Annotated in this window: 98 protein-coding genes and 5 pseudogenes (2 of these 103 running past the window's edge); 61 read left to right on the top strand and 42 right to left on the bottom strand. The window is 42.9% G+C overall.

All coding sequences use genetic code 11. The annotated features are described in order from the left end of the window. On the top strand, nt 1–1,150 hold the 3' portion of the coding sequence (locus V7K50_RS20885; RefSeq protein WP_334963300.1) for a dicarboxylate/amino acid:cation symporter. 143 nt of this gene lie to the left of the window's left edge; 1,150 of the gene's 1,293 nt are visible here — the last part of the coding sequence; the start codon falls outside the window, past its left edge; it ends in the stop codon at nt 1,148–1,150. A 40-nt stretch (nt 1,151–1,190) separates the two neighbouring features. Here the strand turns inward: V7K50_RS20885 and V7K50_RS20890 are convergent, their stop codons facing one another. From V7K50_RS20890 to psaA, 3 genes are all read right to left on the bottom strand, one after another. After that, nucleotides 1,191–1,370, bottom strand: coding sequence for a hypothetical protein (locus V7K50_RS20890; RefSeq protein ID WP_334963302.1), 180 nt, complete (start codon nt 1,368–1,370; stop codon nt 1,191–1,193). A 905-nt stretch (nt 1,371–2,275) separates the two neighbouring features. Further along, complete coding sequence (psaB, locus tag V7K50_RS20895; RefSeq protein WP_334963304.1) at nt 2,276–4,501, bottom strand: photosystem I core protein PsaB; 2,226 nt, start codon at nt 4,499–4,501, stop codon at nt 2,276–2,278. Between the two features lie 156 nt (nt 4,502–4,657). Beyond that, the gene (gene psaA / locus V7K50_RS20900; RefSeq protein ID WP_334963306.1) at nt 4,658–6,916 is read right to left on the bottom strand and encodes a photosystem I core protein PsaA; all 2,259 of its coding nucleotides are present in this window, start codon (nt 6,914–6,916) and stop codon (nt 4,658–4,660) included. A gap of 536 nt (nt 6,917–7,452) precedes the next feature. On the opposite strand from psaA, the gene V7K50_RS20905 reads away from it, so the two are divergent. Beyond that, nucleotides 7,453–9,054 (top strand): hypothetical protein, encoded by a 1,602-nt coding sequence (locus V7K50_RS20905; RefSeq protein WP_334963308.1) that lies wholly within the window; start codon nt 7,453–7,455, stop codon nt 9,052–9,054. 160 nt (nt 9,055–9,214) lie between these two features. Continuing rightward, nucleotides 9,215–9,397 carry a HAMP domain-containing protein gene (locus V7K50_RS20910; protein WP_334963310.1) on the top strand — a complete coding sequence of 61 codons (183 nt, stop codon included), beginning with the start codon at nt 9,215–9,217 and terminating at the stop codon, nt 9,395–9,397. Here the strand turns inward: V7K50_RS20910 and V7K50_RS20915 are convergent. Both V7K50_RS20915 and V7K50_RS20920 read right to left on the bottom strand, forming a co-directional pair. Further along, a complete protein-coding gene (locus tag V7K50_RS20915; protein WP_334963312.1) occupies nt 9,362–10,276 on the bottom strand; it encodes a glutaminase in 915 nt (304 codons plus the stop codon). The genes V7K50_RS20910 and V7K50_RS20915 overlap by 36 nt on opposite strands. 35 nt (nt 10,277–10,311) lie before the next feature. Next, complete coding sequence (locus tag V7K50_RS20920) at nt 10,312–10,494, bottom strand: hypothetical protein (protein WP_334963315.1); 183 nt, start codon at nt 10,492–10,494, stop codon at nt 10,312–10,314. Nucleotides 10,495–10,547: 53 nt separating this feature from the next. Here V7K50_RS20920 and V7K50_RS20925 point away from each other — a divergent pair, with 53 nt between their 5' ends. From V7K50_RS20925 to V7K50_RS20945, 5 genes and pseudogenes are all read left to right on the top strand, one after another. Then, nucleotides 10,548–12,062 (top strand): thioredoxin-like domain-containing protein, encoded by a 1,515-nt coding sequence (locus V7K50_RS20925; protein WP_334963317.1) that lies wholly within the window; start codon nt 10,548–10,550, stop codon nt 12,060–12,062. Nucleotides 12,063–12,326: 264 nt separating this feature from the next. After that, nucleotides 12,327–12,893, top strand: a pseudogene (locus V7K50_RS20930) (HAD family hydrolase); the annotation flags it as partial. Nucleotides 12,894–13,016: 123 nt separating this feature from the next. Then, nucleotides 13,017–13,367: a DUF952 domain-containing protein gene (locus tag V7K50_RS20935; RefSeq protein ID WP_334963506.1), complete on the top strand. Its 351-nt coding sequence runs from the start codon at nt 13,017–13,019 to the stop codon at nt 13,365–13,367. A 129-nt stretch (nt 13,368–13,496) separates the two neighbouring features. Then, nucleotides 13,497–13,775 (top strand): hypothetical protein, encoded by a 279-nt coding sequence (locus V7K50_RS20940; RefSeq protein ID WP_334963319.1) that lies wholly within the window; start codon nt 13,497–13,499, stop codon nt 13,773–13,775. Between the two features lie 327 nt (nt 13,776–14,102). Then, nucleotides 14,103–15,020: an RluA family pseudouridine synthase gene (locus tag V7K50_RS20945; RefSeq protein ID WP_334963507.1), complete on the top strand. Its 918-nt coding sequence runs from the start codon at nt 14,103–14,105 to the stop codon at nt 15,018–15,020. 507 nt (nt 15,021–15,527) lie between these two features. On the opposite strand, the gene V7K50_RS20950 is transcribed toward V7K50_RS20945, so the two are convergent. The 3 genes from V7K50_RS20950 to V7K50_RS20960 all read right to left on the bottom strand — a co-directional run bounded on the left by V7K50_RS20950 (nt 15,528) and on the right by V7K50_RS20960 (nt 17,920). Further along, the gene (locus V7K50_RS20950) at nt 15,528–16,295 is read right to left on the bottom strand and encodes a phycobilisome rod-core linker polypeptide (RefSeq protein ID WP_334963321.1); all 768 of its coding nucleotides are present in this window, start codon (nt 16,293–16,295) and stop codon (nt 15,528–15,530) included. Nucleotides 16,296–16,760: 465 nt separating this feature from the next. Further along, nucleotides 16,761–17,306, bottom strand: coding sequence for a hypothetical protein (locus V7K50_RS20955; protein WP_334963323.1), 546 nt, complete (start codon nt 17,304–17,306; stop codon nt 16,761–16,763). Continuing rightward, nucleotides 17,303–17,920: a phycobiliprotein lyase gene (locus V7K50_RS20960; protein ID WP_334963508.1), complete on the bottom strand. Its 618-nt coding sequence runs from the start codon at nt 17,918–17,920 to the stop codon at nt 17,303–17,305. The genes V7K50_RS20955 and V7K50_RS20960 overlap by 4 nt, the downstream gene beginning before the upstream one ends. Before the next feature lie 317 nt (nt 17,921–18,237). Between V7K50_RS20960 and V7K50_RS20965 the strand changes: the two genes are divergently transcribed. The 4 genes from V7K50_RS20965 to V7K50_RS20980 all read left to right on the top strand — a co-directional run bounded on the left by V7K50_RS20965 (nt 18,238) and on the right by V7K50_RS20980 (nt 20,817). Next, nucleotides 18,238–18,405, top strand: a complete 168-nt coding sequence (locus V7K50_RS20965) for an NblA/ycf18 family protein (protein ID WP_334799693.1) — start codon at nt 18,238–18,240, stop codon at nt 18,403–18,405. A gap of 491 nt (nt 18,406–18,896) precedes the next feature. Next, complete coding sequence (locus tag V7K50_RS20970; protein ID WP_334963325.1) at nt 18,897–19,454, top strand: bleomycin hydrolase; 558 nt, start codon at nt 18,897–18,899, stop codon at nt 19,452–19,454. An 85-nt stretch (nt 19,455–19,539) separates the two neighbouring features. Then, nucleotides 19,540–20,034: a bleomycin hydrolase gene (locus V7K50_RS20975; protein ID WP_334963327.1), complete on the top strand. Its 495-nt coding sequence runs from the start codon at nt 19,540–19,542 to the stop codon at nt 20,032–20,034. Between the two features lie 174 nt (nt 20,035–20,208). Beyond that, nucleotides 20,209–20,817 (top strand): HEAT repeat domain-containing protein, encoded by a 609-nt coding sequence (locus tag V7K50_RS20980; protein ID WP_334963329.1) that lies wholly within the window; start codon nt 20,209–20,211, stop codon nt 20,815–20,817. A gap of 44 nt (nt 20,818–20,861) precedes the next feature. On the opposite strand, the gene V7K50_RS20985 is transcribed toward V7K50_RS20980, so the two are convergent. The 4 genes from V7K50_RS20985 to V7K50_RS21000 form a co-directional block, all read right to left on the bottom strand. Further along, nucleotides 20,862–21,770 (bottom strand): HEAT repeat domain-containing protein, encoded by a 909-nt coding sequence (locus V7K50_RS20985; RefSeq protein WP_334963331.1) that lies wholly within the window; start codon nt 21,768–21,770, stop codon nt 20,862–20,864. 32 nt (nt 21,771–21,802) lie between these two features. After that, nucleotides 21,803–22,042: a hypothetical protein gene (locus V7K50_RS20990; RefSeq protein ID WP_334963333.1), complete on the bottom strand. Its 240-nt coding sequence runs from the start codon at nt 22,040–22,042 to the stop codon at nt 21,803–21,805. A gap of 98 nt (nt 22,043–22,140) precedes the next feature. Next, nucleotides 22,141–22,410: a hypothetical protein gene (locus V7K50_RS20995; protein WP_334963335.1), complete on the bottom strand. Its 270-nt coding sequence runs from the start codon at nt 22,408–22,410 to the stop codon at nt 22,141–22,143. Nucleotides 22,411–22,588: 178 nt separating this feature from the next. After that, entirely contained in the window at nt 22,589–23,389 is an 801-nt protein-coding gene (locus V7K50_RS21000; protein ID WP_334963337.1) for a DUF1838 family protein, read from the bottom strand. A 188-nt stretch (nt 23,390–23,577) separates the two neighbouring features. Between V7K50_RS21000 and V7K50_RS21005 the strand changes: the two genes are divergently transcribed. Continuing rightward, nucleotides 23,578–24,849, top strand: a complete 1,272-nt coding sequence (locus V7K50_RS21005) for a HEAT repeat domain-containing protein (protein ID WP_334963339.1) — start codon at nt 23,578–23,580, stop codon at nt 24,847–24,849. 112 nt (nt 24,850–24,961) lie between these two features. Here V7K50_RS21005 and V7K50_RS21010 read toward each other — a convergent pair whose 3' ends face one another. The 3 genes from V7K50_RS21010 to hemC form a co-directional block, all read right to left on the bottom strand. Next, nucleotides 24,962–26,050 (bottom strand): acyltransferase family protein, encoded by a 1,089-nt coding sequence (locus V7K50_RS21010; protein WP_334963341.1) that lies wholly within the window; start codon nt 26,048–26,050, stop codon nt 24,962–24,964. A 192-nt stretch (nt 26,051–26,242) separates the two neighbouring features. Then, nucleotides 26,243–27,685 (bottom strand): glycogen synthase GlgA, encoded by a 1,443-nt coding sequence (gene glgA, locus V7K50_RS21015; protein WP_334963343.1) that lies wholly within the window; start codon nt 27,683–27,685, stop codon nt 26,243–26,245. 121 nt (nt 27,686–27,806) lie between these two features. Next, entirely contained in the window at nt 27,807–28,778 is a 972-nt protein-coding gene (gene hemC, locus V7K50_RS21020; protein WP_334963345.1) for a hydroxymethylbilane synthase, read from the bottom strand. A gap of 268 nt (nt 28,779–29,046) precedes the next feature. Here hemC and V7K50_RS21025 point away from each other — a divergent pair. Both V7K50_RS21025 and crtR read left to right on the top strand, forming a co-directional pair. Then, a pseudogene (locus V7K50_RS21025) lies at nt 29,047–29,614 on the top strand (Uma2 family endonuclease). A gap of 1,107 nt (nt 29,615–30,721) precedes the next feature. Further along, nucleotides 30,722–31,783 carry a beta-carotene hydroxylase gene (gene crtR, locus V7K50_RS21030; RefSeq protein WP_334963347.1) on the top strand — a complete coding sequence of 354 codons (1,062 nt, stop codon included), beginning with the start codon at nt 30,722–30,724 and terminating at the stop codon, nt 31,781–31,783. Nucleotides 31,784–31,876: 93 nt separating this feature from the next. Here crtR and V7K50_RS21035 read toward each other — a convergent pair whose 3' ends face one another. Further along, a complete protein-coding gene (locus V7K50_RS21035) occupies nt 31,877–32,485 on the bottom strand; it encodes a sterol desaturase family protein (protein WP_334963349.1) in 609 nt (202 codons plus the stop codon). Between the two features lie 521 nt (nt 32,486–33,006). Between V7K50_RS21035 and V7K50_RS21040 the strand changes: the two genes are divergently transcribed. Both V7K50_RS21040 and V7K50_RS21045 read left to right on the top strand, forming a co-directional pair. After that, entirely contained in the window at nt 33,007–33,978 is a 972-nt protein-coding gene (locus V7K50_RS21040) for a YegS/Rv2252/BmrU family lipid kinase (RefSeq protein WP_334963351.1), read from the top strand. A gap of 104 nt (nt 33,979–34,082) precedes the next feature. Continuing rightward, a complete protein-coding gene (locus V7K50_RS21045) occupies nt 34,083–35,633 on the top strand; it encodes a metallophosphoesterase family protein (RefSeq protein ID WP_334963353.1) in 1,551 nt (516 codons plus the stop codon). A gap of 332 nt (nt 35,634–35,965) precedes the next feature. On the opposite strand, the gene recA is transcribed toward V7K50_RS21045, so the two are convergent. Next, nucleotides 35,966–37,045, bottom strand: coding sequence for a recombinase RecA (gene recA, locus V7K50_RS21050; protein ID WP_334963355.1), 1,080 nt, complete (start codon nt 37,043–37,045; stop codon nt 35,966–35,968). 548 nt (nt 37,046–37,593) lie between these two features. Continuing rightward, on the bottom strand, nt 37,594–39,276 hold the full coding sequence (locus tag V7K50_RS21055) for an iron uptake porin (protein ID WP_334963509.1): 1,683 nt from the start codon (nt 39,274–39,276) through the stop codon (nt 37,594–37,596). Nucleotides 39,277–39,580: 304 nt separating this feature from the next. Here V7K50_RS21055 and V7K50_RS21060 point away from each other — a divergent pair, with 304 nt between their 5' ends. Continuing rightward, nucleotides 39,581–41,959, top strand: a complete 2,379-nt coding sequence (locus V7K50_RS21060) for a hypothetical protein (RefSeq protein WP_334963357.1) — start codon at nt 39,581–39,583, stop codon at nt 41,957–41,959. Between the two features lie 8 nt (nt 41,960–41,967). Here the strand turns inward: V7K50_RS21060 and V7K50_RS21065 are convergent, their stop codons facing one another. Continuing rightward, a complete protein-coding gene (locus V7K50_RS21065) occupies nt 41,968–42,096 on the bottom strand; it encodes a hypothetical protein (protein ID WP_334963359.1) in 129 nt (42 codons plus the stop codon). 19 nt (nt 42,097–42,115) lie between these two features. Further along, complete coding sequence (locus V7K50_RS21070; protein WP_334799571.1) at nt 42,116–42,307, bottom strand: hypothetical protein; 192 nt, start codon at nt 42,305–42,307, stop codon at nt 42,116–42,118. Between the two features lie 623 nt (nt 42,308–42,930). Between V7K50_RS21070 and thrC the strand changes: the two genes are divergently transcribed. After that, on the top strand, nt 42,931–44,022 hold the full coding sequence (thrC, locus tag V7K50_RS21075; protein ID WP_334963361.1) for a threonine synthase: 1,092 nt from the start codon (nt 42,931–42,933) through the stop codon (nt 44,020–44,022). 85 nt (nt 44,023–44,107) lie between these two features. On the opposite strand, the gene V7K50_RS21080 is transcribed toward thrC, so the two are convergent. Beyond that, a complete protein-coding gene (locus V7K50_RS21080) occupies nt 44,108–44,584 on the bottom strand; it encodes a hypothetical protein (RefSeq protein WP_334963363.1) in 477 nt (158 codons plus the stop codon). 599 nt (nt 44,585–45,183) lie between these two features. Between V7K50_RS21080 and V7K50_RS21085 the strand changes: the two genes are divergently transcribed. Together V7K50_RS21085 and V7K50_RS21090 are read left to right on the top strand one after the other, a co-directional pair. After that, nucleotides 45,184–45,576 carry a hypothetical protein gene (locus tag V7K50_RS21085; RefSeq protein WP_334963365.1) on the top strand — a complete coding sequence of 131 codons (393 nt, stop codon included), beginning with the start codon at nt 45,184–45,186 and terminating at the stop codon, nt 45,574–45,576. A 237-nt stretch (nt 45,577–45,813) separates the two neighbouring features. Next, entirely contained in the window at nt 45,814–46,791 is a 978-nt protein-coding gene (locus V7K50_RS21090) for a tetratricopeptide repeat protein (RefSeq protein ID WP_334963367.1), read from the top strand. An 88-nt stretch (nt 46,792–46,879) separates the two neighbouring features. Here V7K50_RS21090 and V7K50_RS21095 read toward each other — a convergent pair whose 3' ends face one another. From V7K50_RS21095 to V7K50_RS21105, 3 genes are all read right to left on the bottom strand, one after another. Beyond that, the gene (locus tag V7K50_RS21095; protein WP_334963369.1) at nt 46,880–47,470 is read right to left on the bottom strand and encodes a DUF411 domain-containing protein; all 591 of its coding nucleotides are present in this window, start codon (nt 47,468–47,470) and stop codon (nt 46,880–46,882) included. A 179-nt stretch (nt 47,471–47,649) separates the two neighbouring features. Beyond that, a complete protein-coding gene (locus V7K50_RS21100; protein ID WP_334963371.1) occupies nt 47,650–47,787 on the bottom strand; it encodes a hypothetical protein in 138 nt (45 codons plus the stop codon). Between the two features lie 79 nt (nt 47,788–47,866). Further along, nucleotides 47,867–48,328, bottom strand: a complete 462-nt coding sequence (locus V7K50_RS21105; RefSeq protein ID WP_334963372.1) for a pyridoxamine 5'-phosphate oxidase family protein — start codon at nt 48,326–48,328, stop codon at nt 47,867–47,869. Between the two features lie 457 nt (nt 48,329–48,785). Between V7K50_RS21105 and V7K50_RS21110 the strand changes: the two genes are divergently transcribed. The 4 genes from V7K50_RS21110 to V7K50_RS21125 all read left to right on the top strand — a co-directional run bounded on the left by V7K50_RS21110 (nt 48,786) and on the right by V7K50_RS21125 (nt 52,523). Then, on the top strand, nt 48,786–49,001 hold the full coding sequence (locus tag V7K50_RS21110; RefSeq protein WP_334963374.1) for a bromodomain-containing protein: 216 nt from the start codon (nt 48,786–48,788) through the stop codon (nt 48,999–49,001). A 57-nt stretch (nt 49,002–49,058) separates the two neighbouring features. Further along, nucleotides 49,059–49,610 carry an alpha/beta hydrolase gene (locus V7K50_RS21115; RefSeq protein ID WP_334963511.1) on the top strand — a complete coding sequence of 184 codons (552 nt, stop codon included), beginning with the start codon at nt 49,059–49,061 and terminating at the stop codon, nt 49,608–49,610. A 98-nt stretch (nt 49,611–49,708) separates the two neighbouring features. Then, on the top strand, nt 49,709–50,281 hold the full coding sequence (locus V7K50_RS21120; protein WP_334963376.1) for an HdeD family acid-resistance protein: 573 nt from the start codon (nt 49,709–49,711) through the stop codon (nt 50,279–50,281). A 163-nt stretch (nt 50,282–50,444) separates the two neighbouring features. Beyond that, nucleotides 50,445–52,523 (top strand): glycoside hydrolase family 10 protein, encoded by a 2,079-nt coding sequence (locus tag V7K50_RS21125; RefSeq protein WP_334963378.1) that lies wholly within the window; start codon nt 50,445–50,447, stop codon nt 52,521–52,523. 241 nt (nt 52,524–52,764) lie between these two features. Here V7K50_RS21125 and V7K50_RS30785 read toward each other — a convergent pair. Both V7K50_RS30785 and V7K50_RS21130 read right to left on the bottom strand, forming a co-directional pair. After that, nucleotides 52,765–53,016 (bottom strand): annotated as a pseudogene (locus V7K50_RS30785) (DM9 repeat-containing protein); the annotation flags it as partial. Nucleotides 53,017–53,028: 12 nt separating this feature from the next. Next, nucleotides 53,029–53,298 carry a DM9 repeat-containing protein gene (locus tag V7K50_RS21130; RefSeq protein WP_334963379.1) on the bottom strand — a complete coding sequence of 90 codons (270 nt, stop codon included), beginning with the start codon at nt 53,296–53,298 and terminating at the stop codon, nt 53,029–53,031. Between the two features lie 498 nt (nt 53,299–53,796). Here V7K50_RS21130 and V7K50_RS21135 point away from each other — a divergent pair, with 498 nt between their 5' ends. The 8 genes from V7K50_RS21135 to V7K50_RS21170 all read left to right on the top strand — a co-directional run bounded on the left by V7K50_RS21135 (nt 53,797) and on the right by V7K50_RS21170 (nt 65,310). Then, nucleotides 53,797–55,107, top strand: coding sequence for an efflux RND transporter periplasmic adaptor subunit (locus V7K50_RS21135; protein WP_334963381.1), 1,311 nt, complete (start codon nt 53,797–53,799; stop codon nt 55,105–55,107). 494 nt (nt 55,108–55,601) lie between these two features. Next, entirely contained in the window at nt 55,602–55,895 is a 294-nt protein-coding gene (locus tag V7K50_RS21140) for a microviridin/marinostatin family tricyclic proteinase inhibitor (protein WP_334963383.1), read from the top strand. Between the two features lie 661 nt (nt 55,896–56,556). Further along, complete coding sequence (locus V7K50_RS21145) at nt 56,557–57,762, top strand: hypothetical protein (RefSeq protein WP_334963385.1); 1,206 nt, start codon at nt 56,557–56,559, stop codon at nt 57,760–57,762. A 303-nt stretch (nt 57,763–58,065) separates the two neighbouring features. Beyond that, a complete protein-coding gene (locus V7K50_RS21150; protein WP_334963387.1) occupies nt 58,066–60,243 on the top strand; it encodes a serine/threonine-protein kinase in 2,178 nt (725 codons plus the stop codon). A 248-nt stretch (nt 60,244–60,491) separates the two neighbouring features. Next, a complete protein-coding gene (locus V7K50_RS21155) occupies nt 60,492–61,463 on the top strand; it encodes a PP2C family serine/threonine-protein phosphatase (protein WP_334963389.1) in 972 nt (323 codons plus the stop codon). A 207-nt stretch (nt 61,464–61,670) separates the two neighbouring features. Further along, the gene (locus V7K50_RS21160) at nt 61,671–62,951 is read left to right on the top strand and encodes a vWA domain-containing protein (RefSeq protein WP_334963391.1); all 1,281 of its coding nucleotides are present in this window, start codon (nt 61,671–61,673) and stop codon (nt 62,949–62,951) included. 89 nt (nt 62,952–63,040) lie between these two features. After that, nucleotides 63,041–63,802, top strand: coding sequence for an FHA domain-containing protein (locus V7K50_RS21165; protein WP_334963393.1), 762 nt, complete (start codon nt 63,041–63,043; stop codon nt 63,800–63,802). Between the two features lie 122 nt (nt 63,803–63,924). Then, nucleotides 63,925–65,310 (top strand): hypothetical protein, encoded by a 1,386-nt coding sequence (locus V7K50_RS21170; RefSeq protein ID WP_334963395.1) that lies wholly within the window; start codon nt 63,925–63,927, stop codon nt 65,308–65,310. Here V7K50_RS21170 and V7K50_RS21175 read toward each other — a convergent pair. Next, complete coding sequence (locus V7K50_RS21175) at nt 65,291–67,159, bottom strand: alpha-amylase family glycosyl hydrolase (protein ID WP_334963397.1); 1,869 nt, start codon at nt 67,157–67,159, stop codon at nt 65,291–65,293. The genes V7K50_RS21170 and V7K50_RS21175 overlap by 20 nt on opposite strands. Nucleotides 67,160–67,335: 176 nt before the next feature. Between V7K50_RS21175 and V7K50_RS21180 the strand changes: the two are divergent. Beyond that, nucleotides 67,336–67,515, top strand: a pseudogene (locus V7K50_RS21180) (IS1634 family transposase); the annotation flags it as partial. A gap of 337 nt (nt 67,516–67,852) precedes the next feature. Here the strand turns inward: V7K50_RS21180 and V7K50_RS21185 are convergent. Next, entirely contained in the window at nt 67,853–68,449 is a 597-nt protein-coding gene (locus tag V7K50_RS21185) for a hypothetical protein (RefSeq protein WP_334963401.1), read from the bottom strand. 201 nt (nt 68,450–68,650) lie between these two features. Continuing rightward, nucleotides 68,651–70,000 (bottom strand): helix-hairpin-helix domain-containing protein, encoded by a 1,350-nt coding sequence (locus tag V7K50_RS21190; protein WP_334963402.1) that lies wholly within the window; start codon nt 69,998–70,000, stop codon nt 68,651–68,653. A gap of 463 nt (nt 70,001–70,463) precedes the next feature. Between V7K50_RS21190 and gatA the strand changes: the two genes are divergently transcribed. Further along, nucleotides 70,464–71,924, top strand: coding sequence for an Asp-tRNA(Asn)/Glu-tRNA(Gln) amidotransferase subunit GatA (gene gatA / locus V7K50_RS21195; protein WP_334963404.1), 1,461 nt, complete (start codon nt 70,464–70,466; stop codon nt 71,922–71,924). An 87-nt stretch (nt 71,925–72,011) separates the two neighbouring features. On the opposite strand, the gene V7K50_RS21200 is transcribed toward gatA, so the two are convergent. After that, the gene (locus tag V7K50_RS21200) at nt 72,012–72,467 is read right to left on the bottom strand and encodes a helix-turn-helix domain-containing protein (protein WP_334963406.1); all 456 of its coding nucleotides are present in this window, start codon (nt 72,465–72,467) and stop codon (nt 72,012–72,014) included. Between the two features lie 529 nt (nt 72,468–72,996). Between V7K50_RS21200 and V7K50_RS21205 the strand changes: the two genes are divergently transcribed. Further along, nucleotides 72,997–73,623, top strand: coding sequence for a PadR family transcriptional regulator (locus V7K50_RS21205; RefSeq protein WP_334963408.1), 627 nt, complete (start codon nt 72,997–72,999; stop codon nt 73,621–73,623). A gap of 77 nt (nt 73,624–73,700) precedes the next feature. On the opposite strand, the gene V7K50_RS21210 is transcribed toward V7K50_RS21205, so the two are convergent. Then, on the bottom strand, nt 73,701–74,699 hold the full coding sequence (locus V7K50_RS21210) for an aldo/keto reductase (RefSeq protein ID WP_334963410.1): 999 nt from the start codon (nt 74,697–74,699) through the stop codon (nt 73,701–73,703). Between the two features lie 358 nt (nt 74,700–75,057). After that, nucleotides 75,058–75,744 (bottom strand): HAD family hydrolase, encoded by a 687-nt coding sequence (locus V7K50_RS21215; RefSeq protein WP_334963413.1) that lies wholly within the window; start codon nt 75,742–75,744, stop codon nt 75,058–75,060. Between the two features lie 214 nt (nt 75,745–75,958). Between V7K50_RS21215 and V7K50_RS21220 the strand changes: the two genes are divergently transcribed. The 3 genes from V7K50_RS21220 (at nt 75,959) to V7K50_RS21230 (ending at nt 79,798) form a co-directional block, all read left to right on the top strand. Continuing rightward, on the top strand, nt 75,959–76,732 hold the full coding sequence (locus tag V7K50_RS21220; RefSeq protein WP_334963415.1) for a glucosamine-6-phosphate deaminase: 774 nt from the start codon (nt 75,959–75,961) through the stop codon (nt 76,730–76,732). 11 nt (nt 76,733–76,743) lie between these two features. Continuing rightward, nucleotides 76,744–77,364: an rRNA large subunit pseudouridine synthase E gene (locus V7K50_RS21225; RefSeq protein WP_334963417.1), complete on the top strand. Its 621-nt coding sequence runs from the start codon at nt 76,744–76,746 to the stop codon at nt 77,362–77,364. A gap of 643 nt (nt 77,365–78,007) precedes the next feature. Then, the gene (locus V7K50_RS21230; RefSeq protein ID WP_334963419.1) at nt 78,008–79,798 is read left to right on the top strand and encodes a calcium-binding protein; all 1,791 of its coding nucleotides are present in this window, start codon (nt 78,008–78,010) and stop codon (nt 79,796–79,798) included. A 115-nt stretch (nt 79,799–79,913) separates the two neighbouring features. Here the strand turns inward: V7K50_RS21230 and ilvN are convergent, their stop codons facing one another. Continuing rightward, nucleotides 79,914–80,432 (bottom strand): acetolactate synthase small subunit, encoded by a 519-nt coding sequence (ilvN, locus tag V7K50_RS21235; RefSeq protein WP_292771441.1) that lies wholly within the window; start codon nt 80,430–80,432, stop codon nt 79,914–79,916. Nucleotides 80,433–80,702: 270 nt separating this feature from the next. On the opposite strand from ilvN, the gene V7K50_RS21240 reads away from it, so the two are divergent. Next, a complete protein-coding gene (locus tag V7K50_RS21240; RefSeq protein ID WP_334963421.1) occupies nt 80,703–81,071 on the top strand; it encodes a BON domain-containing protein in 369 nt (122 codons plus the stop codon). Nucleotides 81,072–81,106: 35 nt separating this feature from the next. On the opposite strand, the gene V7K50_RS21245 is transcribed toward V7K50_RS21240, so the two are convergent. Next, on the bottom strand, nt 81,107–82,060 hold the full coding sequence (locus V7K50_RS21245; protein WP_334963423.1) for an alpha/beta fold hydrolase: 954 nt from the start codon (nt 82,058–82,060) through the stop codon (nt 81,107–81,109). A 163-nt stretch (nt 82,061–82,223) separates the two neighbouring features. Then, entirely contained in the window at nt 82,224–83,246 is a 1,023-nt protein-coding gene (bioU, locus tag V7K50_RS21250) for a (S)-8-amino-7-oxononanoate synthase BioU (RefSeq protein ID WP_334963424.1), read from the bottom strand. A gap of 990 nt (nt 83,247–84,236) precedes the next feature. Between bioU and V7K50_RS21255 the strand changes: the two genes are divergently transcribed. Together V7K50_RS21255 and V7K50_RS21260 are read left to right on the top strand one after the other, a co-directional pair. Then, nucleotides 84,237–85,976, top strand: a complete 1,740-nt coding sequence (locus tag V7K50_RS21255; protein WP_334963425.1) for a diflavin flavoprotein — start codon at nt 84,237–84,239, stop codon at nt 85,974–85,976. 142 nt (nt 85,977–86,118) lie between these two features. After that, nucleotides 86,119–87,831, top strand: coding sequence for a diflavin flavoprotein (locus V7K50_RS21260; RefSeq protein WP_334963427.1), 1,713 nt, complete (start codon nt 86,119–86,121; stop codon nt 87,829–87,831). A gap of 409 nt (nt 87,832–88,240) precedes the next feature. Here V7K50_RS21260 and recF read toward each other — a convergent pair whose 3' ends face one another. Both recF and V7K50_RS21270 read right to left on the bottom strand, forming a co-directional pair. Then, a complete protein-coding gene (gene recF / locus V7K50_RS21265; RefSeq protein WP_334963429.1) occupies nt 88,241–89,365 on the bottom strand; it encodes a DNA replication/repair protein RecF in 1,125 nt (374 codons plus the stop codon). Nucleotides 89,366–89,466: 101 nt separating this feature from the next. Further along, on the bottom strand, nt 89,467–92,325 hold the full coding sequence (locus tag V7K50_RS21270; RefSeq protein WP_334963513.1) for a cation-translocating P-type ATPase: 2,859 nt from the start codon (nt 92,323–92,325) through the stop codon (nt 89,467–89,469). 542 nt (nt 92,326–92,867) lie between these two features. On the opposite strand from V7K50_RS21270, the gene V7K50_RS21275 reads away from it, so the two are divergent. From V7K50_RS21275 to V7K50_RS21290, 4 genes and pseudogenes are all read left to right on the top strand, one after another. After that, the gene (locus V7K50_RS21275; RefSeq protein ID WP_334963431.1) at nt 92,868–94,538 is read left to right on the top strand and encodes a transglutaminase domain-containing protein; all 1,671 of its coding nucleotides are present in this window, start codon (nt 92,868–92,870) and stop codon (nt 94,536–94,538) included. A 145-nt stretch (nt 94,539–94,683) separates the two neighbouring features. After that, nucleotides 94,684–94,875, top strand: coding sequence for a hypothetical protein (locus tag V7K50_RS21280; RefSeq protein ID WP_334963433.1), 192 nt, complete (start codon nt 94,684–94,686; stop codon nt 94,873–94,875). Nucleotides 94,876–94,965: 90 nt separating this feature from the next. Then, complete coding sequence (locus V7K50_RS21285) at nt 94,966–96,087, top strand: AI-2E family transporter (protein ID WP_334963435.1); 1,122 nt, start codon at nt 94,966–94,968, stop codon at nt 96,085–96,087. Between the two features lie 112 nt (nt 96,088–96,199). Further along, a pseudogene (locus V7K50_RS21290) lies at nt 96,200–96,566 on the top strand (hypothetical protein); the annotation flags it as partial. A 99-nt stretch (nt 96,567–96,665) separates the two neighbouring features. Here V7K50_RS21290 and V7K50_RS21295 read toward each other — a convergent pair. Then, nucleotides 96,666–96,845 (bottom strand): high light inducible protein, encoded by a 180-nt coding sequence (locus V7K50_RS21295; protein ID WP_069071239.1) that lies wholly within the window; start codon nt 96,843–96,845, stop codon nt 96,666–96,668. A 460-nt stretch (nt 96,846–97,305) separates the two neighbouring features. Here V7K50_RS21295 and V7K50_RS21300 point away from each other — a divergent pair, with 460 nt between their 5' ends. The 4 genes from V7K50_RS21300 (at nt 97,306) to trpD (ending at nt 100,174) form a co-directional block, all read left to right on the top strand. Then, nucleotides 97,306–97,821, top strand: a complete 516-nt coding sequence (locus V7K50_RS21300; protein ID WP_334963437.1) for a DUF7638 domain-containing protein — start codon at nt 97,306–97,308, stop codon at nt 97,819–97,821. Continuing rightward, on the top strand, nt 97,809–97,949 hold the full coding sequence (locus V7K50_RS21305) for a hypothetical protein (protein ID WP_334963439.1): 141 nt from the start codon (nt 97,809–97,811) through the stop codon (nt 97,947–97,949). The genes V7K50_RS21300 and V7K50_RS21305 overlap by 13 nt, the downstream gene beginning before the upstream one ends. Before the next feature lie 194 nt (nt 97,950–98,143). Then, the gene (locus V7K50_RS21310; RefSeq protein ID WP_334963441.1) at nt 98,144–99,025 is read left to right on the top strand and encodes a DNA adenine methylase; all 882 of its coding nucleotides are present in this window, start codon (nt 98,144–98,146) and stop codon (nt 99,023–99,025) included. Nucleotides 99,026–99,106: 81 nt separating this feature from the next. Continuing rightward, nucleotides 99,107–100,174, top strand: coding sequence for an anthranilate phosphoribosyltransferase (trpD, locus tag V7K50_RS21315; protein ID WP_334963443.1), 1,068 nt, complete (start codon nt 99,107–99,109; stop codon nt 100,172–100,174). Here trpD and V7K50_RS21320 read toward each other — a convergent pair. Beyond that, entirely contained in the window at nt 100,104–101,144 is a 1,041-nt protein-coding gene (locus tag V7K50_RS21320) for a retropepsin-like aspartic protease family protein (protein ID WP_334963446.1), read from the bottom strand. The two genes, trpD and V7K50_RS21320, sit on opposite strands and share 71 nt — an antisense overlap. A gap of 214 nt (nt 101,145–101,358) precedes the next feature. On the opposite strand from V7K50_RS21320, the gene carA reads away from it, so the two are divergent. From carA to V7K50_RS21345, 5 genes are all read left to right on the top strand, one after another. Next, the gene (carA, locus tag V7K50_RS21325; protein WP_334963449.1) at nt 101,359–102,525 is read left to right on the top strand and encodes a glutamine-hydrolyzing carbamoyl-phosphate synthase small subunit; all 1,167 of its coding nucleotides are present in this window, start codon (nt 101,359–101,361) and stop codon (nt 102,523–102,525) included. A gap of 213 nt (nt 102,526–102,738) precedes the next feature. Further along, complete coding sequence (locus V7K50_RS21330; RefSeq protein ID WP_084227153.1) at nt 102,739–103,104, top strand: STAS domain-containing protein; 366 nt, start codon at nt 102,739–102,741, stop codon at nt 103,102–103,104. Between the two features lie 579 nt (nt 103,105–103,683). Then, the gene (locus V7K50_RS21335) at nt 103,684–104,163 is read left to right on the top strand and encodes a Mini-ribonuclease 3 (protein ID WP_334963451.1); all 480 of its coding nucleotides are present in this window, start codon (nt 103,684–103,686) and stop codon (nt 104,161–104,163) included. A gap of 92 nt (nt 104,164–104,255) precedes the next feature. Next, nucleotides 104,256–105,488: a 23S rRNA (guanosine(2251)-2'-O)-methyltransferase RlmB gene (gene rlmB, locus V7K50_RS21340; protein ID WP_334963453.1), complete on the top strand. Its 1,233-nt coding sequence runs from the start codon at nt 104,256–104,258 to the stop codon at nt 105,486–105,488. Between the two features lie 86 nt (nt 105,489–105,574). Continuing rightward, the gene (locus tag V7K50_RS21345; protein WP_179067515.1) at nt 105,575–105,877 is read left to right on the top strand and encodes a DUF1816 domain-containing protein; all 303 of its coding nucleotides are present in this window, start codon (nt 105,575–105,577) and stop codon (nt 105,875–105,877) included. Between the two features lie 72 nt (nt 105,878–105,949). Here the strand turns inward: V7K50_RS21345 and V7K50_RS21350 are convergent, their stop codons facing one another. Then, nucleotides 105,950–106,798 carry an alpha/beta fold hydrolase gene (locus tag V7K50_RS21350; RefSeq protein WP_334963455.1) on the bottom strand — a complete coding sequence of 283 codons (849 nt, stop codon included), beginning with the start codon at nt 106,796–106,798 and terminating at the stop codon, nt 105,950–105,952. 93 nt (nt 106,799–106,891) lie between these two features. Next, nucleotides 106,892–108,124, bottom strand: coding sequence for a methionine gamma-lyase family protein (locus V7K50_RS21355; RefSeq protein ID WP_334963457.1), 1,233 nt, complete (start codon nt 108,122–108,124; stop codon nt 106,892–106,894). Between the two features lie 85 nt (nt 108,125–108,209). Between V7K50_RS21355 and V7K50_RS21360 the strand changes: the two genes are divergently transcribed. The 6 genes from V7K50_RS21360 (at nt 108,210) to V7K50_RS21385 (ending at nt 114,604) form a co-directional block, all read left to right on the top strand. Continuing rightward, nucleotides 108,210–109,031, top strand: coding sequence for an acyl-CoA desaturase (locus V7K50_RS21360; RefSeq protein WP_334963459.1), 822 nt, complete (start codon nt 108,210–108,212; stop codon nt 109,029–109,031). A 299-nt stretch (nt 109,032–109,330) separates the two neighbouring features. Then, nucleotides 109,331–110,383, top strand: coding sequence for a fatty acid desaturase (locus tag V7K50_RS21365; protein WP_334963515.1), 1,053 nt, complete (start codon nt 109,331–109,333; stop codon nt 110,381–110,383). A gap of 199 nt (nt 110,384–110,582) precedes the next feature. Next, nucleotides 110,583–111,662 carry a fatty acid desaturase gene (locus V7K50_RS21370; protein WP_334963461.1) on the top strand — a complete coding sequence of 360 codons (1,080 nt, stop codon included), beginning with the start codon at nt 110,583–110,585 and terminating at the stop codon, nt 111,660–111,662. Between the two features lie 282 nt (nt 111,663–111,944). Further along, on the top strand, nt 111,945–112,649 hold the full coding sequence (locus V7K50_RS21375; protein WP_334963463.1) for a LabA-like NYN domain-containing protein: 705 nt from the start codon (nt 111,945–111,947) through the stop codon (nt 112,647–112,649). A gap of 150 nt (nt 112,650–112,799) precedes the next feature. Beyond that, nucleotides 112,800–113,510, top strand: coding sequence for a response regulator transcription factor (locus V7K50_RS21380; RefSeq protein ID WP_334801748.1), 711 nt, complete (start codon nt 112,800–112,802; stop codon nt 113,508–113,510). A gap of 5 nt (nt 113,511–113,515) precedes the next feature. Next, nucleotides 113,516–114,604, top strand: coding sequence for a sensor histidine kinase (locus V7K50_RS21385; protein WP_334963465.1), 1,089 nt, complete (start codon nt 113,516–113,518; stop codon nt 114,602–114,604). A 306-nt stretch (nt 114,605–114,910) separates the two neighbouring features. Here V7K50_RS21385 and V7K50_RS21390 read toward each other — a convergent pair whose 3' ends face one another. Further along, nucleotides 114,911–115,343, bottom strand: partial view of a succinate--CoA ligase subunit alpha gene (locus V7K50_RS21390; protein ID WP_334963467.1) — the 3' portion only. 449 nt of this gene lie beyond the right edge of the window; the window shows 433 of its 882 coding nt (coding positions 450–882); the start codon falls outside the window, past its right edge; the stop codon is at nt 114,911–114,913.

Genomic DNA, 115,343 nt, shown 5'->3' on the forward strand with positions numbered 1-115,343 from the left:
CAGCAACGCAGTCTTAATCAACAATTTAGCAATTCCGGCTGAATTGGTGCTAAAGGCTCTCCGCGCCTTGGCTACACCCCTGATTTTTGCAGCAGTGTTGCATACCTTGATGACTACTAACATCCCTGGTACAGCCGGACGGCGGCTAGCAGTGCTACTTTTAACTAACACTACCGTAGCCATCTTAATAGGACTTTTGGTAGCCAATGTGCTACGTCCAGGGACTTGGGGCAATGTAACCACCCCAACAAGTACGGCAATACCTACTCAGAGTCTTGATCCTTGGGGAATAATCAAAGATGCTGTACCGGAAGCTGTTCTCAAGCCACTGGTTGATAATAATGTCATCCAATTGATTGTTATTGCCCTGAGTTTTGGCATCGTCCTACGGGGATTAAAATCTGAACAAATCGCCCAAGGTAAGAACGGATACCAGCCAATTGAGGATGTCATTGGGATTTTATTTGAAGCGGTAGCCCGTATCCTCAACTGGGTAATTGCCTTAGTGCCCTTCGCAGTCTTTGGAATTGTATCTAAAACTATTGCTATGCAAGGCTTTGCACCGTTTAAATCTTTGGGTGCATTTATACTGGCGGTGCTGTTAGCATTGGTATTGCAAGCGTGCTACTACCTCACTAGAGTAAAATTTGGTTCTTGGGTACACCCGTTAAAATTCTTAGCTGGCGGTTCTGATGCCTTTTTGACGGCTTTCTCAACTTCTTCTTCTGCGGCGGCAATGCCTGTAACCTTTGAGGTTTTGCAAACAAAAGTCGGTTTAAGGGAATCTTCTGCTGCTTTGGGGGCATTAGTCGGGGCAAATTTCAATAATGATGGCACTGCCCTCTACGAAGCAATGTCTGCGTTGTATATTTCCCAACTAATTGGGCAACATCTGAGTCTGCCACAGCAGTTAATTGTTATTCTTACCTCGATTTTTGCATCTGTAGGTGCGGCAAATATTCCTAATGCTGGACTGGTAACGATGACGCTGGTGTTCACTTCTGTCGGCTTACCTACCCAGTACATTGCTTTGCTAGTTACTGTAGACTGGTTTCTGGACCGCTGCCGCACCGCAATTAATGTCATGGGAGATATGACTGTCAGTGCTTTACTTGATGGCAAAAAGCAACGTTCTCTAGACGAGGCTTAGTTTGCCAGCTTTTAGTTGAGTGCGGCAGCTTTTCAGATAGCTAATGTTGTTGGGGTCCCTTGGCGTCACATTCTTTAGTCCAGCAGCGTTCTAGAAGTTGAAGACGCCAGATTAATGAAAAGCGTTGGGGATTCAATACCAATTTAGTATCGCGACTAAATAAGGGCTGGTTCAGATACTGCCAAAGGGGAAATTTAATTTTGCTGTGTTTTGGAGTCATAAAAACAATAAAATAATATAAAAGTTTTGTCTAGCAATTGCCTGATAGTGTTTTTCTAGTTAAAGGCTACACTGCGTTTTGGCAGTTGTCCTGGTGGCAATTGCGGATTTTCAGCAAGTGAATGTATGTTGTTTCCGCTTTAATACTGAAATTGCAGACACCACTTTTCTGATTCTACATTCTGTGAAAAGTCATCGCATTTCACGAAATTCCTGCTATAGATACGTTAATCAGGGCGTATATATATATACGCCCTTACATTAGATGCCATTGATGTTGATTCCTCTTAATTTTGAGTTTCTTCTGATCCCACTGTTACCACCCGCCTAATTTCGTCACTGCGAAACCCGATGGCCATTGGACGACGTACTCCCAAAAGTGCTACCACCCACGTCGTACAATTCCAGCACTACCCCTTCTATTCGCAGGGAATGGACAATATCGCCGCTTCTTAAGTCAATCACTAATAACCCTATGCTCCTACTGTTGGATGTAAACCTCTGCGAGAAATCTATATGTAAGCTAATCGGGATTTAAGTTGCATAATCAAGGCGGGCAAGATGCCCACCCCACAAGATATTGAGAAAATCTTAATATGCAAATTAGATGTGTTTTAGCTTATCAGGATTTGTGTGAAATGGTATGAGGTTCAACATTTCGATGAATTTAAAATTAATTTTTCTTTTAATAGCGATCGCTCTTCATCAGAGAGAGATAATATTACTTCAACTAGAGATTCAATCAGTAATTTCCAAATAAAAAAATATCCAATAACCTCTTGTGGGGTGGGCATCTTGCCCGCCCCTTCTCTATTTTTCCCATCCTCCCCACCCAAAACCCACAAAAAAATCCCCCACCTTGCGGCAGGGGATTTTTATTACTTATCTACAAAACTAGCAGCCGAATTAACCGAACTTACCAGCAGTAGAAGCAATCAAGAATGCGGCGTAAGTTACGATGTAGCCAACAGTGAAGTGAGCTAGACCAACTACACGAGCTTGAACGATGGACAGAGCCACGGGCTTGTCTTTCCAGCGAACTAGGTTAGCTAGAGGAGTGCGTTCGTGTGCCCAAACAAGGGTTTCAATCAACTCTTGCCAATAACCTCTCCAGGAGATTAAGAACATGAAGCCAGTAGCCCAAACTAGGTGTCCAAACAGGAACATCCAAGCCCAGACAGACAGGTTATTCACGCCGTAAGGGTTGTAACCGTTAATCAACTGAGCAGAGTTCGCCCAGAGGTAATCGCGGAACCAGCCCATGAGATATGTAGAGTTCTCATTGAACTGAGCGACGTTGCCTTGCCAAATACCTAGATGCTTCCAATGCCAGTAGAACGTAACCCAACCCAGGGTGTTCAGCATCCAGAATGTAGCGAGGTAGAAGGAATCCCAGGCTGAGATGTCGCAAGTACCGCCACGACCGGGGCCGTCGCAAGGGAAGGCATAACCGAAGTCCTTTTTATCGGGCATCAGCTTAGAACCACGGGCATCCAAAGCACCTTTGACCAAGATCAAGGTGGTGGTGTGCAGACCTAAAGCGATCGCATGGTGTACCAAGAAGTCGCCAGGGCCAATTGTCAAAAACAGGGAGTTAGTACCAGCATTGATGGCATCTAACCAGCCTGGAAGCCAAACGTTAGCGTAGTTAGGCCATGCTGTGTAAGCAATACTATCTGAGTTAGATAGCAATGCATCTAAACCGTACAGTACTTTACCGTTTGCAGCTTGGACGAATTGAGCAAATACTGGCTCAATCAAGATTTGCTTTTCAGGAGTGCCGAAAGCAACTACTACGTCGTTGTGTACATACAAACCAAGGGTGTGGAAGCCTAAGAAAAGGGATACCCAGCTCAGGTGGGAAATAATCGCTTCTTTGTGCTTCAGCACGCGCTCAAGTACGTTGCCTTTGTTTTGTTCTGGATCGTAATCACGTACCCAAAAGATTGCACCGTGGGCAAAAGCACCAAGCATCAGGAATCCAGCAATATACTGGTGATGGGTGTACAACGCTGCCTGAGTTGTGTAGTCCTTCGCAATAAATGCGTAGGAAGGCATAGAGTACATGTGCTGTGCAACCAAGGAGGTGACAACACCTAGCGCTGCTAAGTGCCAACCCAATTGGAAGTGCAGGGAGTTGTTGTAGGTGTCGTAGATACCTTGGTGAGGTAGGTTGAACGGACCTTCAACAGGAATGCCGAAGAAACTCTTGGCATTTAATGCTTCTTTGAGACTGTGACCAATCCCAAAGTTTGTCCGGTACATGTGACCGGCAACGATGAATAGAACTGCGATCGCTAAATGGTGATGAGCAATGTCAGTCAACCAGAGAGCTTCTGTCTGGGGATGGAAACCACCCAAGAAACTCAGAATTGCAGTTCCTGCACCTTGCGATGTGCCGAATATATGTCCAGGAGTGTCAGGGTTTTGAGAATAAACACCCCAGTTGCCTGTAAAGAATGGTGTCAAACCGGCTGGGTGGGGTGGGGTATTCAAGAAGTTATCCCAACCTACGTGCTGACCGCGAGCTTCGGGGACAGCAACGTGAATTAAGTGACCAGCCCAAGCCAATGAACTAACACCAAACAAACCTGCTAAGTGGTGGTTTAGGCGATGTTCAGCACTCTTAAACCATGCCAAGCTAGGACGGTACTTGGGTTGCAAGTGCAGCCAACCAGCAAACAATAATACAGCAGCGAATAACAGCAAGAAAACTGAACCGTTGTACAGTTCGCCGTTATTCCGCATACCGATGGTATACCACCAATGGTAGAGACCAGAGTAGGTAATGTTTACCGGATTACTAGCGCCAGCTTGGGTAAAAGCTTCGATCGCTGGTTTACCGAAGTGGGGGTCCCAAATCGCGTGGGCGATGGGACGGATGTGAAGGGGATCTTTAATCCACTGTTCAAAGTTACCTTGCCAGGCTACGTGAAACAGGAGGCTGGATGCCCACAGGAAGATGATTGCCAAGTGACCGAAGTGAGTTGCGAAAATCTTTTGGTAAAGATTTTCTTCCGTCATGCCATCATGGGTTTCAAAATCGTTGCCTGTAGCGATCGCATACCATATCCGACGAGTCGTCGGGTCCTGTGCGAGATCCTGGCTAAATTTCGGAAATTTTGTCGCCATAGGTTTAATAAATCCTCTGACCTTTAGCCATCAAATACCAGCTGGGATAGTTAGGAGTTATGAGTTGTGAGTTATGAGTTATGAGTTCTAAATTTCCATTTCTAACTCCTAACTCCTAACTTCATTCCTAACTCCTAACTTTTAGGAAGCTGATTGCTACCCTACTGAAAGGATGTGTGCATGGAAGAATGCCCAAGTTGTGGCAATTCCTCCTAAGAGGTAATGAGCTACCCCTACAGCCCGACCCTGAATAATACTCAGAGCGCGAGGCTGAATTGCTGGTGCTACCTTCAGTTTGTTATGCGCCCAAACAATGGACTCAATCAGTTCTTGCCAGTAGCCGCGACCACTGAACAGGAACATCAAGCTGAATGCCCAGACAAAGTGAGCGCCTAAGAAGAGTAGACCATAGGCAGATAGCGCACTGCCGTATGAATTGATGACTTGTGTAGCTTGCGCCCACAAGAAGTCCCGTAACCAACCGTTGATGGTAATAGCACTTTGGGCAAAGTTACCACCTGTGATGTGAGTTACAGTCCCATCTGCATCTACGGTTCCCCAGACATCTGATTGCATCTTCCAACTAAAGTGGAAAATTACAATCGATATGGAGTTGTACATCCAGAAAAGTCCGAGGAATACGTGATCCCAACCGGAGACTTGACAGGTACCGCCACGACCTGGACCGTCGCAAGGGAAGCGGAAGCCCAAGTTTGCCTTGTCTGGAATCAGACGAGAGCTACGGGCGTATAGTACACCTTTGAGCAGAATTAGGACGGTGACGTGAATGGTGAAAGCGTGAATGTGGTGAATTAGGAAGTCCGCTGTGCCCAAAACAATGGGTGCAGCTGCCACTTTACCGCCAACAGCCAAGACACCGCCGCCAAAGACATAGCTAACTGGTTCTAGGGCATTGGGTGCAGTTGTACCAGGAGCCAAGGCGTGAATATTTTGTATCCACTGGGCAAATACTGGCTGCAATTGAATCCCTGTATCAGAGAACAAGTCTTGAGGACGACCCAATGCGCGCATTGTGTCGTTGTGGATGTAAAGTCCAAAGCTATGGAAGCCGAGGAAAATACATACCCAGTTCAGGTGAGAAATAATCGCGTCACGGTGACGAATTACTCGATCCAGCACGTTGTTTTGATTCACAACTGGATCGTAATCACGCACCATGAAGATCGCAGCGTGAGCCGCTCCACCAACAATCAAGAAGCCACCGATCCACATGTGGTGTGTGAATATGCACAACTGCGTAGCGTAATCAGTTGCCAAGTATGGATAGGGGGGCATCGCGTACATGTGATGCGCGATGATGATGGTCAGCGAACCCAAGAAGGCCAGGTTAGTAGCCAACTGAGCGTGCCAAGATGTGGTCAGGTTTTCGTAGAGACCTTTGTGACCTTCACCGGTGAAAGGACCCTTGTGGTTTTCTAGGATCTCTTTAATGCTGTGACCAATACCCCAGTTAGTGCGGTATTGATGACCAGCAACGATAAAGAGAACTGCGATCGCTAAATGGTGATGAGCAATATCACTCATCCACAAGCCACCAGTTACTGGGTTTAGACCGCCCTTGAAGGTGAGGAAGTCAGCATACTGACCCCAATTCAAGGTGAAGAAAGGTGCTAAACCAGCAGCAAAGCTGGGATACAACTCGGTCAACAAGTCTTTGTTCAAGATGAACTCGTGGGGCAAGGGTATGTCTTTGAGAGCAACGCCTGCATCCAAAAGCTTGTTGGTCGGTGCGGAAACGTGGATTAAGTGACCTGCCCATCCCAAGGAACCACAACCTAGCAGTACTTGCAAGTGGTGATTCAGCATGGACTCCACATTCTGGAACCATTCCAGTTTGGGAGCGCGTTTGTGGTAGTGGAACCAGCCGGCAAATAGGAATAAGCCTGCTAATACCAAGCCACCGATCGCAGTTACGTAAAGTTGGAAGGAGTTTGTGATCCCCCAACCGCGCCAGACTTGGAACAAACCGGAGGTGATTTGAATACCGTGGAAACCACCGCCAACATCACCGTTTAAAATGTCTTGCCCGACAATGGGCCAAACAACTTGAGCGCTAGGCTTAACGTTCAAGGGGTCGCTTAACCAAGCTTCGTAGTTGGAAAACTTCGCGCCGTGGAAAATCATCCCGCTCAACCAAACCATCACTACGGCTAGGTGGCCGAAGTGGGCTGAGAATATCTTGCGGGAAATGTCTTCTAAATCGCTTGTATGTGTATCAAAATCATGGGCGAGTGCGTGCAGGTTCCAAATCCATGTGGTGGTTTTGGGACCTCTGGCTAAGGATCTGTCGAAGTGACCAGGTTTTGCCCATGCCTCGAATGAGGTTGGAACTGGGTCGTTATCGACGATTATTCTTGCCTTTTTTTCCTCTCGCTCCGGAGGACTTATTGTCATTTGACCTCCTCTCTTGATAAGGAATGAGGAATCATGAATACCACAAAGTGAACCATTACCGCATACTCAGAATTTTACTGAAGCCGCGATGAAGACCCTATGTGGAGAGTTGTTTCTCGTTGAATTATAGAGTCTTCACCTGCACTTTGTTAGAGATATTTTAACAATAATTCAAACTTGCTCGAATATTGCTGAAATTCCTGCCTTTGCTGGCTTTTAACGTCAAACTTTTTGTCCAAAAGTCAATAGATTATCTATTTTATTTACAAAGGATAACAATTCGTAAAATTTATGGTTTGACTTTGTGTAGCCGATGTTCCAGCTTTTACTGCTATTGCCCATAAATATTTGTGTCATATTCCAATTTTTATAAGTAAAAAGCTGTAATTAATATGACTTATTTTAAAACTTCCTGAGATGCACAAGAAAACTTCTGGGGTGTGAGGTAGATTTCACCTTTTGGGCTATAGTTCCAGATGGACAGTTTGAGCCAAAATAATCTGTCAATTGTCGAAGACTATCACTGGGTGCAACCTATGAACTCGTGGCAGAAAAGGGTATTAGAGAAGTTCCTCCCTGAGAGGTTATCGATTCTCAGGTGGGTAATGACATTGTTACTGGTATTAAGCTTGACCAGTTGTGGCGAGAAAGTCGCTAGCCAGGAAGTATCTACTGGTTATAGAGAAAACTTTCCACATATTTCTCAAATTTCAAAGCAATTTTCCGAAGTTTCTCCACCATCTGTGATCCAAGAACTGAGTCCAGTTTTGGAAGTTTATCAGCCACAAGTGACAATTGTGACTCCACAGCCTGATGAAGTTTTCCAAGATAACAAAGTTACAGCCCGTTTTCAGGTTAAGGATTTACCAATATTTAAAGACCCACAATTACAACTGGGGCCTCATTTACACGTAATTCTAGATAACCAACCTCATATATCTGTTTACGACCTGAATCAGCCCTTGGTTTTGCCAGACTTATCCCCAGGTACTCATACCCTACGCGTCTTCGCCTCCCGTCCTTGGGATGAAAGCTTCAAAAATGAAGGCGCTTATGCCCAGGCAACATTTCACGTTTTTACAAAAACCGACGACAACAACCCAGATCCCAAATTACCCCTGCTAACTTACAGCAATCCTCAAGGTAACTACGGAACAGAACCAATCTTACTCGACTTTTACCTAACTAACGCGCCCCTGCACCTCGTTGGCAAGGAAAACGCTAACGACGAATTCAGTGATTGGCGTATTCGCGTCACAATTAATGGTGAAAGCTTTATTTTCGATCGCTGGCAAGCAGTTTACCTTAAAGGCTTCCGTCCAGGAAAAAACTGGGTAAAACTGGAATTTCTCGATAACCAGGGAAATCCGGTCAAAAATGCCTTTAATACTACAGTTAGATTGATTGACTATCAGCCAAAGGGTAAAGATACTCTATCGAGAATTACCAGAGGAGAACTCACAGCAGCTGAGGTGCGCGGTATTGTTGACCCGAATTATAGACCTGCACCTAAACCCACACCTACACCTTCTGTTGAAAAAACACCCCAAATACAACCGAAGGTAGAAAAACAGCCCATTCCTGAAACGGAAATTCCCAAAGAATCCAAAATACAGCCAGAAAAACCAAAATTTCAAGTTCCAACGGCTGCACCATCTCCTAGCTTGTCCCCGACACCAGCAGAAACACAGCCAGAGGTAACACCAACTCCTGAATCAACGCCGTTACCTGAAAAAGTTGCGCCTCAGCCAACAAAATCTAAATTTGGTGGATTTTTTAAGCGTGGGGCTGGTAAAGTTCCTACACCAGAAGCGCCGGTTGCACCATCTCCTAGTTTGCCACCGACGCTGCCAGAGATTATCGAGTCTCCGACACCAGCAGAAACACAGCCAGAGGTAATACCAACTCCTGAATCAACGCCGTTACCCGAAAAAGTTGCCCCTCAAGCAACAAAACCTAAGCTTGACGGATTTTTCAACCGTCGAACGGGCAAGACGCCTACTCCAAAAGTAACAGTTGCGCCATCTCCTAGTTTGCCACCGACACTGCCAGAGATTATCCAGTCTCCAACACCAGAAATAATTACGCCAACGCCTTCATCGGGTGAAGTACCAGACAAACAAGTGCAACAGCCATAAAAAAGGGAATTCTAAGTAAGGATTAACTCTTATTGCTTACTTAGGATTAATATGGCTTTCCAGACCTCAGATTCAGATTTTCCATCGATTTCAGAGTATATCGCCGTTGTACCATTCAGCCGCAGGGGGTGGTTCTCAAAAATTACCAACGGTCTAAGTATTGGCAACAAAATTAAATAAAGAATCTAACTTTGACCTGCAAGCACCGGTTATGACCACAGATGAAATTGAGATACTTGCTAATGCTTTTAACCAAGTTTTGCATGGTACGGAATTTATGATTTCTCTTCCCATCCAAAAGCAGAATTCACCCAAAGATACTCAACTGCAACTCTTGTGCTAAAGCCTCAACAAATGCGATCGCTACTATAGGATTTCCGATATTATCCAACCCAGGACTGTAACAAGCGATCACTCCCTCACCTAGTACTATTGCTACAAGTCCACCACCAATCCCTGATTTCATCGGTAAACCAACTCTGACTGCAAACTCGGCAGAAGCTTCGTACAATCCACAAGTTAACATCACAGCATTGACAATTCGGCGGTTTTGTGGTGATATACAGCCATTGTCAAAAGCTAAGAGTTTTCCTAACAGGACTAAATCTTCAACTCGTCCAGATATACAGCATATTTGTTCGTAGGTGTCAAGTGCTGTTTCCAGATTTTCTAGATAACCGGCTTCGGCGAGATAATTAGCGATCGCTTCATTGGCTGCTGAACGGGTTAATCGCACTGAAGCCAGCATTACCTCATCTAACCTTAGTTGGCAACCGGCTAATTGGTTGAGCCATTGACAAAATAAAAAAGTGCGTTGATGAGCGTCCTTTCCTGGTAACTTATCAGACAAGGTAATTGCCCCACTATTAATCATGGGGTTGCGGGGATGGCCGCGATCGCTAACTAATTGTTCTAAAGAATTGAAGGGTGCATCCGATGGTTCCACCCCAACCCACCCAAAAACTGTTTCTGCGCCAAAATGTTCCAGCAGATAAAGTAGGGAAAATGTCTTAATCACACTCATTAGCGGGAAAACACAAGCTATATCCCCAAAATTGATGGTTTTACCCGATTTACAGCAGATATGAACTGCAAACCAACCAGAATCAGCCAAAGCTAATTGGGGAATGCGATCGCAAACTCTTCCCTGTTTAGCTTGGATTTTAGCTAGTTGTACCCAAGCTGATAAATTTTCAGTAGTTAGTTTGTCTAGTCTTTTCAAAAGTAATACACGCTCAAATTGATTCTAGTTTATACTTATTGGCGTTTTAACTCTTGTATCAATACTTGGCAGCGCTTACAAGCTTCTCTTGCCTGTTGCCTAAACTGTTTGGCTTCCTCTTGGTTAGTTAAATATACTTCAGATGCTTGTTGCCTAAGTTCAACAGCTTGTTTACTGAGTTCCTTAATACGAGTCTTTAATTCTTCAATTGTTTTCATCAGTCTATTTCAAAAAATTGGTATAAACATCCTTTAAGAGCAAAGAATACTTTATGATTCCCCGTGTTAGAGCGCCCGAATTACCGCAAAATTACTCTTGGCTTAATACCGACAAACCCTTGTCTCTTAAACAACTCAAGGGTAGAGTCGTAATTTTAGATTTTTGGACATACTGTTGCATCAATTGTCTGCATATTCTGCCAAACCTGAAATATTTAGAACAAAAATATAAAGATAGTCTTACCGTTATCGGTGTTCATTCTGCCAAATTTGACAACGAAAAAGAAACAGAAAACATTCGCCAAGCTATCCTACGCTACGACATTGAACACGCAGTTGTAGTTGACATCGGGTTTCGAGTTTGGGAAGAATATGCTGTACGTGCTTGGCCAACCTTAATAATTATTGATCCAGAAGGTTACGTGATAGGCCAGATTTCTGGTGAAGGAAACCGTGACACTTTAGACGAGTTGATTCAAAAGTTAATTCAGCAACACCAAGACAAAGGTACAATTAATTTTCAAGAAATCAGCTTGACTTTAGAAAAACAGCGCCAACCATTAATCACACCCCTAGCTTTTCCTGGTAAAGTTCTAGCGACTCCAACAGGTTTATTCATTGCTGACTCTGGACATAACCGCCTCGTTGTCAGTAGCTTTGATGGAGAAATTCAGCACTTAATTGGTACTGGAAAATCTGGCTTAACCGATGGTGCTTTTAACGAAGCGCAATTTTTTGCACCCCAGGGAATGGCTTATGATGCCGAAAATCAGATTCTTTATGTTGCTGATACAGAAAATCATGCCCTGCGGCGAGTTGATTTAAAGCGTCAAGTAGTAGAAGCGATCGCGGGAACTGGTGAACAAAGCCACAATATCAATCCTCATGGCGGTGCTGGTTTAGAAACCGCGCTGAATTCCCCTTGGGATTTAGTGAAAGTGGGAAATACCCTATTTATTGCAATGGCTGGGCCGCATCAAATTTGGCAAATGGATTTGGAAACAGGCATCATCAAAACTTATGCTGGTACTGGTGCAGAAGCCTGTATTGATGGTTCGCTTGGTGAATCTGCTTTTGCTCAACCTAGCGGTATTACTAATAATGGGCAAGAATTATATATTGCTGACAGTGAAGTTAGTTCAATTCGCGGTGTGGGAATTGTAGAACCGTACCAAGTGCGAACTATTTGCGGTAGTGGCGGTTTATTTGGTTTTGGCGATGTAGATGGACAAGGTGAAGATGTCCGTTTGCAGCACTGTTTAGGAGTGGAATATGCTCAGAATTTTTTGTGGGTGGCGGATACTTATAATCATAAAATTAAATTAGTTAGTCCCAATGGCAATTGTCAAACAGTTTTAGGAGATGGTTCTGCTGGTTTACAAAATGGTCAAGGTAAGAATAGCCGCTTTTTTGAACCTTCGGGATTGAGTGCTGGCGGTTCATATCTATATATCGCTGATACGAATAACCACGCCATCCGCCGCGTAGATTTAGATACTTTTGAGGTGACAACGCTAGAGTTTATTGGGTTATGTGCGCCGGATGTTTGTATTCCGCCTAATTTATAGAATGAGAATCTCACGCAAAGACACAAAGAAAAGCTCTGTATCTGGAGCGTCTGGGCATGAGATTTTAAATAATAATATAGGACTTATGCAAAAACCCTCTTAAACTCTCATTTCTCCGTGACCTCTGCGTCGCGCCAGTTGCTTCTCCCAAGGGGAGACGTTACGCGAACAAGTCGGGGAACCCCTCCAACGCACTGGCTTCTCTGTGGTTCATTTTCCGTTACCTTTGCGTAAGTCCTATAATATTGTTGAGCGATCGCTTGTATGCAATTAGTAATTTTTGATATTGATGGTACACTAACTAATACCTACAAAATTGATGAAAATTGTTTTGTACGCGCTTTTGCATTGGAGTTTGGCATTTTTGGTATAAATACAAATTGGTCTGAATACTCATACACTACAGATTCTGGAATTACCCAGCAAATTTTCAAAGAAAAATTAGAACGCCTTCCTTCAGATAAAGAGTTAGTTAGACTCAAAGCACGTTTTGTTAGTCTACTCCAGGAAGCGTATATTAATAACCAAGATTTACTCGGCGAAATTCCTGGGGCTGCAAATGTATTAGCTAAATTACAGCTAGACCCTGATTGGTGTGTTGCGATCGCAACTGGTGGCTGGTGTGAATCTGCTAAACTAAAACTTAAAAAAGCTCACTTAAAAATCGAAGGCATCCCGTTGGCTTCAGCTAATGATGCACTTTCACGAGAAGATATTATTAAAACAGTTCTTATCAAAGCCAAGGATGTTTATCAAGTTGAAAAATTCCAGAAAGTTGTTTTTGTAGGTGATGGTGTTTGGGATGTAAAAGCAGCCTATCAGTTGAGTATTGCTTTTATTGGAATAGGTAATAAGAAATTAACTAATGTAGGCGCTAGCAAAGTAATTAAAGACTTTACAAATTTAGAAGATTTTCCGAAAATATTACAATCCGCATTAATTCCTAGATTTTCTATGAACACTATCCTCCATATTACCAAACGCCAACAATGGGAACAAGCAAAAGATTTGGGTAGCTATCGCGCTGATTCACTAGATTCTGAAGGCTTTATCCACTGTTCTAAGTCAACGCAAATACTCAAAGTTGCAAAGAGATTTTTTGATAATCAAAAAGAATTGGTAATACTTTTTATTGATTCTGAAAAAGTACAAGCTGAAATTCGCTATGAACCTGCTGAAATAGGTGAATTATTTCCTCATATTTATGGTGAGTTAAATATTGATGCTGTGTATCAGGTGATTGATTTTGAAGCTGGGGAAGACGGGTTTTTTGAGTTGCCGCCAGAAGTTATAAATTTAGAATGACGAACCGCAGAGGCGCGGAGGACACGGAGGAGGAGAGATGGAGAGAATTAAAGCGATCGCTTTTTGGCTAGGGCGTTTGCTTCATCTCAAATTTGAGTAAAAATGAAGTTATTTAACAACTAACATCCTATGGTTACTCTTCAACTCAGCCAAATTAGTGCTTATCAGGCGTTGAAAGTACCTGAAATCTGGCGATATGAAAGCAAAAACCTAGAAATTAGTTTACTGCAAGGTGATCAATATGTGAAGTCTCTCATCAGCCCCACATTTCCTACTTTTTCTATCACGGAACTCATTCCCCGATTTGTGGAAATGGCGCGAACCATAGGAATGAGTTCAGCACTGAGAGCGTTTCGACAATCGGTAAGAGAACAAATAAGCTGTCGCGCATTTAATTTGCACAACTAGGGCGGGCAAGATGCCCACCCCACAAGAGATTCATTTTTTTGAGGATGCAAATTAAAAGATTTTTAGCTTACAAGACAGCTAGGGTAATAGAATTTGCGGCTACACAAACTCTCGTCCGCATCCGTGGACTAAGTTAAAATCAAGGTTTTGCCTGGGTAGACGCGATTTCTAACACCCTTTTAAAGCATTCCGCGCTTTACTTAAAGAACGGGGAATTAATCTAGAGCAATTGTGACCGAATTTAATTTACAAATCCAAGAAAATAGCGATCGCTTATCAACTCCACTGGAGGATGCTTTACCTAGCTTGCTTCCCCTTAAGAGTACAATACACTGTGTCAACACTAAGGGCGATCGCCTTGACCGTTATCTTTCCCAAGAATTACCAGATTTATCCCGTTCTCGCATCCAACAGTTAATCGAACAGGGTAACGTCCAACTTAATGACAAAGTTTGCACATCTAAGAAGATCAATGTCAAGTTAGGCGATCGCATCACTCTGGAAATACCAGAAGTCCAACCTTTGGAACTGCTTGCAGAAGATATCCCCTTAGATATTCTCTACGAAGACGACCAGTTACTTATTCTCAACAAACCCGCAGGCTTGGTTGTCCATCCTGCACCTGGTCATCCAGATGGCACTTTGGTAAATGCTTTATTGGCTCACTGTCCCAATTTACCAGGAATTGGCGGAGTCCAACGTCCCGGAATTGTCCATCGATTGGATAAGGATACTACGGGAGCGATCGCGATCGCTAAAACAGATATTGCCCATCGTCATCTACAAGCCCAACTCAAAGCAAAAACTGCAAGGCGAGAATACTTGGGCATAGTTTACGGTGCGCCAAAAACAGAAAGTGGCACCATAGACTTACCCATTGGTCGCCATCCCCAAGACCGCAAGAAAATGGCGATTATACCCGTAGAAGAAGGCGGACGAGTCGCCGTCACTCATTGGCAAGTACTAGAACGCCTTGGTAACTTCACCTTAATTCACTTTCAATTAGAAACTGGACGTACCCATCAAATCCGCGTCCACAGCGCCAAAATGGGTCATCCCATTGTCGGCGACCGAGTTTATAGTTCTGGTCATTCAGTGGGGGTAAATTTGCCCGGTCAAGCACTCCACGCTTGGCGGTTAAAATTGCAGCATCCGGTATCTGGAGAGTTAATTGAGGTGACAGCCACTCCTCCCGCCCACTTTACAAAACTTTTAGAGATGTTAAAAAGACGAACTACACTTTAACAATTCAAAATTCAAAATTAAAGACATTTTAGACGAAGAGGAGTGCGGTCTTGGGGTCTCCTCCACCGTAGGATGCGCGTTCGCAAAGCGTCTCGAAGAGAAGCGCTGTAGAGGAGCAACTCTGGGGGATTTAAACCCCGATGGTTCCTGAGCGTAGCCGAAAGACTGAAATGGCTGCTACATATAGATTGCAGGTTCTAAAACCCTTTAATTTACGATAAAAAAACCATACCCAATGTCCAATACAACTCTTGGAGAGGCTGCGCCAACGACTTCTCTACGAGACGCTACGCGAACGCGGTAGTTGAATCTCGACTTCGCTCGATTACCGCGTAGTCGAAACTCAGTACAAGTGCCCAATGCCCATTAACAACTAGCGTGCATCAGACATGGGATAGAGTCTGTTTCACTTAGTTATATCTAAATGAAACTCCTACATAACCCAGGACTTATGCACGCTATAAAATGATCAAACGAATGTACTAGTCAGCCGGCGATCAAAAATCGTTATTTAATTCCTGCTAGCTGCCGATAAGGTACAGACTTTTCGATATCGATGTTGAATGACGAGATCCGTTGTGGCGCATTGCCTGTTGCATTGACACTTTGTGCCATAGACAAGAATAGAGCTGGATCGCCAGCCTTGGGCTTTTGCTCTTGTGGTAGGAATCTGCGTACTTCGACCTGCCAAATGATTTGGGGGAAACCCAATTTGGTACGGTGGTAATCTTCGTATCGCGGAGATTTGATGTTGAATGGCAATTCACCCTCAGATTGGGATGGCAGTATCCGACGGCGGTGATAAGGTACTGTGGAGTAACCAAAATTGCTCAGGTACTCTTCAGTGTTGAGTACTTCATCAACAAAGCCGACAATACCCTTAGTAGCAACTACAATTGACCAAGCGATTTTTTCCCGCTCGTTGTATGGGTCACGTCCCAGAACGCGCTGGATTACTTGCTCAACAAAGCGATAATTATTGTTGAGGTCGTAGAAGCTTCTCTTAAAGGTATTGGAAAGCAGCAACCCACGAATAAAGTCCCGCACTGTAATTTGTCCATTACGGAGTTGAGACTCTAAATATGTTTCGCGATCGGCAGCAAAGGCATGAAAGAAAATTTGACGATATGCTGCTTCGATCAGATCGCCTAAATCTGACGGAGACAAAATATTGTCTGTATTAAAAATCCTGGGCTGTTCATCACCCGGTACTTCATATCCAGCTACACGCTGGTTTTGACTTGAAGGTTCATATTCTAACAGAGGAATTGGCACTCTAAAGCCTCCATGTTCTTAATTAAAGTTAACAACTTTTAATCACATATTAAGGGAGTAGTTGGATCAGAAATTGAGATTCTGATAAAATTTTACGAAACTTAACTAAGGGTGATTTCAGTATTGGTAGGAAAAACGATTAGCTTGCCAGATTCAACTCATATCTAATCAATAAGGGGAGTGTGGCTTCCAACTTGATGACTAAAAGTAAGTGAATAAAAAATTTTGTTCACATATTTCAGATTAGGAGATTCAGTTTCACTTTTTTGAACTGAAGCAATAATTTTTAATATTTGGCAAAAGAAATTAATGGGTATTGGGCACTTGTACTGAGTTTCGACTACGCGGTAATCGAGCGAAGTCGAGATTTAACTACCGTGAAGTCGTTGGCGCAGCCTCTCCAAGAGTTGTATTGGGCATTGGTCACAAGGGGAAAGACTTTCTACAACTTCTCGCCTGCCTCCTTCAGTGACCTATCCAAAATTTCAGGGGATCTATGGTTGACTTACAGTAAGGCCAGCTACGCAAAGTTGCTTCCATCCCTGCCTCCCAGTGGGGTGGTTCCAATCCCAGTCCTAAACATAGATGAGATAGGATGCTAGCAAACTGCTGATTGTGACCAAAGTCTCCTAGATGGGCATGGGCGTATTCATGGACGACTACACCAAACCAGTCTCTAGGTGCAACTCGACCGACATCTACCAAAATAGTAGTTGGGTTGGTGAGAATATTGCACAGCCCATCTATGCCAAAGGATTGAGCTATGGGTACTGCAAAAATTTGGATGTGGCGACGCTCTTGGGGATGAAAGCACTCATGACAAACTTCTAGATAGGCGTTGATCTGAGCGTTGACGGTGTTAATATTCTCGCCGATCCAAGTGCAAATGGGGATGCGATCGCGCAAGTTATCAAACACATCCACCATACCTGGCTCTAGGGCAAGTCCCTGTACCAGATACAGGTAATCTTGCCCACGAGTAAAAGCATCGCTCTGCTTCAGATAATTCACCAGCCCAAAACTGAATAAAACTCTCTTTTTTCCAGAATATCAGACCCTTGTTTTTTTGTTACTTCTTGTGCGCTGACAACCTCAACAGAAGCATCAATACGGGTTTCCGTACAAAATGATGCCGTGCTAAAGCCGCCAAACCGTTTGACTGTACTAGTTCGCATTCGCATATTTGGGCTGGCAAACCAGAATCGCTCAATGGAACTCATTGTTTCGTATTCGGTTGTCAACACTAGTCCATCTTCATCATCCATGTGAAAAAGACCGACTACAGGCATGATTTCGGCATAACCTCTTTCGCGGAGTAATTTACCTTGTCTTGGGTTATCGCCATCAGGCACGATCGCAAATATGGTTTTACCCTCATGGTTCTCCTCACCCTCTCGATCCCAAGCCATTGTGCCTAGCCAACGCACACGTGACCCTCCTACTGAAAGGCTGGGGTCAATCTCATGATACTGGCACAGTTCAATGATTTCGGGATGAGCGGCATCGAGAGTTTCTACCTGTATATCCGATTCTCCCGTCTCTGAGCGCTTGAACGCCAGATGATGTGTTGCACGTTGCGATCGCCACTTACCAGCACTTAGCTGAAAAAATTCCATTGCGTCTATCAATCTTCTGACTCCTACTTATTAACTCCTGCGGACGATGTTTACCTTGTTATTTCTTTTTAAAGTTATTGGTATCTAAACATTCTAAACATTACAGCTATTAGTGGTCTGGTTCAAGAAACTCCCTGGAAAGGGAGAGACAAACCTATTATGATCTAATTGTAAAGTTTTATTATGTCTATTTATCATGACTTGACAATGTAGACGTTTTGGTATGCAAGTGCTAGACTGTTAGAAATAAATGTCTACGGCAGCCCACGCCTTCACTAGCGGTAATAAAAAATACCCTTCGATCCAGTCAATCCGAGGAGTTAATGATGAACTTCCCAATCGAACTAACTTTAGAACAGCAGTTTCGCTTACAAAACTTGAAAGACCAGGTAAAGAATTTGAGTCAAGAAGAGGCTCAGGATTTTTTATTAGAAGTTTTACGGCAGATGATGGTGAAAGATAATTTAGTCAAACATCTGCTCAAAGAAGCTTGATCAAGTAAAAAATAATATTTATTCTTTAAGACTTACGCAGTGGCAGAGTTCCATTGAAATGCGTAAGTCTTAATTTTTTGGGGACTGGGGATTGGGGACTGGGAACAAGAGGGAGAGAGAGGGGAAACGGAAACGCTTCCTGTAACTTTCCCCCCTAGTCCTGGATTTCTCACAACATCTCATTAATTAAATAAGTAATGAGTAATAAGTAATAAGTAATGAGTAATAAGTAAGATTCTTTACTCATTACTCATAACTCATTACTTCACCCACGAAGGGAGCAGGGGAGCTTGTGAGAAATGCGGGCTAGTCCCTAATCCCTAATTCCTAATCCCCAGTCCCAAGTTAAATATTACAGATTATTACTTTGTCTCTCATAGTAAAGACTAGGGTACTATTGATCCCCTATGTTTTTGTTTGGCTACTCGCAGTTAATCTGATCGAGAACACGCCAGATAATATCCGCCATTTGTGAATATTAAGGAGAACTCATGGTTCTTGATGCTTTTTCCAGAGCTGTAATTACGGCAGATGCCAAAACCGCCGCTATCGGTGGTGCTGACTTAGCAGCCCTGAAGTCTTTCATTGCTGAAGGCAACAAGCGCCTTGATGCAGTGAATGCGATCGCCAGCAACGCTAGCTGTGCAGTTTCTGATGCGATCGCTGGGATTGCCTGTGAAAACGCTGGTTTGCTTCAAGCTGGTGGCAACTTGTACCCCACTCGTCGGACTGCTGCTTGTCTACGTGATGCTGAAATCATCCTGCGCTACGTAACCTACGCATTGTTGGCTGGTGATTCTTCTGTATTAGACGATCGTGCTTTGAACGGTCTGAAAGAAACCTACGCAGCTTTGGGCGTACCTACCAACTCTTCTGTACGTGCTGTTCAGATTCTGAAGGCGATTAGTGTCGCTCACATCACCAACACCAACACCGAAGCTAACGCTGGCAAAAGATTCCGCAAATTGGACACTCCTCAAGGCGACTGTTCTGCTCTAGCTGCTGAAGCTGCTAGCTACTTCGATCGCGTTATTTCTGCTCTGAGCTAATTGCTAATCGCTAACGCCTAAAGCCTATTAGTCAAGCCAACTGAAATTAAAACTCGATCAAATCTAATCTGGAGTATAAAAAGCAATGAAATCAGTTATCACTACGGTTATTGGAGCTGCTGATGCAGCAGGTCGTTTCCCAACTACCTCTGATCTAGAATCAGTTCAAGGTAGCATTCAACGTGCTAGCGCTCGTCTAGAAGCTGCTGAAAAGCTAGCTGCTGGTATCGATAACGTCGCCAAGGAAGCTTATGATGCTGCCTTCAAGAAATATCCTTACTTGAACCAAGACGGTGAAGCTGGCGCTACCCAAGTCAAGAAAGACAAGTGCCTCCGCGACATCAAGCACTACCTACGCTTGATCAACTACAGCTTAGTTGTGGGCGGTACTGGGCCTCTGGATGAGTGGGGTATTGCAGGTGCTCGTGAAGTTTATCGCTCTTTGGGTCTGCCCACAGCTCCTTATGTTACCGCGTTAACTTACACTCGCGATCGCGCTTGCTCTCCTCGTGACTTGTCTCCTCAAGCTTTGGGTGAGTTCCGCGCTCTTCTCGACTATGTAATCAACTCCCTGTCATAGTAACAAGGATTGAATAGACGAGCGATCGTCATACTCTAAAACTCAGGGACTCTCAGTTTGTTGCTTTGCCTGTATCTGGTTGAGTGACTGGCCAAGAGTCCCTCAGTTGTTACTAATTCGTAATTCGTAATTCATGATTGAACTTGGGGGATTTAAACACGGAAATTTTATTTTATGACAATAGATTCTCTATTTGAACAGTTAAAACACCCTAACCCGAATCTGCGGGAACGAGCTATGTGGGAACTAGCTGATATACGTGATGAAAATACCATTCCTCGGCTGATGGGTATTTTAGATGAGGAAGATGTTACCTACCGTCGAGCCGCAGTCAAGGCACTGGGTGCTATTGGTACAGATGCTGTACCGCTACTGGTAGAGTCATTAGTAAATAGCGATAATGCGACCATTCGGGGTAGCTGTGCTAAAGCTCTGGCACAGGTTGCTGCTAACCATCCTGATGTTCCTTTCCCGACTGAGGGCTTACATGGATTGAAAACAGCGCTCAATGACCAAAATCCCGTTGTTTATATTGCATCAGTGATGGCGCTGGGTGAAATTGGTTCTCCTGCCTTTGAGATTTTAACTGAAGCTCTAAAAACAATCGATAATGTGGCGGTGGCTGTAGCGATCGTCAATGCACTCGGTTCGATGGGTGATATTCGAGGGGTGGAAGTGCTGACGGCGTTGACAAATGATGAATCTGTTGATCCATACATTCGAGAGTCAGCTGTGAGTGCTTTGCCACGATTAGATCAGGTGATTAAATATAAGAAAGGGTAGCGATCGCTCTCAAATACAACTATCAATCCCAAATGTCCATCGCCCTATTCCCAAGCATCTTCCTCTGACTGTCTCTCAATTTGAGAAATCGCCAACTTGATCACTGCCTGAACCCCTGCTTCCCCTTCTTCGCTTAATGCGGCTTGTAGAGGTTCTAAGGCAGTGCGATCGCCAATCTTCATCAATGCTAAAGCTGCCGCTTTTCTAGTTTCCCAATCGGCATGATGCAGTAATTCAACGAGGTTAGGAATCGCCGGTTGATAGCTTAGTCCGCCCAAGGCTGCTGCTGCTTCACACCGCACAATTTCAGATGGATCGGTGAGGGCGTTAACTAAAATATTAAATGCTCCTTCTTGGGTGTCTTCTTGAGCAATTTTAGCGATCGCACCCACCACCGCAGCCCGAACTTCAGCCGAGTCTGAGTTAATCTCTCGATATAAATGCTCCTTCGCTTCTGCCCCAATAAATCCTAACGCCCATACAGCATGACCTTTGGCACTTTCTGGATACTCAGTTGACGCTAAGATTTTCAGTAATGCTGGCACAGCTGCCTCACCTATTTTGGCAAGCCCTCCCATCGCCGAGGTTTTGACCACGGTATCTTCATCATTTAACAGGGCGTTGACCAAAGTGGGAACTGCGATCGGGTCAGCAATGAGTGTCAGGGTTTTGGCGCTAGCTCTTCGCACAACTGGGTTTGGATGATTTGCCACAGCTTCCATCAACAAAGGGGTTGCTGGTTTCCCGATTTTACCCAACGCCTCTGCAAAACTCAACCTAACCATGCCCCGTGAATCCCCCATACTCTCAACCATCCGCTTGAGTAACTCTTGGTCATCGGGATTAAAGGTGTTTAAGCCTAATTGCTTACTCACCACTTTAAATAAAGCATCGGTTTCATCATGGGACAGATTTAACGAATCCGCCCCGGATTGAGTTTCGGAATTGAGCATATAAATTACAGCTAAATTATCAAGATAAATGACTAGTTGCTGACACTCAAAGCAGCCTGCTGCTCACGGAGTTCCTGGAGAGCAGAATCAATCTTGGCAAGCTCAGGCTCCAGTTTTGCCATGACGCTTACTTTCATCAACTTAGCCCGTTTTGCTGTTTCTGTAGTTTCTTGGACTAGACGTTCCCGATATTGCTCAAGTTCTGCAATCACTTCTGCTACATCTTGAGGGGTGACGTTATTGGTTGTCGTGAATTCTGAGGTTTCATCCATCACTTTTGTTTCCTAAATGTGTGTTTATATGAATGATGTGTGATTACGGTTCGAGTATCGTTTGTATTTAGTTACTCGTACTTAGCTGTTACATATAACTAAACAATTGGCAAGGGGCAACTAACTAAATAGCTGACAAATACATATATTCTGATCTTCTCAGATCGCGTTACCACTGGTAAAGCTTTTTGGCGGAAATCTTCAAAAGTCCCAACTACAGCCTTCGAGCTAGTGCGTAGGCGTAGCCCGTCGTAGACATCGTGCAACAGGAGAAGTCGATGTGATGAGTAGTAATCCTTGTATTCAAGCTGTGGTAGAAGCTCCGTGGTATGACGTAAATGGCCAGAAGAATACTTAGGGACTGACAAATAAAAAATATCCAATTAACTCCTGTGGGGTGGGCGTCTCGCCCGCCCTATGAACTGGGCGGGCGAGACGCCCACCCCACAATATATATTGGATAATTTATTTCTTGGAGTTCCCTTACCAACTGCCTAACTAATTCGTAATTCGCACTAAGAATGAAATTACGAATTACGAATTATTTTAAGAGGTTTCCTCAAGTGGGAAAATATCCCCTCGTAAGTAGGACTCAAAGTTTTTCTTAAAGTATTGAATGCTCGTCACATTCGGCTCATCGCTTTCTGTTGGCGTGAATTCATAAATTGGTACTTTTTCCCTCACCAGGTTGACCAAGCTAGGATGAAGTTCCTCAAAAGAATCTACTCTAAATATTGTGGTTTCAAATCTTAATTTAGCTGGATGAGCATATCCTAACTTCATCCAGGGCAACCAAGGACAGTCTCTCGCCCATTTAGCAGGAGGGACTTCAGTTGCATCCGGTCGGCAAGTATTTGATATAAAGTACTCAACTCCCTTAAACTTTTCTCCAGGACAATAGTCTGAATATTTGCTATCTCCTGCTAAGGGATGCGGGTATTCTAAAGGAATTTCCATAACAGAGGTAATATATCCACTGCCTTTAGGTATGAGAAATTTCTTTGGTTTGACTGAGCCTTGGACAATGCGGTTAGCAATGTGTACTACTGGTACCGGTTGACTCGCTGTTGGTGACTTCCAAAAGTGGAGAATCTCTTGAGTATCCGGGTCACAAAATAAACCCAACTCTCGATTGATGCGATAGCCAACTTCCCCATGTTCTGGATCGGGCTTGAGAAATACTTTGGTAGCATTCATCCCAATAATAGAAAACAGTTTTTCCTTTGGCAAGTCTGGTGTTTCTTGCCACCAAATTTCCCCAGACCAGTTGTAATAAAGCTGTAACCCATGATTTTTTCTGTAAAAATCGAGGTTATTAAATTCGTAGTCATCTAAGTAATCACTCATATCTATTTTGGATTTTAGATTTTGGATTTTGGATTGGGGATTGGGCATAGGGCACTTGTACTGAGCGAAGTCGAAGTATTGGGCATTGGTTATTTCTCCCTCATCTCCCTGATCTCCCCTGTCCCCAATCCCTAGTACGATAGTAAACATGACCTCTGAGCAATTATCCAAGAGCAATTTACAGATCAATGGATAAACGTTTTTTTAAAATGTTTGGGCTAACAGAAGAACAAGCGATCGCAATTATCGATACACCATTAGAACAACTCGAAGACGCTTCTGATAAGTATATTGCTGTTTCCCATCTAATTAACTTCCCAACAGAGCAATCGATCGCGGCTTTGGTACGGGCGATTGAAACCAGTAACCCTGATGAGTTAGATCACCGCATTGTCCGACGCAAGGCTGTAGAAAGTCTGGGGCGATTGCAGGCTGAATCAGCTTTACCTGTAATTCGGCAGTGCCTTAAAGACGATGATATTTATACTGTTGAAAATACCGTGTGGGCGATCGGCGAAATCGGGACTAAAGATCCAGAAATTCTCGAAGAGGTGGCGCAACTGCTCGATAAACCAGGTCAAATCTATCGAGTCATTATTCACATCTTAGCTAACGCTGGCTATCAGCCGTCCTTAGAGCGTGTACGAAAATTTACTCAAGTTGAAGATGAACCTACCCGTAGTGCGGCGATCGCTACAGTTTGTCGATTCACAGGTGACTATTCCCAAATCACTGAGGTGGTGGCGCTACTGCAAAGTTCCAGTGTCAATGCACGGCGCGGTTGCATTCAAGACTTGATTGATTCACGCTACTACAAAGCCATTCCAGAAATTGCCCGTTGTCCTGTATCTCTGGTATTTCGGTTGCGAGGATTGCGGATGCTTTTGGATGCAGGGGTTCCTAGCGGTGAAATTACCTTTACAGAAATTCAACCTTACTTAGAACAAGTACTCTATGATCATCCCAATGAGCTTGATTTAGTACATGAGTATGACGCTACCCCTGTCCTAGATTTTCTGATTAATGAACTTTACGAAACCGATTTTGGACGCTGCTATTTAGCAACAAAAACCTTACTTGATATCTATCCAGAAGAATCGCCAGCAGCACTTTTAGCAACTTATGGAGATAAGGCATATAACGATTATGGCGCTCATTATCATGTCATGAAACTTTTCGGGTGGCTGAAATATGCTCCCGCTTATGATTTGTTGGTAGAAAATCTGCACAACCGGGAACCGCAGTTTCAAAAATCTCGTGCGGCGTGTGCGATCGCTCTTGGTGAATTGGGTGATTCACGAGCAATTCCCGAACTCAAAATTTGCCTAAATACGCCGATTTGGGATTTAAAATATGCTTGTTTATGGGCGCTAGACCGCTTAGGAGACTCATCCGCTCGGGAAATATGCGATCGCGATCGTGACTGGTTAATTAGGGCGAAAGCGACGAGTACTCAATAGTTAGGAGTTAGAGATATGAGTTAGCCTTCAGTTAGCATCTCATACAAATTCTATGTGAGGCTGCACTTTATTCAGGTAAGTCCTACAGGCGCATATTCATAAAGAAATGGTATCAGTTCATTTGGGCAAATACTTTTTTCCTTAGATTTGTAATTAATGGCATTTCAAGATAAGAATGGATTACGCATCCCATAGCTACTCCGATTAGAACAATTAGAAATGCAATAACATTGTAATATATGGTGTGATTTTGAATCAGAGATAACATATTGAATTTATCTGTAATTTTAGTGAAAATTTTGCTTATACTACTTAAGAAAAAACCGTGTGTTAAATATATAGAATAAGACGCATTCCCTATAAAAACTAGAATTGATGGGATATTTATTGTCTTTGATACTTCTAAATAAACAGATCCGATAATCAGGATCGTAAACGGAATACCATAAGCTATTAATGAGGAGATGCCTGAAACATTAAATTCTCCATATTTTGTATTTATAACTGATACAATCAACATAAAAATCGAAGCGTAAATTAATGATGCTGCAAACTTGAATTGGTATTTAGATATTGTATAGGCAGCTAAACAACCCAGCACAAACTCTAGATTATGATCGTTAAAAATAAAATTGAGCAGAAAATTTTCGCCGATTGGTAATAAATGTAAAAGATTAAGAGTTACGCCAATGATCCAAGCAACAATTATCGACTGGGAAATTTTTGTATTTTTCACTATTAGTAGACCGAATATACAGTAGAAAAAAACTTCATAACTAAGCGTCCAACTAACACCAAGAAAAGCACTCTCTAGAATAGAACGGTCTTGAGGTAGTAAAAAAACAGCCTTGAAAATTTCGCCTGCGCTTCGCTGATAAATGCTATCTTCACCATGACTAAATAGAGAAACTAGAATTTTTATGCCTAAAATACTCCAATATAATGGATATACACGGATAAACCTTTTAAAGATGAAAGACTTAAGCTTATTCGGTTTGCCTATATCAGATTGATGAATATAAAATATAATAAATCCACTAAGTACGAAAAAAAAGTCCACGCCTATCCAACCAAAATGAAATATTTGCAATAAATCATCTTGGTGCAGTTCACGAGAAAGTATCCGATTCCCGTGGGTTAGAACTACCAGTACAGCAGCAATACCGCGATATACTTGTAGCAAATTTAGTTTTTTGTTCATAGCATTTGCAGGGTTAGTTGTACGAACTAAATAAATGATTTCAAGTAGTAAATACCCAGGGCTATTTCATTCTCATCTAGTTCGCCTCAGAATGAATTCTGAGTCTAATAGCGAAAGTCGTCTTTAGACGACTAAGAAAAGGTTATAGTCCCGAAATCCCCCAGCTTCAAGCCGGGGGATGAGTTAAGCGGATCAGGATTTGCTACCGGTCACTGCCTTGTTTAACACTAACTCTGGTTGTGGTGTCTCCTCTTCTTCTTCTGGCAAGCCGTAAATTGATCTGTATAACTTCACGTACTGCTTGGCAGATTGATACCAACTAAAATCTTGACTCATACCACGTTTTTGTAGTTCTTGCCATTGGGGTTTGAAACGAAAGCCTTCCCAAGCCCGGATCATAGAGGTGAAAAGGTCTAGGGGTTCATAGCGGTCAAAGCAATAACCAGTACCTGCGACATTTTCAGGGTCATAATGGGTTACGGTGTCAACTAATCCACCTGTGCGGCGGACAATGGGCACGGAACCGTAACGCAAAGCCATCATTTGGCTAATACCACATGGTTCAAAACGACTGGGCATTAAGAAAGCGTCAGTACCAGCGTAGATGCGGCGAGAGAGGGCATCGTTATACAGTAGGTAAGTTGCCATACGTCCCGGAAAGCGGGATGCTAATTGCCACATCTGAGTTTCATAGTAGCGATCGCCTGTCCCCAACAACACAAACTGGGCATCTGTATAAGAAAGGAAGCGATCGAGGATTTGTAATATCAAATCAATGCCTTTTTGTTCCACTAATCGGGTCACAATCCCGATTAAAAAGGCTTTGGAGTTGACTTCTAATCCTAGTTCTTGTTGCAAAGCAATTTTATTGGCTTTGCGTTTCTCTAAAGTATCAGTAGTAAAAGTTTGACCAATGTATTTGTCATCTTCTGGATTATAAACCTCAGTATCAATACCGTTGATAATCCCAGATAACTTACCGCTAATAAAGGACAGCAAACCTTCTAATGTTTCACCGTAAGTAGGTGTCTTAATTTGCTCGGCGTAGGTGGGCGAAACTGTATTTACCTTATTGGCAAATTGCACCGCCGCCGCCATTACATTGTGTCCTTGCATATACCAGGGACACCAAGTAATTTTCTCTAAATACCAACGCCACGGCCCTTGATAAGCCAGGTTATGAATGGTAAATACTGTGGTGATATCAGGATCTTGGTGCATCCATACGGGAATCATCCCCGTATGCCAATCATGACAATGGATAATTTCTGGCTTCCAATAATTCCAGGCAAACTCGGCTGCACCATTAGAAAATAAGGTGAACCGCCAGTCTTCACCATCTCCAGAATAAATGTGGCGGGGTAGGAAGGCCGGATGTCCAAATAAGTACAAGGGAACATCAGTACCAGGCAGAATGCTTTCATAAACAGCAAATTCCTGGAACATGGCAGATCCTCGCCAGATGGGTTCTTTGGGAATTTCCATTTTGTCTGGTAGGAAGCCATAGTAAGGCAAGAATATCCGCACATCATGCCCCATTTCTCTCAAGAATTTGGGTAATGCCCCGACAACATCACCCATTCCTCCTACTTTGGCAATGGGTGCTGCTTCTGCTGCAACAAATAGAATCCGCATGGTAATTTTTGCTTCCCTGAGTCTATATTGTCAAATTAACGATCCCGACCAAGGCGATTTGTCGCGTCTTTGGTGCAACGGCGATCAATTCTTATCTAATCACATCGGCTTGCCCAATTGCTTAGGAACCGCGCTGAATCACCGCAAAAATTTCTGATAAAATTTCTTGCGCTCCCTGATGCCGCAACAGTTCTGCTAGTTCTATACCTAGTGCTTCAGCATTGTTAGCTTGACCAGTGACGGTATCTTTTACGAACTTTTGACCGTCTATACTGGCGACTATCCCTGTTAAGGTCAAATTCTCACCAGCTATTTCTGTATTTACACCAATAGGTACTTGACAGCCGCCCTCTAAAGAGCGTAAAAAAGATCGTTCGGCGAGACAGCGATCGCGTGTTTCGGGGTGTTCGATCGCTTTGAGTAGAGATAGCACTTCACTATCATCAGCCCGGCATTCTATCCCCAAAGCTCCTTGTCCTACGGCGTGGAGGGAGATTTCTTTGGGGATAATTTGATGAACGCGATCGCCCATTCCCAATCTCTCTAACCCTGCTGCTGCCAAAATCAAGGCATCATATTCGCCTGTATCTAACTTTGCCAACCGTGTAATCAAGTTTCCCCGGACATCCTTAAAGGTAAAGTGGGGGAAGTGGTGGCGTAACTGTGCTAACCGCCGCAGCGAAGATGTACCAATTACCGCGCCTTCTGGCAATGTATCGATTTGTTTATCTTTGTGTTTTTCATGCACCACTAATGCATCGGCTGGGTTTTCCCGTTCCGTAATTGCTGCTAGGGTTAACCCCTCTGGTAAGTGAGTCGGCAGATCCTTGAGGGAATGAACGGCAAAGTCAATCTCCTGATTGAGCATTCCGACTTCAAGTTCTTTAGTAAAAAGTCCTTTATCGCCAATTTTAGCTAATGCTACGTCCAAGATTTTATCGCCTTGGGTAGACATGGTGTGGACTTCAAAAGTTATATCAGGAAAGCTTTTCTGAAGTTGCTCTTGTACCCAATAGGTCTGAACCAGAGCAAGTTGGCTTTTGCGTGAGCCGATCCGAATAGTGCGTGGGGGACTAGAAACAACTGATGTCATAAAACAATATATCAAACGAGGCGATAAATTCACTCTCATCTAGACTACCGTAGTCCGGGACTCATGGGAATTTTGGGTTTTGGATTTGGGATTTGGGATTACAATTCTTTACCAAAAGCTTGTTTGAGGAATCTCAAATAATAGAAGGGAGTAGGGAATGGGCAGTGGGAAATGGGGAAAAGGAATTTTCTAGGCGATCGCCTTGTTCTATCCAGCTAGTGCCGAAGGTTGATAAACTGGATGTAGGACTTTTGGAGTGGCAGAAGTTATGAGTATTGCAAAATCTGTATCCCTAACCCTAACTGAGTTTCTGAAGTTACCAGAAACAAAACCTGCAAGTATTTATATTCATGGTGAGATGATCCAGAAACCAATGCCGAAAACCCGCCACTCTCGACTTCAGGCTAAGTTGATTAATGGGATTAATGAAGTCACAGAGAAAAGCCAAATTGCTTATGCTTTTCCAGAGTTGCGTTATACCTTTGGTGGTCGGTCAATTGTTCCAGATGTGGCGGTTATTCGTTGGCAACAAATTGAGTTTGATGATAACGGAGAACCTCTAGATGATGTGTTAATTGCTCCCAACTGGACAATTGAGATTATTTCTCCAGAATCAGAGTTCTAATCGAGTTATAAGCAATATTTTGCACTGCCTAAAATATGGTTGTCAGCTAGGATGGCTGGTTGATCCTGATGATCGCTCAGTTCTCGTATTTAAACCACATCAACAACCAGAATTTTATCATAGAGAAGATACCTTGCCTGTTCTAGATGGTGTTGATTTAGAGTTGACAATAGAACAGGTATTTAGCTGGTTAAAGATGAAAACAGACTAAGCAAGGCATTAAGAGGTTTTTTAAAAGTCGCTATTCTGATAACACAACTTGGCGCATTCATTAATTGCTGCTTGAGCTTGAGCATTATTACAATTTAGCTTTTAAACTAAGCGCATCTCAGATAAATCAGGCGTTGTGCCTGCTATGGTCATTACAGAGATATTTAAACTAAGTAAGTCGGTGAGAATAAATCAGAGTACATTAAGTAATGTAAAGAATATTGAGATTAGTTCGTAGTGGGGGCTTCAGCCCTCTCTCCGAGACGCTACCCGAACATAAGAGGACTAAAGTCCTCACTACAAACCTTGAATTATTCACGCCGCTCTACTTACTCAGGCTTACGTATAGTGGTTAAAGCTAGTAATAATTGACGCATAGTAAAATCCTTATTTTTAAGTATAGAAATTTGATATTTTAGGTAGCGTTGAACTCAGAATCACAGTTGAAAGTGGTATGCTCCACAAATAAGTGTGATGGTTCGCGCTAAGTTTTCTATATTCTGGCTACCAAGACACTCCCGCAATGGAGTTTTGGTTAAAAGAAAAAGACTCCAACCACACGGAATCACAAGGGGGAAAGCGATCGCTAGTATATATACTTATTACATCAGTCAGGAAAAGGGATGAAGTTTTTTAAGCAAATAAAAACTATATTTTTGTTAGAAGTATGATACTTGCATCTAAAACATTGTCATTATACGTCGAATTACGACAAAACTATTGCATTTATCATTAAAATAACTGTATTCTTTATAATGTTGAAAAAGTTTTTTTCACAAAAGCAATAACAGAGCATAATTTCAGCACATCGGCAAAAGCATTACCTTGGCAAATCGATAAATATCGGTATTAAACCCAAATATGTATGCCGTTGTCACTGGGCATGATGAATGATAAATCAAATGTTTTTTTGATGTTTATAGTATACCAAGAAATTCAAAACTTCCCTGTTTCCTATTTCCTACAGGCCATACTAATCTTAACAGAGAAGAGTATCGGCTAAATTTTCTGGGTTCCATCTCTCTAATCGGGGCAAGAAATCTATTCTGTGCTGGCTGAGTTTGGGATTTCAAGACCATTTTATCAACGAATCACAACCAGGAAAATTATGACCTCTTTAGATCCTAATTTTTTTGACATCCCGGACAAAAGCCTAATCATCATCGACCCAGTTGTTGATGACTATAAAAAGCTAAATGGCAATAACTTGGAAGTCATCTTTAAAGACGTAGTAAATACAGAAACAAGAACGGTAACTTCAGAAGCACATAAGCTGCTCAAAGTTCCACCCAAGGAATTGTTAGCGCCTCCGGGTGATTTCAATCCGACGCTACTACTGTTTTTTGCATCTGTGACAGTGCTAGTTTTATCTAACTTTGGTTACTGGCTTTGGCAATGGCCAGATTGGCTGTGCTTTAGTTTTAATACTATTGCTTTGCATTGTGCTGGAACGGTAATTCATGATGCTTGTCACCAATCTGCCCACCGCAATCGAGTAATTAATGCCATGCTAGGGCATGGTAGCGCCCTGATGCTAGGGTTTGTTTTCCCAGTCTTTACGCGAGTACATTTGCAGCATCATGCTCATGTTAACCATCCCAAAGATGACCCAGATCATTTTGTTTCTACGGGTGGTCCTTTGTGGTTGATTGCATTTCGATTTTTGTCCCACGAGGTGTTTTTCTTTCAACGAAGACTATGGCGCAAATATGAGCTATTGGAATGGTTTATCAGCCGCTCAATTGTGATTGCAATTGTTTATATCTCAGTTCAATATCATTTTTTAATGTACGTTCTCAATTTTTGGGTTGTACCTTCGGGTATAGTGGGACTAATTCTAGGCTTGTTTTTTGATTATTTGCCCCATCGTCCTTTTGTTGAACGCGATCGCTGGAAAAATGCTCGTGTATACCCTAGCCCAGTTCTTAATATCCTGATCTTAGGTCAGAACTACCATTTAATTCATCATTTATGGACTTCTGTTCCCTGGTATAAATATCAGTCTACATACTACGTAATGAAGCCTTTATTAGATGAAAAAGGCTGCTATCAAACTTCAGGGTTACTACAAAAGAAGGACTTATTAGAGTTTATTTACGATATTTTTGTAGGAATTCGGTTTAATCATCAAAAAACTAAAAATAAAGATGAATCATCAAGTCGTGAATAAGCTGTTACCCATTTAAGAGCGATATTAACTTATGAGTTTGTCATTAGTCCTTTGTCATTTGTAAATAACCAATGACTAATGACTCATGCAAAATTAATACTCCCTTGTCTGGGTTTCCTTTTCAAAATTAGAGTCTTCAGTACCCAGAAGTTTGTCCCAGAACGTAAAATACAACCCGTAGTGTACTTTATACTTGCGATGATGTATGGAATGATGCATAGAACCGATAAGCCACCTGCCAATCCAGTGGCTCTTAGATGAGGAGGAAAGTACCTCAAATCCGAGATGGGTAAATACTGCCCACACTGTCATAGTTATCAGTGCAGAAACTAAGGTGATAAAATGCAACGGAACTATGAAGCTTACACCTACAAAGAAAAGTGCTTGGACGATGGCCTCTGGAAAGTCGAATGCAGACGAACTCCAGGGCGTTGGCTGTCCTGAACGGTGGTGTCCATAATGCATCCATTTAAAAATCAGAGGCTGGTGAAACATCCGATGCATAAAATAAAAGTAAGTATCTTGAAGAATTAATACCGCAATCAAGCTAACTACTAAATACCACAGCCCGTATTTGTATATATCAGTGTATAAAAGCGTTGCTCCCAAACTATACTCTGAGATTATAAACGCTCCACAAATTGCAAAAACCACTGTTGAGAGTACCGATAATTCGATATCCTTTTTAATGGAAGAACTCATCAACGGTTTTAAATGCAAACTCCTGTTGGCGAGGGACTTTCCCAGAACTAAATAAAAGAGCAAGTATGCTCCCCCAGCGATCAGAAAGTATCGGGCAAGAGTGATCAGGAAAAGGAAAAAGCAATAATACCAAAATGAGTGGTTCGTCAATTAGACCCATCCGTAATATTAATTTGGTGAAATGAAAATGTTAATTATGTCCAATTGTTTTGGTCTTGATTGCCAAAAATGGTCAAATTATGATTTTATTTGTTAATCGACAAAATCCACTGCTTATTTTACAACATCAAGTAGTTCAGCTAATATATGTTAATTTTTAATAAAAATTTTTAAGCTGATTTTGGTGCAGCATATATAAGTTATCGCTGTTCCTAGAAAAGATTTTTGGTCAACTTTAATTTTAGGGTTGATGCTGCGATCGCACATCGCCGTGAATTTGCTCCCCTTTGTCCAGGATTTTCGGCATTTCCCTGATAATTTGGTATCTTCGATTAATCATCCAAGCTTAGTTGTAATTCCTTATGAATCGTTCCGCCTGTCTCATCTTCAATCCGGTTGCGGGTCAGGGCGACCCAGATATAGAACTGGCAGAAATTCGCGCAATATTAGAGCCAGATATTGACCTAGATATTTATCTCACAACTAAAGAAATTGACGCTGACCAACTGGCATATCAAGCGGTAGAACGAGGTGTAGATGCAATCATTGCTTCCGGGGGAGATGGTACCCTCTCGGCGGCGGCGGCCGCGGTAGTGGGTACTGATATTCCATTTGGGATCATTTCTCGTGGCACAGCCAACGCTTTTGCCACAGCTTTAGGAATTCCTGACACGATCACAGGTGCGTGTGAGACAATTTTGCAAGGAGGAACCAGCCTTGTAGACGTAGCCTATTGCAACGATCGGCCAATGGTACTCTTGGCAGGTATTGGCTTTGAGGCTGAAACGGTAGAATTGGCAGACCGCGATGCAAAAAATCGCTTTGGGATGATGGCTTACATCTTGGCAGGAATCCAGCAATTAAGAAGCTTAAAAAATTTTGATGTTGAAATTGAAACTGAAGACAAGATCATTAAAACTAGCGCCTGTGCAGTCACAGTAGCAAATGCTGCACCTCCCACTTCAGTCTTAGCTCAAGGTCCAGCAGGTCTGATTTATGATGATGGATTACTAGATTTAACGATTGTAGCTCCAGCTAACAAGGCAGGAGCGATCGCCGCGACATTTCATCTATTTCAAACCGCTTCTACAGGTAACGCCGCAGAGCGGAATGATATTGGTTTCCTGCGAGCCAAACAATTTAAAATTACGACAGAGCCACCACAAAAAGTTGTTCTAGATGGTGAAATCGTGGGCACAACACCAGTAGAAATTAAGTGTGTACCAGCAGGTTTGCGAATTTTTGTGCCATTAGTAGAAGAAGTTGAGCCTACAGAAAAACTAGAGGGACTCCCTAATCTGACTATTGAGATGAAAGATACAGTAGGAGAATGAGGGTATTGGGCATGGGGCACAAGAGGCAGAGCGGAAAGACTTACTGCAACTTCTCCCCTGCCTCCCCTGCTTCCCTTCAATTAAAGATTCAGGAGTAGGTTGCATTGAAACTTGTATCTGATCCGGCGATCGCTAACAAAATTCGTCAAATGAATCAGCGAGTACGGTGGCAAGATCCGTTAATTGCGGAACGAAACATCGACCAAACTCAGTTGGTGTTAGAAGATGGTCATACAGACAATTCTGAATTCTCATTTTTAGTTGTAGGTGATAGTGGTTCCGGTAAGCACCGGGGACACAATCCTCAGCGACAGGTAGCTGAACTCATGCTGCCCCATCACAACGAATCCCGCTTTATGCTGCATACCGGGGATGTAATCTATTTAGTGGGGTCGAGTGAATACTACCAGCAGAACTTCATCGAACCTTACCGAGAGTTTATCTTGGGGGGAGAGCATCCCAAACAGATTGCTTATGACCAGATGGTTTTTAAGCTGCCCATTTTACCAGTACCGGGAAATCACGATTACTATAACTTGCCGATTTTATTGAGCTTGGCATCCTTAACAACATTACCCCTTCGTCGGCTCTTGCAATCGCGCTTAGACTTAGATGTGGGCTTGCATGGCTCAGGAACCGGTGAAGCTTACGCACGGGCATTTCTCGACTATCTGAAAGCGTTTCCGCTTCCAGGAGAGTTAAACGATCATTTAGCTCAGTACTACACAGCTAAGACAGATACAGGTCGTTGTATTTCATATCAACCTGGGCACTTTACCCGGCTTCCCAATCGCTACTACACTTTTCGCTATGGCGGTATTGATTTCTTTGCCTTGGATTCTAATACATTTAACGATCCACCACCACTACCGAAAACAAGAGAAGGTGATGCTAATCGCAAACTCTTAGAAAAACGTCGTGAAGATTTCGAGCAAGAAAAGCTGCAAATCATTGAAAATTCATCAAAGCTTCGTCCCGAAAACCCCAACGAAGCCGACCAATTAGACGACTTCCAGGCCAAGCTGTCACAAATTGAAGAACTTATTGTTGATATCGATAAGCAACTAGCCACTAATAAAACAACGTTGACTGATATCGAGCAACTGGAGTGGCTCAAACAAAGATTAATTGCATCTTGGAATAATCCTGAAGTTCGGGGAAGGGTGATTTATTTCCATCATCCTCCCTATGTAACTGAAGCGACAAAGTGGCAACAAGCCCAAACTCTAATTATTCGCGATCGCCTGCGTGGTGTGTTGGATGCGGTAGCTAAAGAAATCGGTTCCCTAACTCAGGGGCGTCCTTTGCTGGATTTGGTATTAAACGGTCACGCCCATTGTTTAGAACACTTAGAGACAATGGATACAGGACACGCTGATTCTCATATCCACTGGATTGTTTGTGGCGGTAGCGGGTTTAGTTTGCGTCGCCAACGGATTGAGGGAGCGGATTTAATGGAGGATAATAGATTAGTGGCGCGATCGCATCTCTTCATTGGTCGCAACGGTCAAGGTTCTCAGAAGCGACGACCTTATTCAGGTTTACGCATTGACGTTAAAGGCGATGGACAGCCTAAGTTTATTGTCCGTCCTTTGGTTGCCGAATGGTATCAGCGCCAATGGCATAATCGTGAACTTGAGCCATTGATTATCTAGTGGTCTGTCTCATTAGTTAAGAGCGCTAAAAAGTTCGTAGTTAGGACTTTAGTCGGAAATTTTTAAGCACTGAATGAAGTACTTACTACGAACTCAGCAAAACAAGAGAGGCTTTGAATGTTACTCCCCTTCCCTATCTATAAGGGAAGGAGTTGGGGGTTATAGCGGTTCCCATTCAGATGCAGTACAAGGTTACATCACAAGGTGTAGGGGCACGGCATTGCCGTGCCCCTACGGGTGTACCTCACGTAAATGATAACTGCTATAGGTATCTATTAGACTCAACTCAGAAACGCTATATTAGCAGTTCCAGATTAAGAAATCCACATTCCTTATTCTTCTGGCTCTAAATCAGTTTCTTCCTCTTCATCTTCTTCACTGGGTTTAGCTACGGAGTTAGCAGAAACAACAGCACCTTTATCTAGCTTTTCACGCACCAACTGCTTAATTTGTTCAGCAAATTCAGGTTTTTCTTCTAAATACTTAATGGCGTTGTCTCGTCCTTGGGAGACATTCTCACCGTTGTAACTATACCAAGCGCCTTTGCGGATCATAATGCCAGTTTCTTCTGCTAGGTCAACAATACAACCCAGAGTAGAAATACCTTTACCAAAAATAATGTCAAATTCCGCTATTCTGAAAGGCGGCGCTACTTTATTTTTGGCGACTTTGACTTTAACGCGATTACCATATTCATCTGTACCTTTTTTCAAAGTTTGAATTCGGCGAATATCCAACCGCACCGAAGCGTAAAATTTCAATGCGTTACCGCCAGTAGTAGTTTCTGGGCTACCGTAAGTAACACCGATTTTTTGCCGTAACTGGTTGATGAAAATTACTGTACAACCAGATTTACCAATATTTCCAGTAATTTTACGCAAAGCTTGGCTCATTAACCGTGCTTGCAAACCAACGTGGGTGTCACCCATATCACCTTCAATTTCAGCACGGGGAACCAGTGCTGCTACTGAGTCAATGACTACAATATCAACCGCAGCAGAGCGAACCAGCTGATCGACAATTTCCAAAGCTGATTCGCCAGTGTCAGGTTGGGAAATCAGCAAATTGTCAATATCTACACCTAATGCAGCAGCATAAGTAGGATCAAGGGCGTGTTCAGCATCAACAAAGGCAGCAATACCGCCATTTCTTTGCACTTCTGCGAGGGCGTGTAGCGCTACTGTAGTCTTACCGGAACTTTCAGGCCCATAAATTTCTATTACCCGCCCCTTGGGTAAACCACCACCCAATGCTAGATCCAAGGTGAGCGCCCCACTAGAAATTGTCTCCACTCGCATCCGGGTAGCATCGCCCAGGCGCATGATTGCTCCTTTACCAAAGCTCTTTTCAATCTGGTTGAGCACCATAGTCAGCGCTTTTTGCTTGCCAGAAGTATCGGTGTTGATAGCCATTTCTGCCTCTAATGCCTCTAAATATATGGTTTTAACGAGTGTTAGTTTCTGAGTCTGAGTAGAACAGATATACTATTTTAACCAGAAAATTCTGGAATAGGACTTCTTAAATCAAAAAAGGGGTGTGACAAGATCGTAACTCGATCGCTACCACATTAGGGTGGTTCTGCACAATTATACCAACTTGCATTCAGAGATAGCTAAACCACCAAGTACGCTAAATACGCGAACACAGGAGGAATAATTATTGAGTGCAAGCTCACAGAGAATTAGTATAAGTTCTTGTGATTCTATAATATATAGGGCTAGCCCATTGACAGAGACAGCCAACTGTGAATGACTTCTCGTTACAAGGCAGAGCCTTGTAATGCTCTTGTAGGAGGCTCTGCCTCCCGTCAAACAAGCAGGCAGCAGCCCACCTTGATCGCATTCCCAGGCAGAGCCTGGGAACGAGGCAGGGACAAGACTTCTAGTTTAAAAAGCTGACTTGGCATATCATGATTAATGTGTAAAGTGCCTAAGTCTTAAATATTTACGTGGAAGCAGAATTAAAAAGTAAAAGTACTCCGCAGAATGCCGATGGTAACTGAGTCACTATCTGGTGTCTGTCCCGGCTGCAAGATATGAATTATTCCTGGTGTGATGCTGATGTTATCTGTTAGCCGAAAACGATAAAATGCCTCAATTTGAGTAGTACTAGCTGGTTGTCCACCTGCACGTCCTAAACCTGTATTGACAAAATCAGGGACATTATTCCCTACAGGTAGGTCGCTACTGGTGATTTTAGGAGGTTGACCGACATAAATTCCCCCTAAATTTCCTTTAGCAAATAAATCAGGGAAATTCATAAACAGCATATAATTCGTTGTCTCTACATTTCCCGGTTGCCCAGGAATATAAGATTTAGTATAACCACCCCATACACCTGCGCTAATGCGAGGAGAAATTTGCCAAGTTACAGTAGCACCTACGGCGTTGGTTTGTAGTGGTGCTGATTTTCCCGTAGTGGTATTAACTGTAGTTAAGCATTCATCGCCAACAAAGGTTAGTAAACAACCATCTGAAGAGTAATTGTTAACGTAATATAAACTTAAATCTAGAGTATCGGTTGGTGTCAGCAGCAATTGCACACCTGTAGTGGTGGTTCCATCAAATAAACCGCTACCTTTACCGGGATTTCCTGGTTTATAACTAGTATAAATTGCCTGCAAACTAGCACGTTTAGCAAATTGCCAATCAATAGCTATACCGCCGTGACCATATCCCATATTTAAAATTGGGTTTCTTTGGGCAAAATAAGACAACGGCCCTGTTGCAGCACTTTCTACCCGATTTGGCCCTCGGAAAGCAGTTGTCATATTCACATTTTCTGTTCCCACCATTACTGCTAATTTATCTGTTACTAGCCAATGAAAATTCAGGTCACTTACACTTAAGCTATCTGTAGGAAATTCGTAGCCAAGTAAAACATCATTCCGAGAAACACTATTGGTAAATCTAGGCGAAGTTTTGCCTCTACCGTCTACAAGACCTGTAAACAAGTAACTACGGGGAGTGATTTGACTAGTTAAATATAGTTGTGCTAGGGAGATAACATTAATGTTTGTCCCTGCATCATTTGTATCTTTTTGCCCATCTCTAGGATTAACATCACCACGATTGCTAGTCCGTCCTTGAATGCCAACTATCAATAGTCCACTGAGTTTGGTTGTTGCTGAAAATTGCTTGGCTTCGATTTCGGCAGTTCTAGCTTCTAAATTATCGACACGACCCCGTAAAGTCGCTAATTCAGGGGCAAATTCTGACTGTAATTTTTGTAATATTGCTAAATCTTCGCGGGTGACTAAATCACTTGTGGCTGTAGTGATTAATTCGTTGACTCTATCTAAACAAGCATTCACACCGGCGGCAAATTCATATCGAGTTAAGGCGCGATTACCGCGATAGTTGCTATCTGGATAACCTGCTATACAACCATAGCGTTCTACCAAAGACTGTAATGCTTGAAATGCCCAATCGTTGGGTTGTACGTCTTTTAGTTGAGATACCGATGTAACTTGCGCCATCGGATCTTCTGGGGAGAGGGGGGGAGATGAAGATGAGGGGAATGAGGAAATAATATTATCGCTCTTAACTCCTGACTCCTGAGTAGTTATGGTGTTTGTGTACTCTTGTGCTATTGCTTTTTGTACAACTCCGTTTACTCCCGCAATGAGTAACCATGCAAGCATCCAGGTTTGGCGATCGCTGCGGCTAATAAGTCTACCTTTCAACTTTTTACACTCGGCTCACATACTTAAGTGAAGAGTGTATTCGCGATCATCTAGCATTTACATGGGGACATTTACGGATTTTGGCAAAAATTAGACTTAATGCTTCTGGGCAACTTCTGAAAGGGCGAGTATAACGGTGTATTAGGGGCTGGGTACTGGGTACTGGAGACTGGGTACTGGAGACTAAGAAAGGGTTTTTTCAATCCCTAATCCCTAATCCCTAATCCCCAATCTCTAATCCCCAGTCCCTAATCCCTAATCTATGGCAAATCGCTCACGCAAGCTGATGCCAAAAGCCTCGAAATTAAATAAACCTCATGCAGGTATGATGAAACGCGTTGTTAAAAAACCCCAAAAAAGGCTAAAACGGGGAAGTTGGTTGTCGTCAATGCTAGCGATGTCTACGACGGGCTACGCCTACGCAATTCTCTTAAGTAGTGCTAGTATAATTATTGGTTTTGCCTGGATTAGCGTTCTCTTCATCTTCAATCCAGATCGGGTAAGCTGGCTAAATAAAATTTTACCTGCATGGGCACAAATCCCCCTTGGTAAGCATGAACGCCCCCAAACTCTCAAACAAATTCAACTTGATTTGACTAAAAAAAACCAAATTGTCGGAGAAACTCTGCCTTTGTATCAGGATGCGAAAAACTCATTTTTACTGCCAGTTTTTCAACAGCGTCCTAATTGTCAATCTGATTGTCAAGAACTTGTGGAACTCAGGGTTTATCAGCGCTCAGAAGAGTTAGAGTTTAAATCTCAGTCAGAAAATTACTACTATTTAACGACTCAATTATCTGTAACTGGGACAGATGAATCCTCTGTGATTTCTCTCATTCTTGATGGCACATTAGAACTATCAGAACTCCAGGAAAACAGTATTTCCCTACCTTTAACTGAAGTGCAACGCTTTGAAGGTGGGACACCATCACCAGGAGTTTGGTTTAATTTACGGGGTCAACGTCAAGAAGGAACTGGTGCGATCGCTTACGGTGACATCATATACTACAATCCAGAACGCACAAATTTACTACAAATGTTGTCTTGGGCTAGTCCTAATGGACAATTACCCAAATGGCAGCAGGTAACTGGTGATAGTACCAAAGAGTTAGTTATTGATCAAACAGTTGGTTTAGAACCGCACTTACAGGTTTATCAAGTCAAGCCTTTGAAGTTATTCCTCAAACCAATTCAATTGGAGGCGATTACCCTCAAACCACCAACCCTCAAGGATTCTGCATACCAAAATGCCCTATCAATTGCCCGTAGCGGACTATGGACACCAGCCTTTGAATGGCTGAAATTCATCAAGAAACAGCGCAAAGGAGTTTTACCAGAGGCGGCGCAAGGGCAAATGGATTTGATTCGCTTGCATTCCCAATTCACTAAAACCCAAGCCGATAAAACTTGGGCAAGTCCTAGTCAAGAAGCGCTGGCAAATTTAATTGATGGCCGCTGGAGTAAGGCTTTACAGGTATTTGAAGCGTCGCCACGTAATGCCCAAGAAATTGCTACCCTACTCAAAGCTGATAAAAACCGTTTATGGAATCGCAGTGCGGCGGCTTTGCGGGTGAACCCAAATAGACTAGATGTGCAAGCTTGGTTCGCTTTGATTTTAGCAGTTCAAAGGGGAGAAGGACACGCTACTTCCTGGTTAAAGGCGCAACCAAAAATCACAAAAGAGAATCTTGCCTATATTCAAGATTTGTTAGCAAGACTCAATGGTGAGAATACAAAGTCGCAAATATCTAGTCAAATTGTTGGTACAGTGCAACCAATCACTCAAGTTACTAAAACCGAGTGGCTCCAACCAAATTCTACCGCAGATTTGAAACTCACAGATAACCAAGTTTGGTATCAGGTGGAGGTGAGTGCATTTAATGACGGGAAACGTTGGTTAAATTCCCCCTTTGAGAATTTCAACCCACCCGAAACTGACGCGGCCAAATTTTTCTGGAAAACTTTGGGAATCACTTCTGACCCGGAAATTCAGATTGTGGTCTGGTTGCCAAATGGAGAACAACAAATTACTATAGCCGCTATCAAAGCAGTGCAAGTTCGGGGTAAAGTTTTGCGCCTATTAGTTGCTGGGCCAAAAATTCCAGAGAATCAAAACGATGTTCTCCAACCCAAACCTTTAGCCTTGACAAATGCAGCACTGGAATGGGTGCAACCATATCCTATTACTCTACGAGAACTGTATCAACAAAATCCTCAAAGGGTGAAGGTAATACTATCGAGCGTGTGGCAATCTTTACAGCAATCTGGTGAACTTGCGGCTGGTAGTATTCCTAGTTTTGAGCAGATGCAGGAAAAATTGGGTGATTGGCCTGTTCAAGTGATTGATTTAACAAATAACGGTCAACCGGAAATAATACTGACTATCTCAGCAGAAGCAATAGCATCCTTGAATCAGTCTAAACCTGGAATTCAGGGCGAAAACACAGAGCAACACCGTGACCGCACTATAATTTTGTCCGATAGAAATCAAGTCATTTACAGTGATTTTACAGGAAATGACCGACAAAGATTGTCTGCGATCGCCAAGCTTTCTGGCGTGCAATCCTTAGCTTTATTAGTCGAAAATGCTCATAACTACAGTTTGAGGCGCTGGTCAGAGAAAAATCAGCGCTTTGAGTAGCACGCCCTTTACTCCAATTTAGATTTAGAGAGGGTGAAAGCGTAGGCGTAGCCCGCACTTCGGCTCCTTTCGACTTCGCTACCTCGGCTTCGCTCGGCACAAGTCAAGGCAAGTCGCTCAGTGACCGTCGTAGACATCGCTATCTACAAAACTGACTTATTCTTTTTGGCTGGTTTCGGCTAAACGTTGGTGCTTCAGGTTTTCCAACTGCTGCAACAGAGAGTCTACTTCTGCTTGCAAGTGCATCAATTTAGCTTGCTGATCGTCTTGATAATAAGACTTGGTTAACTTACTGACCCAGTTAGTCTGGGACTCGCGATCGGAAACACTAGATAAACAAGTAGGCATCGCTAATTAAATCCATAATTTAACTCACACCATTAGAAATATTATAATAATGCTTTTTTAAGCTTTATTAAATTATTGTGTATTTTCAATCAATTACTCTAATGGATTTCAGGTTCAATCATAAGAGACGGTGATCGTAATGGCTGTGTTCCAAAGAAAACATCGCTCCAGCGCTCCAGGTGTGCAAATCTTCTGTTCTGCCGTACACCTTCACTATCAGAAAGCTACACGCAGCATCTCCAAGCTAATTTGTTGAACCGAAGGGCACCGTGGCGGTTATGATAAACTGACGTTCTAAATAAACGCCGTGGGCAACTTTCTCTCAGACCTAACCCCCAACCCCTTCCCTTGTAGGGAAGGGGGGCAAGAATCAAAGCTTCTCTCCCTGTGGAGGAGAGGTTTTGAGAGGGGTTCTAAAGATAAGTTGGACATCGCGTTAAATAAAATAAAAAATCGCAAGTTAAACGCCTGCACCACAAAAAATAATATTCTTAATGGAATTAAGGGACTCTTAACTGGGAACTGGCAACGAAAAATTCACTTTCTTCCTCTTCCCCATTTTGCGTTTCCTGATCCCACCCTCTCTAAATATCCAATCCTTACATTCAAAAATTTTAAATCCCGTGACTTTGAGCCTGTCTGTTGCTACATCTCATCGCCAACCCTGGCCTGGACTGATAGAAGCCTATCGCCAATACTTGCCTGTCAGCGAAACAACGCCGATTGTCACTCTGTTGGAGGGTAACACACCTCTAATACCAGTGCCAGCGATCGCAGAACGCATTGGCAGACAAGTACGTGTTTTTGTAAAATATGACGGTCTGAATCCCACCGGCAGCTTCAAAGACCGGGGGATGACTATGGCAATTTCCAAGGCCAAGGAAGCAGGGGCAAAAGCAGTAATTTGTGCCAGCACGGGCAATACTTCCGCCGCCGCCGCCGCTTATGCCAGACGTGGCGGTATGGATGCCTTCGTACTGATTCCCGACGGCTATGTGGCGCTGGGCAAGTTAGCTCAAGCGTTGCTATATGGGGCAGAAGTATTGGCAATTAAAGGTAATTTTGACCAAGCCCTAGAAATTGTCCGCGAGATGGCCAAAAGCTATCCGATTACTTTGGTGAATTCAGTCAATCCCTACCGCTTAGAAGGGCAGAAAACAGCAGCCTTTGAAATTGTCGATGTGCTGGGTGATGCGCCAGACTGGGTGTGTATCCCCGTAGGCAATGCAGGGAATATCACAGCATATTGGATGGGATTTTGTCAATATCATCAAGCCGGAAAGTGCGATCGCTTACCCCGAATGATGGGATTCCAAGCCGCAGGTGCAGCCCCCTTAGTACATGGTCAGCCAGTACCGCATCCCGAAACCCTCGCCACAGCAATTCGCATTGGCAACCCTGCTAGTTGGGAATTAGCGATCGCAGCCCAAACCGCCAGTCAGGGAAATTTCCACGCCGTTACCGATGCCGAAATTCTCGATGCTTATCGACTTTTGGCAGCATCAGAAGGCATCTTCTGCGAACCTGCTAGCGCCGCTTCTGTAGCTGGTTTGTTGCAGGTGAAAGACCAAATTCCCACAGGAGCGACCGTGGTTTGCGTCCTCACAGGCAATGGTCTCAAAGACCCAGATACAGCCATTAAACACAATCACAGTCAATTTCAACAGGGTATTGCAGCAGAATTGGGCGCAGTCGCCAAGGCAATGGGATTTTAGGGCATTGGGGATTGGGCATTGGGGCGGGGTGCAGGGGGCAGAGGGGAAAACTCTTCTCCCTGCTCCCTCATCTTCCTCATCTTCCTCATCTCCCCACTCCCTGCTCCCCCTTCTCCTTTGCCCCTGCTCGTTCGCGTGTCAAGCTATCAATAGCATCACCCAAGGCGGTAGTAAGATTATTGCGGGTTTGGGCGTGACTGTCTTGCTCAGTTTTCAAAGCTTGCAAAAGGCGATCGCGTTCTTTGATCATGGCGATGAGTTTAGCTTGCAAGTCCTCCATAGATTTTAATTGTTCTATTTCTTGTTGGATCGCTGTAACTGGTGTAGCAGCCAGTGTCCCTGTCTCAATACCTTGGAGTTTGTGCAAATCTGCCTTCAGGGATGCGATCGCCAGTTGGGACAGTTGGGCATCTGTGCGCCGTTGTTCTGCCTCTGTGTTATAAAGCTTACGCCATTTTTGGGCACTTTCCCAAGCCGCATCGCGATCGCGTTGAAGTTCTGCCATCTGCTCTTTGATTGTCTGAATTTCTGTCAACCACTGCTGGGTTAAATCTTGATTCATAAATTAATAGTCATCAGTCAAGAGTCAATAGTTATTATTCTGCTATCCCAGATTGCTTTATGTCTCTATCTAGCTCCAGCAAGTTTTCCAAACTCGACCAAATTTAAATATGCGTTATCCACAACCCTTGTAGAGACGTAGCAGTGCTACGTCTCTACAAAGATTTTGGTATTAGAGGTTGTTTGAAAAGTGTTTCCCTGTGGCTTTACGCACCTTGAGATCCCCCCTAACCCCCCTTAAAAAGGGGGAAGAATCAAAGTCCCCCTTTTTTAAGGGGAGCCACTGCGGTCTTCTCCCAAGGGGAGACGCTAAAAGCGATGGGGTCTCCCCAAGTAGAGGAGCCAGCCGCGTGGGCGGGTTTCCCGACTTGAGCGGACTGGCATCAAGTGGCATGGATTTCGGGGGATCTAAAACTTTTGATACCGACAAGAGGACTTTTCAAACATCCTCTTACGTAAAATCGTTTTGCATTTAGCCCACCCTTTTGGATGAGTCATAGATCAACCGATCAGGTGACCTGACTGAAGGAAGCTGAGATTAATAATAAAGGGGACTCTATTAATAAAGGACACGGATTGCATTTTACCTAAGAAAAACCTATGAAGTTTGTCACCTTAATAAATTCTGCACTCATTTTTGCTTCTATTACCCTTATACCTGGAATTGCTGGCGCTCAAATAGCTACTACCAACAGCAGGGAAACAATCGCTATTAACTCTAACAATTTGCCCAGTAACTCGACTTCTGCAAGTTACTTACAACCATTCAATCTAGTTACTTTTGCTTATCAGGGAGGTCTGAAAAAACACGGTATTCCTAGCGGAGACACGCTAGTATTAGAGACTCAGAAAAAAAATATTATTGCGAAAGATTTGGTTAAGGCTGCTGTGAATGCAGATCAATTACCATCACAACTTTTAAACGACCAAAATTATCTAAGTGCTGTTAATTTACAACTTAATGCATTGCCCGATTATGCTGCTGCTGATTGATTTGGTTTTATTATATATTTTTAGAAATCTAAATTTTTCAACATACCTATATTGCTACCCTTGTTACCAATATAAATAAAAGCCTTTTATACACAGCGATCGCTGTGTATAAAATAAAGTTTGATATTCAAGAACAATTTATAGATTTTGAGATAAGTTGCACTTCTGGTGTGCTAAAAGCTCAGAAAATTGTATAATCGACAGCTTATTGAGCAAAAATTTCGTTTTCTATAGAGAATGACAGAAGTAATTAGATCGGGGAGCCGAAATAACATTGAGTCCATTGAGTTTGAAGAGCAGTCCTTAGAAGAAGCTAGAGAAATAGGCGATTCTCCAGAGGAGAGCCTTTGCCAATTTAACGAGGAAGTCATTTCTTTAGGAAATTTGGGCAATACTTACGAGTCACTAGGCGAGTACGACCTGGCAATTGAATTTTATCAGCAGTGGTTGGATATAGCTAGAGAAATAGGCGATCGCAACGGGGAAGCCAAATCTTTGTCGGGGTTGGGTAACGCTTACCAATCACTAGGTAAATACCAGCGAGCGATTGAATTTTATCACCAATGGTTGAGTATCACCAGAAAAATAGGCGATCGCACTGGAGAAGGCATCAGCTTGGCAAGTTTGGGCAATACTTATGAATACCTGGGTAAGTATGAGCAAGCGATTGAATTTTATCAGCAGTGGTTGAGTATAACCAAAAAAATCGGCGATCGGACTGGGGAATGTATTTGCTTGGGAAGTTTGGGCAATACTTATGAATCATTGGGGGACTACCAACTGGCAATTGAGTTTTACCAACAATGGTTAGATTTAGCAAGATTCATCAGCGATACCTACGGTGGGCAAAGCCAACGCAATGGGGAAGCTATGGCCTTGAGTGCCTTGGGCAGTGCTTATAAGGCTTTGGGACAGTACCAAAAGGCGTTTGAGTTTCATCACCATTCATTAGAGATTAGAAAGGCTCTCGATGACCGAAATGGCGAAGCAAACGCCTGGTTTAATTTAGGTTTAGTCTTAGAAAAAATCAATCGAGAATCAGAAGCGATGGATGCCTTTTGCAATGCCCGCAAAATTTATCACGCAATGGGACTTGATGCAAGTCTGCAAGATTGTAACCATGCCATTGAGGTTCTTTCTCAAAATGTTGCAAAAGTAACATCTGGCTTCTGGTTTGGGAGATGGTTAAGTCATTTAGGGATTTTCAACAAATAAATTACTACTACTTGTAGAATCGGCTTTTCGTCCCACCCCACAAGTAGTAGTTAAGTATTTTTTATTTGGAAGTCCCTAATTAATTCACTCAGGACTCATCACGATACTTATTAAATACTGCAACTGAGTCATTGCGATCAAAGGAAAATACAGAAAACGGGTCTTTTCGATTCCCCATCTCCATCCCAGGAGTACCTACAGGCATTTGGGGAACAGATAAACCAACAACATTTGGCTTTTCTTGAAGCAGACGTTTGATGTCATCTGCTGGGACGTGTCCTTCAATAACATATCCATTCACAATTGCTGTGTGGCAAGATGACAAGTTATCTGGTACTTTGTACTTTTGTTTAACTGTTTCGATGTCAGGTGTAGAGAAATCTGTAATTTTAAAACCCTGTGCCTTTAAGTGATCAATCCACCCACCACAACAGTTACAATCGGGACTGTGATATACAGTGGCATTTAGCGTTGTTGATTTTAATCGTATCTGTTGATCCTGGATGCCTCGATTGGAACTTACTGGTTGAGCATGAGCATAACTCATAGAAGCAGTACTTCCCCAGATGCCCAAAACCCCTGCTGTTAGAGAAATTATTACCATTACTCGCACAGCAGTAGGTATCAAGATGGGAAGTAAGCATTTTTGCCAGCAATAAATAAATTGTTTGTGCGACATCTGAGACTTCCTAAGTACAAAATTGTAGGAATTTGTAACTAATTCTCTTCAAAAATACTCTGCGTACCTTTGCGCTAAAAAAGGCTACAATATAGATACTGTAGCCTTTTTTAGTAAAAATAGAGGAAGCGATCGCTGGATGATTAATACTTTGATTTAGCAATGCTTGTCCTTTAGTTCTATTCTGGCTTTTTGTGCCAATAGCCATTATCGCCTTTTTCGTAATCGCGCTTTACCTCTAAAGGCAGATGCTTTTGATCTGCCATTGCTTTTGTGTGATTAAAAATACTTAATATGTGCCAATTTCGTCCATCCAAAATTTACACGCTTGACAATAATTCGTAATTCATAATTAAATTCTTAACTACGAATTACGAATTAAAAGTTACGAATTAGTTAAATGTGTGATGGTGTCAACAGACTAATTGTTTGTGGCTTAAAACTCGATGCACTATCCCAATAATTTACCTGGTTAATATTCACCTTCAGCAAAGCAATATCGGGTTCGTCCAGTCCTTTAGGAAACCAGGTTTGAAGTTCTGGCTTCCATAGCTCTCGTAACTTGTTGCGGTCTTCCACTAGTTGCGCTGTACCTGAGATAGAAACGTATCGCTGCTGTTGGGATGACGAGAAACTAACATTGACCTGCTCATGATGTTCAATCTCAGTCACCTTATGGGAGGCCGCATAAGTAAAAAACCAGAGTGTGGCATCAGAGCTAATCTCGCCACTCTTGGACATCGGGTAACTATGCAAGCTGCCGTCATCATCGACTGTGGTAAACATACCATAATCAATATTTTTGATTAGTTCACGCAGCTTGGTAATCTGCTGATCGTTGTCTGTAGAAGTTGCCATTGTTTGTATTTTTTATCTATTTCCTTTTTCTGGGCTGTAAATTTTTAATTACAACCAGATTAAAGGTTGGTAAACTTATTTCTCAGTATTCACCTTTTGAGTTGCAATTGCGTGAGCCTAGAGGTGTAAATTTCATAGAATTACTTCCTTTAATTATATCTATAGAAATATTACTTGAGAGCCACTGCTGGATGTCTGCATGAATTGTAGGTATGACATTTGCGACCAGATTCAGTGATGCGATCGCCGATGGTTTTTTCAATGAAAATATAAGACCATCTAGTGTCCTCAAGTAAAGACTATAACCATAGTGATTATATTTGCAATGTTTCATTCATAACTCGTTATGTACCTTCTGAATGAGCTTCTTCAACCCATAGCAGGAGTATCATTTTCCATTAAACACCTACCATAAATAACTAGATAATCAAATTGCAGTATATGTGCCTTTCAACTTATGGACTGGAAGTACAGGTGGAAAAATGGCTATAAACCAAGCCGAGATGAAGCGGCAAAAAACCCTCATTTATTAGATGAAAGTCAGTTCACTAATGAGCAAGACCGAAAGCTGGCTGAAGAATCTGCAAGGAAGCATTTAGGCATACCTGCACCAACTTTAGATGAAGATCAGTCAATACTACCTCATGCAGCTTCGCCTAATGAAAATGTTTGATACTTAAGACATAGGCGAAAATTGCCTATACTCTACACCATCATCAAGTTAGACAAAATGCAGATTTATCAACTTTTCAATGGATTAAACAGTAGGAAATTCACGAAGTTACTCACTCAGACAGTAGCTTTAGGCGTAGGCGCTTTTGTTCTACTCTCAACGACTAATGCTTATGCTGCCGAGCAAGTTATTTTAAAGTATGGTAATTTTCAGGGGCAAATATCTGTTGAAGAATTAAGTCAGTTTACAGAAACAGGCAAGACTACCCCGACATTAACAGCTTATTTGCAAGCGGCTAAACAAGACCCCGCAATAGCTCGTAAGGCACTAAAAGCCCCAATAAAAGCTGATCCTGCCTTTTTAAATAACTTACTGTCAAGCTGGGCTGGGCCAATTTTAGTTAACCAAATTGGTGAGGTAGTTCACCCTCCCGCAGGACAACTCGATCAGCAAGCCCTGCGAAGCGCTTTAAGCGCATCTATTAAACAAAAGGGTGAAGTTACACTGCTTGGAGCTATTCAGAATTATCCTAATACTTCTGTTGAACTTGAAGGCGATCGCCTCATCTCTGTTTATGAGCGCCTAAGCAATCTGGCAGCACTTTTGTAAGTTAATACCGATGGCTCTACCTATGGGTTGTAGCCTGTTACTCAAAAATTCCCTAACGTAATTATAGAGTTTAGTTTAACCACAGGGAAAAGATTTTTATGACAACCGATGTTTCTAGAGATACTAACAAGGATGTTAATGGATCGCTGATAAGTGGTATTATCCTGAGTGTTTTGGGGGTTATTGCGATCGCAGCACCTAATTTCACCACCCTATTTGCCGAAAGCTGGATTGCGGTGATTTTGATTTTCGCCGGATTTACAAAACTAGTTTATGCCACTCAAACCCGCGAACAAGGGGGTTTTATTTGGAAACTTCTATTGAGCGGACTTTATATTGCAACGGGCGTAATGCTGTTTGTTTACCCTTTTACTGGTGTTCTGACACTGACTCTGTTACTGGGTACTTTTTTGCTAACTGAAGGTACATTTGAGTTAATTCTAGCCTTCCAATTACGTCCCCAAAATAACTGGATATGGGTACTACTTGATAGCATTATTACCCTAGTCTTAGGCGGAATGATTTGGTTTCAGTGGCCTTTCAATGCGCCCTGGCTTCTTGGGACACTGGTTGGTGTAAGTATTCTCTTCACCGGCATTTCACGCGTGATGTTCTCATTGAATGCGCGTTCTACCTCGAATCCTTCTGACCAAGCTACAAATGCTACTTAGTAGATGGGAGTGGGCAGTGGGGAGTGGGGAGATGAGGGAAATGAGGGAGAAAAAACCAATGCCCCATTCCCAAAGTTTACAAGACATTGCAGCAGCGATCGCCTTTGAATTGCTAAATTAACTAAGGAAATCAAAATCAAGGCCAGCTAGCTGCTTTTCAACAATGGTATCTACTGCTACTCCCTTCTCGGATATCCAAAACCATTGGGCACGCTTATTTATTACAGCCTTAGCCCAACGTGGTATTGTCAGTGGGTTGCCGAATGGCGTTTATCGTCCCGATAACTCACTCACCCGCGCTGAATTTGCCACCATCGTCACCAACGCATTTAGGACAGTTACCAAGAAGCGGCAGTATGTCCCGTTTGTTGATGTGCCCACTAATTATTGGGCAGCAGCCGCCATTCAAACAGCTTACGAAAAAGCATTTATTAGCGGGTTTCCTGATAATACCTTCCGTTGGGCTAACCGAATTACTAGAATAGAAGTCTTAGTTTCTTTGGTGGGAGGCTTAGAAATTGCCACCAAGGTAAAATCTGACCTCCTCTTACAACTGCCACAAATTTATCAAGATTCTGTTCAGATTCCTGGGTATGGTAGAAATCAGGTAGCTATTGCCACCAGCGCTGAATTAGTGGTTAGTTTCCCAAATATTAAATTACTCAATCCCAATCTCGCAGCCACTCGTGCAGATGTGGCAGTGATTATTTATCAAGCTTTGGTGTATTTAGGTCAGGCAGAAAAAATTGCTTCTACTTACCTAATACAGCCGCCAATCTTAACCCCCGCACCGACACCAATACCAACACCAATACCAACACCAATACCAATACCAACGCCCACACCTATCGGCAGTGTTAGGGTAAATCATAGCCGGGAATTCCGGGGGGCATGGGTAGTATCTGTGTGGAATGGTGATTGGCCTTCGAAAACGGGACTTTCTGTTGCCCAACAAAAAGCTGAACTCACCGAGATTATTACTAAATTACAAGCGCTAAACTTCAATGCCCTGATTTTCCAGGTGCGACCAGAGGGAGATGCTTTGTATGAATCGAAATTAGAGCCTTGGAGTGCTTGGATTACGGGAACTCAGGGTCAAGCACCAGAACCATTTTATGATCCTTTAGCCTTTGCGATCGCAGAATGTCACAAGCGCAATATTGAACTCCATGCTTGGTTTAACCCCTACCGCGCCAGCACATCCACCGACCCAGCCAAAACAGTCCGTCCCCACATCGCCGCTACCAATCCCGAAAGCGTTTATTTGTGGAAAACTCAACGCTGGATGGACCCAGGACTGAAAGTAGTTCAGGACAGAGCTTATAACGTAATTCTCGACGTAGTGAAGCGCTACGATGTTGATGGCATTCACTTAGATGATTATTTCTATCCATATCCTATTGAGGGACAGTCTTTTCCCGATGACAAAACCTACGCTGCATATAAGGCAATCGGTGGTACACTCAGCCTTGGCGACTGGCGACGAGACAATGTTAACAAAATGGTACAGCGCCTCTACCAGGGAATTAAAGCCACCAAACCAGACGTGAAATTTGGTATTAGTCCCTTTGGAATTTATCGCCCCGGACAACCCACTGGGATTACTGGATTAGATGCTTATAACGTGCTGTATGCCGACTCGAAAAAATGGTTAGAAGAAGGTTGGATTGATTATATCGCGCCTCAACTTTACTGGCGCACAGATCAACCACAACAAAGTTATCCGGCGTTGCTAAAGTGGTGGACACAGGTAAACACAAAGCAAAGACACGTTTACGCTGGGAACAATTTGACAGAACCAAGCAACAAGAGTCGGGAGAGTGATGAGATTGAAAAGCAGGTGAAAATTAGTCGTAGCCAAGCTGGACAATTGTCACTGGGGAATATCTTCTTTAATCTCAGTGTTTTGACAGAAAATAGTCAGGGTATTGCTGATAAATTCCAAAGTCTGCTTTATAACAAACCTGCTTTACCTCCCACTTTGTCTTGGCAGAATACAACCCCACTACCTGCACCAATTGGATTACAAGTCAATAACCGCAAACTGAGTTGGCAGCCTGGAGATAATCAGCCGGTTCGCTCTTGGACACTTTATCGGCTGAGTGGCGATACTTGGACAATTCAACGAATTTTGTCTGCTGGTACAACCTTCGCTACCGTCCAACAAGGGGGAAGCTATGCCGTGTGTGCGGTGGATAGATTGGCGAATGAGAGTGTGGGAACAGTTATTACAGTGAGTTGAATAAAACCCGGATTTCTTACAAGCTATAAAAAATCCCATTTACTGACTTCTCACCTACAAATACGTAGCCAGTTTGTAGCGTACAGCATTCACGGATTTTACAAGCCCTAAATGTATGGTAGGGACTGGAATAGCGTTACTGAGCCGACGATTCTTGCTGGCATGAGCTTTGGAGTTGACCTTTTGAGGATCTGCTCATGCCATTTTTCTCCATCTTCACCAAAAGTTGCCAAGTACCAATTTATTTTGCAGTTAGAATTTGGAAATAGCTTTTGTATTGGTACTCTAGTCCTCCATATGAAACGTAGCAGATTTTGTTTGGTGGATAGTATTTCCCAGGTGCATATCCCGTAGAAAGGATGGCTCTGCAAACATATAATGTGTTTTTCCCATTATCTTCATTGCCCCCCCAAACTCGATCATTAGGCAACTTCCCCGAAAAATTTATCCATTTCCAGTTATTTCCTGTTAGTACACGATATTTTGTGTAGTGATATTCTTTACCTCACCACGGGATGTAGCAATATTTATAACTTGGTGCTGCCATCTTTCCAGGTGTATACTCCCCATCATGTATAGCTTGACAAACATACAGTTTAGTTCCATTCTGACTGCCACCTACAACAGCATTATGAGGTAAAGTTCCGCTTTTTCCTGGAGTCCATAAAACACCCGCTAATGCAGGTAATCCTATAGAAACGGCTATTCCAACTGCTAGCAGTGTAGCGATCCGATTAAATTTTATTAAATTTGTTGCGATAGTTTTAAATTGCATATTTGATCAACTCCCAATTTTTATAAAAATCGTAAAACCAACCTTTTGGAGAGTGGTGAATAATAAATTAATCTTTGAAAAAAATCAACTTATTAAAAAACCTATTTAATATTTTCATGTGTTATTATGCGTTCGGAAAAGAAAAATAAAAAGTTACAGTTACATTATTGCAAAATTCAGTAAACCAAAAGTTTTTAGAAGCCTTACCATCTGCACATTTCAGCTAAAGCCACCGACCTCGCCACTGCCCTACCACTGTTGCAGCGATCGCTGTGGGGATGGGTATGCCACCATCACCAAACGTTGTCCATGATAACTGGATGGAAAATTAGGGATTCACCTTTCGGTAGATTTAGATAGAATCATCAAAACTGTATATTTGGATGGGGTAACACATCATTTGCCATAAAACCTCATGCCAAATCAGTAATTTCAAGATCAACAGATGAAATTTTGATTCAATTCTAGTTAATTTGTTCCTTAAGTTCCTCAAAAGCCATGACATCCCCTGAGCCTCAAACTGATTTTGGAGAAAAAGCTCCAGAAACCTCATTTGAGCCACCTTCTGGAAAACGGCGGTGGCTTTGGTTATTTTTACCTGCACTTCTATTGTTAGGAGGCGGAACAGCTCTAGTTTGGCGTTTGCTCACTCCGCAAAATTCAGTACCTTCACCTGCGATCGCTCAACCTCAAGGGGTAAGAGTCAAAATATCCACTGTCCAAAGTGGCATAATTGAGGAAAGTTCAGATTTTATTGCTAGCCTAAAATCCGAGCGCTCAGTCATACTCCAGCCAAGGATTCAGGGCCAAGTTACCCAGATACTTGTAAAATCGGGAGATTCAGTCCCGGCAGGAGCGGCAATTCTCCAAGTAGATCGTACCCCACAAGCTGCGATCGCTCTTAACAATACTGTGCCTCAAGCATTTTTAATGCAACTGGCAAATGCCCGCGCTACACTCAAATCTCTAGAAGCAGAACGACCATCCTACGTTGCAAATGTGCAATTATACCAGCAGAACTACGAAAAGTTTGTCAGCCTAGCTCAACAAGGAGCCGTATCTCGACAGACTAGCAATCAGATTGCTGATCGCCTCGCCACTGCTAAGACTAGTCTTGATGCAATTGATTCCAGGATTCAAGCACAACGAGCCACCATTTTGCAGGCTGAAAAATCCTTGCAGCAAGCTAATGTAAATACTCAAATACAACAGCCCCAGTCCGACAAAATTACCGCTCCCTTTAGTGGCACAGTTAGTAACATCGCTGTGAAAGTCGGTGATTTAGTTAATACTTCCACACCATTAGTTAATATCACCCAAAATCAACCTTTAGAAGTTAATATTTCTGTGCCACTACAGCAAGGTACTCAATTGCGTAAGGGAATGCCAGTGGAGGTAATGAACACGCAAGGTCAAAAGCTTGGTAGAAGTAGGATATTTTTTATTGCACCTAATGCCAGTAATGAGACACAAACCATACTGGTTAAAGCACTTTTTGACAACCATAACGGTCAGTTACGTGCAGATCAATTGGTAAGGGCGAGAGTGTTCTGGAATCAGCGCCCCGGAGTTTTAATCCCTACAACAGCAATGACTCGTATAGCTGGAGACACTTTTGTTTATGTAGTTGAAACCGAAAAATCTCCCCAAGGTATATCCCAACAAATAGCTCGGCAAAGGCGAGTCAAGTTAGGCGAAATCAAAGATAATAATTACCAAGTTATTGATGGGTTACAGCCAGAAGATAAAGTTATTATTTCAGGGTTACTCAATATTAGGGATGGTGTTGCGATCGTTCCAGAATCTTAATGAGGGGGAGTTAGGAGTTAGGAGTTATTATTTCCCGCCTACCCAATGCCCAAGATTAGTGCGATCGCTAAATTTAACCAAATTAGCAGAAGACAGTAAGTAGGTAGGCACAATTAAACCGAACTACGTAAACTTATGTAAAGCACCAGAAACGCTTTGAATGTAAGCTTTTAAGCGATTTACATTTATTAATCTAGTTGTGTTTTTTAGCGCCCACCTACTTACGTTCAATCTATATGCGATTTGATGTACTGTTTTCTTATTTGCAATTATTACAAAAATCAGGAAAAGTTCTCTTTTAGTGCAAATAGTACTCAGTAATAATTGCTCATTAACTGCTTGAGAAAAATTATTATATTTTCAACTTTATACAAGTAAAATTGCCCAAAAGTAAATATTTGGTTAACAATCAATTAATACTTGTGCTGGGAAGTACTATGTAATATCATCAACTACAGTATAAATTTAAATTCACTTTTCATAGGAGGAAGATTGTGTCTGACAATAAACCAAAAGATTTGAATTCACAAGCGATACCGTTTTTTGCTCGATTTTTAGAAGCGCAAAGCTTGGAAGACTTATCCAATCAAGAATCAGAAGCAATTATCGGTGGAACCTGTGGTGTAATCAAAAAAAACGATGATCAACAGGTTCAAACTTTGAAGTACCCATCCGATCAAGAAGATAGCTCGATCGTCACAAAAAAGTACCCATCTGATACTGATGAGTTTTTTGTTACTCAGAAGTACCCTTCAGACGGGGATGAACACAATTTTTCGATAAAATAACTGCATATTTTTGATTACATCAAAGACGCAGTTTTGAAGAAATTATCACAAAAAAATGCTGTTAACTTTGCCAACTCCTTCTATGGGTTGGCTTCCGATTAAAATTAAGTTTACTTTTTTAATACCGGTCATCGGCTTTTTCTCCTGACAATATTTCTGTTGCTAAGTAGGTAGGCATAATTAAACATAAAATAAAATCCTCGCTCGTAGTGAGCGATTCATCGCTCAAAACAACAATTATCAGGACTAAAGTCCTTACTACAAACTTCAATTTAGGGAACTCCAAGAAATAAATTATCCAATTTCACTCCTTCAAAACGGCTTTTTCTCCCCCTGCTCCCTGCCCCCTGCCCCCTGCTCCCCTGCCTTAAAAGCGATGGGATATTTATTTATCTGGAAGTCCCTTATTTACGCCTAGCTACTTATTAGCATCTCTAATGGATCTAATATTTTTTGTGGGATGGGTGTCCCCCCACGTCCCAGATTTAGAGCGCTCATGTTGCCCACCCCACAAAATGGATAATTTATTTCTTGGAAATCCCTTAAGTCACGTAAAAATGGGGGAACCGGGAGTTATATTATCAAGAAAGGCAGAAGGCAAAGAGGTCTGAATCCCATTCTGAAGTGAACCTTCTACCTCTTGTCTTTCTTTGTAATCTTCATGACTACCGAAATTGATCAACTCTTAATTGACTGGAAAAATAAAATTCAAGTAGTTAGCCAAAATCTGTTTGATCTACAAGAATTACCAACATATCAGCGCCTTTGTGGGAGTTCTGGTTTTCCTAAAGTTCATTTGACAGGGATTACTGCCTTAAAAGTGACTCCAGCATTGGAGGCAATGAACGATTTATTTCAATATTTTGACCTATTGGTGCAAATAGTTGATCAAGCCAGTAGATTGCGGCAGCAGCTGCCAAGGTTTTTACCAACCGAGCAAAAAATCAACGAAATTAAACAATTATTAACAGGTGCTTCGATTCATCTGTCTGTTGTGCAAACGCCATTAGCCGAGAGAGAATTATTGAGTGCTAATCAACAACCAAAGGCGATCGCACCTACACAATTATTACAAGTAATGACTCAGGCTTTTTCTGTTGCCAGAGATGCAGTGCTGGCTGTTGATGCAGCTTGGGCTAATCTAGAAGTGATACTCAAAGATGCAGAATTGCAAATTATCTCATGGCAAAACTTAGCTGAATCACTCAATCAAGGCTCTTGTGGTGAGCTGATTCAAGCTACTGAAGCGATCGCTTTGATGCGAGATAAAATTCAGCAAGACCCTTTAGGAGTGAGTGCAGATATAGATCGGCAAATTAAGCCACTGCTAGCACAAGTAGAATTAGTATTAAAGCAAGCTCAGAAACAACAAACTCAGTTACAAGAAAAACTAGCGATCGCTCACAATTTATTAAAACAATTAATTAAACTTCACTCAGAATCTGTCGCCGCTTTTGCGGAAAGCCAAGAAAAGGTTTTGTATTTAACCCAGTACACTCCATTAGCTCAAGAGCAGATGGATGCACTCAGTCAATGGCTCACACGCTTAGAAAACAAACTAGAGGAGGGTTTAGTTAATCCAGTTATGGTTGGTTTAGATAATTGGATCAGCATTGCTAGAGAATATATCGCAGTAGAGCAACAAGTATACACAAATCATTGCAATTTGTTACAAACTCGTCGGGAGTTACGCGGACGACTAGATGCCCTCAAAGCCAAAGCACTCGCACGGGGATTCGTTGAAGATGCAACTTTGGTTGACTTGGCACAAACAGCAAAGCAGCTCCTTTATATGCGCCCAACTCCCTTAGATAAAGCATCTGAATTAGTTTCCCAATATGAAAAACGTTTAAATAGCCAATATTAGGGGAACAATAGAGGAAAAATCACTCTGGAGTTTGGACTCTTGACCGAAAAAAATCATCAATAAGTCCCTAAATTTATTTAACGTGAGTTCCACAAGTCTTATTTGACCTCTCCCCCAGCCCCTCTCCGACGCGGAGAGGGGAGCAAGAACTGAATTTTTTGTTGCTCCTCCCTTTCCGTTTCGGAGAGGGAGGCTGGGAGGGAGAGGTTCATCGAACTCACGTTTATTTATGGTTGCTGAGTTTGTCAAAGTATGGGAACAATAATTTTGAATTCCCCGCAGGGGTTGAGTTAGGAGACTTTCATGAACAGTCTTAGCTGCACACGGAATGGATGTACTGGCACTATCGAAGATGGGTACTGTGATGTTTGTGGGTTAGCAGCAGTAAAATCTCCAGATATCAGCCAGAAGCAAAGTGAGGCAAATACCCTCAGAACTTCACCAATTACCACGGGTACTGGTTCTTCTCCCTTAACTAATCGTTCCAAGGGTTCCCGGCGTACCATTAGCACCTCGGCTCGTAGTAGCCGCAGACAACTGGGAGCAGGATTAATTTCTGTCCCCGAATTGCCTTCAACGGAACCAGAAAAAGCGATTATTCCTAACCCAATGGTGCCAGAGAATAAACGCTTTTGTAGTAGTTGCAATCAACCTTTGCGGCGAGAAAAGGGATTTTGTAGCAAATGCGGTCAGAAGTATTCGTTTATTCCGAGTCTTAATCCTGGTGATTTAGTTGTCAAGCAATACGAAGTCAAAGGAGCGATCGCTTATGGTGGTTTAGGTTGGATTTACTTAGGTTTTGATAAAATTCTATCCCGCTACGTAGTGTTAAAGGGATTGCTCAACGCCGAAGACGCATCAAGTGCAGCCGTCGCTGTGGCAGAAAGACAATTCTTAGCAACAGTGAAACACTCTAATATCGTGGGGATTTACAACTTTGTCAACCACGAGACTGAGGGTTTTATTGTTATGGAATATGTCGGCGGTCAAACCCTGAAAGAAATTCGTAAAAGTCGCGGTAAACTACCAGTGGCAGAAGCGATCGCCTATATTCACCGCATTCTCAGTGCATTTGCTTATTTACATTCCTTGGGGTTGGTATACTGCGACTTCAAACCAGATAACATTATGGTCGAAAGCGGCGATGTCAAGTTAATTGACTTAGGCGGTGTCCGTCGCATTGATGACTTGGATGGTGATATCTACGGTACTGTGGGCTACAGTTCCCCCGAAGCAGGTGAGGGACCCACGGTAGTTTCAGATTTGTTTACCATTGGTAGAACTTTGGCGGTACTGCTGACAGATATTAAAGGTTTTAGCAAAGAACACCTTTATACGCTACCTAGTCCCGAAGAAGAATCGCTATTTGCCCAACAAGAATCACTGTATCGATTTCTGATTAAATCTACCGCCGAAAATCCCGATGACCGTTTTCAGTCGGCTGATGAAATGGCAGATCAATTATTGGGTGTACTGCGGGAGAACGTCGCTATTTCTAGTAATGTTCCTCGTCCAGCCACCAGTAATTTGTTTGGCGGTGATATGTTGGCGATTAACCACAGTGGTAGCTTTGAACCAATTAAGGCTGAGTATGAGCAATTACCTATACCAATCTTAGATTCTAGCGATTCTGGCTGTAATATAGTGATGAACGCCAGTGCGATCGCTGATCCACTCAAACGAAGGGATAGTTTAAAAGCTGTCGTCAACCAATTGCCCAATTCTAGTGAAGCATTGTTGCGGTTGGCAAATACCTTAATTGAGATAGGTGATTACGAAGAAGTAGAACAAACTATCGCCAAAATTGAAGCCAAAGACCCTTGGGACTGGCGAATTTTTTGGTATCGGGGTCGGTCATTGATGGCGCAGAATAAACCCATAGAGGCACAAAAAGCCTTTGACCAAGTTTATTTTGACTTACCAGGAGAATTAGCGCCCAAGCTGGCGTTAGGGTTAGCAGCAGAACAAGGGCAAAATTATCCACTAGCGATTAAGATGTATGATTTAGTATTGCGTACTGACCCTAGTTATGTATCAGCAGCCTTTGGATTGGCTCGTTGTCTGAGTGCCCAAGATAATCGCATAGTTGCGGTAGCAGCATTAGAACGTGTACCCCAAACCTCTAACTTACATACGCGATCGCGCGTAGAAATTGCCCGTACCTTGATTAATGGCGATCGCTCTGCACCCGGTACTCAAGAACTGCAAGCCGCTTCCGCAGCCATTGAAGCACTGACTTTAGAAGGTAGCGATCTCTATCACCTGACGAAACAAATATTAGAAACTGCGTTAAATTTACTCACCTCACGACAACTACAAGCTGCTGCTGATTTCATGATTTTAGGACAGCCGTTACAAGAAGTGCATCTGAGAAAGGGATTGGAAAAAGCCTTGCGGAATATCGCCCATCTAGCAACTGGAAACGAAAAAATTCGTTTAGTTGATGAAGCCAATCGAGTCCGACCGAGGACAATTTTTTGAGGATTGGCGATTAGTAACTATAGCGCTTCTCTGTTGACCGTAATACAGACCTAACCCCCAGCCCCTTCCCTAGGAGGGAAGGGGAGTAAGATTCAAAGCCTCTCTCCTAAAAGGAGAGAGGTTTGGAGAGAGGTCAAACTGTATTGCATCCAAGTGAGAACCGCTATATAAAATGCCCAATGACCAATACTTCGACTCCTTTCGACTTCGCTCAAGGCAAGTCGCTCAGTACAAGTGCCCAATGACCAATGACAATTATGCAATGTATGAATTGCGGTGCATCCATATTGGCTAGTGACAAATTTTGTGAAGAATGCGGCATACCCTTGACTGCAAGTAAACCGCCAACCTCAACTAACGGCTGTGAAAAATGCGGTGCAGGAATTGAAGCAATTGATGCTGAAGGATACTGTTCTAATTGTGGATTTCGCCAAGAGTCACGAGAACGGAATCGCCTAGAAGCGATCGTAAATTCGGAATTAGCCGGAGTTAGCGATCGCGGACTCAAACACCACTCCAATGAAGACTTCCTCGCCTTACAACACATAACTAACTCGCAAACAAATATCCTGGTAGTTTGTGATGGCGTTTCTAGTTCTGCACAAGCTGATTTAGCAGCCCAAACCGCCGCTCAAAGTGTGTGTTTGGCTTTAACAAATGCCCATCAAGAAAAAAACCTCAATGCAGCAATTAAATCTGCCTTTGCCATTGCTTCAACATCTGTAAGCGATCTAACTTATACTAAAAATCTCAATAGTGACCCACCATCCACCACTATTGTCGCTGCCATTGTGCAAAACGGCACTGCTACTATTGGCTGGCTAGGTGACAGTCGCGCTTATTGGATTTCTGCTCACAGTTGCCAACAATTGACTCAGGATAATTCCTGGCTCACGGAAGTAGTAGCAGCAGGAGAAATGACACTAGCAGAAGCGATACAATCTCCCAATGCTCATGCAATTACGCGCTGGCTGGGAGCCGATGCAGTTGAAAATGCAGAACCCTCAATTGTCAACTTCACAATTCCCGGTTCAGGAAACCTGATTTTGTGTACTGATGGTTTGTGGAACTATCTTTCCGAAGCAGCCGATTTGGGTAACTTGGTAGAGCGATCGCTCAGTACAGATGCAGTCACGATATCTCGCACACTTGTAGAGTTTGCCCTAAACCGTGGTGGACATGACAACATCACCGTTGCTGTTCTGCGTTTAATAGAATAATTTTTATACCTATACTCCCGCAAATTCAAAGTCTTAGATCCCCCCAACCCCCCTTAAAAAGGGGGGCGAAGAAATTCTTAAAGTCACCCTTAAAAAGGGGGGCGAAGAAATTTTTAAAGTCACCCTTAAAAAGGGGGATTTAGGGGGATCGAAAAATCTAGAAAGCTAAACGAAAAGTTTGAAAACATTCCCCAATCCCCATTATTTATGTCTAACAAATTTACAGCCGAAGTCTTTCAAAACCAATACTTATCCGAAGGTGCAAAAGAAGTCCATGCCATCATGACTGTCACCGTTGAAGAGGGTGAAGGCGTTGCAGTTGCTGCCAGCACTGGCAGACTTTTTGGCATTATCTGCGATATCTCTGGCTCAATGGGAGGTAACAAAATTCATGCCGCGAAGGAGGCAATGGTTAAAGTTGTAAATTTGCTACCAGAGGATGCCCATTTCTTTATTGTCACTGGTGCCGGTAAAGCTAGTGTGGTTTTTCCTGTATCTAAAGCTACATTTGATAAAAAGCAGCAAGCGATCGCAGCAATCAAAAATATCATGGCTAATGGTGGCACCCTCATGTCTACTTGGTTAGCTGAGGCGCTGAAACAGTTCACCAAGATACCCGATGCAGTTCGTCAGGCTTTACTACTCACAGATGGACAAAACGATGATTCCGATGAGCAACAACTGAAAAAAGTTTTACAGATGTGTGAGGGAATTTTTCAATGTGATTGTCGGGGTGTCGGTACTGATTGGCGAGTCGCCCAACTGCGGGAGATTGCAACTAAACTCCTTGGTACGACAGATATTATTCCCAATGTTGAGATGATTGAAGCCGACTTTCGGGCGATTCTCGAAAAAGCTATGAGTAAGGATGTCAGTGATGTATCCCTGCGTCTGTGGACACCCCAAGGGGCAAAAGTGCTGTTTTGTAAGCAGGTGAGTCCCGATATTGTTGACTTAACACACCGTGCTAAATCTGTCAAGCCTCAAGTTGTTGATTACCCCACAGGTGCTTGGGGTAAGAAAGAATCCCGTGATTATCACTTCTGCATTGAGGTGAACCCAGGCAACGTTGGGGATGAGATGTTAGCTGGGCGGGCAAGTTTAGTGTACACCCTCAATGGCACAGAAACCAAAGTAGCCGAAGCGCGTATTTTGGCAACCTGGACAGATGATGATGCTAAATCCACCAAAATTAATCGGCGGGTTGCCCATTATACCGGACAGGCAGAACTTGCCGAGTCAATTCAAGAAGGATTGGAAGCCCGTTCTAGAGGTGATATTGAGGTTGCGACTGCTAAATTAGGCAAGGCGGTACAACTAGCCCATGAATCAGGGAACGAAGCCACAGCCAAACTATTAAAAACTGTGGTTGATGTCCAAGATGCGCCAACGGGTACGGTGAAACTGAAGCGAGAGGTAGCCAAGGAAGACGCGATGGCTTTGGAAACTCGTTCGACTAAAACCACTCGGATTTCTAAATCTCAATAATAGTCATTGGTCATTGGTCATTAGTCGATGCTTAGTAACTTAAAACAAAGGACAAATAAGGATCATAAGTAGTTTCGGTGTGTCAACCTATGTCTATATCTAAATGTCCTAAAGGACACGAATCAACCGAATCAGATTTTTGTTCAGAGTGTGGTGCAAAAATTCTGGGTATACCTGAATTAGTGTTAGCTGAAAACGTAATTCGTTTAACAGTATCACAAACCAAAGTTGCCGAAAACTGTCCAGATTGCAGCACTCCCCGCGAACCTGACAGTGGAGACTTTTGTGAAATTTGCGGTTACAACTTTGTCAGTGGGGGACGTGGGGAAGTGCCAATTCTCAAAACCAAGGAAGCAGAAGAACAGAATACGCAAGATAAAAAAACAGAAATTCCCGATTCGCAATCCCCAACACCCACTTGCCCTGAGCGAAGCCGTTCGCGTAGCGTCTCGCAGAGAAGGGATGCCCAATCCCCTATAGTTGCTTGGGAGGTGATTATCACCATCGACCCATCTCTACGCTCTCCCGAAAGCCCAGAACCGCCAATCAATCAACGAGCGATCGCATTTCCCCTAGAAAAGCCAAATAATCTCATCGGTCGAAATAGCCAAGTACGGGCAATTCACCCAGAAATTGCCCTGGATTTTGATGATGCTGTCTCTCACCGCCATGCTTTGCTAAATCGGCAGACCGACGGGACATTTACTCTGCGCGATATTGGCTCTTCTAACGGTACACAATTTAAAGGTGTGGAATTGAAGCCAATGGTGGATATTCCATTACAAGACGGAGACGAATTCACACTAGGACATTGGACTCGAATCGCAGTCAAGATAATTCGTAATTCGTAATACTTCGGCTACGCGGTAGTAGAGCGTAGCGATGCACTGAGCGTAGCCGAAGTGTCGAAACTCAGTACAAGTTCGTAATTACTTGGTTAAGCTATTCGATAATCATCATTAAGTAGAAAAATATGAGTAAAATCATCAGCATTTCAAGTCAAGCAATTAGGAAACTCAATACCCCACAACTGCTTAAGGGTGGTTTATATTTAACCTGGTCAGCGACTATTTTATTACTAATTACTACAATTAGTGGAGTTCAAGGGCAGCGACAAGCCATCAAAACTCTTGGTAAAGATTCAACACCCAGCATTGTGACGGCTCAACGCCTGAAGGACGCATTTGCAGGTATGGATGCTAATGTCGCTAACGAATTGTTAGTACCAGCAGGACAGAACACAGATGCTGTTAAGGGTTACGAAGAACGATACCAAAAAGCTGCTGAAAGGCTGGTTGCTGCTGCTGAGAATATCACCTACGGGGATAAAGAACGAAAACCCATTGAGAGTATGCAACTGGGGCTAGGTAATTATATTGCTAAAGTTCAGCAGGCGCGGGACTTCCATCAAAGCGGTGATACTAATTCAGTGCTGGTTGCTTACCGTGCAGCTGCCGAAATTATGGATAAAACCCTGTTACCAGCAGCCGATGAGTTAGATGAGGCGAATTTTGCCGAACTGAAGCGTAGCTACAGCGAGGAAAAGTTTGCCTCTGGCAGATCCCTATTTTTTATTGTGATTTCTGGTGTGATATTAATTGTTGTGCTTGTAGGGTTTCAGGTATTTCTGAGTCGGAGGATGCGGCGGACACTTAATCCTTACTTGTTAGCTGCAACTGCGATCGCCTTCATCTTTCTAGGATACACCACAAAGGCTATTCTCTCATCTGCCAATAATCTTACCCTGGCTAAAGAAAGAGCTTTTGATTCAATGCACGCCCTACGACAAGCCCGCGCCATTGCTTACAGTGCCGATGCCGATCAAAGCCGCTACCTACTCGATCCCACATTTGCTTCCAAGCACGAACTAGCTTTTATGGAAAAGGCCAGCCGACTCGCCAAGCTGACTGATGGACTGACTGTGGAGAACATCACAGCAGCTGTGAAACAGGATAAGGATGTTAAAGGTTTTACGGGCTTCTTAGCTGACGAACTGGTGAACATTCCCGGTAATTTCTTTCCTGGTGAACAAGAAGCGGCTTTGGCAAGTTTCTCCACTTGGGAAAACTATATTGCGATAGATCAACAAATCCGTCAACTCAACCAAAGCGGTAAACTGCAAGAAGCGATCGCTCTCTGCCTGGGTGACAAACCAGGACAGTCAAACTGGGCGATTGATCAGTTCAAAAAAGCCAATCAAAACACCTTTGATATTAACCAGGCTGTCTTTGACAAAGCAATTAAGCAAGGTGATGATGATGTCACAGGTTTCGAGATTACTACCCCAATAGCAGTGAGTGCGATCGCTCTTTTAACTCTATTTGGATTACTACCGCGTCTTAAGGAGTACTCTTCATAAAGATATAGCCGTAGTTAGATGGCACATCAACCTTGATTAATTCATCGTCACGACTCACAGAAATCTTCAAGGGAGCGGAACGTAGACTATCGTCAATCATTTCTTGATAAGTACCTGCTTTTGAAAAAGGAACCGAGATTGATTGCTTTTGATCAGAAAAATTGAGAAACACGATCGCAACTTGATCTGCTGCTGTAGATTCTCTTCTGTAAGCTACGACTTGATTATTAGACTGGGCATTGTAGTTGTAAGAATCGCGGCTACGGAGAGCAGGGTAAGTGTGCCTGAGCTTTCCTAAAGTTCGGTATAGACGCACGAGACTAGCACCGAATTCATCATAAAAGTACTCCCAATGTACATCACGCCGCAAACGGATGCGCCCATTGCCATTGTTTGGCAGAAAGTAGTTTTCTGCAAACTCCTGTCCTTGCCAAAGCATGGGAATTCCTTGACAGGTGTATAGAGCGATCGCAAATGGTTGTAGCTTATAATATTTGCTTCTATCTCCAAAGGGAATATTCTCTGGATCTGTTGTACCAGCTTCAGTCCCCACAAAATAAATTAACTGGCTATGATCGTGACTCTCAAGATACTGGAATGGTGCAACAGGCATTTCCACTGGTTGCTGAATAATGTCCTGTACTGTTTTCGTAACCGGGTAGCCAATGATGCGTGTATCAAGTTGGTCAAGGAAATTACTATCCACATAATTCCGCTTTGCCATATTTTCTGCTGTATTTAGCAGTCCATCTTGCCAAGTAGCGTTGGAGTAAGTGTTTGTGAGAATTAGTTGGGGTTGGTTTAATGCTTCTGGTACTTGAATAATCCGACTGTATTCCCCATTTTTGACACCACCAGAAGGGGTAAACCGGGGAATCTGGAGTGATTTAGTGTAGTTGTCATAAGCTATCTTGGCGTACTTAATACCCGTAGCACCGTCGTAGAGATCCGTGACTTCATCGTAACGGAAACCATCTACATGGTACTCATCCAGCCAATGAAAGTTAGCAGTCTGGATATAATCACGGGCAAACTCTTGATTGAAGTCAATTTCCGGGCCGAATGGTCCATTGTTACCAATCATGGGACTGGTAATCCCAGCATTCTTGTAGATCAGATGATAGGGAAAGGTATAATCAACGTGTTGATAGACAACATCCAAAATTACCGCCACTCCAGCATTATGGCAAGCATTAACTAAACGCTTTAATCCCTGGATACCACCCCACCGCTCATTAGGAGCAAAGTAGTGTAGAGGCCCATAACCCCAATCAAAGTCTAACTTTAAACTGGTTACTGGCATTAACTCCAAGCAAGTGACACCAAGACTCTTGAGGTAAGGTAGACGCTCAACTACACCGTCAAAGGTGCTGTTAAACTCTTCTACATGTAGCTCATAAACAACCAAATCTTCAAGTTCTGGCGTTTTCCAATTATCATCAGTCCAAACAAAGTCAGGAACAAAGTCGGGAGTTACAAAAGCAGACAGTTCACCGATATCTGTTGTTTTAGCAAAAGGATCGGTAAACCAGGAAGTGATTAGGGTTTTATTCTGTAGTAGCTGGTATCGGTATAGATAGGTTCCGGGTTGTCCAAAATGAGTTCCAGGTTTAACGGGAATGTTAATATTGGCTTCCCAGCGATTGTTATCAGAACCCGACACAGGTTGTAGGGGAAAATCTAGAGGTGGGATATCTGGATTAAAGCGATCGTCTTTGTGTATTATCCGCACCAGCACCTCGTAACCATTGGCGAGGCTAATCGAGGGTAGGTAAACCCCAAACCTGACATTTACTCCCAAATCAGTAATTGCAGAGACAAAGGCACCAACTTCGTTGAGATTAATCATTTTTTATCTCCTGTTTTTGTACGGTTCATCTTGGGTTGAATTTTGGCGTACTTCGGTAGGATAACTTTAATCTCTGTCTAATTACTCCCCGTTGCCCATTTTTTACGGAGTTAGAAAAATAAGTATATCGAAAGGCATATTTATAAAAATGACTAAGTAGGTATAAGTTCGGTGATATGACGACAGAACCCATAATCACAAACGAACGAGTCGATGATATACCTGTACTGCTAACACAAATAAAGCCTCTGGGTGTAAAAAAGCTAATAGACAAGCACTTCCCAAGACATGGAAATTGGCAAGGTGAGAGTTTGGGTAGCGTAGTAGTAATGCTGTTGATTGAGGTGAAAGGGCAAACATTAACAATTCAAAATTCAAAATTCAAAACATTTCAGACGGGGATTTAAAGCCCGATGGTTCCTGAGCGTAGCCGTTGGCGCAGCCTCTCGTAGAGAAGGACTGAAATGGGTGCTACATATAGATTGCAGGTTCTTAAGCCCTTTAATTTACGATAAATTTACTTCCCTCCCCAATATATCAGGGAGGGTTAGGGTGGGCTAAAACCTTGGTTAATCAGCTATTCTTGTTTATCGCTGATGTATATTATACCACCATAAACACCTTGGAGGATGTTTTAAAAGTTCTCTTGTCAGTAGCAAAACGTTCTAGAACCTCCTAACTATCTGTAAAAGCTCAACCTTTCAAATTAACCTTACCCTCAAACTTTGACATATCTTGATGAGATAAAAATTTCTCACTACTGTGATAATTTTTCCGCCATTTTTCGAGTTGATCTATAGATATTGATTTAGATATGACGTTCACACCATTTCCTCGCCAAGCGACTTCTGAATCTGTTGTGAAAACCCCACATTCTAATTGATCTAGCCTCATATTCCAATATTCACTAAATCGACCTTTCAAAGTAATAACTTGCTCAAATACCTTGTTTCTATGTTTATTTCTTCTTTTTCTTTCTGTAGCTCCTGTTGCTTCTGTATCAATAAACTTAGTTTCAATTAAAAACAGACTGCCTTTAAAGGTCAGGAAGACGAAATCACACTTTCCTAAATCTGTATAATCTGAAATTGGAGATTTTTCAAATAACAGCAATTCAGCGCATGAGGGAAACAATTCTTTAATATTCAGAAATAAATAAGCTTGCAATAAAAGTTCCTTGTCATAAGGAAACAATATCACTCCTTCAAAAAATTTTTGAATGTCCTCGTGAGTTTGGGGTTGAATTTTTTTACAGTATGAAACAAATCTATGTAGCTCGTTTACGATCATCAAGTTATAACTCCTTCCCCCGTTCGCAACCTTAAGGGTGTTAGCATAAAAAGATACCACTCCCTCAAAGAAATTATCATCCGCATAAGTAACTAAAAAAACGATTGAAATCCTGAATACTTAAGGCAATTTACTGTTGACAGTTCAATAAAATTAATTTTTAAGCTGCTTTGCAGTATTGGTAGATTTTTATTTCTGTTGTCAACTACCAGTCAGCGATTTTATATGAGCGTGAAAACTGGCATTTTGCAAAGCTTGAACAGTTATTCTAGAATCTTGTACGCAAAATTGCCAACCCAAACGAACAAGTTTACGAGAAGTCTCAGTTTGGATAATTCCAATCACCGGCATTTTTGCCTTTTCTTTGTCTCCTGACTGTTCTTGCAAAATTGTTTTCAAGTGATGTAGGTAATCGATATTACCTGCTTGCTGGGGATTCAACTCCACCATCACCATTTGTACTGTTTCCACTGGTTCTGCATCTTCAAGAATAAATTGAGTTTGCTCGTCGCGTCGATCTACTTTTCCCCAAATAATCAATCTGGTATCAACTACGAGTAGTGAACTAATGCGTTCATAAGTTTTAGGAAAAACTACAGCTTCTGATTGTGTAGTTAGGTCTTCGATTTGCAATATTGCCATCTGATCGCCTTTTTTAGTAACCACTTTTTTCACGTTATTTAACATGACAACTGCACAAAGCCTTGTTTCTTCCCTTTGTTCTCCCAGTTGAGAAAGGTTAATCGGTGTCAAAAGTGGTGCTAGCTGTAAGGATTTCAGGGGATGATCTGAGACATAAAAGCCTAATAATTCTTTCTCCATCTGTAACTTTTTCTGTGGGGGTAAATCCGTCACAGGTTTAGATTTGGGAGCAGTTTCAAAGGCATTATTTGCTCTTTTATTTTGAGTCGAAGAAAATCCGTCGCCTAATAAATCCAAGAGATTACCTTGACCACTGGCTCTATCTTTAGCCCGAGATTGTGCCCAATCATACACTAATTCGGAGTCGTTAATTAACTGTTGACGGTTGGCTTCAATTTTGTCAAAGGCTCCACAGTAAATCAGCGATTCCAGAGTTCGGCGGTTAACGGCACGTAAATCCACGCGATCGCAAAAATCAGCGAGGGATTTAAACTCTCCTGTCTCATCTCTCGCCTCTAAAATACAAGCGATCGCATTTTGTCCCACGTTACGCACCGCCGAAAATCCAAACAGAATCTTTCCTGCCGTTGGCGTAAAATCAACACCAGAACGATTAATATCTGGCGGATCTATGGAAATCGCCATATTTGTACAGTTAGTAATATATCTCTGTACTTTATCGGTATCACCACTGTTAGCCGTTAACAGTGCCGCCATATATTCCAATGGGTAATTAGCTTTTAAATATGCTGTTTGATATGTTACATAACCATAAGCTGTCGAATGAGATTTATTGAAGCAATTGGAAGCTATTAAGCAGTTTTTGAGCGCAAAATTATGGTCACGTTCAACCCCAATGTCATAGACATTTTGTTTGCCTAAATATTTACGTGTGGCTATTTTGATCATCCTAGCGTACCCCCTGAAAAAAATTTGCGAAATTATAAAATTATATAAATCTGTAGTATTTATAAAGCTTGTAATACAAAATTATATCACTAGAAAACACTGCAATACTCTTACACAAAAGTAGCCAATATATCAAAATTTCGCTAACCTACTGAATAAACGGTTGATAGCCATCTATTTGCTGTTTTTCAAAACTTAATCAAACACATTTCAATACATATTTCAGATGGGTGGGGAGTAGGGAGATGAGGGAGCAGGGGAGGCAGGGGGAGAGAATGCCCAATGCCCAATACCCAATGCAACTCTTGGAGAAGCTGCGCCAACCACTTCGCGGTAGTTGAGCGTAGCGATGCACTGAGCGTAGTCGAAGTGTCGAAACTCAGTACAAGTGCCCAATACCCAATACCCAATCTCGACCAATATGTACTAAAATCAATGACTTGAGTCACAACAGAGAGCAATCATGGCATCCATCCGCGAGTTGCACCAACAACTGGTTATAAAAGAACGTTCTGCCGTTGAAATTACCCAAGAAGCTTTAAAGCGCATTGAAGCGTTAGAGCCGAAATTGCACAGCTTTTTATGTGTTACCAGAGAACGGGCATTAGAGCAGGCGGTTGCTGTGGATGCCAAAATTGCTGCGGGAGAAGAAATTGGACTGCTAGCAGGGATTCCTGTGGGGATTAAGGACAATTTGTGTACCAAGGGAGTTCCTACCACCTGCGCCTCCCGGATTTTGGAAAATTTCGTGCCTCCTTATGAATCAACGGCAACGCAAAAACTGGCAGATGCTGGGGCGGTAATGGTAGGCAAAACCAACTTGGATGAGTTTGCAATGGGTAGTTCTACAGAAAACTCTGCCTACCAAGTTACGGCTAATCCTTGGGATTTGTCACGAGTTCCAGGTGGTTCTTCGGGAGGTTCAGCTGCTGCGGTATCGTCCCAAGAATGTGTAGTTGCTCTCGGTTCTGATACTGGCGGTTCGATTCGCCAACCAGCATCTTTCTGCGGTGTGGTGGGAATGAAACCAACTTATGGTTTGGTTTCGCGTTATGGTTTGGTGGCTTACGCTTCGTCTTTAGATCAAATTGGGCCATTTGCAAACACGGTAGAAGATGCGGCAATATTATTAAGTGCGATCGCAGGTTACGATCCTAAAGACTCTACCAGCCTAAAAGTTGCCATTCCCAACTATGCTGCCAGCTTAAAACCAGACTTCAAACCCAGAGGCCAGCTAAGAATTGGTATCATTAAAGAAACTTTTGGTGAAGGTTTAGATTCTGTAGTGGAACAAGCTGTTACCAAAGCAGTAGATGTACTACAAAGTTTGGGAGCGGAAATTCATATAATTTCCTGTCCCCGCTTTCGCTACGGCTTACCCACTTATTACATCATCGCTCCATCAGAAGCATCAGCAAACCTAGCTCGTTACGATGGGGTTAAATATGGGTATCGCGCTCCTGATGCAGATAATCTGCTATCGATGTACACTCGTACCCGTGCAGCTGGTTTTGGTACAGAAGTCAAACGCCGGATTATGATTGGTACTTACGCCCTTTCTGCTGGCTATTATGACGCTTACTACCTAAAAGCCCAAAAAGTCCGTACCTTGATTAAAGAAGACTTTGAAAAGGCTTTTGGCGTGGTTGATGTGTTAGTTTGTCCCACATCTCCCACTACAGCATTCAAAGCAGGGGAAAAAACTACTGATCCCTTAAGTATGTATTTAACTGACTTGATGACTATTCCTGTGAATCTTGCTGGTTTACCTAGTTTAAGTTTGCCATGTGGTTTTGATGATCAGGGGCTACCAATCGGATTACAGCTAATTGGTAATGTGTTGAGAGAAGACTTACTGTTTCAGGTAGCTTATGCTTATGAGCAATCTACTAGTTGGCATTTGCGTAAACCGCAAATATCTTGAAAATGGACATGGGGCATGGGGCATGGGTTAATCTCCTTGTCCTCTTGTCTCCCCCTGCCCATCTGCATTTGTCAGCCTGATTAATGTTCACTGATTACTGACTATTGACTGTTGATTATTGTCTTCTGAAGTCACCGATTCGGCTGTAACTTGTGGATTAAGTGTATAAAGAAGACCAGCAGATGCACCGACTAATAATAATATATAGGTCAGAACCAGAGGTATATATGTATTTCCTTTGTTGTCTGAATTTTTACGAGCATTTTTGGAGTCTTGGCAGATAACATTGGTTATGAGGCTGTGTGATAAAGCATTTCCATCTAGCCCTAATGCATCTCCATACCGACGAATGAATCCTTGAAGAAAAATAGGCTCAGGCAATTCTTCAAATCGTTCTTCTTCTAAAGCTTGTAAAACACCTGCTCGAATCATTGTTTGAGAGGCTATTTCTTCTATGCGGAGAGATTTTTCTTGTCTTACTTGTCGCAAGTGTGTGGTTATTTCCTTTAGTTGCTCTACTTGAGCTTCGTTTAAAAGCGTCACAGTATTCTCCTGTATGGGCTAATTCTACTATTCATTGAGAAGACTGGATCTGCATACGTAAATTTACTGAATATTTGTTTTTAGGATAATTTTTTCTGATAATGGTTTAATCCTTGATTTTATAGCAGGGGACTAGGGACTAGGGACTCGGGACTCGGGACTGGGGACTGGGTTGAAAGTCTTTTTATATATAGGTTTATATCATCAGTTAATGTCCTAACCTCCTTGTCCGTTGCTATAAAAATGCTAAGGGTCTTTAGGCTAAGTATTTATTTTGTCATAATGCATACCTTTAAAATCAAAGAATGGGTATGGAAATTAAAACACTAAAATTTCTAATACAAGTATTTTCTCAATGGTTACTCTCGGCTGGGATAATTGCAGCGTTTCTGCTTCAGGTTGCCGCTTTGACTAGCTTGGCGTTAACAGAGTTGCTGACTTCAAAAATCTTCATCAAAATTCTATCCCGATATATCGCGATATATTCCGATATATCGTATATTAGAGAAAGTTGATTTGAGATTTACTTATGTTTAGACATTTTCGGTCACGTTTTGGCGCACCTGCATGGGCAGGAGTTAGCGAAGATGATTCATTGCTTGTCAGGCATTGGTTTGGGCATGGCAAGCATCATGGCAGACATGATGAGAAACACTTTGGCAATGAAATGTTTGGTCGTGGTTGGGGAGATGAATATCGGACTCGTCGGGGTGACATCAAGTTCATCCTGTTGGAATTGTTATCAGAGCATCCTAGTCATGGTTACGACCTGATTAAAGAGATGGAAACTCGCTATGGTGGTTTCCGCCGCCTCAGTCCTGGCTCAGTGTATCCAACACTCCAATTGCTGGAGGAAGGTGGTTATCTCAAGAGCGCACAAGAAGGTGGCAAGCGGATTTACACGATTACGGATGAGGGTAGACAATTATTAGCAGAACGTACCCAACAAGAACCCTCAGACTCTCCTTGGGATACCTTTAAAAGTTTCGTGAAAGGTAAACCCCAAGAGTTTATTGAGTTGCGAAATGCCGCCACAGAATTAGCTGCTGCGGTGGTGCAGGTTGCTCGTAGTGGCAATATGGAGCGAATAAATCGGGTGCGTGAGCTTTTAGAGCAAGTTAAACGGGAAATTTACGCGATTCTGGCTGAAAAATAACCAAAGGCTCGTAGTAAGGACTAAAGTCCTTATTTTCTCAGCACTAAATTGCTTACTACAAACTCGTGTTGATAGTATTAGTGTTCGCTGTCGAGCATCTTCATTTGATGTTCATCATAACGAGTGCCTGCGATCGCCGATGCGGGAATTGCTGTTTCGATGCGGTTTAAGTCCTCCGGCGATAGGTTCACATCCAGAGCCGCCAAGGATTCGGAAAGTTGGGTGCGCTTGCGTGCGCCGATGACCGGCACAATGTTTCTGCCTTTTGCAAGTACCCAAGCAATAGCCAACTGCGAAGTCAGAACTCCTTTTTCTGCGGCAATTTGCTTTAACTCTTCGATTAGGCGTTGGTTCTGGGCAAGGTTTTCTTTGCTGAAGCGGGGTAAGTAGGCACGGAAGTCTCCCTGTGTGCCTGGAGTGGAGCCACTCAGCAGTCCTCGTGACAGCACGCCATAGGCAGTTACGCCAATACCAAGTTCTTCCAGTACAGGAAAAATCTCGCTCTCAGGATTACGGCTAATTAGGGAGTACTCGATTTGCAAGTCACTGATGGGGTGGATGGCGTGGGCGCGGCGAATAGTGTCCACTCCCACCTCCGATAGCCCGATGTATCGGATGTAGCCAGCCGTGACTAGCTCGGCGATCGCTCCGATGGTGTCTTCAATGGGAACTTGTGGGTCTAATCGAGCTGGGCGGTAGATGTCAATGTGGTCTACTCCCAATCGGTTAAGACTATAAGCGACAAAATTTTTCACCGAAGCGGGACGCGCATCTATACCAATCCATCCGCCATCGGGAGTACGTAAAGCACCGAATTTTACAGAAACCAGTGCTTTGTCTCGACGATCCTTGATTGCGCGGCCAATTAACATCTCATTGTGCCCACTGGCGTAGAAATCGCCAGTATCCAATAATGTCATTCCGTGATCCAGAGCTGCCTGGATAGTTGCAATGCTTTCGTTTTCGTCTGCTGCACCATATATACCAGACATCCCCATACATCCGAGAGCTATGGGGAAAACAGTTAGACCTTTAGAACCAAGTTGGCGAGGTTGAATTTTATTTTGGGTAGTCATAAAACGGTATCTCCAAGTTGTTGTAGTGTCTAGCACACTATTAATTTAAGAGAGTCAAAGCTTCTTGCGGTAATCTAAACCTGCGGAATTCTTGCCTAATCCTGCATTTCCCATCATTGTTTATCATAAAAAAATAGATTGCGGCTGCCCTGAGTGTTAGTTTCATTGAAAGCGGCGGGAAACTTCAGCCCCTTGGGGAATAGGGAATAGGGCATGGGTAAGAGTCGCCCTATGGATGACTTTCACTTTCAGAGTGCTGTTAGCGGTAGCAGGGCGTTTATCCCTTGCTGAGTGAGGAATCTCACTTATTTACTCAGAACTCAAAACTGTTTTGCCCAATGCCCAATGCCCAATGCCCTCAAAGATTAGAGGCGATCGCACTTAAATCTGGTTCAATGAATGAGTTCAGGAATGTCCACAATTGCAAATCAGTAAAATCTGGAATTGCCATAAATGCGCCGACTGACTGCAAAACTTGCGGTTCGTGGGTAGATGCTATACCAATAGTGCGGATATCTGCGCCCACTGCTGAACGAATACCAGAGGGAGAGTCTTCTAAAGCGATCGCTTCTTCTGCTGTAATGCCCAACTTGTTTAAGGCAACTTGGTAGGGTGCAGGGTCAGGTTTACCTGCAATACAATCATCCGCCAAAACAACTGTATGGAAAGCTTCTTTAATTCCCAAAACCTCTAGCATAAATTCTGCATTTAATCTAGGGGCATTAGTTACTAATGCCCTCTTTAACTGGTGTGTCTCTGTCCATGTTAGTAGTTCAAAAAATCCACTCAGGGGTTTGAGATTCGAGGCGAGTTTACGGAAAAGCGCTTCTTTTTCGTCTGCAAATTTTTGCCCTTCTGCTGCTGATAATTGTGGCAGAATGTCTTTAACAATTTCTGGATTTAGCCCCCCACTAATTCGAGATTTATAAAATGTTTCGTCAATTTCTATGCTATAAGATGACAGCATTTCCTGCCAAGCTCGGTAGTGTATGGGGTCAGTGTTGACAATAGTGCCGTCTAGGTCAAAAAGAATTGCAGCCACCATAATTTTTTGCTAAAGTGTAAATAATTGTTAACTTAATTTAAATAGCTTACATTGTTTTTTTGTCCTTAATAATTGTTCTTTGGTCAATACAGGGCAAAAACCGATAAATTAATCTACTAAATCCGAAAATCTATACTGGATAGCGCATATAAGGGCAGACAGGTAAAACCTCTCAACAAACTGCCGTATAATTGATAACCTTCGGTGTAAGCAAATGCCACCCGCTACAAACTTTTTTCGCGTTGATGATTTACTAGTGCAGATTTATAACTCTGAAGTCGAAATGGCCGAGGGTGTTGCCGAAATCGCACAAAAGCATTTACAGCAAGTTCTTAATCTTCAGGATACAGCTGCTGTATTGTTAGCAACAGGTAACTCCCAACTCAAATTTCTTGATGCTTTGATTGCATTGGGTGGTGTAGATTGGTCACGGATTATTCTGTTCCATCTAGATGAATATTTGGGAATTACTGCTGACCATTCTGCCAGTTTCCGGCGCTATATGCGAGAACGTGTAGAGAAGCGGGTTGTTCCTAAGAAATTTAACTATATAGAAGGTGATACATTGCAACCAGTAGCAGAGTGCGATCGTTACACGAAACTACTGCAAGCACAACCCATTGACTTATGCTGTCTCGGTATTGGCGAAAATGGACATTTAGCTTTTAACGATCCAGCAGTAGCAAATTTTCAAGATCCTTACAGTGTGAAATTGGTGAAACTGGATACAGTGAACCGTCAGCAACAAGTCAGCACAGGTCACTTTCCGAATCTAGAAACTGTTCCGCAATATGCTTTTACTATCACCATCTCGACGATTTGTTCAGCTAAAAAAATTATCTGTCTTGCTCCAGAAAAACGTAAAGCTAATGTGATAAAAGAGATGTTACAAGGAGCTATAAATACAAACTGTCCGGCTTCTATTCTTCGTCAACAATCTCAAGCAACATTATTTTTGGATGTTAATTCTGCTAGTTTGCTTTCTTGAACTTTTATCCGATGCCCAATAACTACCGATATATTATTTTTTACAAACCTTATGGTGTTCTCAGTCAGTTTACAAAAGACGCACCCACACATAGCACCCTAAAAGATTATATTGATGTGCCTGATGTCTATCCTGTGGGACGCTTAGACTGGGATAGTGAAGGATTGCTGCTGTTAACAAACGATGGACAATTGCAACATCGCCTCGCCCATCCACATTTTGGTCATAAACGTACTTACTGGGTACAGGTAGAGCGAATTCCAGATGCTTATGCTATCAAAAAGTTGCAAACAGGTGTGGAAATTCAAGATTACCGCACTCAACCAGCAGAAGTTAGGCTTTTAACAGAAGAAACACAGTTACCTGAACGCATTCCGCCGATTAGATTTCGCAAAAATGTACCCACAGCTTGGCTAGAAATGACTCTGACAGAGGGAAAAAACCGCCAAGTACGGCGCATGACTGCGGCTGTAGGGTTTCCGACTTTGCGACTGGTCAGGGTCAGCATCGCCCACCTACAATTAAATAGCTTACAATTGGGTCAATGGCGCGATCTGAAAGGATCTGAACTCCAATTTATACATAATGTCAGTAAATCGAAAAGTTTTCCCCCAAAGGAGAATGATCTCTAACAGAAATTCAATTTTTAACTATATAAAATTTATGTAAAGTTTAAGTTTTATCCAGCACAAATATTTCTGGGTGAATACATTATTTTAACTTATATATTTAAAATAGTCTTTTAATATTGAAACCTAAGTTAACGACAATACACCGTTAAGCTAAAAAAATTGGCAACTTGTACCAAAAAAACAGTAGATTTGAGCAAATAATTTAATTAAAGCTTACAAACATATATCAATGTATTATGAATCGGATTTATTGAAATTTTAAAGATTCAGTAAAGAAATTAATGTAACCTTGTACTTCATGGTAATTAAATAGTTACAGATAAGTTCAAAAAGTTTGGGAAAAATAGGCAAAATATTGAACCTAATTACTTAGCATTTGGGTAATAAATTAGGATTTTCAGGAAATAAATTATCTAATTTTGTAGAGTAGCTGTCTCGTTTGCTCACTATCAAAAGTGGGCTTTTGGGGTCAGCCCACAATAAGTAGTTGGATGTTTTTTGTTTAGAAGTTCCTAATCAAATAATTAATGTTTACTAACATTAGATTACGCAAATGGCAAGTAATCTACATTGAACTGATGAATAGTTCTTTGAGTGAAACTGAACTTACATATTAGTGAGAAATTCGGGAGAAATAAATAATATGGCAACGGGAACTCCAAGAAACGATACTCTAATTGGTGGTGTAGGCAATGACACACTTGATGGTGTTGCAGGTAATGACAGTCTAATTGGTGGTGCAGGCAATGACAGCCTAATCGGTGGTGTAGGCAATGACACACTCGATGGAGGTGCAGGAAACGATACTCTAAAAGGTGGTGCAGGCACTGACACCTTCAAAGGCAGTCAAGGTAATGACAACATTGATGGTGGAGATGGCGTTGATACCGTAGACTACAGTCAACTAAGTCAAACTATTACCTTATCAGGTGTCGGAACCATTCAAAAAGCTGGGGGATTGGGGCAAGATCAACTCTTCCACATAGAAAAGATTATTGCTAATGCTGGTGTTGCCAATAACACCATAGATGCATCCAAATCTCTGGCTGGGATATTTATCACGATTAACCTGCAAACCCAAAGTTTGGCTGTCAATAACATTCCTGTTTTGGGAACATTGCCATTTACTGTAGTCAACTTTGATAATGTCATCGGCACAAATGCAAATGACATCATTATTGGCGACAACCAAAATAACCAATTATCCGGTGCAAATGGCAATGATAGTCTAAATGGTGGAAATGGAAATGATATTCTCAACGGTGGATTTGGAGATGACACTCTTGATGGTGGTTTGGGTACTGACAGCTTGAATGGGGGAGCAGGCAACGACACTTATATTGTTGACAGTAATATTGACATCATTACCGAGGCTGCTGATTCAGGCACAGATGTCGTTCGGTCTTCTGCCACCTACACACTGGGTGCTAATGTGGAGAACCTCAGGGTGACGGGAACTAGCGCTGTCAATGGCACAGGTAACAGTCTTGATAACTTCCTCTTTGGTAATACTTTTAACAACACTCTGAATGGAAGAGTAGGCGATGACACACTAGACGGTAATATCGGCGATGATATCCTGAATGGTGAGGATGGCAATGATAGCCTGCAAGGTGGACCTGGCAATGACATACTCAATGGGGGGGCTGGAGACGATATCCTCATCGGTAATTTTCCCGGTAGTCTGCTTCCACCTGGATTAGGGGAGGCTGATACCTTAACTGGCGGGGCTGGGGCAGATAGATTTATCCTGGGGGACGCTCTAAATGTTTTCTACGACGATAACAATAGTGTGAATCCTGGTTTTGGGGATTTAGCTACTCTTACTGACTTCAACTCAAGCCAAGATCGAATTGAACTCAAAGGACCTTTACAAGATTACCGCCTGCAAGTTGTTGGAACCAACACCCGAATATTCGTAGACAAACCCGGATCAGAGCCAGATGAGATTATAGGTGTTGTGCAGGGGAGAAACAATCTCAGACTTGATAGTGATGACTTCCTTTTCTATGAGCGAGAAGATGCTGGAGAAGCTACAAACAACACACTAGACAGCGCTGAAGGGTTAGGTTCTTTATCATCAGGCTCAAACGTTAATCTTTCAGGCCAGATTGCAACAGTTCAACCGGGTGACAATGCCGATTTCGACTTTTTTACATTTTCTTTAGCAAATGCAGGAACTGTGACTATCAATACAGCGACATCTGGAGATACAGTTCTCGGACTGTTTAACGATACTGGGGCTTTAGTGCAATCTAATGATGATAATGGCGCTAGCAGTTCGTCATTAATCAGCAGTTTCCTCAGTGCAGGTACGTACTCAATTTCAGTGAGTAAATATGCTTTCTTACCTCAAGATGGCGGAACTTTCTCTAATCCCAATAACATCTCTAGAGATGATTTGTCTTATACGCTAGGAGTCAGTGTTGCATAAGAACCTATGTAGTCCCTAAGGAGAAGTCATAGTAACAATTGCTACTATGACTTCTGCGGCGTTTGATTTATGTGCTTGCGGTTGAGTATTTCTGAGTCTTAATTTCAATTCCCAACTAAACCTTTGCTTCCAAAGATTTGAGTAACTCGGTATTCACACCCGACTCACGAGTTAGGGCAATTTTGCCAGTGCGGGCGATTTCTCTCAAACCAAATTTTTGCAGCACTTGCACGATCGCTACCATTTTACCTGGATCTCCCACAACTTCTAAGGTGAGAGAATCTTCTGCCACGTCTACGACTCGCGCCCGGAAAATCTGAGAGAGTTCGATCACTTCTGAGCGATTGCTGCTACTAGCATTCACCTTCAAAAGCATCAATTCGCGCTCGACGCAAGGGGTTTCGGTAATGTCCTGTACTTTCAGGACATTGACTAATTTGTACAGTTGCTTGGTGAGTTGCTCGATGACGCGATCGTCACCAGGTATAACCATTGTAATTCGGGAGACTCCTCCTTGTTCGGCAGGACCAACAGCAAGGCTTTCAATATTAAAGCCGCGACGCGCAAATAAACCAGAAATGCGGGAAAGAACACCCGCCTCATCTTCTACGAGAACTGAAAGGGTATGTTTCATCTTCGCCAACAGAGGCTAGAGCAGGAATTGAGTAACGCAGACACTAGCTAAGGGCTACGCTAGACGTACTACCGCACTAAAAAATCAGTGCGACCTTTTATTTTAAACTTAATGGTTGCACTCATTGCATTCTCAATAGATAATTTGTGTAGAAATCATCCTGCAAGCAAAAATTTCATCGAATGTATATCTTTTTGTTGGTAGATGCAGCTTTTGTTGCAAAGCTTTTATACTCAGATTTGTTAAGCCTCTAATCGGAGAAAAGTTTTTATGGGTTGGTTACAAAGATTATTTGGAATGGAAAAACCTGAAAATGCAGAAGTAAATCCGGCTCCACAGGCGATAGCCCAAGATTCTAGTACTGATGACGCTTCTACTGCTACGCAATCAATACCCCCAGAACGTCTGGGATTAAGCGGAGAATATGACCAAAGTGGTTTAGCAAAGCGGGTAGCATTGGCATTTGATGAAGACCCCCAACTTGATGATGTTAATACCCTTTGGGTGGCTCAAACTGGTAGCACCGTGGTATTGAAAGGTGAAGTTCCTAGTCAAGAAATACTCAATCAGATGATTTCTGTGGCGCGTTCTGTGAGTGGCACTACAGATGTTGACTCTAATCAAGCGACCATTGGCTAGGTGTGCTGACGCGATCGCACCCAAACATATAACATTTAGGGAATAACCAACGGTTGGCGATGCCTGGGTTGGGCTTCGCCTACGCCAACCCATCTCTCAATCCAATCTAAAATCGCTTGATTAACTTGTTCTGGACATTCATCATGGGGACAATGCCCCACATCTTCCAAATTCAGCAGTTCCAATTTTTCGTTGTACTGAGCAAATTGGCTAGCTAGGGCTGGGGGAACAAACCGATCTTTTTGTCCCCAAATTAAAAGCATCGGAATTGTTAAGGTTGGTAATACTGTCTTGACACTGGGACTAAAATTAATTCCGATGGCAGCTTTAAACAAAGCACTAAATGCCCTAGCAGAACCGCGATCTTGGGGAGGCCCTGCTAAAATTTCGATGAGTTCATCGGTAATTGCCTCTGGGTTAGCGTAGGCGATACTAGCCCAGCGACGCAGCACCCCAGGACGGCGCACGAAGTTAAACACAGGTTTCAGTATCAATGGCGAAGCGACAATATTTTTAATTGCTGTGACGAGTGGGCGCAGCGCAGGGGGAATTGCTTCTTGTTCTAATGACGGATCGGGTAAACTCATCATCACCATGCCCTGTACCATATCGGGGTGGGTGGCGGCGGCGGCCATGGAAATAAGTGAGCCGTTGGAATTACCTATTAATATTGCTGGTTGACGGATAAATGTTTTCCAGAAATCGTAAACCTGCTCAACCCAGAATTCGATGCTGTAATTAGCTGCGGCTTTTTCAGAAGCACCAAAACCCAACATATCTATGGCGTAAACTGTGTGATGCTCACCCAACACCTCTAAATTATGTCGCCAATGACCAATGGAAGCACCAAAGCCATGTAACAGAATTAGCGGTGTTGTCTTGTGGTGATTTTGGCTAGGGCGAATGTAAGTGTAGCGAGTTTGCCAGCCACGCCAAATCCAATCCCTTTGATTACCAACCCGTTCCTGCCAGTGTACCGTAGTGGTCACACTTACCTCCGATTTATTAGCACCGAAATACTATTATAAATAGGGGATTGGGGATTGGGGATTGGGGATTGCGAAAGAAAACTAGTCCCTAGTCCCTAGTCCCTAGTCCCTAGTCCCTAGTCCCCAGTCCCTAGTCCCCAGTCCCCAGTCCCCATTCCCCTATTTACCTAACAAATTGAGGCATAATTTCGGCAGCAGTGAATATTCCATAGATGCCGCGTTGGTGCAATTGTTTACCAGCTTTGAGATAGCCAAAGGCAGGACCGCAGACATTGGCTGCCATGCTGGTTTCATCTCCTAGAGTAAAGGTGTGGGTAGAAATCTTCCCTTCAAAGGTACGTCCTGTGACCTTCACATTGGTGCTGATGGGCTTTTTGGAATTGCGGGTATCGACTACACCACCAACTGTAACGCGATCGCGCCCCACTATCCCCGCTACTTCTAACATCACATCGTCAGCGTGTTCCATATTTGTCAAGGTAAGCACACCATTAGTTTTATCTAGTAGTGCTTCTACTTCTGCATCAGTCATCGCCCTAGCAGTTTCTACTGTGTAACCAGGTATATGGCCGATGTCCTCCCGAACGGTGGCGCGGTAAGCTTCCCAATTAGCAATTCCCACCCCAAAGGTAATTTCAACTTGATGAATTTCAGCGAAGCTTTGGGCGGCTAATGCTGCTGCGGCTGTTAACAGTCCAGGTGTAGCACCACATCCTGTCATATAGGTAATGCCGGCGGCTTGCAGTTCCTCTTTCATTGCGAGGAGTTGTTCTACAGCAGTGGTGCGTTTAATTGCATCTACTAGCACCCCACGCCAACCAGATTTGATAAACTCCTTGGCGACAGTGGGAATAAAGTCATTTGGTAGGTTGGGTAAAGCCAAAAAATACCCATCAACAGGTTGAGCTATTTCGATTAAATCTTGAATACTTTGATTTGTTAATGTCCCAACTGGCTCTAAATAACCCACTGAACCTTGGGATTGATAGGTTGCAATAGATTCTTCAGTATTTAAACCGTCAGCAGTGTAAGCGTAGCCTTTTTGATCTGCTGCTGCGACTAAAATCATTTCTTGTTTGCCAGCAACTACCTTGGCTGCTGCTTGTCCGAGTCCGCCGAAACCTAGTACTCCCACGCGTATAGCTGGGGAAATATTTAGAGAATTTTTGACTTGTTCAGAATTCATAGTCAATTTGTTAAGTTGAATCAAAAGCCTTGAGTATTCGGCATCTCAGCTTCCGGCTGGGAACTGGTGGCTGATGGCTGATAGCTCAAAGCTATGACCATCTTATACACTTTCATCAATAGAGACACAGTATTATGTCTATTTATGAAAACTTGAACACTAAATCTAAGGATATCTGAGAAAAGATTATCTAAACGAAAGCAGAGAAAAAACAGTTCTCTAGTAGTCCACCACACTAACTTTGATGGTTAAATAAGTTGTCTCGTTCCCAGTCTATGACCTACGGTGTACACACAAGTCATAGAATTGCCTAAATGCATAATTTCGCGCGCTGTACATACCCAGCCCGCCAACGGTTGTAAACCGTTGTCTAATAGCCAAAGTCATCTAAAAGATGACTAATATTGTCGGCGTGGGAGTCCATTAAAATGTACTTGTGCTGTTAGCCAGCGATTTAAATCGCTGGCGGGATATGGGTTTAACCAACTTGTGTGTACACAGTAGGCTATGACTGGGAATGCCCGTCGTTGGGGCTGCCGCCTCAAGACTTGCAGCAGAGCCGCAATTGATCTGCATTTCCAGCCTCTGGCTGGAAACAAGGTTTTAAAGGGGTTTTATCTTAAGGGACTTTCAAGAAATAAATTATTCAAGGAAACGAACCACAGAGACGCAGAGAACACAGAGAGAAGAGAAATAGAGAGGATTTTTATGAAGCGTCAAATTATGCTTTTTTTGTCACAAAATATGATCGGCATGATATTTTTGAATTAGGATAAAACTAGATAAATAGCAAAATTAAATACTCAGTAATTTTTGAGAAATAAATTAATAATTAGTATATTTTTTGAGTCATAAATTTTGCTAAAAAACAGCAATATTTGATACAAGTTAAATTTTAAAAAAACTGATATTTATTACAACTTAAACAAAAAATAATAGAGAGAATGGGGGCAGAAGAAAAACCTGTTAATTTGCGCTCGGAGACGAATAATGGTATCGATGTCTACGACCGGCAAGGCCAACGCAGAGAACGCTCAACATCGGCTAACTATACAAACTGTAGAAATTGCCCCTAACACAACGGCGATTCGCTCTCTTGATTGGGACCGCGATCGCTTCGATATCGAATTCGGACTGCAAAACGGCACAACCTATAATTCATATCTAATTAGGGGCGAACAAACAGTTTTGATTGATACTTCTCACCAGAAGTTTCGCGATCTGTATTTAGAGACTCTCAAAGGTCTTGTTAACCCCAAAACAATTGATTACATAATTGTCAGTCACACAGAGCCAGATCATAGCGGTTTAGTAGAAGATGTTCTCCAGTTAGCTCCTAGAGCTACCGTCTTAGCCTCAAAAGTTGCACTTCAGTTTTTGGAAGGCTTAGTACACGATCCATTTTCTAAGCGGGTTGTCAAAACTGGCGATCGCATCGATATTGGTAAAGGTCACGAAATGGAATTCGTGAGTGCGCCTAACCTACACTGGCCAGATACAATCTTTAGCTTTGACCGCAAAACCCAAATTCTGTACACCTGTGATGCTTTTGGGATGCACTTCTGTGACGATCGCACCTTCGACGAAGATTTAGAAGCGATCGAAGCTGACTTTAGATTTTACTACGACTGCTTGATGGGTCCTAATGCTCGTTCGCTGGTGAATGCGATGAAGCGGATGGGTGATCTCGGAAAGATTAATATTATCGCCAACGGTCACGGACCATTATTATACCACCATTTAGATGTTCTAACCGGCTGCTACGAAAACTGGAGCCAAAAACAAGCTAAAGCAGAAACAACAGTTGGCTTATTTTTTGTCTCAGAATATGGGTATGGCGAACGCCTTGGTCACGCAATTGCCGAAGGTATACTGAAAACTGGCGTTGGGGTAGAAGTACTGGATCTGAGTACTGCTGGGAGCCAAGAAATTCAAGAACTAGCCGGGAGAGCAGCTGGGATCATTATCGGTATGCCCCCCACTACCGCCGCCGCCGCCCAAGCTAGTATCAGTTCGGTGCTAGCTGTTGCCAAGAACAAGCAATTTCTTGGGCTGTTTGAATGTTACGGTGGGGATGATGAACCCATTGATACACTCCGCAGACAATTTCTTGACTCTGGCATCAAAGAAGCTTTCCCACCCATTCGGATTAAAGAAGCTCCCAGCGCATCAACATTCCAATTGTGTGAAGAAGCGGGTAAAGACATTGGACAATTGCTAGTCCGCGAACGCAACATCAAGCAAATCAAGTCCCTTGATGTCAACATGGAAAAGGCGCTGGGTCGCATTAGTAGTGGACTATATATAGTTACTACCAAAAAAGATAACGTGTCAAGTGCAATGCTGGCATCCTGGGTAACGCAAGCGAGTTTGCAACCATTAGGATTGACAATTGCCGTTGCTAAAGACCGCGCCATTGATTCCTTAATGCAAGTAGGCGATCGCTTCGTCCTCAATGTTTTGGAAGAAGGCAATTTTCAAGAACTCAAAAAGCACTTTCTCAAGCGCTTGCATCCCGGTGCTGACCGTTTTGCAGGAGTGAAAACTCAAACCGCAAAAAACGGTTCTCCGATTCTAACTGATGCTCTAGCATACATCGAATGTGAAATCCAGAGCAGCATGGAATGCAGCGATCACTGGATTTTATACTGCACCGTCCAAGAAGGTCGTGTCTCTAAAAATGACGGATTGACAGCCGTTCGCCATCGCAAAGTAGGTAATTACTACTAAGGAATTGGGTATTGGGAAAACTCTTGCCCAGTCCCCATTCCCCAATCCCCAGTCCGCATTCCCTAGTCCCCATTCCCCAGTCCCTAGTCCCCAATCCCCAATCCCCAGTCCCTAGTCTCTGTTCCCCAACTATAAAACAGCTATGACCAATTCCAAGCCACGCGACGTACAAGTTTTACCAATTGCTACAAATACTAAGGCGATCAGGGCACGTAGTTGGTCACGTCTGCGGTTTGAAATTGAATATGCACTTGAAAGAGGTACTACCTCTAATTGCTATTTAATTGAAGCTGATAAAACCGCACTTATTGATCCACCGCCAGAAAGCTTTACCGAAATTTATTTAGAGGCATTGCGGCAGACTTTAGATTTGAAAACTTTGGATTATATTATCCTGGGTCATTTTAATCCCAACCGAGTTGCAACCCTCAAAGCAATTTTAGAACTGGCACCACAGGTAACTTTTGTTTGTTCTCTTCCCGGTGCGAACAATTTGCGTGCTGCTTTTCTAGAGCAAGATTTAAATGTGCTGGTGATGCGGGGGAAAGAAACTCTGGATTTAGGCAAGGGTCATGTTTTGAAATTCTTCCCCACTCCCAGTCCACGCTGGCCGGAAGGACTTTGTACCTACGATCAGCAAACCCAAATTCTCTACACAGATAAGTTATTTGCAACTCATCTCTGTGGTGATGAAGTGTTTGATGATAACTGGGAAGCGCTCAAAGAAGACCAGCGTTACTACTTTAACTGCCTGATGGCTCCCCAAACTCCTCATGTGCAGGCAGCTTTGGAGAAAATATCAGATTTGCAGGTGAGAATGTATGCTGTGGGTCACGGGCCATTGGTACGCACTGGCTTAATTGAACTCACCAAAGCTTATGGAGAATGGAGCCGTTCTCACAACGATCGCGAGATTTCTGTTGCCCTACTTTACGCTTCAGCTTACGGGAATACGGCGACTTTAGCACACGCGATCGCTCTGGGATTAACTAAAGGTGGAGTCGCGGTTAAATCCATCAACTGCGAATTTGCTACCCCTGATGAAATTCGCATCAATCTGGCACAGTCAGAGGGTTTTATCATCGGTTCTCCTACCATCGGTGGTCATGCGCCAACCCCTATTCATACTGCTTTAGGGATTGTGTTATCAAGCGGTGACAACAGCAAACTCGCTGGGGTATTTGGTTCTTACGGCTGGAGTGGCGAAGCATTTGACTTAATCGAAGGTAAACTTCGGGATTCTGGATATCGCTTTGGCTTTGATACCTTAAAGGTGAAGTTTAAACCTGATGATGTCACTCTCAAATTTTGTGAGGAACTAGGTACAGACTTTGCCCAAACACTGAGAAAAGCTAAAAAGGTACGCGTACCCCAACAAGCCGCTACCCCTGTAGAACAAGCTGTTGGTCGGATCGTTGGTTCCGTCTGTGTGGTGACAGCTAAACTTGGAGAAGTTTCTACCGCAATGTTAGGCGCTTGGGTTTCTCAAGCCACCTTCAACCCACCCGGAATAACTGTGGCGATCGCCAAAGAGCGAGCGATCGAATCTTTGATGTATCCAGGCGGTAAGTTTGCCTTAAATATTCTACCTGAAGGCAATCATCAAGATTACATGAAGCATTTCCGTAAATCTTTCGCACCTGGGGAAGATCGATTTGCCAACTTTAGTACAGCAGTTGCAGATAACGGCTGTACCGTCCTCACTGACGCGCTAGCATATTTGGAATGCTCAGTCAGTCAACGTCTGGAATGTGGCGATCATTGGGTTGTCTATGCAACTGTAGACGAAGGTAAATTACTCAAACCTGATGCAGTTACCGCCATCAACCATCGGAAAACGGGCACTCATTATTAGACATCAAACTTACCCATGAAGTAGGGGCAATTCATGAATTGCCCCTACAGGAAATGAAGGCTTTCACATTAGGTAGGGACTGACAAGAAATAAATTATCCATTTTGTGGGGTGGGCAACATGAGCGCCCTAAATCTGGAAAGGGTGGGGACACCCATCCCACAAAAAATTTGGGATGTTTTTTTATTTGTCAGTCCCTTACAAAGATGATCTACGTCAGTTGCAAACTCCGTTTGTCGATTTAGTATAAAGTAGAGTTTAAGCAGGGGAAGCGTTAGTTTTATTAAATATGAAAGCAGGCGATCGCTCTTTACTAGAAGTAGACTTTCTGCTTCAAATATTTACATCTGGGAATAATGTCACCAATCAAAAAAAATCATTACCAGAGATAGCGAAAGTCCCCATAACTATTATAACTGTCCGATTATTTGTCCTGCTTTGACAAAAAGAATTTGGGAGGACTTCAACCACTGGGAATCAAAAGACCCCAGATGAGTGGTAGTAATCAGGGTCTGAAAGCGGTCTTGAATAGCATCAAGCAATTGATTTTGGCGGGATAAATCTAGTTCGGCAAGAACATCATCAAGTAATAGTAATGGTGGCTCTTTGACGACTTCTTCAATTAATTGTAATTCAGCTAATTTTAAAGCTAGAACCAGCGTTCGTTGTTGACCTTGAGAACCGTATTGACGAGCGGGTGTCTGGTTAATGGTTAATTCTATTTCGTCTCGATGGGGTCCGACAAGGGTAGTGCCTTGGTGCATTTCAGCAACGGCTCGCTGCTGAATTTTTGCTAAAAAAGCTTGTTGCACTTCTTCTGGATGGTTATCCTCTAAAGGAATATTCGGGACATACTTGATTTGCAGAATTTCAGTACTTCCACTGATACTGGCGTGCCAAGCAGTAGCAATGGGAGCTAATCTTTGGATGGCGCGATCGCGTCGTCTAATTACTCTGGTTCCGGTGGTAGCTAATTGTGCATCCCACACCGCCAGTTCTGAGTGTAAAGACTTTGGATGCAACGTCTCTATATGGCGTTTTAAAAAGGCATTGCGCTGGCGTAATACATGGTTATACTGCTGCAAAATGTGAGCATAAACTGGTTCAAGTTGAATTAAGAGTGTATCTAACCAGTTGCGGCGGCCTTCGGGGCCGCCGCGTACTAGTTCTAAATCCAAGCTCGAAAATTGGACTGCATTGAGAACGCCGAGAAAATCCATTTGACGGCGGATCAATTCACCATTGAGAGCAACGCTACGGCGACCATTGCGGCGGAGTGTTAAGGTCAGGTCACTAACACCTGTTTGTCGCTCAAGGGTGGCATTAATTTGGGCTATGGCTGACTCTTCTTGAACCAAATCGCGATCGCGGGTCATTCGGTGCGATCGCAATGTCGCCAGCAACTCCACCGCCTCCAACAAATTCGACTTTCCCTGAGCGTTATTTCCTACCAAAATTGTTTTAGCAGCAGTAAACTCAACCTTTTGGTCTTGATAATTGCGAAATTGTCGGAGGTTTAGAGTTTTCAGGTACATGGCGAAAAGTGAGGAGTAGTTAGGAGTTAGGAGTTAGGAGTTAGGAATTGAAAATTTATATCTTATAACTCATAACTCTTAACTCATAACTCCTAACTTTTTCAAACGGCCTTCTTGCCCATAATCCGCAAAAATATCTTCTCCGCTTCAATCCACACAAACATTAAGGCACTGAAGCCAATACAAACCCCCAATTCTTGCATATTTAGGTAGTGAGTACCAAAGAAATCTCGCAGGGGTGGGACATAAACTAGCATCAACTGCAAAATCGTGGTGACGACAACAGCCGCTAGGACAAAAATATTGGAGAAGGGATTCATCTCAATAGTCAGTCGGTTGTTGGAACGAATGGCGATCGCATGTCCCATTTGGGCGATACACAGGGTAGTAAATACCATTGTCTTCCAAGCTTCGGGATTGCCCTGATACCCTTCTGCATGGGTATGTTTATAAGCCCACAACATTAAGGTAATGGTGAGAATGGCAAATATTATCCCGATGCGAATCATATAAGAACCTAATCCTCTAGCGAAAATACTTTCGCGGGGACTAAAAGGCGGACGTTGCATGACATCGGGTTCTGGAGGTTCCACAGCTAATGCCAAAGCTGGTAAACCATCTGTCACCAAGTTCATCCACAAAATTTGTAAGGGGGTAAGGGGAACGCCTCCTAAACCAATTAAGGGTGCGGCGGCAATTGTGAGAACTTCACCAATGTTACTGCCGAGGATGTATTTAATGAAGCGGCGGATGTTGGTATAAACAACTCTACCTTCTTTGGTGGCGCTGACTATGGTGGCGAAGTTGTCATCAAGTAACACCATGTCACTGGCTTCTTTACTGACATCGGTGCCAGTAATGCCCATTGCAATACCGATGTCGGCTTGTTTGAGGGCTGGGGCATCGTTAACGCCATCGCCTGTCATGGCGACAAATCGACCCCGGCGTTGCAGTGCTTGGACAATTCGTAGTTTGTGTTCTGGGGAAACTCTGGCATAAATGCTCACTAGGTCAACATTTTGCTCTAATTCCTGATCAGTCATCCGTTGCAATTCTTGACCTGTGAGGACGCGATCGCCTTCTTGGGCAATTCCTAAATCAGTGGCGATCGCTCGTGCTGTTAGTTGGTGGTCGCCAGTAATCATGACTGGGCGAATTCCTGCTTCTCGACACTCTTGCACAGCTGCCCTAACCTCTGGGCGGGGCGCATCCAGCATTCCCACCAATCCCAGCCATACCAAATCTTGCTCAGATGCCTCGTCTGAACCTTCTGGTGGAATTTCCGTAAGAGGTTTGTAGGCAAAACCTAGCACCCGTAAACCTTTACTCGCCATCAGGTCATTTTCTGCCAAAATTTTCTGGCGTTGTTCTTCGGTCAAAGTCCCTGTGTCATCACCCAAATGAATTTGAGTGGAACGTCCCAAGGTTAACTCTGGAGAACCTTTGGTAAACATTAAGTAAGGTTCAGATTGGACAAAACCGGCGATGGCTGGATCAACACCTCTGGAAGACGCTTCACCTGTGGCGACACCCTCCACCTGAGTAATTACGCTCATCCGCTTCCGTTCCGAGGAAAAGGGAAACTCCGCAACGCGAGGTAACTTACTGTTCCACTGGTCTTTTTCGATTCCGGCTTTTCCCGCCAGTGTTAACAATGCCCCTTCTGTGGGATCTCCCAAAATTGCCCATTCACCTTGTTCTTTTTGCAACACCGAATCATTACAAATAGCACAAGCGACGGACAACGCCGAGATTTCTGGAGATTCCTCTAGGGAAATTTTTTGACCATTTAATTGAAAGTCCCCTGTGGGAACATAACCTTCGCCGGCGACGCGAAAAGTTTTATTATTAGTGAAAACCGATTGCACCACCATTTTATTTTGAGTCAGGGTGCCGGTTTTATCAGAACAGATAGTGGTTACAGAACCCAAGGTTTCCACTGCTGGCAATTTGCGAATCAAGGCATTTTGGCGCACCATTCGCTGGGTTCCCAGTGCCAAGGTGACGGTAATTACAGCCGGTAAACCTTCTGGCACCACAGCAACCGCCATACTCAAGGAAACTTCCAAGAGTTCTTGGATATTTTTAAAACCTCCGTCCTTAATCACACCACCGACAACAACGATGGCCACCAGAATCAAAGAACCCGTAACCAAGACATTACCCAGTTGAGTCATTCGCTGCTGTAAAGGCGTAGGTTCACTTTCTACCGCCTGTAACATCGCCGCAATTTTACCCAATTCTGTAGTCATGCCGGTGTTAGTCACCAGAACCTTCGCCCGTCCTTGGACTACTTCGGTTCCTTGAAAGACGACATTTAGGCGATCGCCTAAATCTGTTTCTTCTGCCAATTTTAGCGTTGCCTGTTTGTTGACAGATTGGGCTTCACCAGTTAGTGCCGACTCACGCACTTGTAAATTAGACTGCTCGATCAAGCGTCCATCTGCGGCGATCTGCATCCCAGCTTCCAGCAGCATTACATCCCCTGGAACTAGTTCCTTGGCTGCTATCTCCACCTGTCTACCCTCGCGGATCACCCGCACTAAGGGAGAGGTCATTTTTTTCAGGGCTGCCAAGGCTTTTTCGGCACGGCTTTCTTGGACGTAGCCCAGTATGCCATTGAGGATGACAATTGCTAAGATAGCGATCGTATCTTTAAATGGCACTTCACCAGGCTTTAATCTGCCCTCGCGCAAAGCCATCAGGTCTAAAAACCCAGAAATGAGAGCTACGCCAATCAGCATCAACAACATAATGTTCTTGAACTGATCTAGCAGAATTTCCCAAGCACTACGGCCAGCAGTTTCTTCCAGCTCATTAGGGCCGTATTTTTGCAATCTCTGTTCAATTTCTTGGGGTGTTAAGCCTCTGTCTGCGTTACTATCGAGCAGGTCTAGGGCTTTATCAACTTCTAAACTATGCCAAATGACGGCACCTTCAGGCAGAGAATTAGCAGACATCGTGTAGGTCACAGGAAATGGTTACAAAGTTCGATCATAATTTAGTCATGGCAGGAATTCCATCTTCTAAAGTTACATTAAGGCGATCGCCCAGTCGGATCAGTGTAAATGTTATTCTTAACAATTGTAAATTCCTCCGGTTTTGACATAGTATTATTTCTCACGAAAGAGTTTTTTGGAACACATTCTACCGATAATTGTCATTACCCCGCTATAAATATGGCAATTCCATATCAAGCAGTTGGCGTGACCGAAGAAAGGCAGAGGGCAGGAGGCAGGAGGAAGAAAATATATTTTTGCCCTCTGCCAAACGGGTTTAGAGCAAGTAAATTTATTTATGAATAAAGGTAAAAAAATGTATTTTGAGACGCGCAGCGCCAAAAATACAGCGTCCATCATAAATCCCCTAAATTTATTTATGGGGATTACCTCCTGCCTCCTGCCTTCCTCCTCCTGCCTCCTTAAGGCGGTTAAAATCGCTGGAGTCATGTTTCACTCCCCTACCTAAAAATCAGGGGTTTTTACACTTCCCACAAGGTTTTATGAGTTTTGCACTCCCCACTTTGACCGTTAGCCAGATGTTTGGGCAAAAAACAATTCGACCGCTTACTGCTGCTGCCCTGTGTGGCATTACTTTCATTAAAGATAGACTGATTGCCATTGACAGTATTAAAGGGCATCTACTGGAGATTGATCCCACCTCTGACAACAGCAAAATTCTCAATCCTCATCAAGTTAAAGAATTTACCGATGTCACAGGTCTAGCGGCGTGGTCAGATACGCTATGGGTGAGCCGAGAAAATAGTGTTTACTTGTGCAAGCTCAATGCTTTCGGTCTAGAACATTTTGTAACATTGCCTTATCCGGCTGATGGCGTTGCTGTTTGGGAAACAACAGTTTATGTCAGTTGTCAAAGGCTAGGCTACATTCTAGTTTTTGACCGCGAAACCCGAAAAGAAATTACCAGATTTTATGCCCCTGGAGTTGGGGTCGAAAATTTGGCAGTTACTCAAGAAATGCTGTGGATTTGCGATCGCACCGAACAATCAGTTTACGCGATGGATCGGGCTACGGGTGAGCTTCAATTTAGTGTCCTGACACCCTTTGAATGTCCCACAGGCATAGCAATACATAAAAACGGCGAAACAGGCAAAGAAAGTATTTATGTCGCCTACGCATCAGAAGAAGCTTATATCAGGGACAACCCCAACGCCGATCCAAGTCATGAGTTAACATTCCGCGATCGCACTTTTATTCATCCTCTGTATTATCATTACGATCCAGATAAGCATTACGCCCTCTCTAACGGCTATCTGATTGAAATGTCTTATGCTGAGGAAATTGCACCCTTAGACGAGGTTTATTTACCTGATGTAGAATGGCGCATCGCCCTACCATCTGAAACTGAGCGTCAAAAGGTGAAACACGTTGAACCCATTGGTATACCCTTTATTGAAGAAGTGATCGAGGGACAACGTGTAGCAGTATTTAAATTTGATTCTCTTGCCCCAGGTGAACGGCATATATTTGGCTGGAAAGCACTTTTGGAAGTTCGAGGCATTAAGCATCGCATCACACCCAGAAATGTGGAAGACGTTCCTGAACTGTCCCCAGAATTACAAACACGCTACCTAGTCGATGACGACGACTTAGCAATGGATACTACCATTGTTCGCCATGCCGCTAGAGAAGCCATTGGTTCTGAAACCAATGTGCTGCGAAAAATGCACAGCATCCGCAACTACGTTTACGATCAGTTATCCTACGGTATTAAACCTTACATTGATACGCCAGACATAGTTTTAGAACGGGGCGTTGGTTCCTGTGGCGAATATGTTGGCGTTTTACTTGCCTTATCCCGTTTAAATGGTATCCCGTGCCGCACCGTAGGTAGGTATAAATGTCCTCCCCATAGTGACTTTTTAGGAGTGCCGCTACAACCCGACTTTAATCATGTTTGGCTGGAGTTCTACATCCCAAATTTTGGCTGGTTGCCAATGGAATCAAATCCTGACGATGTGGATGAAGGTGGTCCTTATCCCACGCGCTTTTTTATGGGCTTATGCTGGTATCACATTGAAATTGGCAAAGGGATCACCTTTGAAACTGTGACAAGTCAAGGTGCGCGGCTAACCAAAGAAGATATCCCTATCGGTGATTTGGCAATAAATCATATTCGCTTCACAATTCTTAAAGAATTACCACCTTTTTGAATTAGGGCATTGCAGAAAGTGAGTAGTGGCAAGGCTAAATTGATGCAATAGAAAAATAAGGATTGTATCTCTAGGTTTATTGTAAAAACTAGGGGGTACAGCCCAAATTCATGTATATCCTCAAAAATTTATCTGCCGTACTTTTATGGAAAATCAACTAGGATTGGTTCTGAAACTGCTTTTACTCTCGGCTTTGTTATCGCTATTAATTAAGTATGCGGCGCCAAGTCTATCAATTCCGGCGACAGCAACCAACGCGATGATTATAGTATTGTTGCCGATTGTGATTATAGCGATCGCGCTATTGTGGCGATTCCAAACACAGAAACAAAATTAACTCAAACCATAGACGCACAAGTGACTAAAATCAGTTAATCTAGCTGAATTACCAAAAAATTGCATCTCGCCAACGGTTGGGAGTCAGCCTGTGAACCTCGGTCAATGGATCGGCTTAATCGCCATAGTTCTTTCTTTATACATCCTGTGGCAAATTCGGGAAGTGCTTTTGCTAATGTTTGCCGCAGTTGTGTTAGCCACCACCTTAAATCGGCTAGCGAAACGCTTCCAAAGCTTTGGAATGAAGCGTGGATTCGCCGTCCTCCTAGCAGTAGCGATCTTTTTTGCAGGTGTCGCGGGTTTTTTCTGGCTAATTGTGCCGCCATTTGCACAGCAGTTTCAAGAACTAACCAATCAGGTTCCCAAAGGGTTTGAGCGCTTTAATGGTTGGCTTGATGCCCTGAGAACTAATATTCCTGACCAGTTAGTTCCTTACATCCCAGATATCAATAGCCTCATCCAACAAATACAGCCCTTCGCCAATCGGCTACTGGGAAACTCCTTTGCCTTTGTATCTGGCTCTTTAGAAGTCGTCCTCAAGATTTTGCTAGTGTTGGTTTTAACAGGAATGATGTTAGCCGACCCCCTAGCTTACCGCAAAGTATTTATACGACTTTTCCCCTCATTTTATCGGCGGCGGGTAGATGGGATTTTAAATAAATGTGAAGTCTCTTTGGAGGGATGGATTACAGGCGCTTTCATTGCCATCTGTGTAGTGGGGGTGATGAGTCTGATTGGCTTATCAATTTTGCATGTCAAGGCAGCACTAGCTTTAGCAGTTTTAGCGGGATTTTTTAACTTGATTCCCAATCTGGGGCCAACGATGAGCGTCATACCAGCAATGGCCATCGCCTTCTTGGATGAACCTTGGAAAGCGATCGCTGTCTTGATTCTCTACTTTATCATTCAACAGGTAGAGAGTAATTTCATCACGCCCGTTGTCATGGCGCATCAAGTCTCATTGCTACCCGCCATCACCTTAATCGCCCAGCTATTTTTCGTCACTTTCTTTGGCTTTTTAGGATTATTTCTAGCGCTACCCTTAACTGTTGTCGCCAAAATTTGGTTGCAAGAGGTGTTAATTAAAGATGTTTTGGATAAATGGGGAAATGATCATACACAAGAGACAGAGTTTGTGATAGTTTCTGAATCTCCGACAACAGACATTAATGAGAAGACATCGATTGATGATGATATCTTGAAACAAGAGTAAGCAAGTTTGTAGTAAGGACTTCAGTCCTTTTTTTTAGCACTAAAGCTCTTACTAAAAATCCCAAAAACTCGCCTTATAAAGGAGAGTATCCCACTTTTTATTTAGCGAGCATTTAGATCATGCTTTAAAGAGCGTTTTTAGCTTCGATGTTATCTCTTTACACTCCAAACCAGAACAGCACGAGCAATATATTGAGGCTTTAAGCGATCGCTTCCAACGCACCCAAAAAGCAGAGAAAAATACTGATCCTCTATCAATTCTGCGTGCCTGGATTGATATGTACAAAGCGATACATTCACTAGTACTAGTACCACCAGCAGAACGCTATTCTTGGTGGGGAAAGCTACAATCACGAATCACGGCGAATCTTGAAGAAAGTGATCGAACAAGCGAATAATGCAGGTAATGAAGTGAGAATTCGCCAATTATCGGGACTTTATGCAGATATCTGTGCTTTATCTAAAGATGACTTACAATTGCTGGTAAGTTTTCTAATTCTTGAGATTACGAGGCAAGGTAGATGATTTTGCCAATCCCCACCTTGCCTCATAATCTAATGAAGATAAAAACCTTTAAATTTAGAGAATGCCCCAGAAGTGTAAAATCCCTTGACCGGAAAATACTTCAAGTGCAACAGCAGATAAAAAACCAATCATTGCAAAACGACCGTTCCAGTTTTCGCTCTGAGGAGTGAAGCCCCAGCGCAAAGCATTAGGATCTTCTGAAACTGAAGGCGTAGTCTTCTTAACGTCTGCCATAAATAATACTCCGAGCTTTTATGTTGTAACAGTTATAACTGCCTGTAAAGTAATGTAACAGATTTTTACGAAATTGCAACATAAACCCAAGATAAAATTTAGTTCGTGAGTATATATTACGGATACGTAGTTTTATCTTAGCAGGTTTGCGATCGCTTATGTACAGTGATTTTTTATTTGTCGCTGTACATCATGGCAAGTAGACACTAAAAGAGCAACAAATTGGAAAAAATTATGAATTCACTGAAGAATGAGGATTACAGACAGCGTGATTGATAAGCATTATTAAACGATGTGGAGTTCCAGTGTACTCTTCACGGGAAATAAAGGTTTGGGGCAGTTACGCTATCAAATTTACAAGAGATCATCTATTAGAACTTATAGTTGGTATTGGCCAAGATACGTGTAATCTTCGGTAAGATAATCTGAAAACTCTTCCTATATGTAGGTTTCTGTTATTATGTCCTTCTTCAACACGACCTATCGCATAGTTGATGGCGTAACTATTCCTGGCGTATTTCTGCAAGCCTTTATCAATAATGGAGACCACTATTTTGTCACCGAAATTAAGGTCTACAAAGACGGCACAATTGATTGCTGGGGGATAGTTGACTTTGATGGTTTTAAAGAAAAGGTGAGCAAAGGTTGGGTTAGAACTCATCTGCCTGAAGGAGCAAGAGTCTCAATGATGGTGTCTGGTCTTAATTTCACTGTCCATCAAGTGAAATCAAGAGTTGAGGAGCAGGAGTTTGTTAAAGAAATTGAAGATGAGATCCGACGACTTAATGGGCAGCTAACAAAAGGAGAGATTTGCCGACAGGCATTAACACAATACAAGCATGAGCCAAACGAGGCAAATAAAGAGTATTTGCGCCAAGCCTATGATGCTGTTCCTAAACACTGTCGTATGTATTTAGGTGATATGGACGACAAAGATTCGGAATATCGCTCAATTCTGAATAGATGGAGCGACTAGAAGGAACCAATATCGGCACAATATTTCGTTTGAACGGCGGGACAGGGATGATCGGACAAGCCTTACAAATTAATCCAAAACTTGTCCAGATGTACAGTGACAAATTAAATAGCGTTGAGACAAATTGATGTCATCAAACTAAGCCTTACCCGCTTTAGGCTTGCAACAATTTGTGTTGATATAGCCGAAAATTTTTCTGTGCTGCTTCTCAGCTTAAAGCTAGAGAGTTCAAGCTTCATACCCTCGATGATATTAGTTTGGCACAGCGCCAAATAAAAAGTCACTGTACAATATTTGAATAATTAAATATTACATTACTTTTATGCTCAAAAGTCCTCTCCGATATCCTGGTGGTAAGTCAAAAGCTATAAATCAAATATCTGAATATTTACCAGAAAGCTTTTCTGAATTTCGAGAACCTTTTTTGGGTGGTGGTTCCGTATTCATTTATTTAAAACAAAAGTTTCCTGATATCAAAATTTGGATTAACGATTTAAACAGCGAACTATTCTTATTTTGGAAAGTTGCCCAATCTGATCTAGCTCAGTTAGTTAAAGAGATTCGGCATATTAAAGTCAAATATACAGATGGCAAATTACTATTTACAGAATTGACCAGTGTAGATGTCAATAAATTATCTGATTTAGAAAGAGCAGCCCGCTTTTTCGTTCTCAATAGAATTACTTTTTCTGGAACTGTAGAATCAGGTGGCTTTTCCCCAGAAGCTTTTCATAAAAGATTTACTGATTCTTCAATAGAACGACTTGAAAAGTTAGAAAATATTTTATCAGAAAATGTGCAAATTACTAATTTTGATTACAGCCACCTATTAAAATCAGAAGGGGAAGATGTATTTATATTTTTAGATCCACCATATTTTAGTGCTACAAAATCAAAGCTATATGGTAAAAGGGGTGACTTGCACACCTCATTTGAACATCAGAGATTTGCTGAACTTTTGCAAGAATGTCATCATCGCTGGCTAATTACCTACGACAACTCACCGCAAATTCTAGAAAATTTTCAATGGGCTAATATTTCCGAGTGGGAATTACAGTATGGGATGAATAACTATAAACAAAGTAGTGCTGCTAAGGGAAAAGAGTTATTCATTACTAATTACGAAGTTAAACTTTATTTGGAAAATAAAGCACCAAATCAAAACCTTGCTAATCCAGCTTTGCAATTAAGCCTTGAGATTTAAATCTAACTTTGATAGCTTCCAATTTTCCGGTAGGATAAATCCCATAGCTCTCAATATAGCTACAACATATAAACCTTATCTATGACAACTTCCCCAATCCCTGCTCAAGAATTCTCTGCTAGCTGGTATATCCTGCTGCAACAATTAATAGATGGACAATCATTATCTCGTACTCAATCTGCTGAATTGATGCAAGGTTGGCTCAGTGAAGCGGTTCCCCCAGAGTTATCGGGAGCAATTTTAACAGCGTTGAACTTTAGAGGCATTTCTGCCGACGAGTTAACCGGCATGGCTGAAGTATTACAATCTCAATGTTTCCCACTCAGCACTCAGCATTCACCACTCAGCACTGTAATTGATACCTGTGGTACTGGTGGAGATGGGTCATCAACTTTTAATATTTCTACAGCCGTTGCATTTGTCGCCGCCGCATCTGGTATACCTGTCGCCAAACACGGCAATCGTTCAGCTTCAAGTCTCACAGGAAGTGCAGATGTATTGGAAGCCTTGGGTGTAAACTTAAGTGCTTCTAGCGAAAAAGTGCAAGCAGCACTACAAGAAGTGGGGATCACCTTCTTGTTTGCCCCTGGTTGGCATCCAGCACTTAAGGCGGTTGCGTCATTACGACGGACTTTGAAAGTGCGAACAATTTTTAATTTGCTTGGGCCCTTAGTAAATCCTTTGCGTCCTACTGGGCAAGTAGTGGGCTTATTCACTCCCAAACTTTTGGCAACAGTTGCCGAAGCTTTACAAAATTTGGGTAAGGAAAAGGCGATTGTGCTGCACGGACGAGAAAAACTTGATGAGGCTGGGTTAGGAGATGAAACTGATTTGGCGGTGTTATCAGACGGAGAAGTGCAGTTAACCACCATTAATCCCCTAGATTTAGACTTAACGCCTGCTAGCATAGGTATGCTTCGGGGTGGCGATGTCCAAGAGAATGCGGAGATTCTTAAGGCAGTACTCCAAGGTAAGGGAACTCAGGCGCAACAGGACGCAGTTGCCTTAAATGCTTCGCTGGCGCTGCAAGTCGGGGGGGCGATCGCACTCCTCGATCACGCCAAGGGTATTAAAATCGCTAAGGATATCCTACAGAGTGGAGCGGCTTGGACGAAATTGGAGCAGTTAGTTGAGTTTCTGGGGAATTAATTTGCGATCGCAATTGCGGACGAAATTCGATCACATTACGTTTGATGGTGACATCGTAGTTACCAAAAAAGTCATGTCCTAAAAGTCCAGTTTCTAGTTCCGCCCCGGCGATCGCTACTGGTATTTTATTCACTATTACCCCGCCAACTGCCATCGAATTAACATAGCCCACAGGAAATTCTACAGCCCTGGAACTCGCAGTGTTTGCCTTAGCTTTCCCCACTGTGACGATTCCCAAAGCATCGGCCATCTGTTGGGTAATTACAGTCCCACTGGCTCCCGTATCCACAATCATCTCAAATTGTTGCTGTCCATTGAAGGTGACTTCCACAATTGGCGTACCACCAATTCGCCTTTTAATCGGGGCTGTAAATACTGCCTGATCTGGAATCACCACTGCTGATGAGGGCAAATCTGGCTCTGGTGATGACGGTTTTGTTTCTTGTGGAGGTAAAGTAAACTTTGGTGTGCTTTCTCTCTGGGGAACAACTACTACTATTTTATGAGGTTCTCTAACTGCAACAGGACGAGGATTAGCTTGCAGTCGGGCATATTTAACTTGGCGGCGATATTCAGTGATTTTAGTTTGAGCGATCGCAAATTCTGGGCTTTGTCTCCGCACTCTTCGCATCAGCGCGATCGCCTCCTGGTACTGACTCGCCACCAAATTCCAGTCATCTGGAGATTGAGCCGATTGGCTGATACTCCAAGCGCCAACAGCTTTGTCTCGCCCCATTTCAAAAAGACTTGGTTCACTTTCAGACGGATCTAGCGACGGCACTTCTGGAGTAGGTGTTGGTGTTACTGGTTCCACAGTCGGCTGGATTGATGCCAGATCCCCAATTGGCCTGGGTTGCTCATTGCCACCAGTCGCAGTGTTTTGTTTGTCTTCACTACAGGCAACACACAAAACCGCTAGAGCGCTTGATACAAAAATTAGGGTTGCACGGGATAAAAAAGACTGAAGCATAATTAATATTAACTGCCCTAGCTTTGCCAAATCCACTCCCGCTACTTTAATTCCCTTTTAATTTTAATTAACTATCTTAAAAACTCCCAATTGCTCAACTCATGGGATAATTAACAATCGCAGTATTGGGGACTGGAAAATAGGGAATGGGGAACAGTTTTCCCAATGCCCCATGCCCCATGCCCCATGCCCCATGCCCACTCCCCAATCTACTATGCCCCTGACTGACGCAGCAATACCAGCTTTACTTGTCCTAGCAGATGGAACCACTTATCGCGGTTGGTCTTTCGGTGCTACGGGAACCGCGATCGGAGAAGTGGTGTTTAACACTGGCATGACCGGCTATCAAGAAGTCCTGACTGACCCTAGTTACTCCGGTCAGATAGTGATTTTTACTTATCCTGAATTGGGGAACACTGGTGTCAATCCTGAAGATGAAGAATCAGATGGTCCCCAAGTGCGGGGTGCGATCGCCCGGAATATTTGTCACCGTCCAAGTAACTGGCGATCGACACAATCTTTACCAGATTACCTCAAACAAAACCAAGTACCAGGGATCTATGGCATTGATACCCGCGCCCTCACCCGCAAAATTCGGATGTTTGGAGCCATGAACGGTGGCATTTCTACAAGCATTCTTGATGAAGCGGAATTGCTAGAGCAGGTACTAGCGGCTCCCAATATGGCAGGATTGAATCTGGTTCGGGAAGTCACCACCCCAACGGCTTATGAATGGGCAGATCCCACAATTCCAGCTTGGGAATTCAACTCTGAGGCTATGGAAAATCTTGGGGAACCCTTTACCGTTGTTGCCCTTGACTTTGGCGTTAAACGTAATATCTTGCGTCGCTTAGTAAGTTACGGTTGTCGGGTGATTGTTGTACCTGCTGATACGCCACCAGAGGAAATTCTCAACTACAATCCAGATGGTGTATTTCTTTCTAACGGTCCTGGCGACCCTGCTGCCGTCACCGAAGGGATTGCAACTGCCAAAGCACTCCTGTTAAGTCAAAAACCCATCTTTGGTATTTGTATGGGACACCAAATTTTAGGGCATGCACTAGGGGCAGAAACCTATAAACTTAAATTTGGTCATCGTGGTTTAAATCAGCCTGCCGGTTTACAACAACGGGTAGAAATTACTAGTCAAAACCATAGTTTTGCTATTAATCCAGATTCATTACCTACGGCAGTTGTGGAAATCAGCCATCTAAACTTAAACGATCGCACCATTGCCGGGGTACGTCACAAATCTCTACCTGTATTCTCTGTGCAGTATCACCCAGAAGCCAGTCCTGGACCCCACGATGCTGATTACTTATTTGAGCAATTTGTTCAATCCATGCGAACAGCACGTCAATCCGTGGCAGAGGTGAGGTAAAAATAGGGCATGGGGACTAGGGACTGGGGACTAGGGACTAGGGACTAGGAAATAAGATTAAGAATACTATTTTCCAATCCTCAGTACCCAATCCTCAGTACCCAATCCCCAATCCCCAATCCCCAATCCCCAATCCCCTATTCCAACAGATTGTAGACAATTTGCTCAAAAACCATCTATACTTGAGCGTTCACTTTAACTCATGAGGAGGGAATTATTGCTGAGCCACTAAATCTAACCGTTAGCCTGAGGGGCACTCGTGAAGTCCGGGATAACTGTCAGCTATTCCGCCTCACAGGTTTGTTAGATGCTTTTTCTGAGCCGACATTTCGCAAGACACTTGGCAGCAAGATTGACGAAGGTCCTAAGCACATTATTTTGGATCTCTCACAAATTGACTTTGTTGATAGCTCTGGCTTGGGCGCTCTGGTGCAGCTAGCCAAGCAGGCTCAAACTGCTGATGGCACTTTGCAAATCGTCACCAATGCCCGCGTAACTCAAACGGTCAAGCTTGTTCGCCTAGAGAAGTTTCTCTCCCTGCAAAAATCAGTTGAAGACGCTCTAGAAAACGTCAAGTAGTCTTGATTGCTCGACCTGAGAGTTAAATTTAGCTATCCAGATTCAACATCGGATAGCTTAATTTTTAAAACTTCTGGCAGAAAACCTCTCTCCTTGTGGGAGAGGCATAAAACCAGTTGAGCTATTATGTTTAAGGTTGAGCAATAACTAAAGATATAGACAGCCAGTTATTGGGTATGTAATTGTTGGCTAGAATATCCGATAAATAATCAAGTCTGAGAAATTTGTAAGAAATACAAAGCCAGCAAATTTGTCTATAGGTAAAATTGACTTAATACTGTATAGTTAAAGATTGTCCCTTACTAAGTAAGTATGACAATTCAATGAAGTCAAAGGGTGAATTTTATGTTCAGATTTTACCCTATCTTAGGCACAGACCACAAGAAGTAGCCGAAATTTGGTTTATAGGCGTTTACATCAGGGTGATTTTAAATGCCAACTCTCAATCAACAAGATGAAATTAGGAAGTAATTCTGATAGTATTGATTATGCTAAGTATACTATCATGGCGTACTTCAGAAAAATCAGTCTTTGTGAACAATGCCTGCCAAATAGAGCCAGTGAAGGAATGATTTATTTGTGAAGTCAAAGGAGGAAGAGCTATTAGATGCACAAGATGAAACTCGCAAACAGAGTTTATCTTGGAATCAAGCACTCTTGGCAACCACGGCGCCATTCCAAGAGATTTCCCGATCACAAGTGCAACAAATTTCTCCTACGGCTCTAGCATATTTAGGGGATGCAATTTATGAATTATATGTTAGAATTTTCTATCTGCTGCCATTGCAGCGCTCAGGAATTTACCATAGTCTGGTAGTGGAGCAGGTAAGAGCCGAAACACAAGCGCTACATTTGCGATCGCTGATTCCTCATCTCAGGGATACCGAATTAGAAATTGTCCGACGGGGTAGAAACGCCGCAACAGGACGCCCTAAGCGACTTAATCCCGAAATTTATCAACAGGCAACTAGTCTAGAAACCTTAATTGGCTACTTATATCTCACTGATTACCAGCGTCTAACCGAACTATTGCAAGTACTTCATATAGAAAAAGAGTGAAAACTCAATTTCACAGTTGCCGCAACACTAGATTAGGTTCAACAAATTGAGGTAGTCGGGATAATCAACCATACGCTATATCCATAACTCAAATGCAGAATAAACCAAGAAAAATTAGAACTTCTAGCGAACCCAATCGTGGACAACCCGTAAAAATTAAAGGTAAACGCGTTGTTGCTAATCCAACTCGCAATCCTCGGAAAATAGATAGCAACCCCATCTCTGTTGCTAATCCAACTCGCAATCCCCGGAAAATAGATAGCAACCCCATTTCTGTTGCTAATCCAACTCGCAATCCCCGGAAAGTAGATAGCAATACCATCTCTGTTGCTAATCCAACTCGCAATCCTCGGAAAGTAGATAGCAATACCATCTCTGTTGCTAATCCAACTCGCAATCCTCGGAAAGTAGATGGTAATACCATCTCTGTTGTTAATCCGACTCGCAATCCCCGGAAAATAGATAGCAACTCCAGTTATGGCAACTCCCGACAACGGAATAATAACTTCTCCCAGCCATCTGTATCTACACAACCGATAGAAGAAGATAACGATCTCATCTACGGTCGTCACCCCGTATTGAGTGCGTTGCAAAATCAGCGCAATCTCAACCGTCTCTGGATTACTACCCGTCTGCGCTATGATCCCAGCTTCCACCATTTTCTGCTGCAAGCGAAGGAAAACGGCACAGTTATTGACGAGGTTGAACCCAAGCGCTTAGACTATCTCACCAACGGTGCTAATCATCAAGGTGTAGCGGCACAAATTGCTCCCTACGCCTATATCGAATTGCCCGATTTAATTGAGCAGTGCAAATCTGTAACCGATGCTGTAATTGTCGTCGCTGACGGAATTACTGATCCCCACAACTTGGGAGCAATTATTCGCACCGCCGAAGCAATAGGCGCTCAAGGATTGGTGATTCCTCAAAGAAGGGCATCTGGAATTACTTCTACTGTGATGAAAGTAGCAGCAGGTGCTTTAGAAAATTTTGCTGTATCTAGAGTTGTCAACCTTGGCCGCAGCTTAGAAGAATTAAAAGAAGCTGGATTTTGGATTTACGGCACTGCTGCAAGTGGTAGCGAACCCGTGCATACAGTGAATTTCACTGGCCCAATCGTTTTGGTAATCGGCTCAGAAGGCGAAGGTCTGGGTATGTTAACTCAACGTTCCTGTGATTTTTTGGTATCGATTCCTCTACAGGGTAAGACTCCCAGCCTGAATGCTTCTGTAGCGGCGGGTATGGCGCTTTATGAAATTTATCGCCAGCGATCGCTAAATACGCTGCACTTAGATAAATTACACAAAATCCCTTTTAAAAAATAACGTAACAGAGTATAAAGAAATGTAAAAGATAATAAAGCAGCATATCGTTTAACACCCTGTAGCACGTTTATAAATCGGCGAAAACCATGAAAACCATTTGGCATAACCTCAAGGAAGTGTTGATTAACACGTTCGAGAACCTCGGCTTGGCTTGGTGGGTAGAGATTGTGACGCAGAATCCCCGTTGCACATACTACTTTGGCCCATTTCTGAGTTCTTCTGATGCAACATTAGCAAGCAAAGGATACATAGAAGATTTGGAACTTGAAGGAGCTACGGGAATTGTTGTGAGTGTCAAGCGTTGCAAACCTAATACCTTAACAATTGCTGACGACTTGGGGGAAAGATTTGACCGCAAAGTACAGCCTGCCTTTGGCGGTCAAATTTAAGTTAGGCGAACATAATTCGTAATTGCGAGTTTTAATTACGAATTATTTCTCTAAGAGTCAAAAACCCTTGGATTATTGATTACCAATTACTTGCGGATGTTCTTCCAGCCAATGATCAATGTCATTTAGCACTAGCTGGGGAACTTCCCAGGGAAAAAGATGGGCGGTGTTGGGATAGCACTGCCATTCGGAATTTTGGAGGTGTCGAGCAGTTTCTAAGCTGGAATCAGATGTGATGTGGCGGTCTTGTTCACCAGCAAGTACGAAACTAGGACATTGAATTTGTTCCAATTCTGGAAGTCGATTGTATCCCGATTGAATTGCACTATAAAGGGCGCGAGTAGCAGCAGGAGAGGTTTGCAAATAAGCTGGTACTGCTTCTTTGGCGATGTAGTTGTAACTGGTAGATGTATGTTGTTGGATTAAGTAGCGAAAAAGCGATCGCTTGCCAAAAGTTTCAATATTCCATTGCCAACTGGGTTTTATATAGTTTAATAGCGCAGCAACGCCAGTATATAAATTATCCTGCCAAGTAATGCTCGGATGACTACCACGGGGTTTTGCGCCTGTTGCCACCAAAATTAGCCCAGTAATGCGCTCTGGCAAACGTAACGCCAACTCCATTGCCAGAATACCCCCCAGTGACCATCCCAATACTAGGCACTTTTCAATCTCAAAGCGGTCTAGCAACGCTTCTAAATCAGTTAAATGGTCATTCATCTCAAAATTGCCGTTGTAGCGACTTTTGCCGTATCCACGTAAATCAGGGGCAAAAGTTTGGTAGCGTTTTGATAAATGATTGGTAAAGACAGAAAGACTACGACCAGTACCAGGATGACCATGTAAGCCTAAAATTGGGAATCCTTGACCTTGGATGTAGACATTGAGACGTGTCGCAGTCCTGGTGTGGCGATCGCTCATTACTCGCCGTTCTCCTGTCTATCAAACAAATATTCTAAAATGCGTTGACTTTCAGTTTTCAAGCCTTTAATCTTAGTCACAACTTCTTTCCCTTCAATGACAATTGCCAACTGCATCGATCGCAGCTTCGAGTGCGATCGCAACGTGAGTCCAATGAGTTCCCCCCTGGCAATAAACCACATAAGGCGATCGCATTGGCCCATCGGCTGATAATTCCAAAGTACTCCCTTCAATAAATGTCCCCCCAGCCATGACTACCAAGCTTTCATACCCCGGCATTTCATCTGGAACAGGGTCTAAGTAGGAACCTATAGGAGAATGCTGTTGTATAGCTTTACAGAAAGCAATTAGCTTTTGGGCAGAACCGAGTTTAATTGCCTGAATTACGTCCCCACGGGGAGCCAGGGGAGCAGGATTCACTGGATAACCGAGTTTGTCAAATACATAACCAGTCAGATAAGTCCCTTTCATCGCCTCTCCGACCATCTGCGGCGCGAGAAATAAGCCTTGGAACAGCAAGCGATTTTGGTCAAAAGTAGCACCGCCATAACTACCGATACCGGGAGCAGTCAGGCGACAGGCGGATGCTTCCACTAAGTCAGCGCGACCGGCGACATAACCGCCAGCGCTGACAATAGTACCACCAGGATTTTTAATCAATGACCCCGCCATTAAATCAGCACCTACGGCTGTGGGTTCACTAGTTCCAATAAATTCGCCGTAGCAGTTATCTACAAAGCAAACGGTGTTCGGGTTTTGCTGTTTGACTAAGTGGACGATTTTTTCAATATCGGCAATTGATAAACTAGGACGCCAAGAATAGCCACAAGAACGCTGAATTAACACTAAACGAGTGTTTTGGGTCACACTAGTGGTTAAAGCTTCCCAATCTATAGTTCCTTGGGGGGTTAGCTCCAATTGGCGGTAATTTATGCCAAACTCGATCAGGGAGCCTTGACCTTCACCCCGTAAACCAATGACTTCTTCAAGGGTATCGTAGGGAGAACCAACCACTGCTAACATTTCATCTCCAGGACGGAGGACACCAAACAAAGCACAAGCGATCGCATGAGTTCCCGAAACAAACTGCACTCGCACCGCCGCAGCTTCGGCACCCATAACTTCCGCAAAAACTTTATCTAAAGTTTCTCGTCCTAAATCATCGTGACCATAGCCACTTACACCAGCAAAGTGGTGTGCGCCCACACGGTGATTACGAAAAGCATCCAGCACTCGTTTTAGATTATGCTTGACCTGAGTGTCAATTCCAGAAAAAATTTCTAATAGTGCCTGTTCTGCTTGCCGCAGCTGTTCTAAGCTGTTCATCAGTTCCTCGGTTGAAAAAAATTATAGATATGCGGATTTTTAGATCGCACATACAAGGCTGGAAAATTAAAATTCAGGTTACTGCATGACAATTGCTACTTCAACCAAACCTCAAATTAACTGGGTTAATACCCTGTTTTTCATTGGACTGCACATCGGCGCTTTATTTGCCTTTGTTCCTGGTAACTTTAGCTGGACAGCAGTTGGTGTAGGTTTCTTGCTGTATTGGGTAACAGGTGGTTTAGGAGTTACTCTAGGATTTCACCGCCTTGTTACTCACCGCAGTTTTCAAACTCCCAAATGGCTAGAGTATCTCTTGGTTATCTTCGGCACTCTCTCCTGTCAGGGAGGCCCGATTGAGTGGATTGGGACACATCGGATTCATCATTTAAACTCTGATACTGATACCGATCCCCATGATTCTAATAAAGGCTTCTGGTGGAGCCACATGGGTTGGCTAACTCATTATTGTCCCGCTCACGCTGATGTTCCTCGTTTCACCAAAGACATTGCCGAAGACCCAGTTTATCAGTTTTTAGAAAAATATTTCATTTTGATCCAGGTTGCTCTGGGTGTATTACTTTTGCTTCTGGGTGGCTGGCCGTTTGTGATTTGGGGAGTTTTTGTTCGGATTGTCTGGGTTTACCACTGCACTTGGTTGGTGAACAGCGCCACTCACAAATTTGGCTATCAGAGCTATGATTCTGGCGATCGCTCCACTAACTGCTGGTGGGTAGCCGTACTAGTTTTTGGTGAAGGCTGGCACAATAACCATCATGCCTTTCAATACTCAGCTCGTCATGGGCTGGAATGGTGGGAAATCGATTTAACCTGGATGACAGTTCAATTGCTACAAGCAGTTGGTCTGGCTACTAATGTAAAGTTAGCCCCAACAAAAGTTAGTTAGGAGTTTGGAGTTAGGAGTTTGGAGTCACGTTTAATGTGAATTAGGCGTTGAAACCTTTATCTTCCTGTGGATTTTTCTCAACCCATGATTTTGAAACCCACAAATCCTTATGGCACAACAAGCGCTATAACTCATCACTCCTAACTCCTAACTTCTCACTCCTCACTTTTCCAAAGTCTATTTACGGGTGCGCTTGTGTCGGTTAGATTGCTATAATCCGAAGCGCTAATATGAAGAATTTTTACAGCAAGTTGCTTTTTGGTGACTTGGTGGAGGAGTTTGTTGTTTTTCAGGTGTCCATGACTACATCAATAATTAACAGCCAGAAACTAAGTGACGAGCCTGGTAATTCCGACTTCCGGCTCAAAGATATTGTCAAAACCCTGCCACAGGAATGTTTTCAACAGAACCGTCGGAAAGCTTGGACACAAGTACTGCTCAGTGTCTTGGCAGTTGCCTTGGGTTATTACAGCCTGATTATTACTCCTTGGTTTCTCTTGCCCCTAGCTTGGATTTTTACGGGTACTGCTTTAACAGGTTTTTTTGTAATTGGCCATGATTGTGGACACAGGTCTTTTGCCAAACGTCGTTGGGTAAATGATTTGGTAGGGCATTTCTTCATGATGCCGTTAATTTACCCCTTTCACAGTTGGCGCATTAAGCATAATTATCACCATACTCACACCAATAAGCTGGATGAGGACAACGCTTGGCATCCAATCAGACCAGAAGTGTTTGAAAATTGGGATACAACCCGACAGTCTGCTTTTAAGCTGTTCATGCGTAAACGCCTCTGGTGGGTAGGTTCCATTGGACATTGGGCTGTGGTGCATTTTGATTGGCGGAACTTCAAAACTAAAGACCAATCAAGTATCAAGCTTTCTGTGGCTGTAGTAGTGGTGTTTGCTGCGATCGCTTTCCCGGTCTTAATCGCCACAACTGGTATCTGGGGATTTGTCAAGTTTTGGCTAGTGCCCTGGATGATTTACCATTTTTGGATGAGTACTTTTACTATTGTTCACCACACTGCTGCGGATGTTCCTTTTGCGACAGCGAACAAGTGGAACGAAGCTTTAGCACAGCTAGCTGGCACTATTCATTGCAATTATCCGGGTTGGGTAGAAATTCTGTGCCATGATATCAATGTTCACGTCCCTCATCATATTTCCACAGCGATTCCTTCTTATAATTTGCGGTTAGCTTACAGCAGCATCAAAGAAAATTGGGAGCCTTATCTCCATGAGGAGTGTCAGTTTTCTTGGTCTTTAATGAAGCAGATTACAGACCAGTGTCAACTATACACAACTGATGTTGGCTATAAGACTTTCAACGAACATTATACAGAGCAATAAATAGCACTGTGATTAAACTCACGCTCTTGTCGATTCAAGAGCGTTTATCATGCTGTGTTTAAATAGAATCTGGCAATTCTTTATTCTTGCCAGAAATTATCCTCTTGCGTGTTAGCGATCGCTAGTTTCGTGGGCATTCTAGAGGTGAGATGATCTCCTCTCAAATAAAGTTCCGATTTACATCCAACAAAAGAATCCAGTGCAATCAAATACCATCACGTTGAACAATCCTCCTGGCGGTGAAACGTCTGAGGAAGCCACTAAATTGCCTTTCACACTTGGGGATTTAAAAGCTGCAATTCCTGCTGAATGCTTTCAGCCGAATGTGACAAAATCACTTTTTTACTTCTTTCGTGACATCCTCATTATCAGTCTGCTTTATGCAGTAGCTTATTACCTGGATTCTTGGCTTTTCTTCCCGATTTTCTGGCTAATGCAAGGAACGATGTTTTGGGCTTTGTTTGTAGTAGGACATGACTGCGGACACCAATCTTTTTCTAAGCATAAATGGCTCAATGATTTGATTGGACATCTTTCTCACACACCAATACTTGTTCCTTATCACGGTTGGCGGATTAGTCACAGAACACATCACAAAAATACTGGCAATATCGATAACGATGAAAGCTGGTATCCTGTGACAGAATCCCAATACAAGGAGATGCCTTTAGCCCAAAAGATCGGCAGATATTATGTGTTTCTATTGGCTTATCCTGTGTATTTATTTAAGCGTTCTCCTAATAAGGAAGGCTCCCACTTTATGCCCAGTAGTTCGCTTTTCAAACCATCGGAAAAATGGGATGTCCTTACTAGTACTGTACTTTTGATTGGTATGGTAGGTTTGCTAGGATTCCTCACCTACCAATGGGGTTGGATGTGGTTGCTGAAATATTATGCTGTGCCCTACCTTGTCTTCATTGTTTGGCTAGATTTGGTGACATTCTTGCACCACACTGAGTCAGATATTCCTTGGTATCGTGGAGAAGATTGGACTTTCCTGAAAGGTGCAATTTCAAGTATTGACCGTGATTATGGTTTGGTTAATCATATTCATCATGATATCGGTACTCATGTTGCTCACCATATATTCCTTAACATCCCTCACTACAATTTGCTGAAGGCAACTGAGGCAATAAAACCAGTGATGGGTGAGTATTTCCACAAATCGGAAGAACCCATTTGGAAGTCATTATGGAATTCAGGTGTCAGCTGCCATTTTGTACCTGATAGCGGTAGTAAGGTTTACTACACATCTAACGACAAGTTAGCTAAAGATTAAGACTTAGATTCCCGACTTCTTAAAAGAAGTCGGGAATCTTGTATTATTGACCGTTGCATTAAAAATTACCTAAATACGATTTAGCTTTTAAGGGCGATCGGATATTATATTATTATTGCTTCTAACTCTGTCGCTATTTGAGCGTCCTGAGCCTAGTGTAAATCTCAACTTCCTAGCTGTAAAATAAAATAGATAGATGACCGTTCACGGATTCTAGCACAGACTATACTATAGACAATTTACCCAAAACTTTCTCTAGCAACTTTAAAATCAGAGGTATCAATGATTATAACGAATTTTAGCAAACAACGAAATGAATTTAAGGAATCTAAGGAATCTAAAGTACTCAAAGCTAAACCACATTGGCAAGGGCAAAATTTGAGCGATACTCCTGTCAAAAGTAAAGATACCAAGATGCGAGATCCTGTCCCTGATAGTTTGATTTTCAATAACTTAAATCGTGGTCGAGTTGCTATTTTTATTGATGGCTTAAACCTATTTCATACAGCTTTACAACTCGGCATAGAAATTGACTATGTTAAATTACTTTGTCATTTAACCAACGGTTCAAGACTTTTGCGTGCTTTCTTCTATACTGGGGTTGATATCAGCAATGAAAAACAACAGGGTTTTTTATTGTGGATGCGTCGTAATGGCTATCGTGTAGTGGCAAAGGATCTTGTTCTAGCAGCAGAGAATTTAAAAAAATCAAATCTGAACGTAGAAATTGCCGTAGACATGATAACTTTAGCTCCTTACTATGATACTGCGGTCTTAGTCAGTGGAGATGGAGATTTAGCTTATGCGGTGAACGCTGTCAGCAGAATGGGAGTTCGAGTAGAAGTGGTCAGTCTGCAAACAACCACTAGTGAAAGCTTGATTGATGTTGCTGACTGCTTTATTGACCTCGATAGTATTAAAGCACACATTCAAAAAGATTCTAATCTTGGCTATAGTTATCGCACACCATCAAATTCAAACCTTTAAAACCCTATTTAAAATCTCTCAAAATCTATACTCAGCTATTGCAATGTAGAAGGTTTATTAGGTTGGGTGGGATTCAAACCCCACCCATACCTGTCCTAGTACCCAGTCCCCAGTTAGTTCAATCTGCGTATTTGCTCGGTTTTAATTGAAATGGATATTTTAATAGTTGAAGATGAACCAGAAATAGCTCATTTAATCGAACTCTCTTTAGAAAAAGAAGGATTTTTTTGTCGCACTAGCCGCGATGGGATGAGTGCTTTGCGGATGTTTCAAGAACAACCACCCGATTTAATCATTCTAGATTTAATGATTCCTGGTTTGGATGGGTTGGAAGTTTGTGCCAGAATTCGCCAGAAACCAGGTGCGAAAGATCCTTACATTTTGATGCTTACGGCTAAGGGTGAGGAAATCGATCGCGTCATTGGTTTATCTACTGGTGCTGATGATTACATGGTTAAACCCTTTAGCCCCAGAGAGTTGGTAGCTAGGGTGCGGGCACTATTACGGCGTAGCTTGCGCCAAGGGGGACAACATCAAGTCAATCGTACTCAACACTTTATCGTCGATGTAGACCAGCGCACTGCCAATCGTCAGATGAATTCTCAGGAGGTTGAAATTTTGGACTTAACTACCCTGGAATTTAACTTGCTAACCACCTTTGTCAGCAATCCTGGTCGAGTTTGGAACCGTACTCAACTCATTGATAAACTTTGGGGAGATAACTTTTTTGGCGATGAGCGAGTGGTGGATACTCATGTAGCCCGGTTGCGAAAAAAGATTGAGCCTGATCCGGCAAATCCGACTTTTATTAAAACTGTTGTTGGGGTTGGCTATAAATTTGAAGATCCTCTGGTGGCGTAAATATTATGAAGATGGGGCTGAGAACGCGCCTATTTTTTTCCCACTTAGTAGTAATGATCGTGGGGGTAGCTAGCCTGGTAAGCATCAGCAAAATCTCTTCCCCCCGCTTGTTTGTTTTGCATTTGGAACGATTAGAAAATCAGGGGTTCGACTTAATCGATGTTCGTACTGAATTGGTTGCAGGATTTGAACTTGCTTGGCAGCGAAGCACTCTTTGGTCAGTCTTAGTCGGTACCACCGCCGCCGGAGGGTTAAGCTATTGGGTATCCAGCCGGATTATGCAACGGTTGACGGAGATGGAACAAATCACCCAAAAATTTGCAGCTGGTCAAATGGATGCACGACTACCTGTGTCTGATATTCCCGAACTCAGTGGACTGAGTGCTAGTTTCAATCGAATGGCAGCCAGTTTAGAGGGGGTTGAAGCGCGGCGGCGAGAAGTGATTGGAGATATGACTCATGAACTACGAACACCGTTAACAGTGGTGCGCGGCTACTTAGAAGAACTGGCTGATGGGGAAATTGAAGCGTCTCCTGAAATTTATTGGCGTTTAGCTAAAGAAACTAGGCGCTTAGAGCAGTTGGTGAACGATTTACAAGAACTATCTAAGGCTGAAGCGGGTTATCTGCCAATTAATATTCAACGGGTAAATCTGCGTCCGTTGTTAGAGTCATTAGTGGAAAAATTTACCGATCAATTGTTGGAAGATGGGCCTGTTCTGCTGTTAAAATGTCCCTCTGTGCTACCTGCTGTATTGGCAGATATTGACCGCACAGAACAGGTATTGGTTAATCTGCTAGGTAATGCAGTGCATTATACTAACGAAGGTTCAATTACCATTAGTGCTGGGACTGAAGCTTCTCTTCTCTGGATTGCGGTTGTGGATACAGGTATTGGTATTGCTCCAGAAAATTTGTCCCATGTGTTTGAGCGCTTCTGGCGAGCCGACCAATCGCGCGATCGCCATTCGGGAGGCACGGGTATTGGCTTAACTATTACCCATCGTTTAATTGAACTACAAGGCGGTAAAATTCAGGTAGAAAGCGAATTGGGAGTTGGCAGTACGTTCCGATTTTTTCTGCCTTTGGCTTGAGTTGAGCCAAAACCCTTGAGATCCGAGGGATTGACACAAGGTAGTCATAGCCGTGTCATACCCAATTGCTAGTTTGAAAGTATCCCAAATCTTGGTTTTTTGATGAATGTCGAGATTTTGGAATTGCATTGAGTATAACATTATGTCTACATTTATTCTGGCTACTTTTTTGGTTAGTTTACTCAGTTTTTCCGGTTACGCTGCGATCGCCTACCTGTTTCCTCAAAATCGTTCCCAAGACTGACTAATTGAAATAATTGGTAATTCGTAATTCGTAATTCTTAACTACGAATTACGAATTAGTAATTAGTTAATCTTCTTTCTCAATAATTCTGGAATCTGAGAAGGGCGTTCGGCTACTGTAACTTGCGCTTCTTTTAAAGCAGCTAATTTACTTTGGGCTGTACCAAAGTTAGGATCGCGTCCGATAACCGTTGCTAAAGTCCCAGTTTGACGCCAACTTTTTCCTGGTGGTGCAAGTCGGCCTGCAATGTAGGCAATTACTGGTTTATCAATTGCCTCAGCAATGTATCGGGCTGCTGTTTCTTCACTACCACCACCAGGTTGGCCGACTAAAACGATCGCCTCTGTGGTTTCATCCTCATCAAGAATTTGCAGCCATTGGAGAAATGAGGAACCGACGATGGCATCACTACCAATACTGACACTAATCGACTGCCCCAAACCTGCTTTTGTTAATTCGTAGGCGACTTCGTAGGTGAGGGTGCTGCTACGACTA

It is taken from the genome of Nostoc sp. (assembly GCF_036917135.1).
Classification (GTDB): Bacteria; Cyanobacteriota; Cyanobacteriia; order Cyanobacteriales; family Nostocaceae; genus Nostoc.

What these genes read in the sequence shown, in the direction of transcription:
- V7K50_RS21115 (WP_334963511.1), top strand. Translation starts at nt 49,059, where the DNA reads ATGCAGATTTATCAACTTTTCAATGGATTAAACAGTAGGAAATTCACG.
- V7K50_RS21345 (WP_179067515.1), top strand. Translation starts at nt 105,575, where the DNA reads ATGAAAACCATTTGGCATAACCTCAAGGAAGTGTTGATTAACACGTTC.
- V7K50_RS21365 (WP_334963515.1), top strand. Translation starts at nt 109,331, where the DNA reads ATGACTACATCAATAATTAACAGCCAGAAACTAAGTGACGAGCCTGGT.
- V7K50_RS21070 (WP_334799571.1), bottom strand. Translation starts at nt 42,307, where the DNA reads ATGCCTACTTGTTTATCTAGTGTTTCCGATCGCGAGTCCCAGACTAAC.
- V7K50_RS20990 (WP_334963333.1), bottom strand. Translation starts at nt 22,042, where the DNA reads ATGGATGAAACCTCAGAATTCACGACAACCAATAACGTCACCCCTCAA.
- V7K50_RS20985 (WP_334963331.1), bottom strand. Translation starts at nt 21,770, where the DNA reads ATGCTCAATTCCGAAACTCAATCCGGGGCGGATTCGTTAAATCTGTCC.
- V7K50_RS21095 (WP_334963369.1), bottom strand. Translation starts at nt 47,470, where the DNA reads ATGTCGCACAAACAATTTATTTATTGCTGGCAAAAATGCTTACTTCCC.
- V7K50_RS21270 (WP_334963513.1), bottom strand. Translation starts at nt 92,325, where the DNA reads ATGTCTGCTAATTCTCTGCCTGAAGGTGCCGTCATTTGGCATAGTTTA.
- V7K50_RS21220 (WP_334963415.1), top strand. Translation starts at nt 75,959, where the DNA reads ATGCCACCCGCTACAAACTTTTTTCGCGTTGATGATTTACTAGTGCAG.
- V7K50_RS21205 (WP_334963408.1), top strand. Translation starts at nt 72,997, where the DNA reads ATGTTTAGACATTTTCGGTCACGTTTTGGCGCACCTGCATGGGCAGGA.
- V7K50_RS21175 (WP_334963397.1), bottom strand. Translation starts at nt 67,159, where the DNA reads ATGATTAATCTCAACGAAGTTGGTGCCTTTGTCTCTGCAATTACTGAT.
- crtR (WP_334963347.1), top strand. Translation starts at nt 30,722, where the DNA reads ATGACCTCTTTAGATCCTAATTTTTTTGACATCCCGGACAAAAGCCTA.
- V7K50_RS20925 (WP_334963317.1), top strand. Translation starts at nt 10,548, where the DNA reads ATGATTCCCCGTGTTAGAGCGCCCGAATTACCGCAAAATTACTCTTGG.
- V7K50_RS21135 (WP_334963381.1), top strand. Translation starts at nt 53,797, where the DNA reads ATGACATCCCCTGAGCCTCAAACTGATTTTGGAGAAAAAGCTCCAGAA.
- V7K50_RS21215 (WP_334963413.1), bottom strand. Translation starts at nt 75,744, where the DNA reads ATGGTGGCTGCAATTCTTTTTGACCTAGACGGCACTATTGTCAACACT.
- V7K50_RS21380 (WP_334801748.1), top strand. Translation starts at nt 112,800, where the DNA reads ATGGATATTTTAATAGTTGAAGATGAACCAGAAATAGCTCATTTAATC.
- trpD (WP_334963443.1), top strand. Translation starts at nt 99,107, where the DNA reads ATGACAACTTCCCCAATCCCTGCTCAAGAATTCTCTGCTAGCTGGTAT.
- V7K50_RS21160 (WP_334963391.1), top strand. Translation starts at nt 61,671, where the DNA reads ATGTCTAACAAATTTACAGCCGAAGTCTTTCAAAACCAATACTTATCC.
- glgA (WP_334963343.1), bottom strand. Translation starts at nt 27,685, where the DNA reads ATGCGGATTCTATTTGTTGCAGCAGAAGCAGCACCCATTGCCAAAGTA.
- V7K50_RS20980 (WP_334963329.1), top strand. Translation starts at nt 20,209, where the DNA reads ATGACAATAGATTCTCTATTTGAACAGTTAAAACACCCTAACCCGAAT.
- V7K50_RS21150 (WP_334963387.1), top strand. Translation starts at nt 58,066, where the DNA reads ATGAACAGTCTTAGCTGCACACGGAATGGATGTACTGGCACTATCGAA.
- bioU (WP_334963424.1), bottom strand. Translation starts at nt 83,246, where the DNA reads ATGAATTCTGAACAAGTCAAAAATTCTCTAAATATTTCCCCAGCTATA.
- V7K50_RS20970 (WP_334963325.1), top strand. Translation starts at nt 18,897, where the DNA reads ATGGTTCTTGATGCTTTTTCCAGAGCTGTAATTACGGCAGATGCCAAA.
- V7K50_RS21360 (WP_334963459.1), top strand. Translation starts at nt 108,210, where the DNA reads ATGACAATTGCTACTTCAACCAAACCTCAAATTAACTGGGTTAATACC.
- V7K50_RS21260 (WP_334963427.1), top strand. Translation starts at nt 86,119, where the DNA reads ATGACCAATTCCAAGCCACGCGACGTACAAGTTTTACCAATTGCTACA.
- recA (WP_334963355.1), bottom strand. Translation starts at nt 37,045, where the DNA reads ATGGCTATCAACACCGATACTTCTGGCAAGCAAAAAGCGCTGACTATG.
- V7K50_RS20940 (WP_334963319.1), top strand. Translation starts at nt 13,497, where the DNA reads ATGGTTACTCTTCAACTCAGCCAAATTAGTGCTTATCAGGCGTTGAAA.
- V7K50_RS21090 (WP_334963367.1), top strand. Translation starts at nt 45,814, where the DNA reads ATGACAGAAGTAATTAGATCGGGGAGCCGAAATAACATTGAGTCCATT.
- V7K50_RS21000 (WP_334963337.1), bottom strand. Translation starts at nt 23,389, where the DNA reads ATGAGTGATTACTTAGATGACTACGAATTTAATAACCTCGATTTTTAC.
- V7K50_RS20935 (WP_334963506.1), top strand. Translation starts at nt 13,017, where the DNA reads ATGAACACTATCCTCCATATTACCAAACGCCAACAATGGGAACAAGCA.
- V7K50_RS21185 (WP_334963401.1), bottom strand. Translation starts at nt 68,449, where the DNA reads ATGATCGTAAACGAGCTACATAGATTTGTTTCATACTGTAAAAAAATT.
- V7K50_RS21255 (WP_334963425.1), top strand. Translation starts at nt 84,237, where the DNA reads ATGGTATCGATGTCTACGACCGGCAAGGCCAACGCAGAGAACGCTCAA.
- V7K50_RS21280 (WP_334963433.1), top strand. Translation starts at nt 94,684, where the DNA reads ATGGAAAATCAACTAGGATTGGTTCTGAAACTGCTTTTACTCTCGGCT.
- V7K50_RS21120 (WP_334963376.1), top strand. Translation starts at nt 49,709, where the DNA reads ATGACAACCGATGTTTCTAGAGATACTAACAAGGATGTTAATGGATCG.
- V7K50_RS21350 (WP_334963455.1), bottom strand. Translation starts at nt 106,798, where the DNA reads ATGAGCGATCGCCACACCAGGACTGCGACACGTCTCAATGTCTACATC.
- V7K50_RS21040 (WP_334963351.1), top strand. Translation starts at nt 33,007, where the DNA reads ATGAATCGTTCCGCCTGTCTCATCTTCAATCCGGTTGCGGGTCAGGGC.
- V7K50_RS21375 (WP_334963463.1), top strand. Translation starts at nt 111,945, where the DNA reads ATGATTATAACGAATTTTAGCAAACAACGAAATGAATTTAAGGAATCT.
- V7K50_RS21320 (WP_334963446.1), bottom strand. Translation starts at nt 101,144, where the DNA reads ATGCTTCAGTCTTTTTTATCCCGTGCAACCCTAATTTTTGTATCAAGC.
- hemC (WP_334963345.1), bottom strand. Translation starts at nt 28,778, where the DNA reads ATGACATCAGTTGTTTCTAGTCCCCCACGCACTATTCGGATCGGCTCA.
- psaA (WP_334963306.1), bottom strand. Translation starts at nt 6,916, where the DNA reads ATGACAATAAGTCCTCCGGAGCGAGAGGAAAAAAAGGCAAGAATAATC.
- V7K50_RS21125 (WP_334963378.1), top strand. Translation starts at nt 50,445, where the DNA reads ATGGTATCTACTGCTACTCCCTTCTCGGATATCCAAAACCATTGGGCA.
- V7K50_RS21190 (WP_334963402.1), bottom strand. Translation starts at nt 70,000, where the DNA reads ATGATCAAAATAGCCACACGTAAATATTTAGGCAAACAAAATGTCTAT.
- V7K50_RS21355 (WP_334963457.1), bottom strand. Translation starts at nt 108,124, where the DNA reads ATGAACAGCTTAGAACAGCTGCGGCAAGCAGAACAGGCACTATTAGAA.
- V7K50_RS21230 (WP_334963419.1), top strand. Translation starts at nt 78,008, where the DNA reads ATGGCAACGGGAACTCCAAGAAACGATACTCTAATTGGTGGTGTAGGC.
- V7K50_RS21060 (WP_334963357.1), top strand. Translation starts at nt 39,581, where the DNA reads ATGGCAAATCGCTCACGCAAGCTGATGCCAAAAGCCTCGAAATTAAAT.
- V7K50_RS20905 (WP_334963308.1), top strand. Translation starts at nt 7,453, where the DNA reads ATGAACTCGTGGCAGAAAAGGGTATTAGAGAAGTTCCTCCCTGAGAGG.
- V7K50_RS20975 (WP_334963327.1), top strand. Translation starts at nt 19,540, where the DNA reads ATGAAATCAGTTATCACTACGGTTATTGGAGCTGCTGATGCAGCAGGT.
- V7K50_RS21225 (WP_334963417.1), top strand. Translation starts at nt 76,744, where the DNA reads ATGCCCAATAACTACCGATATATTATTTTTTACAAACCTTATGGTGTT.
- V7K50_RS21110 (WP_334963374.1), top strand. Translation starts at nt 48,786, where the DNA reads ATGGACTGGAAGTACAGGTGGAAAAATGGCTATAAACCAAGCCGAGAT.
- V7K50_RS20920 (WP_334963315.1), bottom strand. Translation starts at nt 10,494, where the DNA reads ATGAAAACAATTGAAGAATTAAAGACTCGTATTAAGGAACTCAGTAAA.
- V7K50_RS21385 (WP_334963465.1), top strand. Translation starts at nt 113,516, where the DNA reads ATGAAGATGGGGCTGAGAACGCGCCTATTTTTTTCCCACTTAGTAGTA.
- V7K50_RS21105 (WP_334963372.1), bottom strand. Translation starts at nt 48,328, where the DNA reads ATGGCAACTTCTACAGACAACGATCAGCAGATTACCAAGCTGCGTGAA.
- V7K50_RS21170 (WP_334963395.1), top strand. Translation starts at nt 63,925, where the DNA reads ATGAGTAAAATCATCAGCATTTCAAGTCAAGCAATTAGGAAACTCAAT.
- V7K50_RS21305 (WP_334963439.1), top strand. Translation starts at nt 97,809, where the DNA reads ATGGAGCGACTAGAAGGAACCAATATCGGCACAATATTTCGTTTGAAC.
- V7K50_RS21085 (WP_334963365.1), top strand. Translation starts at nt 45,184, where the DNA reads ATGAAGTTTGTCACCTTAATAAATTCTGCACTCATTTTTGCTTCTATT.
- rlmB (WP_334963453.1), top strand. Translation starts at nt 104,256, where the DNA reads ATGCAGAATAAACCAAGAAAAATTAGAACTTCTAGCGAACCCAATCGT.
- V7K50_RS20965 (WP_334799693.1), top strand. Translation starts at nt 18,238, where the DNA reads ATGAACTTCCCAATCGAACTAACTTTAGAACAGCAGTTTCGCTTACAA.
- psaB (WP_334963304.1), bottom strand. Translation starts at nt 4,501, where the DNA reads ATGGCGACAAAATTTCCGAAATTTAGCCAGGATCTCGCACAGGACCCG.
- recF (WP_334963429.1), bottom strand. Translation starts at nt 89,365, where the DNA reads ATGTACCTGAAAACTCTAAACCTCCGACAATTTCGCAATTATCAAGAC.
- carA (WP_334963449.1), top strand. Translation starts at nt 101,359, where the DNA reads ATGCCCCTGACTGACGCAGCAATACCAGCTTTACTTGTCCTAGCAGAT.
- V7K50_RS21240 (WP_334963421.1), top strand. Translation starts at nt 80,703, where the DNA reads ATGGGTTGGTTACAAAGATTATTTGGAATGGAAAAACCTGAAAATGCA.
- V7K50_RS21065 (WP_334963359.1), bottom strand. Translation starts at nt 42,096, where the DNA reads ATGTCTACGACGGTCACTGAGCGACTTGCCTTGACTTGTGCCGAGCGA.
- V7K50_RS21035 (WP_334963349.1), bottom strand. Translation starts at nt 32,485, where the DNA reads ATGAGTTCTTCCATTAAAAAGGATATCGAATTATCGGTACTCTCAACA.
- gatA (WP_334963404.1), top strand. Translation starts at nt 70,464, where the DNA reads ATGGCATCCATCCGCGAGTTGCACCAACAACTGGTTATAAAAGAACGT.
- V7K50_RS21295 (WP_069071239.1), bottom strand. Translation starts at nt 96,845, where the DNA reads ATGGCAGACGTTAAGAAGACTACGCCTTCAGTTTCAGAAGATCCTAAT.
- V7K50_RS21145 (WP_334963385.1), top strand. Translation starts at nt 56,557, where the DNA reads ATGACTACCGAAATTGATCAACTCTTAATTGACTGGAAAAATAAAATT.
- V7K50_RS21055 (WP_334963509.1), bottom strand. Translation starts at nt 39,276, where the DNA reads ATGCTTGCATGGTTACTCATTGCGGGAGTAAACGGAGTTGTACAAAAA.
- V7K50_RS21275 (WP_334963431.1), top strand. Translation starts at nt 92,868, where the DNA reads ATGAGTTTTGCACTCCCCACTTTGACCGTTAGCCAGATGTTTGGGCAA.
- V7K50_RS21005 (WP_334963339.1), top strand. Translation starts at nt 23,578, where the DNA reads ATGGATAAACGTTTTTTTAAAATGTTTGGGCTAACAGAAGAACAAGCG.
- ilvN (WP_292771441.1), bottom strand. Translation starts at nt 80,432, where the DNA reads ATGAAACATACCCTTTCAGTTCTCGTAGAAGATGAGGCGGGTGTTCTT.
- V7K50_RS21210 (WP_334963410.1), bottom strand. Translation starts at nt 74,699, where the DNA reads ATGACTACCCAAAATAAAATTCAACCTCGCCAACTTGGTTCTAAAGGT.
- V7K50_RS21165 (WP_334963393.1), top strand. Translation starts at nt 63,041, where the DNA reads ATGTCTATATCTAAATGTCCTAAAGGACACGAATCAACCGAATCAGAT.
- V7K50_RS21010 (WP_334963341.1), bottom strand. Translation starts at nt 26,050, where the DNA reads ATGAACAAAAAACTAAATTTGCTACAAGTATATCGCGGTATTGCTGCT.
- V7K50_RS21300 (WP_334963437.1), top strand. Translation starts at nt 97,306, where the DNA reads ATGTCCTTCTTCAACACGACCTATCGCATAGTTGATGGCGTAACTATT.
- V7K50_RS21080 (WP_334963363.1), bottom strand. Translation starts at nt 44,584, where the DNA reads ATGAATCAAGATTTAACCCAGCAGTGGTTGACAGAAATTCAGACAATC.
- V7K50_RS21155 (WP_334963389.1), top strand. Translation starts at nt 60,492, where the DNA reads ATGACAATTATGCAATGTATGAATTGCGGTGCATCCATATTGGCTAGT.
- V7K50_RS21130 (WP_334963379.1), bottom strand. Translation starts at nt 53,298, where the DNA reads ATGCAATTTAAAACTATCGCAACAAATTTAATAAAATTTAATCGGATC.
- V7K50_RS21310 (WP_334963441.1), top strand. Translation starts at nt 98,144, where the DNA reads ATGCTCAAAAGTCCTCTCCGATATCCTGGTGGTAAGTCAAAAGCTATA.
- V7K50_RS20890 (WP_334963302.1), bottom strand. Translation starts at nt 1,370, where the DNA reads ATGACTCCAAAACACAGCAAAATTAAATTTCCCCTTTGGCAGTATCTG.